The 115,343-nt window shown below is 70.9% G+C and carries 90 protein-coding genes, 1 tRNA gene and 4 pseudogenes (2 of these 95 only partly in view); 33 read left to right on the plus strand and 62 right to left on the minus strand.

Annotated elements, in window-relative coordinates; genetic code table 11:
- From QNA09_RS12055 to QNA09_RS12065, 3 genes are all read left to right on the plus strand, one after another.
- On the plus strand, window positions 1–538 hold the 3' portion of the coding sequence (locus QNA09_RS12055) for a transposase (RefSeq protein ID WP_244213161.1). Its footprint begins 32 nt before the window's first position; 538 of the gene's 570 nt are visible here — the last part of the coding sequence; the start codon falls outside the window, past its left edge; the stop codon is at window positions 536–538.
- 223 nt (window positions 539–761) lie between these two features.
- A complete protein-coding gene (locus QNA09_RS12060; protein WP_119700311.1) occupies window positions 762–995 on the plus strand; it encodes a transposase in 234 nt (77 codons plus the stop codon).
- 172 nt (window positions 996–1,167) lie between these two features.
- Window positions 1,168–3,267, plus strand: coding sequence for a DUF262 and DUF1524 domain-containing protein (locus QNA09_RS12065; RefSeq protein ID WP_102031156.1), 2,100 nt, complete (start codon window positions 1,168–1,170; stop codon window positions 3,265–3,267).
- Between the two features lie 514 nt (window positions 3,268–3,781).
- On the opposite strand, the gene QNA09_RS12070 is transcribed toward QNA09_RS12065, so the two are convergent.
- The 3 genes and pseudogenes from QNA09_RS12070 to QNA09_RS12080 form a co-directional block, all read right to left on the minus strand.
- Window positions 3,782–4,441: a hypothetical protein gene (locus tag QNA09_RS12070; RefSeq protein ID WP_102031157.1), complete on the minus strand. Its 660-nt coding sequence runs from the start codon at window positions 4,439–4,441 to the stop codon at window positions 3,782–3,784.
- A 750-nt stretch (window positions 4,442–5,191) separates the two neighbouring features.
- Window positions 5,192–5,430, minus strand: a pseudogene (locus QNA09_RS12075) (leucine zipper domain-containing protein); the annotation flags it as partial.
- 236 nt (window positions 5,431–5,666) lie between these two features.
- Window positions 5,667–5,843, minus strand: coding sequence for a hypothetical protein (locus QNA09_RS12080; protein ID WP_162919322.1), 177 nt, complete (start codon window positions 5,841–5,843; stop codon window positions 5,667–5,669).
- A gap of 282 nt (window positions 5,844–6,125) precedes the next feature.
- Here QNA09_RS12080 and QNA09_RS12085 point away from each other — a divergent pair, with 282 nt between their 5' ends.
- On the plus strand, window positions 6,126–6,773 hold the full coding sequence (locus QNA09_RS12085) for a hypothetical protein (RefSeq protein ID WP_237210817.1): 648 nt from the start codon (window positions 6,126–6,128) through the stop codon (window positions 6,771–6,773).
- 48 nt (window positions 6,774–6,821) lie between these two features.
- Here the strand turns inward: QNA09_RS12085 and QNA09_RS12090 are convergent, their stop codons facing one another.
- From QNA09_RS12090 to QNA09_RS12095, 3 genes and pseudogenes are all read right to left on the minus strand, one after another.
- Window positions 6,822–7,298, minus strand: a complete 477-nt coding sequence (locus tag QNA09_RS12090) for a DUF4352 domain-containing protein (protein WP_228287190.1) — start codon at window positions 7,296–7,298, stop codon at window positions 6,822–6,824.
- 105 nt (window positions 7,299–7,403) lie between these two features.
- Window positions 7,404–7,505, minus strand: a pseudogene (locus tag QNA09_RS29185) (DUF2510 domain-containing protein); the annotation flags it as partial.
- A 107-nt stretch (window positions 7,506–7,612) separates the two neighbouring features.
- Window positions 7,613–7,864, minus strand: coding sequence for a hypothetical protein (locus tag QNA09_RS12095; protein WP_102031159.1), 252 nt, complete (start codon window positions 7,862–7,864; stop codon window positions 7,613–7,615).
- Window positions 7,865–7,947: 83 nt separating this feature from the next.
- Between QNA09_RS12095 and QNA09_RS12100 the strand changes: the two are divergent.
- Window positions 7,948–8,061, plus strand: a pseudogene (locus QNA09_RS12100) (MBL fold metallo-hydrolase); the annotation flags it as partial.
- Window positions 8,062–8,199: 138 nt separating this feature from the next.
- Here QNA09_RS12100 and QNA09_RS12105 read toward each other — a convergent pair.
- Entirely contained in the window at window positions 8,200–18,747 is a 10,548-nt protein-coding gene (locus QNA09_RS12105) for a type I polyketide synthase (protein WP_119699817.1), read from the minus strand.
- A gap of 556 nt (window positions 18,748–19,303) precedes the next feature.
- On the opposite strand from QNA09_RS12105, the gene QNA09_RS12110 reads away from it, so the two are divergent.
- The 3 genes from QNA09_RS12110 to QNA09_RS12120 all read left to right on the plus strand — a co-directional run bounded on the left by QNA09_RS12110 (window position 19,304) and on the right by QNA09_RS12120 (window position 22,433).
- A complete protein-coding gene (locus QNA09_RS12110; RefSeq protein ID WP_119699818.1) occupies window positions 19,304–20,686 on the plus strand; it encodes an aldehyde dehydrogenase family protein in 1,383 nt (460 codons plus the stop codon).
- Between the two features lie 249 nt (window positions 20,687–20,935).
- Window positions 20,936–21,436, plus strand: a complete 501-nt coding sequence (locus tag QNA09_RS12115) for a DUF427 domain-containing protein (protein WP_040272773.1) — start codon at window positions 20,936–20,938, stop codon at window positions 21,434–21,436.
- Window positions 21,437–21,788: 352 nt separating this feature from the next.
- Entirely contained in the window at window positions 21,789–22,433 is a 645-nt protein-coding gene (locus QNA09_RS12120) for a hypothetical protein (RefSeq protein ID WP_017681585.1), read from the plus strand.
- 76 nt (window positions 22,434–22,509) lie between these two features.
- Here QNA09_RS12120 and QNA09_RS12125 read toward each other — a convergent pair whose 3' ends face one another.
- Entirely contained in the window at window positions 22,510–23,349 is an 840-nt protein-coding gene (locus tag QNA09_RS12125) for an alpha/beta fold hydrolase (protein WP_201027022.1), read from the minus strand.
- 201 nt (window positions 23,350–23,550) lie between these two features.
- Here QNA09_RS12125 and QNA09_RS12130 point away from each other — a divergent pair, with 201 nt between their 5' ends.
- Complete coding sequence (locus QNA09_RS12130; RefSeq protein WP_238596373.1) at window positions 23,551–23,751, plus strand: helix-turn-helix transcriptional regulator; 201 nt, start codon at window positions 23,551–23,553, stop codon at window positions 23,749–23,751.
- Between the two features lie 633 nt (window positions 23,752–24,384).
- On the opposite strand, the gene nuoN is transcribed toward QNA09_RS12130, so the two are convergent.
- The 18 genes from nuoN to QNA09_RS12220 all read right to left on the minus strand — a co-directional run bounded on the left by nuoN (window position 24,385) and on the right by QNA09_RS12220 (window position 44,424).
- Window positions 24,385–25,956 (minus strand): NADH-quinone oxidoreductase subunit NuoN, encoded by a 1,572-nt coding sequence (gene nuoN, locus QNA09_RS12135; RefSeq protein ID WP_230831670.1) that lies wholly within the window; start codon window positions 25,954–25,956, stop codon window positions 24,385–24,387.
- A gap of 74 nt (window positions 25,957–26,030) precedes the next feature.
- Window positions 26,031–27,662, minus strand: a complete 1,632-nt coding sequence (locus tag QNA09_RS12140) for an NADH-quinone oxidoreductase subunit M (RefSeq protein ID WP_308072449.1) — start codon at window positions 27,660–27,662, stop codon at window positions 26,031–26,033.
- Window positions 27,662–29,683, minus strand: coding sequence for an NADH-quinone oxidoreductase subunit L (nuoL, locus tag QNA09_RS12145; RefSeq protein WP_102031161.1), 2,022 nt, complete (start codon window positions 29,681–29,683; stop codon window positions 27,662–27,664). The genes QNA09_RS12140 and nuoL overlap by 1 nt, the downstream gene beginning before the upstream one ends.
- 100 nt (window positions 29,684–29,783) lie before the next feature.
- Window positions 29,784–30,083: an NADH-quinone oxidoreductase subunit NuoK gene (gene nuoK / locus QNA09_RS12150; protein WP_003937937.1), complete on the minus strand. Its 300-nt coding sequence runs from the start codon at window positions 30,081–30,083 to the stop codon at window positions 29,784–29,786.
- Window positions 30,080–30,883: an NADH-quinone oxidoreductase subunit J gene (locus QNA09_RS12155; RefSeq protein WP_040272775.1), complete on the minus strand. Its 804-nt coding sequence runs from the start codon at window positions 30,881–30,883 to the stop codon at window positions 30,080–30,082. The genes nuoK and QNA09_RS12155 overlap by 4 nt, the downstream gene beginning before the upstream one ends.
- Before the next feature lie 33 nt (window positions 30,884–30,916).
- A complete protein-coding gene (nuoI, locus tag QNA09_RS12160; protein WP_017681310.1) occupies window positions 30,917–31,522 on the minus strand; it encodes an NADH-quinone oxidoreductase subunit NuoI in 606 nt (201 codons plus the stop codon).
- Window positions 31,515–32,867, minus strand: coding sequence for an NADH-quinone oxidoreductase subunit NuoH (gene nuoH, locus QNA09_RS12165; protein ID WP_051059603.1), 1,353 nt, complete (start codon window positions 32,865–32,867; stop codon window positions 31,515–31,517). The genes nuoI and nuoH overlap by 8 nt, the downstream gene beginning before the upstream one ends.
- 43 nt (window positions 32,868–32,910) lie before the next feature.
- The gene (locus QNA09_RS12170) at window positions 32,911–35,382 is read right to left on the minus strand and encodes an NADH-quinone oxidoreductase subunit G (protein ID WP_308072450.1); all 2,472 of its coding nucleotides are present in this window, start codon (window positions 35,380–35,382) and stop codon (window positions 32,911–32,913) included.
- On the minus strand, window positions 35,379–36,704 hold the full coding sequence (gene nuoF / locus QNA09_RS12175) for an NADH-quinone oxidoreductase subunit NuoF (RefSeq protein ID WP_010595348.1): 1,326 nt from the start codon (window positions 36,702–36,704) through the stop codon (window positions 35,379–35,381). The genes QNA09_RS12170 and nuoF overlap by 4 nt, the downstream gene beginning before the upstream one ends.
- A gap of 1 nt (window position 36,705) precedes the next feature.
- Window positions 36,706–37,578: an NADH-quinone oxidoreductase subunit NuoE gene (gene nuoE / locus QNA09_RS12180; RefSeq protein WP_010595347.1), complete on the minus strand. Its 873-nt coding sequence runs from the start codon at window positions 37,576–37,578 to the stop codon at window positions 36,706–36,708.
- Window positions 37,575–38,888, minus strand: coding sequence for an NADH dehydrogenase (quinone) subunit D (gene nuoD, locus QNA09_RS12185; RefSeq protein ID WP_010595346.1), 1,314 nt, complete (start codon window positions 38,886–38,888; stop codon window positions 37,575–37,577). Before nuoD ends, nuoE begins: the two co-directional genes overlap by 4 nt.
- Window positions 38,885–39,643: an NADH-quinone oxidoreductase subunit C gene (locus QNA09_RS12190; protein ID WP_235593853.1), complete on the minus strand. Its 759-nt coding sequence runs from the start codon at window positions 39,641–39,643 to the stop codon at window positions 38,885–38,887. The genes nuoD and QNA09_RS12190 overlap by 4 nt, the downstream gene beginning before the upstream one ends.
- On the minus strand, window positions 39,640–40,200 hold the full coding sequence (locus QNA09_RS12195; RefSeq protein WP_010595344.1) for an NADH-quinone oxidoreductase subunit B family protein: 561 nt from the start codon (window positions 40,198–40,200) through the stop codon (window positions 39,640–39,642). Before QNA09_RS12195 ends, QNA09_RS12190 begins: the two co-directional genes overlap by 4 nt.
- 83 nt (window positions 40,201–40,283) lie before the next feature.
- Window positions 40,284–40,643, minus strand: a complete 360-nt coding sequence (locus QNA09_RS12200) for an NADH-quinone oxidoreductase subunit A (RefSeq protein WP_010595343.1) — start codon at window positions 40,641–40,643, stop codon at window positions 40,284–40,286.
- Between the two features lie 266 nt (window positions 40,644–40,909).
- Window positions 40,910–41,332, minus strand: coding sequence for a response regulator transcription factor (locus tag QNA09_RS12205; protein WP_010595342.1), 423 nt, complete (start codon window positions 41,330–41,332; stop codon window positions 40,910–40,912).
- Window positions 41,333–41,509: 177 nt separating this feature from the next.
- Window positions 41,510–43,312, minus strand: coding sequence for a SulP family inorganic anion transporter (locus QNA09_RS12210; protein ID WP_308072452.1), 1,803 nt, complete (start codon window positions 43,310–43,312; stop codon window positions 41,510–41,512).
- An 83-nt stretch (window positions 43,313–43,395) separates the two neighbouring features.
- Entirely contained in the window at window positions 43,396–43,758 is a 363-nt protein-coding gene (locus QNA09_RS12215; protein WP_010595340.1) for a helix-turn-helix transcriptional regulator, read from the minus strand.
- A 147-nt stretch (window positions 43,759–43,905) separates the two neighbouring features.
- Window positions 43,906–44,424 carry a hypothetical protein gene (locus QNA09_RS12220; RefSeq protein WP_017681315.1) on the minus strand — a complete coding sequence of 173 codons (519 nt, stop codon included), beginning with the start codon at window positions 44,422–44,424 and terminating at the stop codon, window positions 43,906–43,908.
- Between the two features lie 129 nt (window positions 44,425–44,553).
- Between QNA09_RS12220 and QNA09_RS12225 the strand changes: the two genes are divergently transcribed.
- The 3 genes and pseudogenes from QNA09_RS12225 to QNA09_RS12235 all read left to right on the plus strand — a co-directional run bounded on the left by QNA09_RS12225 (window position 44,554) and on the right by QNA09_RS12235 (window position 48,565).
- Complete coding sequence (locus QNA09_RS12225; protein ID WP_061064843.1) at window positions 44,554–45,600, plus strand: DoxX family protein; 1,047 nt, start codon at window positions 44,554–44,556, stop codon at window positions 45,598–45,600.
- Between the two features lie 172 nt (window positions 45,601–45,772).
- Window positions 45,773–48,012, plus strand: a pseudogene (locus tag QNA09_RS12230) (ATP-binding domain-containing protein).
- A 271-nt stretch (window positions 48,013–48,283) separates the two neighbouring features.
- On the plus strand, window positions 48,284–48,565 hold the full coding sequence (locus QNA09_RS12235; RefSeq protein ID WP_010595334.1) for a DUF732 domain-containing protein: 282 nt from the start codon (window positions 48,284–48,286) through the stop codon (window positions 48,563–48,565).
- 8 nt (window positions 48,566–48,573) lie between these two features.
- On the opposite strand, the gene QNA09_RS12240 is transcribed toward QNA09_RS12235, so the two are convergent.
- The 3 genes from QNA09_RS12240 to uvrB all read right to left on the minus strand — a co-directional run bounded on the left by QNA09_RS12240 (window position 48,574) and on the right by uvrB (window position 52,231).
- Window positions 48,574–49,026 (minus strand): universal stress protein, encoded by a 453-nt coding sequence (locus QNA09_RS12240; RefSeq protein WP_010595333.1) that lies wholly within the window; start codon window positions 49,024–49,026, stop codon window positions 48,574–48,576.
- A 168-nt stretch (window positions 49,027–49,194) separates the two neighbouring features.
- Window positions 49,195–50,067, minus strand: a complete 873-nt coding sequence (locus tag QNA09_RS12245) for a hypothetical protein (protein ID WP_029540105.1) — start codon at window positions 50,065–50,067, stop codon at window positions 49,195–49,197.
- 10 nt (window positions 50,068–50,077) lie between these two features.
- Entirely contained in the window at window positions 50,078–52,231 is a 2,154-nt protein-coding gene (gene uvrB, locus QNA09_RS12250) for an excinuclease ABC subunit UvrB (RefSeq protein ID WP_010595331.1), read from the minus strand.
- A gap of 194 nt (window positions 52,232–52,425) precedes the next feature.
- On the opposite strand from uvrB, the gene QNA09_RS12255 reads away from it, so the two are divergent.
- Both QNA09_RS12255 and QNA09_RS12260 read left to right on the plus strand, forming a co-directional pair.
- On the plus strand, window positions 52,426–53,034 hold the full coding sequence (locus QNA09_RS12255; protein ID WP_026137900.1) for a DUF3267 domain-containing protein: 609 nt from the start codon (window positions 52,426–52,428) through the stop codon (window positions 53,032–53,034).
- A gap of 49 nt (window positions 53,035–53,083) precedes the next feature.
- Complete coding sequence (locus QNA09_RS12260; RefSeq protein WP_017681321.1) at window positions 53,084–53,596, plus strand: DUF402 domain-containing protein; 513 nt, start codon at window positions 53,084–53,086, stop codon at window positions 53,594–53,596.
- A 30-nt stretch (window positions 53,597–53,626) separates the two neighbouring features.
- Here QNA09_RS12260 and coaE read toward each other — a convergent pair whose 3' ends face one another.
- Entirely contained in the window at window positions 53,627–54,844 is a 1,218-nt protein-coding gene (coaE, locus tag QNA09_RS12265; protein ID WP_026137901.1) for a dephospho-CoA kinase, read from the minus strand.
- 216 nt (window positions 54,845–55,060) lie between these two features.
- Here coaE and QNA09_RS12270 point away from each other — a divergent pair, with 216 nt between their 5' ends.
- Complete coding sequence (locus QNA09_RS12270) at window positions 55,061–55,276, plus strand: hypothetical protein (protein WP_010595326.1); 216 nt, start codon at window positions 55,061–55,063, stop codon at window positions 55,274–55,276.
- A 172-nt stretch (window positions 55,277–55,448) separates the two neighbouring features.
- On the opposite strand, the gene rpsA is transcribed toward QNA09_RS12270, so the two are convergent.
- On the minus strand, window positions 55,449–56,912 hold the full coding sequence (gene rpsA / locus QNA09_RS12275) for a 30S ribosomal protein S1 (protein WP_010595325.1): 1,464 nt from the start codon (window positions 56,910–56,912) through the stop codon (window positions 55,449–55,451).
- Between the two features lie 221 nt (window positions 56,913–57,133).
- Here rpsA and QNA09_RS12280 point away from each other — a divergent pair, with 221 nt between their 5' ends.
- From QNA09_RS12280 to QNA09_RS12290, 3 genes are all read left to right on the plus strand, one after another.
- Entirely contained in the window at window positions 57,134–57,982 is an 849-nt protein-coding gene (locus QNA09_RS12280; protein WP_010595324.1) for a class I SAM-dependent methyltransferase, read from the plus strand.
- A gap of 68 nt (window positions 57,983–58,050) precedes the next feature.
- Window positions 58,051–58,740, plus strand: a complete 690-nt coding sequence (locus QNA09_RS12285) for a TMEM175 family protein (protein ID WP_017681324.1) — start codon at window positions 58,051–58,053, stop codon at window positions 58,738–58,740.
- A gap of 99 nt (window positions 58,741–58,839) precedes the next feature.
- The gene (locus QNA09_RS12290; RefSeq protein WP_010595322.1) at window positions 58,840–61,635 is read left to right on the plus strand and encodes an AMP-binding protein; all 2,796 of its coding nucleotides are present in this window, start codon (window positions 58,840–58,842) and stop codon (window positions 61,633–61,635) included.
- 13 nt (window positions 61,636–61,648) lie between these two features.
- On the opposite strand, the gene QNA09_RS12295 is transcribed toward QNA09_RS12290, so the two are convergent.
- The 5 genes from QNA09_RS12295 to QNA09_RS12315 form a co-directional block, all read right to left on the minus strand.
- Complete coding sequence (locus QNA09_RS12295) at window positions 61,649–62,410, minus strand: amino acid ABC transporter ATP-binding protein (protein WP_010595321.1); 762 nt, start codon at window positions 62,408–62,410, stop codon at window positions 61,649–61,651.
- Entirely contained in the window at window positions 62,407–63,393 is a 987-nt protein-coding gene (locus tag QNA09_RS12300; protein WP_010595320.1) for an amino acid ABC transporter permease, read from the minus strand. The genes QNA09_RS12295 and QNA09_RS12300 overlap by 4 nt, the downstream gene beginning before the upstream one ends.
- A 14-nt stretch (window positions 63,394–63,407) precedes the next feature.
- Entirely contained in the window at window positions 63,408–64,280 is an 873-nt protein-coding gene (locus QNA09_RS12305; RefSeq protein WP_374121874.1) for an ABC transporter substrate-binding protein, read from the minus strand.
- 122 nt (window positions 64,281–64,402) lie between these two features.
- Window positions 64,403–64,732 carry an antibiotic biosynthesis monooxygenase gene (locus tag QNA09_RS12310; protein WP_040275116.1) on the minus strand — a complete coding sequence of 110 codons (330 nt, stop codon included), beginning with the start codon at window positions 64,730–64,732 and terminating at the stop codon, window positions 64,403–64,405.
- 145 nt (window positions 64,733–64,877) lie between these two features.
- Window positions 64,878–65,972 (minus strand): isocitrate/isopropylmalate dehydrogenase family protein, encoded by a 1,095-nt coding sequence (locus QNA09_RS12315; RefSeq protein WP_010595317.1) that lies wholly within the window; start codon window positions 65,970–65,972, stop codon window positions 64,878–64,880.
- 19 nt (window positions 65,973–65,991) lie between these two features.
- Between QNA09_RS12315 and QNA09_RS12320 the strand changes: the two genes are divergently transcribed.
- The 3 genes from QNA09_RS12320 to trxA all read left to right on the plus strand — a co-directional run bounded on the left by QNA09_RS12320 (window position 65,992) and on the right by trxA (window position 68,256).
- Entirely contained in the window at window positions 65,992–66,510 is a 519-nt protein-coding gene (locus QNA09_RS12320; protein WP_010595316.1) for a 2'-5' RNA ligase family protein, read from the plus strand.
- Window positions 66,511–66,748: 238 nt separating this feature from the next.
- Window positions 66,749–67,756, plus strand: coding sequence for a GlxA family transcriptional regulator (locus QNA09_RS12325; RefSeq protein WP_017681329.1), 1,008 nt, complete (start codon window positions 66,749–66,751; stop codon window positions 67,754–67,756).
- 128 nt (window positions 67,757–67,884) lie between these two features.
- On the plus strand, window positions 67,885–68,256 hold the full coding sequence (gene trxA / locus QNA09_RS12330) for a thioredoxin (RefSeq protein ID WP_003937902.1): 372 nt from the start codon (window positions 67,885–67,887) through the stop codon (window positions 68,254–68,256).
- A 57-nt stretch (window positions 68,257–68,313) separates the two neighbouring features.
- Here trxA and polA read toward each other — a convergent pair whose 3' ends face one another.
- A complete protein-coding gene (gene polA, locus QNA09_RS12335) occupies window positions 68,314–71,037 on the minus strand; it encodes a DNA polymerase I (protein ID WP_017681330.1) in 2,724 nt (907 codons plus the stop codon).
- Between the two features lie 201 nt (window positions 71,038–71,238).
- Between polA and QNA09_RS12340 the strand changes: the two genes are divergently transcribed.
- Genes QNA09_RS12340 through QNA09_RS12355 form a run of 4 tightly spaced genes read left to right on the plus strand, consistent with a single transcriptional unit; the run spans window position 71,239 to window position 75,434 of the window.
- Window positions 71,239–72,585, plus strand: coding sequence for a branched-chain amino acid ABC transporter permease (locus QNA09_RS12340; RefSeq protein WP_040275111.1), 1,347 nt, complete (start codon window positions 71,239–71,241; stop codon window positions 72,583–72,585).
- Between the two features lie 5 nt (window positions 72,586–72,590).
- On the plus strand, window positions 72,591–73,580 hold the full coding sequence (locus QNA09_RS12345) for a branched-chain amino acid ABC transporter permease (RefSeq protein WP_119700312.1): 990 nt from the start codon (window positions 72,591–72,593) through the stop codon (window positions 73,578–73,580).
- Window positions 73,573–74,613, plus strand: coding sequence for an ABC transporter ATP-binding protein (locus tag QNA09_RS12350; protein ID WP_010595311.1), 1,041 nt, complete (start codon window positions 73,573–73,575; stop codon window positions 74,611–74,613). Before QNA09_RS12345 ends, QNA09_RS12350 begins: the two co-directional genes overlap by 8 nt.
- Before the next feature lie 5 nt (window positions 74,614–74,618).
- Window positions 74,619–75,434 (plus strand): ABC transporter ATP-binding protein, encoded by an 816-nt coding sequence (locus QNA09_RS12355; protein WP_026137906.1) that lies wholly within the window; start codon window positions 74,619–74,621, stop codon window positions 75,432–75,434.
- A gap of 53 nt (window positions 75,435–75,487) precedes the next feature.
- On the opposite strand, the gene QNA09_RS12360 is transcribed toward QNA09_RS12355, so the two are convergent.
- Both QNA09_RS12360 and QNA09_RS12365 read right to left on the minus strand, forming a co-directional pair.
- Entirely contained in the window at window positions 75,488–76,813 is a 1,326-nt protein-coding gene (locus QNA09_RS12360) for an ABC transporter substrate-binding protein (protein ID WP_010595309.1), read from the minus strand.
- A 155-nt stretch (window positions 76,814–76,968) separates the two neighbouring features.
- Entirely contained in the window at window positions 76,969–77,583 is a 615-nt protein-coding gene (locus QNA09_RS12365) for an ANTAR domain-containing response regulator (RefSeq protein ID WP_003937895.1), read from the minus strand.
- Window positions 77,584–77,693: 110 nt separating this feature from the next.
- Between QNA09_RS12365 and QNA09_RS12370 the strand changes: the two genes are divergently transcribed.
- The 3 genes from QNA09_RS12370 (at window position 77,694) to QNA09_RS12380 (ending at window position 79,042) form a co-directional block, all read left to right on the plus strand.
- Window positions 77,694–77,767: transfer RNA gene (locus QNA09_RS12370), tRNA-Leu, on the plus strand.
- A 206-nt stretch (window positions 77,768–77,973) separates the two neighbouring features.
- A complete protein-coding gene (locus QNA09_RS12375; RefSeq protein WP_010595308.1) occupies window positions 77,974–78,756 on the plus strand; it encodes a hypothetical protein in 783 nt (260 codons plus the stop codon).
- Between the two features lie 151 nt (window positions 78,757–78,907).
- Window positions 78,908–79,042, plus strand: a complete 135-nt coding sequence (locus QNA09_RS12380; RefSeq protein WP_308072454.1) for a hypothetical protein — start codon at window positions 78,908–78,910, stop codon at window positions 79,040–79,042.
- Window positions 79,043–79,199: 157 nt separating this feature from the next.
- On the opposite strand, the gene QNA09_RS12385 is transcribed toward QNA09_RS12380, so the two are convergent.
- From QNA09_RS12385 to acsA, 13 genes are all read right to left on the minus strand, one after another.
- Window positions 79,200–80,405, minus strand: a complete 1,206-nt coding sequence (locus tag QNA09_RS12385) for a cytochrome P450 (protein ID WP_124258967.1) — start codon at window positions 80,403–80,405, stop codon at window positions 79,200–79,202.
- Between the two features lie 23 nt (window positions 80,406–80,428).
- Window positions 80,429–81,244, minus strand: coding sequence for a PDR/VanB family oxidoreductase (locus QNA09_RS12390; protein WP_017681337.1), 816 nt, complete (start codon window positions 81,242–81,244; stop codon window positions 80,429–80,431).
- Window positions 81,245–81,460: 216 nt separating this feature from the next.
- Window positions 81,461–82,249 carry an IclR family transcriptional regulator gene (locus QNA09_RS12395; protein WP_308072455.1) on the minus strand — a complete coding sequence of 263 codons (789 nt, stop codon included), beginning with the start codon at window positions 82,247–82,249 and terminating at the stop codon, window positions 81,461–81,463.
- A gap of 28 nt (window positions 82,250–82,277) precedes the next feature.
- Complete coding sequence (locus QNA09_RS12400) at window positions 82,278–83,627, minus strand: MFS transporter (protein WP_308072456.1); 1,350 nt, start codon at window positions 83,625–83,627, stop codon at window positions 82,278–82,280.
- 556 nt (window positions 83,628–84,183) lie between these two features.
- Window positions 84,184–88,755: a cation-translocating P-type ATPase gene (locus tag QNA09_RS12405; protein WP_308072457.1), complete on the minus strand. Its 4,572-nt coding sequence runs from the start codon at window positions 88,753–88,755 to the stop codon at window positions 84,184–84,186.
- Window positions 88,756–88,926: 171 nt separating this feature from the next.
- A complete protein-coding gene (locus QNA09_RS12410) occupies window positions 88,927–90,714 on the minus strand; it encodes an ABC transporter ATP-binding protein/permease (protein ID WP_010595302.1) in 1,788 nt (595 codons plus the stop codon).
- Between the two features lie 394 nt (window positions 90,715–91,108).
- Window positions 91,109–91,549: a DUF4383 domain-containing protein gene (locus QNA09_RS12415; RefSeq protein ID WP_017682388.1), complete on the minus strand. Its 441-nt coding sequence runs from the start codon at window positions 91,547–91,549 to the stop codon at window positions 91,109–91,111.
- 173 nt (window positions 91,550–91,722) lie between these two features.
- Window positions 91,723–92,481, minus strand: coding sequence for a GAF and ANTAR domain-containing protein (locus QNA09_RS12420; RefSeq protein WP_052455357.1), 759 nt, complete (start codon window positions 92,479–92,481; stop codon window positions 91,723–91,725).
- A gap of 74 nt (window positions 92,482–92,555) precedes the next feature.
- Window positions 92,556–92,828, minus strand: a complete 273-nt coding sequence (locus QNA09_RS12425) for an acyl carrier protein (protein WP_010595299.1) — start codon at window positions 92,826–92,828, stop codon at window positions 92,556–92,558.
- Window positions 92,829–92,837: 9 nt separating this feature from the next.
- On the minus strand, window positions 92,838–94,070 hold the full coding sequence (locus QNA09_RS12430; RefSeq protein ID WP_040275099.1) for a dihydrolipoamide acetyltransferase family protein: 1,233 nt from the start codon (window positions 94,068–94,070) through the stop codon (window positions 92,838–92,840).
- Between the two features lie 9 nt (window positions 94,071–94,079).
- The gene (locus QNA09_RS12435) at window positions 94,080–95,054 is read right to left on the minus strand and encodes an alpha-ketoacid dehydrogenase subunit beta (RefSeq protein ID WP_017682176.1); all 975 of its coding nucleotides are present in this window, start codon (window positions 95,052–95,054) and stop codon (window positions 94,080–94,082) included.
- Window positions 95,051–96,064, minus strand: coding sequence for a pyruvate dehydrogenase (acetyl-transferring) E1 component subunit alpha (gene pdhA / locus QNA09_RS12440; protein WP_017682175.1), 1,014 nt, complete (start codon window positions 96,062–96,064; stop codon window positions 95,051–95,053). Before pdhA ends, QNA09_RS12435 begins: the two co-directional genes overlap by 4 nt.
- The gene (gene acsA / locus QNA09_RS12445) at window positions 96,061–97,890 is read right to left on the minus strand and encodes an acetate--CoA ligase (protein WP_017682174.1); all 1,830 of its coding nucleotides are present in this window, start codon (window positions 97,888–97,890) and stop codon (window positions 96,061–96,063) included. Before acsA ends, pdhA begins: the two co-directional genes overlap by 4 nt.
- A gap of 266 nt (window positions 97,891–98,156) precedes the next feature.
- Here acsA and QNA09_RS12450 point away from each other — a divergent pair, with 266 nt between their 5' ends.
- Window positions 98,157–98,639, plus strand: a complete 483-nt coding sequence (locus QNA09_RS12450) for an adenosine-specific kinase (RefSeq protein ID WP_010595294.1) — start codon at window positions 98,157–98,159, stop codon at window positions 98,637–98,639.
- 170 nt (window positions 98,640–98,809) lie between these two features.
- Here QNA09_RS12450 and QNA09_RS12455 read toward each other — a convergent pair whose 3' ends face one another.
- Window positions 98,810–99,460, minus strand: coding sequence for a uridine kinase (locus tag QNA09_RS12455; protein WP_048771048.1), 651 nt, complete (start codon window positions 99,458–99,460; stop codon window positions 98,810–98,812).
- Window positions 99,461–99,525: 65 nt separating this feature from the next.
- On the minus strand, window positions 99,526–100,479 hold the full coding sequence (locus QNA09_RS12460) for an NAD(P)-dependent alcohol dehydrogenase (protein WP_102031171.1): 954 nt from the start codon (window positions 100,477–100,479) through the stop codon (window positions 99,526–99,528).
- An 80-nt stretch (window positions 100,480–100,559) separates the two neighbouring features.
- Here QNA09_RS12460 and QNA09_RS12465 point away from each other — a divergent pair, with 80 nt between their 5' ends.
- The gene (locus QNA09_RS12465) at window positions 100,560–101,210 is read left to right on the plus strand and encodes a TetR/AcrR family transcriptional regulator (RefSeq protein WP_017682171.1); all 651 of its coding nucleotides are present in this window, start codon (window positions 100,560–100,562) and stop codon (window positions 101,208–101,210) included.
- A 61-nt stretch (window positions 101,211–101,271) separates the two neighbouring features.
- Here the strand turns inward: QNA09_RS12465 and QNA09_RS12470 are convergent, their stop codons facing one another.
- Together QNA09_RS12470 and pyk are read right to left on the minus strand one after the other, a co-directional pair.
- Window positions 101,272–102,144, minus strand: a complete 873-nt coding sequence (locus QNA09_RS12470) for an acyl-CoA thioesterase II (protein WP_010595290.1) — start codon at window positions 102,142–102,144, stop codon at window positions 101,272–101,274.
- On the minus strand, window positions 102,141–103,562 hold the full coding sequence (gene pyk, locus QNA09_RS12475; RefSeq protein WP_010595289.1) for a pyruvate kinase: 1,422 nt from the start codon (window positions 103,560–103,562) through the stop codon (window positions 102,141–102,143). The genes QNA09_RS12470 and pyk overlap by 4 nt, the downstream gene beginning before the upstream one ends.
- 289 nt (window positions 103,563–103,851) lie before the next feature.
- Here pyk and QNA09_RS12480 point away from each other — a divergent pair, with 289 nt between their 5' ends.
- Window positions 103,852–104,286 (plus strand): MerR family transcriptional regulator, encoded by a 435-nt coding sequence (locus QNA09_RS12480; RefSeq protein ID WP_010595288.1) that lies wholly within the window; start codon window positions 103,852–103,854, stop codon window positions 104,284–104,286.
- A 68-nt stretch (window positions 104,287–104,354) separates the two neighbouring features.
- Here the strand turns inward: QNA09_RS12480 and dps are convergent, their stop codons facing one another.
- Window positions 104,355–104,894: a DNA starvation/stationary phase protection protein Dps gene (gene dps / locus QNA09_RS12485; protein ID WP_010595287.1), complete on the minus strand. Its 540-nt coding sequence runs from the start codon at window positions 104,892–104,894 to the stop codon at window positions 104,355–104,357.
- Between the two features lie 406 nt (window positions 104,895–105,300).
- Between dps and QNA09_RS12490 the strand changes: the two genes are divergently transcribed.
- Window positions 105,301–106,743, plus strand: coding sequence for a trehalose-6-phosphate synthase (locus tag QNA09_RS12490; protein WP_017682168.1), 1,443 nt, complete (start codon window positions 105,301–105,303; stop codon window positions 106,741–106,743).
- Between the two features lie 92 nt (window positions 106,744–106,835).
- A complete protein-coding gene (locus tag QNA09_RS12495) occupies window positions 106,836–108,209 on the plus strand; it encodes a cytochrome P450 (RefSeq protein WP_017682167.1) in 1,374 nt (457 codons plus the stop codon).
- Window positions 108,210–108,358: 149 nt separating this feature from the next.
- Here QNA09_RS12495 and QNA09_RS12500 read toward each other — a convergent pair whose 3' ends face one another.
- The 5 genes from QNA09_RS12500 to QNA09_RS12520 form a co-directional block, all read right to left on the minus strand.
- Window positions 108,359–108,523 carry a hypothetical protein gene (locus tag QNA09_RS12500; RefSeq protein ID WP_017682166.1) on the minus strand — a complete coding sequence of 55 codons (165 nt, stop codon included), beginning with the start codon at window positions 108,521–108,523 and terminating at the stop codon, window positions 108,359–108,361.
- Entirely contained in the window at window positions 108,520–108,981 is a 462-nt protein-coding gene (locus QNA09_RS12505; RefSeq protein WP_017682165.1) for an SRPBCC family protein, read from the minus strand. The genes QNA09_RS12500 and QNA09_RS12505 overlap by 4 nt, the downstream gene beginning before the upstream one ends.
- A gap of 46 nt (window positions 108,982–109,027) precedes the next feature.
- A complete protein-coding gene (locus QNA09_RS12510; protein WP_203010773.1) occupies window positions 109,028–110,521 on the minus strand; it encodes a glutamate synthase subunit beta in 1,494 nt (497 codons plus the stop codon).
- Window positions 110,514–114,995: a glutamate synthase large subunit gene (gltB, locus tag QNA09_RS12515; RefSeq protein WP_203011876.1), complete on the minus strand. Its 4,482-nt coding sequence runs from the start codon at window positions 114,993–114,995 to the stop codon at window positions 110,514–110,516. The genes QNA09_RS12510 and gltB overlap by 8 nt, the downstream gene beginning before the upstream one ends.
- A gap of 229 nt (window positions 114,996–115,224) precedes the next feature.
- Window positions 115,225–115,343 carry the end of a TM2 domain-containing protein gene (locus QNA09_RS12520; RefSeq protein ID WP_203010774.1) on the minus strand. 751 nt of this gene lie beyond the right edge of the window, so the window shows 119 of its 870 coding nt (coding positions 752–870); the start codon falls outside the window, past its right edge — the gene reads right to left on this strand; it ends in the stop codon at window positions 115,225–115,227.

Raw genomic sequence — 115,343 nt, forward strand, 5'->3', positions numbered from 1 at the left:
GGGCTTTCGTGCCCGCAGCGAAGTCGACCGAACTCGCGTCGGCCTGTGCCGAGATCTGATCGCCGACATCCGCCGCCTCAACGACCAGCTCGCGGCGAACGAGAAGCACATGTCCCAGGCGCTCGACGAACACGGCACCCGCCTACGAGAAATCGACGGGATCGGAACGGTGACCGCCCCCCGGCTGATCGGCCGCACGGGACGCGCCAGCCGATTCCCGACCGCCGCCGCCTACGCCAACTACAACGGCACGGCACCGGTGCAGATCGCCAGCGCCGACACCGACCGCCACCGCCTCTCCCGCTACGGCGACCGACAACTCAACAGCGCGCTCTACACCGTCGCCATGGTCCAGACCCGGATGCCCGCCAGCGCCGGCCGCGCGTACTACGACAAGAAAATCGACGAAGGCAAAAGTCCCCGAGCCGCAACCCGCAGCCTGAAACGGCACCTCTCCGATCACGTCTGGCGCACCATACTCGCCGACGAAAAACGCAGCCACCGGCAACGCGAGAAGGAACCCGCAAGTGCGGCTTGACAAATAGAGAGGCACCCCAGGTTGAGGGATTCGTCCGTCACGTAATTGAATTCCTCCAAGCCCTGTGTGAGGACGAGATCGCCCGCCGGGAAACGGCGGCGCTGGCAGTCGCGGCCGAGGCAGGCCGGTTCGCCGAAGGAGATCTGCCGGCGATCGTCGCGCACCACACCGGCACCGGCACCCGGCAGTGCGGGCGTGGGCGGCGGACAACGACGTCGAGTTTGTGTTTCTGCCGACGTACGGGTCGTGGCTGAACTGGATCGAGTCCGAGTTCGGGGCATTGCGGTATTTCGCATTGGGCGGCACCGATCATCGCAGTCACACCGAACAGAACGCTGCGATCGCCGCCTACATGCGCTGGCGAAACACCCACGCCGAACCGAAGACCAGCTTCGCTCCCGACTCCCCGATCCGAACCTGGACCGAGTACCCGCACTACCCGGTCAAGGTTGGCTGACGAGCCACTAGTCCGTTCATAACCGAGACACGCCGTCACCCCAGGCAGGTGACAAAGAGGGTGATGACGCTCGGGAAGCAGTGATGGGGGCACGAACGCGACCGCATGTCGAGCCCTCTTGCCTATGGCGTAGGCGATAGATTGACGTCACGCGACGTATCGGAGGGGACCAGTGAAGGCTGTCGACTCGCACCTGCTCACCTTGCTGAAGGCCAGCAACCAGTTCATCGTGCCGATCTACCAGCGGCTCTACTCCTGGCAGGAGGCGGAGTGTGCCCAGCTGTGGAACGACATCATCCGGGCCGGGTCGATGCCCAAGCTCGGCTCACACTTCACGGGGTCGATCGTGTACGTCGCGAAGGACCAGGCCACCAACACCTCTGCCGAGCCCGACCTGATCATCGATGGACAGCAGCGGGTGACGACGGTGACTCTAATTCTTGCCGCGCTGGCTGAACGGTTGGAGAAGTTGCCGAAGGATCAGCAGGAGCCTTGGGATGGCTTTTCGCCGCGGAAGATCCGGAATCGCTACCTGCTCAACGACGACGAGGACGGCGAACGCCAGTTCAAGCTGATCCTGTCCCAGAGCGACAAACAGGCCTTGATCGCGATCCTCCAGGGAGCAGAGCCCGCCAGCGACTCGGTCACTCGTGTGATCGACAACTACGCCTACCTCAGGCAGAAGCTGGACGATCCCAACCTGGACCTGTCCGTGGTGTGCCGTGGTCTCGACAAACTCGTCGTCGTCGACGTGAAGCTTGAGCGCGGTGTGGACAACCCGCAACTGGTCTTCGAGGCCATGAATTCCACCGGCAAGAAGCTCTCGCAGGCCGATCTGATCCGGAACTACGTTCTGATGGACCTGCCACCCAAGCAGCAGGAGAAGCTCTACGCGGCGTACTGGCGTCCGATGGAGCTCGAGTTCGCTGGCGCGGAGGAGAGCCAGTTCGACCAGTTCGTCCGTCACTACCTGACCGTTAAGACGGGCGATATTCCGCGCTTGGACGACATCTACGACGCGTTCAAGGATCACGCCGCGGCGTTCACCGACGCGGACGAGACCATCGAATCGCTCGTCATCGAGCTGCGTCAGTACGCCCGGCGGTACTGCGCGATGGCATTGGGTAAGGAGAAGGACCCGAAGCTGCGACGGGCGTTCAAGGACTTGGACCAGATCAAGGCCGACGTCGTCTACCCGTTCCTGCTGGAGGTTTACACCGACTACGAGCTCGCTACCCTGTCGCGAGACGACGTGCTGCAGGTCGTCGACCTCGTGATCTCCTACATCTTCCGGCGAGCGGTCTGCCGGATCCCGACCAACTCGCTGAACAAGACCTTCGCCGGCTTCAGCTCGGCGGTGCGCAAGGACCGCTACCTCGACAGCGTCAAGGCACATTTCCTTGGTCTCAAGAGCTATCGCAGGTTCCCGACCGACAGCGAGTTCCGCTCCAGCTTGACGTCCAACGACCTGTACAACTTCCGCCGGCGTTCGTACTTCCTTCGGAAGTTGGAGAACCACGGTCGCAAGGAGTATGTGACGGTCGAGGACTACACGATCGAGCACATCATGCCGCAGAACGAGAACCTCTCACCCGAGTGGCAAGCGGCTCTCGGCGACGACTGGCAGGACGTGCAGGTGAAGTACCTGCACACCCTCGGAAACCTGACGCTCACCGGCTACAACTCCGAGTACTCCGACCACCCGTTCACGAATAAGCGCGACATCGAAGGAGGATTCAAGGACAGTCCTCTCCGACTGAACAAGGGCCTGGGGCAACTCGACACGTGGAATGCCGACCAGATCCAGAAGCGAGCCGCGCGGTTGGCCGACGATGCCCTGCAGATCTGGACGATGCCGCACTTGCCGCCCGAACTTCTCAGGGAGCTCGGAGAGAAACGAGTGGAATCGGACTTCTCCATAGAGGACCACCCCCACCTGCTGCCACAGCCACGCCGAGCGCTGTTCGAGAAGTTCAGTGCAGAAGTCTTGGCTCTGGACCCAGGAATCACCCGGCAGTTCCTGAAGCTCTACATCGCCTTCAAGGCCGAGACCAACTTTGTTGACGTCGTTCCCCAGAAGGCGCGAATGAGACTGACTCTCAACATCCCACTGGAGGCACTCCACGACGAGCGGGGTCTCGCGTGGGACGTCAGCGACAAGGGGCACTGGGGCAACGGCCCAACCGAGGTCGCCCTCGACGAGAACTCCGACCTGGGCTACATCATCGGGTTGGTCCGCCAAGCCTTCGAGTTCCAAATGGGTGGCGAGTAGAGGAACATCGCTCGCTCGCAGTTCAATTAGGCCCAGTGAGCATTCGGTCATTCGCCGACGGCTTTGGTCCGTGGTTGTCGCTTCGGCGAGGCATTCCATCACACACTCGGTGGGAAAGTCATCCAGACGTTGGCGAGGCGCGTCCAGAACTCCTTCCAGCAGTCGTCCTCGGTCGGTCGGTGCTTCACATGCGGCCGTACGTGGTCGAATGTCTCTTCGGGACGCCCGGGGAGCGCCCGGTGGAGCGACGGTTCGGTGAGGTTTTCCCAGGAATGCTACGACCGAGGGGCCGAGTCGAGGTACCTCGAAGGCAACTGCAGCGACCGGGAATGGCGTTAACGCATGGGTGCGGAAGGTGACGCGCTCTGCGGAGGCACGCGACCGCAGTAGCTGGTGAAAGTCGGGTGCGGTTCGGGCGTGCATCTGCGGCATTGCGAGTCACTGCTGCGCCGGCAGTGGCCGCCAAATTCCCGTTTCGTCGCTCGAAATTCGAGCGGCTACCGCGTCTTTGCCTTCAGCGTGCCCAGTACTGCAGCATCGGCTCCTCGGCCAGTTGGGCACCTGCTTGAGTGATGATGAGCGCGTCCCGGTCGATCCAGTACTGCACGCCTTCGTTCGTCACGACGTACCCGAGTTCGGTGCGGACCGGATCATCGATCTCGATAGGGGCACCGTCGCTGAGCCGTACACCCTTGTAGTACAGCCGACCGACCCCGGTCTCGCAGATGACCACCAGCGACTGCGGGGTACGACCGATGAGTACCGCCGGGTTGGTGGAGTTGCAGCGTCCCCCCGGAACACCGATGAATCCCTGCGCGTCGGTACCGGGAACAGTTGGTAGTTGTGCCGCCGTGCGGGGTGCGCTGACCGTCGAGGGGGGAACGGGGGTGGTCGTGCGCGGTGTGGAGGCTGGGCCGGTCGGTGAGAGCTCAATTATGTTTACGGTGAACTTCGGCACGGTGGTGCGGCCCCCGATCTGGGTGTCGTAGGAGTACGACCCGTCCACCTCGACGTACATCTTGACGATGTCGTCCTCGACCACGTTGGCCACCAGGGCGGGGTCGTCGGCCTCAATGGCGGTGTTCTGGTCGTAGTCGTACGGGCTGTCCTGCAGGACGGCTGCGGTGTCGGCTCGGAAGCGGTCGGTGCCGGTGGCTGAGTCGAACTGGGTCACTCGGCCGTAGACGACGATCCTCCGTCCCGCAAATGCATCCGGGTCTTTTACCAGGAGAGCGAAGTCCCGCTCCGAGATTTCCTGATAGGAGGCCGGATCGAGCTTGGCGGGGTCCTCCGGCTGTGTGGTCGTCGCGCCGCTATCCATGCCTGAGGATCGACTGGAGCTCGGGGTGGAGTCACCTCCACTGCACGCCTGGACGCTGAGGATGAAAACCACAAGGAATGCCAGCACAGCCCAAGGCCATTTCGGCTTCTTCCGCATCCCCGGTTGCGGGGGCGGGGCCTGGAAGGCTCCGTAACCTGGCACAGTTCCAGGCTGACCGGGATAGCCGTAAGGCTGTTGAGGGTATCCATAGCCTTGCGGTGCCGTCCCGTACGGCTGTTGCGCCCCTGTAGGTGGCTGGTCGGGATGGGGGTATGGGGGCGGCTGGGTCATGCCTTCGTCCGTTCAGTGGAGGCCTGCCCTCGAGTTTGAGCAGACCAAGTGGTTCGCTAGGACTATCACCAAGTGACTCCCGCCGTTACAGGACCATTCCTAGGAGTGGTCCCTGGGCCGTCGCGCCAACGCCGTAAACGTCCAGGCTGCAAACGGATGGGCTATCGGGAGGAGGGTTGCGAAGGGCGGTACTCGAGCGTCCAGCGGTCGGAATGAGGCGTCCCACTTTCCGATGCTGACCTGGTATTCCTCGGCCTCGGGCTCCTCAGTGAAGGACATGACCTCCCCGATATGCTCACGGAGCACCTCAAGCACCTCGGCTGGGGTGGCGGTGGGTTGGTGGTGCGGCACGCTGGGACGGTCGAGCAGACCGGCTCGCCGAACTGACGGTGGCGGTGCACCCATCTGCTGGCGCAGGCGTGGGAGATGCCCATCTCGACGGCGACATGGGAGCTCGGGCGTGCCTGGCAGCGCTGCACATGACGGCGGCGTCCCTCGACGGACAGCGCGGCGTTACGGTGCGCCGCGGTCGCTTCGTCCTGTCGGCGGATGCGCTGGTGGTACTTCTCATCCTGGAGCGGAAGACGCGTCCGCTTCGCTCAACCCCTCCGTGTGCCGGTGTCTACAACGTCATGACCCGCCACAGTCAGTCCCTCTCATCCACGTTCTTGATCTCCTGTCCGCCGAGCATGAACAGGGCCTTGTCCACATCGCGCGGGCACCACCCCGTCCCCTTGGTGCTGTTCACCCGCTCCGCCAATTCGCACACGACCGTCATGAACCGGCTTTACCGGGCGTCCACGTCGACGTACCCGAGCGCGCCGAGTGCCGCCACCGCCCGCCGGTCGTACACGGCCATACGATCGGAAGCTCCAGCGGTCAGGATCGCGGAGGCGACAGCTGGCCCGTGCTGACACCCCGGCAGCTTCAGCAGTACCCGCCGAGCCTGGTCGAACACAGCCACCCAGAGTTTCCTCGTCGCGTCAGTTGGTGCGCCGCCCTCGCATCTGGTCATCTCCCTCGGCATGACCGAGCAGTGGGATTCCGCGGTGATCGCGGTATCACACCGCCCGTACGGTCCTGTAGTGATGTGACGGACTTGTTCGACTCTTATGCCCCGCTCGTCTGGTACGTGTCGCTCCACGGTCCGATCACCGGCGGCTGCGACAATCCCGGCGAGATCCGCAGATCGGTCTTCGCTCCGGTCCGCGCCAGACAGGAGGTCACACACGTGAAGATTCGGATCGTGGGCGTGCTCGCATCTGCCGTCCTCCTAACCGCCTGCACAGCGGGCGGCGACGCGGACACCACCACCGCGGCCGGTAGTGCAGACACCGCATCGCCGCGCTCGACGACTGCAGGGCCGCCGCGCAACGCCCAGGGCCGCATCGAGAAGAACTTCGGCGAACCAGCCGGGCTCAACGACAACGTGAGCGGCGAACCCGCCTTCACCTTCATCCTGAGCAACCCTCGAGTGAACCCGGAGTGCACGGGCTTCTGGCAGATCACCCCGAACGGGCAGTACCTCTTCGTCGATGTCGAAGCGGTGACGTCGGTGAACTACTCGCAGGCGGTCACCGGTGCGGGTAATCGCAGCGTGAAGCAGATGGCCGATCGCAGCCTGAGGGCCGGGAACTGGCGCGGCGTCGGACCCGACGGAGTCGTCCTTCCCAGCCTGATCAGCACCGCGGCGCTCAACTGCGACGAGCTGAACGATGACGCCTTCGCGGAGCCGTTCGCTCCCGCCTCGACCTATCGAGGCACCTACGCGTTCGACGTCCCGGTGGGTACCAAGAGCATCTATCTGGACATGCTCGGCAAGGACATCAGTTGGGAATGGCGGATTCCCGAGACTGTGATACCCGGGGCTCCTGGCGCACCGAGCGGATTCTGATCCGATCGTCCAGCGCGTCGCGGCGTGTACTCCGAATCCCCGCATCGCTCATCGAAGCGGGACGGAGACCCCGTCGGAGAACATCGACTCGTGCAGTTCGAGACGCTCCGCGGTCGCGCCACTGAGCTCGAACTTCAGATCTCCCGAGACCGACTCCCCTGGATTCAGCGCAGCCAATACCAGATCGGAAGTCACCTTCACCGACGCCGCGAAACGGCGTCCTTCGGTGTCGAAAACGTCTTGATCGGCGTAGGAGAAACTTTGGGGACTTGTGCCGACGTTCGTAACCGTCAATGAAGCAATTGCGCCGTCCCAGGAGGACACGACGAACTCCAGGTCCCCACCACGATGAGGTATGCCGATACCGTTCGCAGCCTCCTGAGCCAAGGGAGGAACCGGTGCCGCGGCGTCCGTAATGGCGGAGGGCGTGGCTGTGACCGCCGGGTTCGAGGAGCCGGAGTCACCGTCGGTGTTCGCCCCGACGATCGTCACCACCGCCAGGACGGCGGTGATGCCGGCGGCCACCAGGAGTGACTGGCGCGGGCTCCAGGGTTCCCGCCTGACGCGGGAGGAGGAGGTGGTCGGAAGCGCTCCGCTGGAGGTCTCTCCATGCTCGGATCGACTGGTGGCCGTCCATTGTCGGCCGTCCCAATACCGCATCAGCGTCGCGTCGCGGGAGTCGGGATACCAGCCCGGTGGTGGAGAGTGCGACATTCGTGCTCCTCCTTCCATCGTCGTATCGTCCGACTGATCAGACAGTTACACCCGGGTAGACGTGCCTGAATGGCAAGGGCGGCGTGACTCCCTGCGTCAAGCCGGTCCGGAGGCAGGATTGCCGCCTATCCCTCGGTGTCGACCAACTCGTCCAGCTTCCGCAGAATCTGCCCCCACATCTCCCGCGGCACGATCGCCTTCACCGCAGCGGTGATCGGCTGGAGCTGAATCATCATGTCGGCGACATCGGGGCCGGTGGAGGTTTCTCGCGAGACGGTGTAAAGTTTCTCCGCGGCCCGCAGCCCCGTCTCCACGCTCACGGTGGTGCCTTCGTCCACGAGGTGCTCGAACGCTTTCTGCATGACGACCTCGAACATCGCGATCGGGGTCAGTGCGACGGCCAGACCCTCGGCGAAGTCGATGCGGTTCTCGCGAGCGCGGCGCTCGACGATCTCCCGATAGGTTGTTCGGCCGCTTCGGTGACGACACGGTGATCTACCCCGGCCACGGCAAGGACACCACGCTCGGCGCGGAACGTCCCCATCTCGGGGAGTGGCGCGAACGGGGCTGGTGACCCGGTGAGCTGCGGCAGGTCGCCGTCCTGCGGCAGCGCACTCGCGCAGCTGCGACGGTGGCCCCTCCGTGACCGGAGGGGCCGGCGTTCGTTGCGCAGACCACCTCCTCCGCGGTCACTCGGAGACCGCTCGCCGGCTCACAGACCCCGGTCGATGATGTCGAGGATCTCGTCACCGGTCGCGGCGTGAATCCTGCCGACCGTGTCGGCGCGGCTCCCCTCGGCTCCCTCGAGGTCGGCCAGCAGGGCTTCGAGCCGCCGCGCGACCGCCGCGCGTGCCTCGTCGTCGGCGCCGAGTTCGGCGACGGCCGCCCGCAGGCGGTCGATCCCGGCGACGGCCACCGACACCGGATCCGGGACCAGCTCGGCGCGCAGGAACTCGGCGACGGCCCGGGGACTGGGATGATCGAACACCACCGTCGGCGGCAACCGCAGACCGGTCGCGGCACCGAGATGGTTGCGCAGGGCGACCGCGGCGAGCGAGTCGAAGCCGAGTTCCTTGAACGCCTGGTCGGGATCGACCGAGTCCGACGCATCGTGGCCCAGGACTGCGGCAGCGCCGGCTCGCACCAGCTCCAGCACGAGGTGCCGCTGTTCCGGCACCGGCCGCTCGGTGAGCCGCTGCGCCCACTCGGACGGCCCGGATCCGTTCGGTCCGGACACGGCCGACCCCGATCCCGCCGCGCGGGGCCGCGACTGCCGCACGAGTCCGCGCAGCGGGGCGGGAACGGACGGCCCGGCCGGATCGGGGTGCTCGAGCCGGGCCCCCACCACCGCGGGGGCGTCGCCGGCGACGGCACTGTCGAACAGGTCCAGGGCGTCGGCCTCGCTCATCGCAACCAGACCGCTGCGGCGGGCCCGGGCGAGATCCCCCGCGTCGAGCCTGCCGGTCATGGCGCTCGGCGGTGCCCACATTCCCCACGCGATCGACACCGCGGGCAGGCCCTGGGCTCGCCGGTGCTGGGCGAGGGCGTCGAGGAACCGGTTCGCCGCCGCGTAGTTCGCCTGCCCGGGCGCGCCGAGGACCCCGGAGAGCGACGAGAACAGCACGAAGGCGTGGACCCGGGCGGTCAGCCGGTGCAGGTGCCAGGCCGCGTCCACTTTCGGCCGCAGCACCGCGTCGAGCCGGTCGGGAGTGAGCGAGGTGAGCGTGGCGTCGTCGAGGACACCGGCCGCGTGGATCACCGCGGTCAGGGGGTGCTCGGCGGGGATCCGGGCCAACAGCCCCGCCAGTGCCGCCTCGTCGGCGGTGTCGCAGGCAACGACGGTCACCTCGGCGCCCGCACCGCGCAGTTCGCGGCACAGCCGGTCACTTCCCTCGGCGTCGGGTCCGCGCCGGCTCGTCAGCACCAGGTGCCGCGCCCCGTGTGCGCTGACGAGGTGGCGCGCCACCGACGTTCCCAGCGTGCCGGTGCCGCCGGTGACGAGCACGGTGCCGCGGGGATCGAACAGCGGTCCGGACCGCTCGACGGCCGGCATGCGCCGCAGTCGGGGCACGAGCACCGTTCGGTCCCGGACCGCGACCTGCGGTTCCCCGCTGGCCACGGCCGACGTGATCGCCACGTCCACGTCCGTCTCCCGGTCGAGGTCGAGCAGCACGAACCGCCCCGGGTTCTCGTTCTGCGCGGAGCCCACCAGACCCCACACGGCCGCAGCCGCGAGGTCGACGTCGTGCCCGTCGGCCTCCTCCCCGGTGGCCGCCGCGTTGCGGGTGACGACCACCAGCACGCTGTCGGCGAACTCGGCGTCGTCGAGCCAGTCCTGCAGCAGTCGCAGCGTCCGGGCGCACAGGCGGTGGGTCGCCTCCGGCCCCGGGTCGCCGTCGGTGCCGCATCCCACCAGCACCGTCCAGGGCCGCCCGTCGTCGGGAGCGGCTGCCCTCGCGGTGCGCAGCGCCGCCGCGTCGGGACAGCGCGGGAAGCTCGAGCCCAGATCCGCGTCGCCGAGCACGACCAGCGGCCCGGGCGGCGGCGCGGACGGGACGTCGTCGATTCGGGTCCAGGCCAGCCGGTGCAGTCGCCGCGCGCCGGACGGGCCCGCGCCGTGCCCGTCGTCCGCCCGGGGTGTCACGTGCAGCGCCTCGACGGTCAGCACCGGCGCGCCGTCGGCATCGGCGGCGACGACGCGATGCCGCCCGTCCTCGCCCGTCCCGAACCGCACCGACACCGCCCGCGCACCGGTGCGGTGGAGCCGGGTTCCCGACCAGGTCAGCGGCCAGTCGTCCGGGCCGAGGACGGGGTCGAGCGCCGCCTGCAGCAGGTGCGGATGGATGCCGAAGCCGCTCGGGTCGAGGTCGTCGTCGAGGCGCACCTCGGTCGCGGTGTCGCCCGGGAGCCGGTCCGGTGGCGCTGCGGGCACGTCGTCGACGGTCGCCGACGCGTTCCGCACCCAGGGGCCGTCGGCCGGTCCGATGTTCGACGAGACGGTGACGGTGCGCGCGCCGTCGTCGCCGGCGGGCGACACGAGCACCCGGATCGGCAGCAGCCCCGCGGCCGGGAGGACCAGGGGGTGGTGCAGCGTGAGAGTGGCGATGCGCTCGCACCCGACGTGGTGGGCGGCGTGCAGGGTCAGCTCGACCAGGACGGCTGGTATCAGCGTCTGCGGAGCGTCGGTCGGTGGAGCGCCGTCGTCGGGCTGCGGCGCCGCGAGCGACGAATCCCGGTGCCGGGACAGCGCTCCGGTGAACACGGTGGTGTCGTCGTCGAGGGTCACGGCCGCGCCGAGCAGCGGATGCTCCGCGGGGCTCAACCCCAGCTCCGTCGGATCACCGCTGGTGCGTGCGGGCGCCGACGGCCAGAAGGAGCGGCGCCGGAAGGCGTACGTGGGCAGGTCCACCGGGCGGCCGGGCAGCACCCGATCCCAGTCGATCGTCAGGCCCTGCACGGACGCGGCGGCGACCGCCTCGACGAACCCCCGGGCGTCGTCCCCGCGCCCGGGCAGCGCGGCGATCGGGTGCGCGACGACCTCGGCGGCGTGGGCGGCCAGGCCCGCGCCGGGTCCGATCTCGACGCAGCGGGTGACGCCGAGTTCGGCGAGGGTGCGCATGCCGTCGTGGAAGCGCACGGCGTCGCGGAGGTGCCGGCGCCAGTACTGCGGTGACGTCAGTTCCTCGGCCGTGGCGACGCGCCCGGTGAGGGTGGAGACGACGGGGATCGTCGGCGGCTGCGCCGCCGTGCTCGACACGACGGTGGTGAACTCGTCGAGGACGGGGTCCATCAGCGCCGAGTGGAATGCGCGTTCGACCCGCAGCGGGGTGACCGGGATCCCTGCGGTGGACAGTTCGGCGGCGACGGTGTGCACGTCGGCCGCGGCCCCCGCGAGCACCACGGATTCGGCGCCGTTGACCGCGGCGAGGTCGACTCGGCCGTCGATCCGCGACCGGATGTCCTCCGGGCGTGCCCGGACGGCGATCATCGCCCCGGGGGCGGTGGCCTGCATCAGTCGTCCGCGCGCGGCCACCAGGGCGGCGGCGTCGGGCAGGCTGAACACGCCCGCGACGTGGGCCGCGGCGAGTTCTCCGATCGAATGCCCGATCAGGTAGTCGGGTGTGAGGCCCCATTCCCGCAGTAGTCGGTAGAGGGCGACCTCGACGGCGAACAGGGCCGGCTGGGTGTACTCGGTGCGGTCGAGTTTCGCGGCGGCGTCGTCCGCGTCGCCCCGGAGCACCTGCCGGATCGGGGTGTCGACGTGTTCGTCGAGCGCGGCGCAGGTCTCGTCCAGGGCGCGGGCGAACACCGGGTAGGTGTCGTAGAGGCCGCGGCCCATTCCGATCCGCTGCGCGCCCTGGCCGGTGAACATGAACGCCGTCTTCCCACGGGTGCTCGTCCCGGTGACGGCGTTGCCGCCTGCGCGTCCCTCGGCGAGGCGGGTCAGGCCGTCGCGCAGGTCGGCGAGCGTCTCGCCGGTGACGGCGGCGCGGTGCGTGAAGCCGGACCGGGTGGTGGCCAGCGAGTAGGCGAGGTCGGCGGGGTCGGGCGGGGACTGCGTGTCGAGGAGGTCGGTCAGCCGGGCGGCCTGCGCGCGCAGCGCCTCGTCGGTCTTGGCGGCGAGCACCCACACCAGGGGCGACGCCGGCCGGGGCGGGGCCGGTGGGGCGGCGACGTCGGGGGGCTGCTCGAGGATCAGGTGGGCGTTGGTGCCGCTGATGCCGAACGAGGAGACGCCGGCGCGGCGGGGTCGTCCGGTCTGCGGCCACGCGATCGGGTCGGCGAGCAGGGCGACCTCGCCGGCGGTCCAGTCGACGTGCCGGGTCGGGGCGTCGCTGTGCAGGCTCGGCGGCAGCACGCCGTGCCGCATCGCCATCACCATCTTGATCACGCCGGCCACCCCGGCCGCCGCCTGGGAGTGGCCGATGTTCGACTTCACCGACCCCAGCCGCAGCGGCCGGCCGTCGCGTTGCTGCCCGTAGGTGGCGAGCACCGCTTGGGCTTCGATCGGGTCGCCGAGTGTCGTGCCGGTGCCGTGGGCCTCCACCGCGTCGATGTCGGCGGGGTCGAGGGCGGCGTCGGCCAGCGCCTGCCGGATCACCCGTTCCTGCGACGGACCGTTCGGGGCGGTGAGGCCGTTGGAGGCGCCGTCCTGGTTGACCGCGGAGCCGCGGATCAGGGCCAGCACCCGGTGGCCGTGGCGCTGGGCGTCGCTCAGCCGCTCGAGCACGACCATGCCCGCGCCCTCGCTGAGCCCGGTGCCGTCCGCTCGATCGGAGAACGGTTTGCACCGCCCGTCCGGGGCGAGTCCGCGTTGGCGGCTGAACTCGATCAGCACGCCGGGGGTCGCCATCACCGTCGCCCCGCCGGCCAGCGCGAGGGTGCATTCGCCGTCGCGCAGTGCCCGTGCCGCGAGGTGCAGCGCCACCAACGACGACGAACACGCGGTGTCGACGGTGACCGCGGGACCGGTGAAGCCGAGCGAGTAGGCGATCCGGCCGGAGGCGACGCTGTTGCTGGTGCCCGTCATGAGGTAGCCCTCGGCGTCGGTGTGTCGCCGGGTCATGAGGTGGAATCCGTAGTCGCCGCCCATCATTCCGACGTACACGCCGGTGTCGGTGAGACCGGGTGAGTTCGGCGGGATTCGCGCGTGTTCCAGTGCTTCCCAGGCGCTTTCGAGTAGCAGTCGGTGTTGCGGGTCCATCGCGACGGCCTCGCGGGGGCTGATCCCGAAGAACGCGGCGTCGAACCGGTCGGCGTCGTGGAGGAAGCCGCCGGCCCGCATGTAGGTCGTGCCGCTGCGCTCGGGATCCGGGTCGTACACCTCGTCGAGGTTCCAGCCGCGGTTGTCGGGGTACGCGCCCACGGCGTCGCGGCCGTCGCGGACGAGGCGCCACAGCTCGTCCGGGCAGGAGACCCCACCGGGGTATCGGCAGGCCATTCCCACGATCGCGATCGGGTCGTCGTCGCGGTGCCGGCGCGCCGCGGGGGCCGGGTGCGGGTCGTCCTCGGGGCCGAGCAGCCGGGCCGCGATCTCGCGGGCGAGCGCGTCCGCGGTGGGGTGGTCGAACACCACCGTCGCGGCCAGCCGCACCCCGGTGGCCGTCGTCAGCTGGTTGCGTAGCTGCACCGCGGTGAGCGAGTCGAAGCCGAGGTGCTTGAAGGCACGCTCCGGATCGATGGCCTCCTTCCCGTCGTGGCCGAGCACCGCCGCAACGTGCGTGGTGACGATGTCGAGGACCCGGGCGTGCCGCTCGGCGGGGTCGAGCGCGCGCAGCTCGTCGGCGAGGCCGGGGGCCGACGGGGCGGCCGCGGCGCGCCGGCGGGACGGGCCGAGCACTCGGCGCAGGATCGGGGGAAGGGCCTCGCCGTCGGGCCTGCGGGAGGGCGTGGAGAGCCGTATCGGCACCGTCAACGCACGGTTCGCGGCGAGTGCCGCATCGAACAGGGCCAGCCCGGCCTCCGGGGTGAGGGTGTCTATGCCGGTGCGCTGCAACCGATCCAGATCGGCCGCATTCAGATGGGCGGTCATCCCGCTGGGTCGGTCCCACAGCCCCCAGGCCAGGGACAGTCCCGGTAGCCCCTCGGCGCGGCGGTGCTGCGCGAGCGCGTCGAGGAAGACGTTGGCCGCCGCGTAGTTCGCCTGGCCGGCGCCGCCGAGCACACCCGCCGCGGAGGAGAACAGCACGAACGCCGCGAGACCGCGATCGCGCGTGAGCTCGTGCAGATGCCAGGCACCGTCCACCTTGGGGCGCAGGACGGCGTGCAGCTGGTCCGGAGTCAAGGTGGCGGCGGTGGCGTCGTCGAGCACCCCGGCGGCGTGGACGACACCCGACAGGTCGGGGACCGCATCGAGCAAGGCCGCCACCGCGGCTCGATCGGCCACGTCGCAGGCCACGGCGCGGATCTCGGCGCCCGCGTCGGCGAACTCGGCGCGGAGTTCCGCTGCCCGCTCGGCGCGGACCGTGTGTCGGCCGGTCAGCACGAGCCGGCGCACCCCGTACCGCCGCACGAGGTGACGGGCGACGAGCCGGCCGATGGTGCCGGTGCCGCCGGTGACGACGACGGTGCCGTCGGGGCCGAACGGCACCGGATCCCCGTGCGGCGCATCGGTGGTGGGCGCCGCCGGCGCGAGCATGGGCGCGAGGAGTGTCCCGGCGCGGACCGCCAGTTGTGGTTCGTTGCAGGCCAGGGCCGCGGACAGCACACCGGGATCGGGAAGGTCACCGGGCGGCCGGTCCAGGTCCACCAGGGTGATCCGGTCCGGGTGTTCGTTCTGCACCGCACCGATCAGCCCCCACACGGGCGCGGCGCAGACGTCGATCGGTTCGTCGTCGGCGACCGTCACGGCGCGCCGCGTCGTCACCAGCAGTCGGGTCTCGGCGAGACGGTCGTCGGCGAGCCACGCCTGTACCGCCCGCAACGCCGCCTCCGCGGCGGCGTGCGCGCGCGTCGGCACGTCGGGTTCGTCGCCCGGTTCCCCGGCCAGCAGCAGGGCGCGGCCGGCGGGATCGCCGCCGGTGAGCGCCTCCCCGAGCGGGGTGAGATCCGCCGTCGGCGCGGCGCCGGCGTCGACCGGGATCCACTCCACGCGGTAGAGGCCGGTGCCGGTCGCGGCGGCCGGCGTGCGCGGACCGGCGAACGGCCGCAGCGCGAGCGACTGCGCGGTCAGCACGCGATTGCCGGCGGTGTCGTACGCGGCCACCCGGTACCGTTCGGGTCCGGCCGGGGCGATGTGCACGCGCAGGGCGACGGCGCCGACGGCGTGCAGCTGCACGTCGTCCCAGGCGAACGGCAGCCGCAGGTCGCGGGCGCCGGCCGCGGCGGCGGCGAACGCGATCAGGTGCAGTGCCGCGTCGAACACCGCCGGATGGATCCCGTACCCGGCGACCGTCGCGGCGGGGTCCTCTCCCCCGAGGCGCACCTCCCCGTACAGGTCGTCACCGCGGCGCCACGCCGCGCGCAGGCCCCGGAACGTCGGCCCGTACCCGTATCCGGTCTCGTCGAGCGCGTCGTACAGGCCGCTCACGTCGATCGGCGTCGCATCGGCCGGGGGCCACGGCCGGATCGGAACGGGCGCGGTGTGTACCGCCGCCGTGAGGGTGCCGACGGCGTGCCGGGTCCACGGGGTCTGCGCCGCGGCGTCCGCCGGACGGGAGTGCACCGACACCGTGCGGTGCCCGGCGTCGTCGGCGGTGAGGACGGCGACCTGCACCGCGAGCTCCCCACCGGTGGGAATCGCCGCGGGTGTCTCGAGGGTGAGTTCCGCGAGACGGCTGCAGCCGGCGCGGTGCCCGGCGTGCAGGGCGAGTTCGACGAACGCCGTGCCGGGCAGCACGACGGTGCCGTCCACGGCGTGCTCGTTCAGCCACGGCAGTCGGTGCGGCGACAGCACGCCGGTGAACACGGCGCCGCGACCGTCGCCGAGCTCGACCGAGGCGGCGAGCATCGGGTGGTCCCCGGCGTCCATGCCGGCTGCGGCATCACGTCGGGGCGCGCCCCCGTCCAGCCAGTAGCGGCGATGCTGGAAGGCATACGTGGGCAGGTCCACCCATTGCCGGTGACCGGCGCGGCGAGCCCACCCGACCCGGCCCCACTCGATGTGCGCCCCGGACACGTGTGCCTCGGCGAGGGCGGCGGTGAACTGACGCAGGCCCGCCCGGTCGCGGCGGAGGGTGCCGAGGGCGCGACCCGCGACGCCGGCCGCGTCCAGGGTCTCCTGCAGCGGCACGGTCAGGACCGGATGGCTGCCCGACTCGACGAACAGCCGGTACCCGTCGCGGGCCAGGGACCTCGTCGCGTCTTCGAAGCGCACCGGTCGGCGCAGGTTCCGGTACCAGTAGTCGGCGTCGAGTGCGGTGCCGTCCATCACGTCCCCGGTCACCGTCGAGTAGAACGGGATCCGCGAACGCTGCGGGGTGATCGGGGCGAGAGCGTCGAGAATGGGCCGGCGCAGCACCGAGACGTCCGCGCAGTGGGAGGCGTAGTCCACGGTGATGCGCCGGGCCTGGACACCGTCGGCCTGCCACCGCGCGACCAGCACCTCGAGGGCGTCGCCGGGGCCGGACACGACCGTCGCGGCCGGACCGTTGATCGCCGCCACCCTGACGGTCCCGGCCCAGGGTTCGATCTGCTGCCGCACGGCGTCCGCCGGCAGACCCACCGACGCCATGCCACCGCCGCGGCGGGCCGATTCCGTGATCACGCGGCTGCGGGCCGCGACGGCGAGCGCCGCGTCGGGCAGGGTCAGCGCGCCGGCGACGTGGGCGGCGGCGATCTCGCCCTGCGAGTGTCCGACCACGGCCGCCGGTTCGACGCCGTGTGCCTGCCACAGCCGCGCAAGCCCGACCATCACCGCGAACAGCGCCGGTTGCACGACGTCGGCCCGGTCCAGGGCGGACGGATCGCGGTCGCGGAGCACGTCGAGCAGCGCGAACTCGGTGTGCGGGGCGAGGGCGTCGGCGCACTCGCGCAGGCTGTCGGCGAACAGCGGGGAGGATTCCAGCAGTGCGGTGGCCATGCCGACCCACTGCGCGCCCTGCCCGGGAAAGACGAACACCGGCCGGTCGCCCGCCTCGACCGCGACGCCGGTGATCACCCCGGGGTCGGGGGCGCCTCGGCCGAGCGCGTCGAGACCGGACAGCAGGGCGCGCGGGTCGGCGCCGAGCACGGCGGCGCGGTGGTGGAAGGTCGCGCGGGAGGTCAGCAGCGGGCCGGCCACCTGCGCGGGGGTCAGCTCGGGGTGGCCGGCGACGTGGTCCCGCAGCCGGTGCGCCTGCGCGCGCAGCGCCGGTTCGGTGTGGCCCGACACGAACCAGGCCACGACGTCGTCCGAGCCGTCGGTCCCCTCGGGGGGCGCAGCGTCCGGCGGTGGGGCCGGTTGTTCCAGCACGACGTGGGCGTTCGTGCCGCTGATGCCGAACGAGGAGACCGCCGCGCGGCGGGGCCGGTCGGTCGCCGGCCATTCCCGGTTCTCGGTGAGCAGGGACACCGATCCGGCGGTCCAGTCGACGTGGGGGGTGGGACGGTCGACGTGCAGCGTCTTCGGCAGCACACCGTGACGCATCGCCATGATCATCTTGATCACGCCGGCCACTCCGGCGGCGGCCTGGGTGTGCCCGAGGTTCGACTTCACCGAACCGAGCCACAACGGCCGGTCGGGGGGCCGATCGCGGCCGTAGCCGGCCAGCAGGGCGGACGCCTCGATGGGATCGCCCAGCGTGGTGCCGGTGCCGTGGGCTTCGACCGCGTCGACGTCGGCCGGGCCGAGTCCGGCGTCGGCCAGGGCCTGCCGGATCACCCGTTCCTGGGCCTGCTTGTTCGGGGCGGTCAGGCCGTTGCTGGCGCCGTCCTGGTTCACCGCGCTGCCGCGGACGACGGCGAGGATCCGGTGGTCGTTGCGCTGGGCGTCGGACAGGCGTTCCAGCGCGAGGATCGCGACGCCTTCGCCCCACGCCGTGCCGTCGGCCGCGGCGGCGAATGCCTTGCAGCGCCCGTCTCGGGCCAGTCCACGCTGCCGGCTGAACTCGACGAACACCGCGGGCGTCGACATGACGGTCGCCCCGCCGGCGAGGGCGAGTTCGCACTCGCCGTGGCGCAGCGCCTGCATGGCGAGGTGGACGGACACCAGGGACGACGAGCACGCCGTGTCGACGGTGATCGCGGGTCCGTTCAGTCCGAAGCTGTAGGCGACACGACCGGAGGCGACGCTCATCGCGGTGCCGGTGATGAAGTAGCCCGCGAGTTCCTCGGGCGGGGCGCCGCCCGCCCGTGCCGAGTAGTCGATCCCGGACAGACCGGTGAAGACGCCGATCTGCCTGCCGTGCACGGATCGCGGATCGATGCCGGCGTGCTCGAAGGTCTCCCAGCTCGTCTCGAGCAGGAGTCGCTGCTGCGGGTCCATCGCCAGTGCTTCGCGAGGCGAGATGCCGAAGACCTCCGGGTCGAAACCCGCCGCATCGTCGAGAAAGCTGCCGTGCACCGTGTACGTCCGGCCGGCCTGCCGGCCCGTCGGATCGTAGAGGTCCGCCGCTTCCCAACCGCGGTCCGCGGGGAATGCGGCGACGGTCTCCGTACCGGATTCCACCAGGTGCCACAGGTCCTGTGGGGAGCGGACCCCGCCGGGGAACCGGCACCCCATCCCGACGACGGCGATCGGTTCGCGGCTCACCCCTTCGACCTCGCGAAGCTTCTCCCGGGCCTGATAGAGCTCTGCGGTCACCCGTTTCAGATAGTCGAGGAGCTTCGCATCATCGGCCATAATCGAGCTCCAATCCGAGAGCCGTCGTGCCTGCGCCGAGAACTCGATGGTATCCGCCGCCCCCCACCCGGACACAGCGATCTGCTCGTGCGAGTGTGACCGGTGCGGCGTGCGAGACGACTGTGGGCGCGCCTCGGACGAATACCGTCCGGAGCGCTCGGGGACCTCCGCGGCCTTCCGATCGAGTTGTTCGTCGGGCTCTTGCCGCGCACCGACGTGGGCCGACCGACACGTATCCGCAGGGCACCAGCGGTCCTAGACTGTGGCGATGGGCATCGCTCCGGATGTCAGGGCACCGAGCCGGATGTCAGGGCACCGAGCCGGATGTCAGGGCACAGAGCGTCGGCGCGGCACCGCCCGACTCGGTGCCACCCGCCGCCGCGGGCTCGGGCCGCCGCCCGGGTGCTGCTTGCGCCGGCGCATCGCGACGGCCCGCACCCGAGGTTCTGTCGTCGTCGACCTCGCCCCGGCCGCCCGTGTCGCCGTCCGCCGTTCCGCCGTTCCGCCGCGACAAGCCCACCGCACATCAACCCTCGACTTTCGCCTGGAGGACCCCGTGACCGTCACAGATACCGACACATCGGCAGAACTGCTGGCCCGGCTGCGGAAGGCCTACGCGACCGGACGCACGCGCGATGCCGAATGGCGCATCCGCCAGCTCCGCGGCATCGAGAAACTCGCCGACGAGCGCGAGGCCGAGATTGCGGCCGCCCTACAGGAGGACCTGGGCCGAAACGCGGTCGAAGCCTGGCTCGCCGACCTCGCTTCCACCCGGGCCGAAGCCGCCTACGCCCGCAAGCGGGTCCGGCGCTGGATGCTTCCTCGACCGAAGCCCTTGTCGCTCAACCAGTTTCCCGCACTCGGCTGGGTGCAGTACGAGCCGATGGGAGTGGTCCTGATCATCGCACCGTGGAACTACCCGGTGTATCTGACGCTCGGTCCGCTCGTCGCGGCAGTGGCCGCCGGGAATTGTGCCGTGATCAAACCGTCGGAACTGGCCCCCGCCACGTCCGCGCTGCTCGCCCGGCTGATTCCGCACCACCTCGACCCGGAGGCCGTCGTGGTCGCCGAAGGCGATGCCGAGCTCACCCAGAGTCTGCTCGCGCAGGGTTTCGATCTCGCCCTGTACACCGGCGGCACCGAGGTGGGCCGCAAGATCATGGCCGCCGCCGCCCCGCAGCTCACGCCGGTGATCCTCGAGCTCGGTGGCAAGTCTCCCGTCGTCGTCGCCGAGGACGCCGATCTCGAGGTCACCGCGCGGCGTATCGCCTGGGTCATACTCCTCAATTCCGGACAGAGCTGCATCGCGCCCGACTACGTACTGGTCGAGCGGTCCGTCCGCGACGCGCTCGTCGACACGATCGTCGACACGATCGCCCTGTTCCGCAGCGAGGAACCGCAGCCGGGGATGCGGGTAGTCAACCAGCGTCACTTCGATCGGCTCGAGGCGTATCTGGAGTCCACGACCGGGCGCATCGTCACCGGCGGCAGGTGCGATCGTGACTCTCTCACGGTCGAACCGACCGTGATCGTCGATCCGGCACCCGACGACGCGGTCATGACGGACGAGGTCTTCGGGCCCATCCTGCCGATTCTCACCGTCGACTCGGTCGACGCAGCCCTCGACTTCGTCGGTGCCCGCCCCAAACCCCTTGCAGCGTACGTGTTCTCCAAGTCGCTGAGCACCCAGAGGAAGATCACGCAGCAAATCAGCGCGGGTGCCGTGGTGATCAACCACGTCGGCATGCACGTCCTCGCGCCACAACTGCCGTTCGGTGGCGTGGGTGCCAGCGGAATGGGGGCATACCACGGACGCTACGGTTTCGAGGCGCTCAGCCACCGCAAGGCGGTGCTCGCCAAACCGTTCCGCCCGGATCCGGCGATGAACTACCCGCCCTACACCCAGGCTGCGCTGAAGATCATGCGGCGACTGTTCTGAGCGGTCCCCCGACACCCTCCGGAACGGAGGACACCGACACCCTCCGGAACGGAGGACACCGACACGGCCGAGGACGGATCGACCGGTCGCGTCGGCCCCGACGGCTCGGAACCGGCGAGCCGCGCAGTGCTGCGGTCCTGGCTCGCCGCCCAGGAACGCAGGGGCATCTCGGTTGCCCGGCACCCGCCCGGCAGCCCCGGCGCCTCGGTCGTCCTCGTACCCTGGGGAGGTGACCACGAGGAGGTCGCCGTGACAACCCGGCCGGAACCCGTCGAACCTGCTGCGGGGCAGGAGTCGGTCTGGGACTACCCCCGACCGCCCCGCCTCGAGACCTTCACCGGCTCGATCACCGTGGAACTGGGCGGCCGGACCATCGCGTCGACCACGCGCGCCTGGCGGGTACTGGAGACCAGCCATCCGCCGACCTACTACCTTCCCGCCGAAGCCTTCGCCGACGGGGTGCTGCGGGAGACGCCGGGCTCGTCGTGGTGCGAGTGGAAGGGCAGGGCGAGCTACTACGACCTGGTGACCGCCTCGCGGGTCGCGCCGAAAGCGGCGTGGACCTACCGCGATCCCTCCCCCGCCTTCCGGGCGCTCGCCGGGGCGGTCGCGGTGATGGCCGCCCAGGTCGACCGGTGCACCGTCGACGGCGAGGAGGTGGTCCCGCAACCGGGCGGTTTCTACGGCGGCTGGATCACCAGCTCGGTCGTCGGCCCGTTCAAAGGAATCCCCGGGTCGGCGGGCTGGTGACCGCTCCGAAGTACGCCGAAGCCGATGCGCGCCTGCGGCAGGCGCGGAAACCGGACTGGGTCGATGAGCGGTTCCACGTCCGGCCGGCAAGGTTCGAGGTCGACGCCCCGGCGGCATGGACGATTCCCCGAAACCGCCGCGGAACGCCGGCCGGCCGACCGGGACCGGGAGCGGTCGTTCCCCCGTCCCGGGTCGACTCCCGCCGCGCTCTCCGTCCCGAAAAACGCTGCGAACAGCACCCGGTGCGGCGGATGATCGAGAAACAGCGCCCGAGGGCGGTGGATCGTACGCGCGACCCTCCCGTTCCTGCGCGTGTCCGGCTCGTTCGCTCGACCTTCGGGAGACACCCGCCATGAGACTCGGCATCCTCGTTCTCGCCGTCGGCGCGTCGCTGCTCGCCGGCACCGGTGTTGCAGCGGCCGCCGATCCGGCCGTCCTCGGCGGCGGCTCCGGCATCGTCATGGACGGCCGGAACTACTGCACCCTCACCACGATCGGTCCCGATTCCGGGGGCCGGCTGGTCGGATTCACGGCGGGACACTGCGGAAACGCCGGTTCCACGGTCGCCTCGGAGGCGGATCCGGACGCCGGTGTGGTCGGCACGATCGCCTACACCGATGCGGACTTGGACTACGCGGTGATCGTGTTCGAGCCGGCGAAGGTGGTTCCCGTGAATCGGGTGGGAAACACGACGATCACGGGGATCGGGGGTCCGGCGCAGTTCCCGGACATCGTCTGCAAGCAGGGCCGCACCACGGGGCAGACCTGCGGGGTGGCCTACGGCGATGTGTTCGGTTCGGGGCAGACCTGGACGCAGACGTGCGTCGACCTCGGCGACTCGGGAGGCCCGGTGGTGGTCGGAACCACGCTCGTCGGCATGGTGAACGGCTATCTCACCGTTGCCTGCCTCGGTCCGGAGGTCGGCACGAGCATGACGGCCGTCGTCGGCGACGCCGATGCGCGGGGCGGGGCCGGGGCGGGGTTCCGTCCGATTTAGGGGGCGCAGGTCGTGACGGCGCCGTCGCCCGGGTGCGGGACGGACCGGCGGCCACGACCACATCCGGGGCCCTCGGTCAGCCGATCTCGGCGAGGAAGCTCTCCAGGATCCCGGTGACCCGGGCCGGGTCCTCCAGCGTCGAACTGTGGCCCACCCCGTCGAGTTCCACCAGTCGCGAGCCCGGGATCAGCGCGTGCATCTCGCGGGCGAGACGCGGCGGCATCTCGACATCCAGTTGTCCCGCGACGATCAGCGTCGGCACGCTCACCGCGGGCAGCTCGTCCCGGATGTCGGGGCGGACCATCATGCCGAGCATCGTGTTCGCCAGTGACGACCGGTCGGCCGTCGCCCACCGCCTGCGCCACACCTCACGCTCGGCCTCCCGGCCGGGGTCGGTGCGGAACGGTTCGCCGTAGAGTTCCTTCTCGATGCCGCGCAGCACGAGGGCCGGCGACGGCCCGAGAAGCCGGGCCACGGCCGTGAGGGCAAGGTGCAGCGGGTACCTCACGGGCGGATGCGGCGTCGCGCCGGTGTTGAGCAGGGTCAGCGAGCGCAACAGGTCCGGTTCCCGCGCGCCGATGCGCATGCCGACGAAGCCCCCCATCGACAGCCCCACCAGATGCGCGGGTGCGAGGTCGAGCCGCCGGATCACGGTGAGCACGTCGGCGGTGAGCTGCTCGAGCTGGAATCCGGTCCGGGCGTGCCCGGATCGGCCCTGTCCCCGGAAGTCGAGGGTGAGGCAGCGGTACCGATCCCGCAGCGCCGCGATCTGCGCCTCGTACATTCGCCCGTCGAAGAAGAACCCGTGCAGGAACAGGATGGGCTCGCCCTCACCGCCGGTGTCCTCGCAGTACAGATCGACGTCCCGCACCCGCAGGTACGACCGTCGCGTATCCGGAATTCGAGGCATTGTCATGGCGCGCTCCGTATCGACCCGGGACGCGGGACCGTCTCGGAATGGGTCGAGGATCGTTCCGGGCGCCGCCCGTGTCAAGGGGCGTGGCGACGGCGCTGTCCGGTAGCGCATTGCCGAGATAGCATTGCCGATATGTCGACGTCGCCTCGTCGAACGTCGTTCCCGGGTGTGGACCGTCTCTCCGATAGGCGGCGAGCGCTGGTGGACGAGCTGGCGGCGGCCCGGCGACGGCAGGGACTGAGCCAGACCCTGGTCGCGGCCCGGATGGGCACCTCCCAGTCGGCGGTGGCCCGACTCGAGCGCGGCGATCTCGATCCGCGCCTGTCCACCCTCGAACGGTACGCGCAGGCGGTGGGACAGACGGTCGACTGGCAGGTCCGCCCGCCCCTGGAGACGACATGAACATCTGGCCGCCCGTTCCTCCTCGCCGATCCGGCAGACAGTGAAGGCTGAGACGGCGCATCCTGAGTAGGTGGCGCGAGCCGTCGGGTCGGCGGCGGAGAATCTCGGCAAGGGCTATCGACACAGGAGGACGCGATGACCTCACCTGCGAACAGCACCCCGATTCCGCCCGGCATCGAGATGCAGGGAGCGACGCTCTAGACAACCATGTCAGGGCAAACAGCGACGGGACCGACTCCCGCACCGGGAGCCCGGGGTAACCGAAGCTACGACCCCGGCGCCGGCAACTGCCCGACATACACCGCGGGCGTGGCACCGGCTGGGGCGGTCTCACCGAGCACCCACCCGGCCACATCCCCTGCCCGGCCCCGCGCGAAGACGGCCCCCACCCGAGTCGACCGCTCGCCGGGTGCCGGCACGGGGACAGGAGTGCACCCCTCCGGGGTCATCGCGACTCGCTCGGACCCGAGGTTGTGGAACGGAGTCCGCGTAGTTCGGTGCGCAGTTCGTCGGCGTGTTCGCGGGCAGCGTCGACTTGGGCGCGGGCGGCGGCGGTTTCGGCGCGGGCGGCCGCGTTCGTGTTCGGCGGCTGCGTCCTCGTCCGCCCGGATCCCCGCGCTCGTCACGGAACCGTCAACCGAGGAACACCGCGACCCGGTCCACCAGCTCGAGCAACGGCTGCGGGAAGACGCCGAGCGCCACGGTCACCACCGCCCCGGCGGCGATCGTGACGGTCGTCAGGGCGCTGGGCGCCACGACCGCGGGAGCGTCGCGGTCCGGCTCGTCGAAGAACATCAGCACGATGACGCGCACGTAGAAGTACGCCGCGACGGCGCTGCTGACCACGCCGACGATCACGAGCGGAACGGCGCCGCCGCCCGCCGCCGCCCCGAAGACGGCGAACTTGCTGACGAACCCGCTGGTGAGCGGGATGCCGGCGAACGCGAGCAGGAACAGGGCGAACACCGCGCCGACGAGCGGCGAGCGCCGCCCGAGGCCCGCCCAGCGGGACAGGTGGGTCGCCTCCCCGAGGTCGTCGCGGACCAGGGTCACGACGGCGAACGCACCGAGAGTGCTGAAGCCGTACGCGAACAGGTAGAACATCGTCGACGCCAGCCCGGCCCGGTCGGCGGCGATCAGACCGGTGAGGATGAAACCGGCGTGGGCGACCGACGAGTAGGCCAGCATCCGTTTGACGTCGTTCTGCGTCACGGCCAGCACCGAGCCCGCCACCATCGTCAGGATCGCCACGCCCCACAGCAGGGGACGCCAGTCGTCTCGCAGTCCGGGCAGCGCCACGTAGAACACGCGTAGCATCGCGCCGAACGCCGCGATCTTGGTGGCCGCCGCCATGAAGGCGGTGATCGGCGTGGGGGCCCCCTGATAGACGTCGGGGACCCAGGAATGGAACGGCACCGCGCCGATCTTGAAAAGCAGACCCACCGCGAGCATCGCCGCACCGATCACCACCAGCGCGTCGCCGTCCGCGCGGACGGCGACGGCGTCGGCGATACCTGCCAGGCGCACGGTGCCCGCGTAGCCGTACAGCAGCGCCACCCCGAACAGGAAGAAGGCCGAGGAGAAGGCGCCGAGCAGGAAGTACTTCAGGGCCGCTTCCTGGGAGAGCAGGCGCTGCCGACGGGCCAGGCCGCACAGCAGGTACAGCGGCAGCGACAGGACCTCGAGCGCGATGAACATGGTGAGCAGGTCGTTCGACGCCGGGAACAGCAGCATCCCCCCGACGGCGAACAGCACCAGCGGGAACACCTCGGTCTGGGACATCCCCTGCGCGGCGGCCTCGCGCTCGGCGACGCTGCCCGGCACCACGGACGCCTGCGGGGCGAACGCGTCGGCCCCGCCGCGCCCGGTCGCCACCGCCGCGCCCGGCCCCTCCGGCGTGGCACCGCGGGCATTCGGCTCGATGCCGCGTTCGGCGACGAGCAGCACTGCGAGGATCGAGACGAGCAGGATGGTGCCCTGCAGGAACAGGGTGGGTCCGTCGACCGCGACGGCGTCGACCGCGGCGCTGTACCCGGGTGCGGCGCCGGCGGCGAAGTCCAGGCCCGCGGCGAGGACGACGACGGCCACGAACGCGGCGCCGAGACCACCGAGCGCGAGCAGCAGGTGGCTCGCGTACCGGCCGCGGCGGGGAACGAACGCCTCGACGAGCACCGCGGCAACGGCCACCCCGAACACGATCAGCATGGGAGAGAGCGGGCCGTAGCGGAGGTCGGGAGCCGGAATCGCCTGAGCGAGAACGAGGGTTCCGTTCAAGGGAGTCACCTGTGCGTCCCTCCGTGGGTGTCGGTGCCGGTCCCGCCCGCGACGGGCTCGGGCGGGGCGGCGGGCTCCGGATCGGGCCGGTCGACGGTGACCAGGACCTGGTCGACCGCGGGGGTGATCACGTCGAGGGCCGGCTTGGGGTAGACGCCCAGGACGAGGAGCAACGCGATGAGCGGCACCACGACGGCGAGTTCGCGGGGCACCAGGTCGCGCACGTGCTCGTTGCCGCCGGTGACCGGTCCGGTCATCATGCGCTGGTAGAGCCACAACACGTAGATCGCCGACAGGACGAGCGCGAGCACCGCGACCACGGCGGCGACCTGGTAGCGCGGATAGGTGCCAACCAGCACCAGGAATTCGCTGACGAACGGTGCCAGGCCCGGCAGGGACAGGGTCGCCAGTCCCGCGACGAGGAACGTCCCGGCCAGGACGGGGGCGACCTTGCGGACGCCGCCGTACGCGGCGATCGCGCGGGATCCGCGCCGGGAGACGAGGAACCCGGCGATCAGGAACAGCGCGGCGGTGGAGATGCCGTGGTTGACCATGTACAGCGTCGAGCCGGCCTGGCCCTGGCTGGTCATCGCGAAGATGCCGAGGATGATGAACCCGAAGTGCGAGATCGAGGTGTAGGCGATCAGACGCATCACATCCGTCTGACCGATGGCGACCGCCGCGCCGTAGACGATGCCGATCACCGCGAGCGTGACGATCACGGGCGCGAAGTACACCGACGACTCGGGGAACAACTGCAGGCAGTAGCGCAGCATGCCGAACGTGCCGACCTTGTCGACCACGGCCATCATCAGCACCGCCCCGGCGGGGGTGGCCTGCACCGCGGCGCCGGGCAGCCAGGTGTGGAACGGCCACAGCGGCGCCTTCACGGCGAACGCGAACATGAAACCGAGGAATAGGGCGTGGAGCACCACGGTGTCGGCACCGAGACCGCCGTCGGTGACGGCGGCGACGATCTCCCGGAAGTCGAACGTGCCGGCGCCCTGCCGGGCGGTCACCACGTACAGTCCGATCACCGCGGCCAGCATGATCAGCCCACCGAACAGGTTGTAGAGCAGGAACTTCACCGCCGCGCGGGAGCGCCGGCCCCGATCTCCGAGCCGATCCCCGAAGCCCCCGATGAGGAAGTACATCGGGATGAGCATCGCCTCGAAGAAGATGTAGAACAGCAACACGTCGAGCGCGGTGAACGAGACCATCACCATCGCCTCGACCGAGAGCATCAGCGCCATGTACAGGTGTGTGGTTCGCCGCGACGTGGAGGGGCGGGCGGTGCCGGTGGGCTCGGCCGGTGTCGTGTCGTTCCAACCGGCCAGCATCAGCAGCGGAAGCAGCACCGCGGTGAGCAGCACCAGCACGAGCGCGATGCCGTCCACGCCCAGCGTGTAGCGGGTGCCCAGGGCCGGGATCCACGAGTGCGATTCGACGAACTGGTACTGCTCGCCCGCCGGGTCGAATCCGATCGCCAGCACGCACGCCACCACGAGCACCACGGCCGCGACCGCCAGCGCGGCGCCCTTGGCGAGGCTCCGCATCCGGGCGGGAATCGCCAGGACGACGACGGCGCCGACGAGCGGCACCACCCACAGGGTCGTCAACCAGGGAAAGTTGCCCACTACAGCCTCCCCAGCATCATCGCCGCGACCACGACGGCCGCGCCTACCAACATGGACAAGCCGTAGGACCGCACGAACCCGGTCTGCAGGTGCCGCATCCGGGCGGAGAGGGCGCCGACCGTGGCGGAGATCCCGTCGACCGCCCCGTCGACGGCCTTGTCGTCGACGGTCACCAGGGTCGTGGTCAGGGACCGTCCGGGCCGCATGAACACCGCCTCGTTGACGGCGTCGCCGTAGAGATCCCTGCGGGCGGCGACGGTGAACGCCGACACGTCGGCGGGGGCGGCGTCGGGGATCTCGCGCCGGGCGTACTGCCGGTAGGCCACCGCGACACCGGCGAGCACGACGGCGAGGGTGAGGGCGGTGATCACCCACACCGGGAGCAGGTGTTCGATCTCCGTGGCCCCCACCACCGGTTCGAGCCAGTTCTGCAGCGCCCCGCCAAGAGTGAGGGCGGCACCGGCGCCGACCGAGCCGAGGGCGAGCAGGACCATGGGCGCCGTCATCACGGCGGGCGCCTCGTGGGGGTGGACGTCGGCGGCCCAGCGACGTCTGCCGAAGAAGGTCATCAACATCACCCGCGTCATGTAGAACGCGGTGAGGCCGGCCCCGAGCAGGGCTGCCGTGCCGAGGACGATCCCTTCCGCACCGCCGGCGCCGAACGCCACCTCGATGATCTTGTCCTTGGAGAAGAACCCGGCGAACGGCGGAATGCCGATGATCGCGAGGTAGCCGAGACCGAAGGTGACGAACGTGATCGGCATGACGGTGCGCAGGCCGCCGTAGTGCCGCATGTTCACCTCGTCGTTCATCCCGTGCATCACCGATCCGGCCCCGAGGAACAGGCCGGCCTTGAAGAAGCCGTGGGTGAGCAGGTGCATGATCGCGAAGGCATATCCGGCGGGACCGAGGCCCGCGGCGAGGACCATGTAGCCGATCTGGCTCATGGTCGAGGCGGCGAGTGCCTTCTTGATGTCGTCCTTGGCGCACCCGATGACAGCTCCGAACAGCAGGGTCACCGTGCCCACGATCACCACGGCGAGTTGCGCGGTAGGGGCGAGGTCGAAGAGCACGTCGGACCGGACGATGAGGTAGACGCCCGCGGTGACCATGGTGGCGGCGTGGATCAGTGCCGACACCGGTGTCGGGCCCTCCATCGCGTCACCGAGCCAGGACTGCAGGGGCACCTGGGCGGACTTGCCGCATGCGGCGAGCAGCAGCACGAGGCCGAGTGCGGTGAGCACGCCGTCGCTCGCTCCGTCGGCGCCGGCGAAGACGTCGTCGAACGTCACGGACCCGAACGTCGCGAACATGATCATCATGGCGACGGCCAGACCCATGTCGCCGACACGGTTGACGACGAACGCCTTCTTCGCGGCCGTCGCGGCGGACGGTTTGTACTGCCAGAACCCGATCAGCAGGTACGAGGCGAGACCGACGCCTTCCCAGCCCACGTACAGACCGAAGTAGTTGTCGGCGAGGACGAGCAGCAACATCGCCGCGAGGAAGAGGTTGAGGTAGGCGAAGAACAACCGGCGTCCGGGAGCGGAGCCTGCGGAGCGACCCGACGCCCCCGCAGCGGAGCCTGCGGAGCGACCCGACGCCCCCGCAGCGGAACCAGCGGAGCGACCCGACGCCCCCGCAGCGGAACCAGCGGAGCGACCGGAGGGGTCGGGGCCGTGCGCCATGTACCCGACGGAGTAGACGTGGATGAGCGAGCCGACGCCGGTGATCAGCAGCACGAAGCACATCGACAGCTGGTCGAGCTGGAGACCGAAGTCGATCTGCAGTCCCGCGACCGGCACCCACTCGAAAAGGTCCTGGTTCACGGCGCGGTCGGCGGTGTCGCGGCCGAGCATGTCGACGAAGAGGGCGATGCCGAGCGCGAACGAGGCCAGTGCCGTCGCGCAGCCGAGCAGGTGTCCCCACGTGTCGCTGCGCCGGCCGGTCAGCAGCAGTACGACCGCGCCGAACAGCGGCAGCGCGGGCAGCAGCCAGACCGTCGACGAGATCCCGTTCATGCCGGTCCACCCGTCGGGGCGCCGGTTGTCTTCTCGGGCACGGTCGTCTCGGGCACAGTCTCCTCCTCGTGCGTGGGCGGACGGGTGTCGTCCGGGGGCGTCAGTACTTCAGGAGGTTGGCGTCGTCGACGGAAACCGAACGGCGGGAACGGAAGATGGTCATGATGATCGCGAGGCCGACGACGACCTCGGCGGCGGCGACGACCATCGTGAAGAACGCGATGACCTGGCCGTCGAGATTGCCGTGCATACGCGCGAACGTGACGAACGCCAGGTTCGCGGCGTTGAGCATCAACTCGATGCACATGAACACGACGATCGCGTTGCGGCGCAGCAGGACGCCGGCCGCGCCGATGGTGAACAACAGGGCGGACAGGTACAGGTAGTTCTCGGGGTTCACCGCGATTCCTCCTCACCCGACGACCCGCCGCGCGGTGCGTCGCTCTCGCGCGGTCCGGCGTCGTCGACGGTCACGGCGCGCTGCCGGAGCACTTCGCTGACCGACAGGTCCGAGTACGACCCGTCGGGCAGCCGGGCCGGCACGTCGACGGCGTTGTGCCGGGCATAGACACCGGGACTCGGCAACGGGGTGGCGCGACCACCGGCGCGGAAGCGTTCCTGCGACAATTCCCGCTGGGTCTTGCGCAGCCCGAATCGTTCCCGGTGAGCGAGGACCATGGCGCCGATCGTGGCCGTGATCAGCAGGGCGCCGGTGAGTTCGAACGCCCAGACGTACCGCACGAAGATCAGCTCGGCCAGGCCGGTGATGTTGCCGGCGGCGTTCGCTGCGTCGAGGCCGGCGAACTCGGAGACGGCGGCGTTGCCGAGACCGCCGACGAGCAGCAGGCCGAATCCGAGGCCGGCCGCGATCGCGGCGACCCGCTGGCCGCGCAGCGTCTCGACGAGCGAGTCGGAGGAGTCGACGCCGACGAGCATGACCACGAACAGGAACAGCATCATCACCGCCCCCGTGTAGACCACGATCTGCACGACTCCGAGGAACAGCGCATCCTGGGCGATGTAGAACACCGCGAGGATGATCATGGTGACCGCGAGGAACATCGCCGAATAGACGGCCTTGGACGCGGCGACGACGCCGAGTGCGCCGAGCACCGCGAGCGTTCCGAGGATCCAGAACAGCACGGCCTCGCCGGTGGAGGTGCGGGTGACGGCTTCGGCCGTCAGCAGGGCCGGCGTCATCGGGTCCATCGAGACCACTCCCCTCTCCGCCGGTCACGCCACATCGCGACCGCCTCGCGGCTGCGTCGGTTCCCGGTCGGGTGCGACGGCGTCCTCCCCCTGCCCGGCAGCGGCCGTGGTGGTGCCGGGCGCGGCCTCGGTCACCGCGCCGAGGTAGTAGTCCTCGTCGGTCGTGCCCGGGTACATGTCGTGGGGTGGTGCCACCATGCCGGGCCCGAGCGGGGCGAGCAGCCTGGTCTTGTCGTAGATCAGGTCGGTCCGGTTGTCGTCGGCCATCTCGTACTCGTTGGTCATGGTCAACGCCCGCGTCGGGCAGGCCTCGATGCACAGACCGCATCCGATGCAGCGCAGGTAGTTGATCTGGTAGACGCGTCCGTAGCGCTCCCCCGGCGAGTATCGCCCGTCGTCGGTGTTGTCCGCGCCCTCGACGTAGATGGCGTCGGCGGGGCACGCCCAGGCACACAGCTCGCACCCGATGCACTTCTCGAGCCCGTCGGGGTGGCGGTTGAGCTGGTGGCGGCCGTGGTAGCGCGGTGCGGTCGGTTCCTTCTGCTCGGGGTATCGCTCGGTCTGGGCCTTGTCGAACATCGCCCGGAAGGTGACGCCGAATCCGGCGATGGGATCGAGGAAGTCAGGCATCGCGATTCTCCTCGGTGGTCGGATCGCCACGGCGCCCGCTCTCGGCGGCTGCGGTGACGGGGGTGCGCCGACGCCGCGGTGGCAGCGTCTGGCCGGGTAACGGCGGGACGGGGAAGCCGCCGGCCATCGGGTCGAACGGTTGCTCGGTTTCGGCAGTGACCGCCGGGCCGCCGGGGGTGCCGGTGGGCCGGACGCGACCGGAGCTCATGCGGTTCCACAGCAGCGACGGCACTGCCAGGGCGACGACCACGCCGGTCGCGGCGAGGACGATCTGCCACCGGTCCAGGCCCTCCGTGCGCAGGACGCGGATCACGGCGACGACCATGATCCAGCCGAGCGCCACCGGGATGAGCACCTTCCAGCCGAGATTCATGAACTGGTCGTAGCGCAGCCGCGGCAGCGTGCCGCGCAGCCATACGAACAGGAACAAAAATCCCCACACCTTGAGGACGAACCACAGCAGCGGCACCCAGCCGGAGTTCGCGCCCTCCCACATGTTCAGCGGCCACGGTGCGCGCCAGCCGCCGAGGAACAGGGTGGTGGCCAGCGCCGAGACCGTCACCATGTTGACGTACTCGGCGAGCATGAACATCGCGAACTTCAGCGACGAGTACTCCGTGTGGAAGCCGCCGACGAGTTCGCCCTCGGCCTCGGGCAGGTCGAACGGTGCCCGGTTCGTCTCGCCGACCATGGACGTGACGTAGATGAGGAACGAGGGCAGGAGCAGGAAGACGTACCAGGTGCCGTCCTGGGCGGCGACGATGCCGGAGGTGGACAGCGTGCCCGACAGCAGGAAGACGGCCGCGAACGAGAGCGCCATGGCGATCTCGTACGAGATCACCTGCGCCGTCGAGCGCAGACCGCCCAGCAGCGGATAGGTGGACCCGGATGCCCAGCCGGCGAGCACGATGCCGTAGACGCCGATGGACGTCGCAGCGAGGATGTACAGCACGGCCACCGGAAGGTCGGTCAGTTGCAGCGGGGTGCGCTGGCCGAAGACGGAGACCACCGGTCCGAGCGGGATGACGGCGAACGCCATGAACGCCGGCACCGTCGCGATGATCGGCGCGAGGACGTAGATGGGTTTGTCCACGCCCGCGGGAACGATGCCCTCCTTCAGGGCGAGTTTGACGCCGTCGGCGAGGCTCTGCAGCAACCCCCGCGGGCCCACCCGATTCGGTCCGACGCGCATCTGCATGCGCGCCAATATCTTTCGTTCCACGAGGATGGCGACGAGCACCGTCAACACCAGGAAGACGAAGACGGCCACCGCCTTGCCGACGACCAGCCACCACGGATCCTGACCGAACGCGGCCGGATCGGGGTACCCGGACTGCGCCGACAGGACCCCCGGCCCCGGTACCGTCGCAGCGCCGAACAGCGTGACGTCACTCATCGGCCACCCCCTGCGACGAGCGCTCCGCCCGGCCGATCCGGACGATGTCGCCCACGGACGCGGCCAGCTGCCGATGCACCGCGGACCCCGGCGAGTTGAGGGGCAGCCACACGACCCGGTCCGGCATGTCGGTGACCGCCAGCGGCAGCGTGACCGAGCCGCGGTCCGTCGCGACGGTCACCGGGTCCCCGTCGTCCGCCGAGATCTCGGCGGCGGTGGCGACGGACAGGCGCGCGACCGGCCGCCGGGCGGTCCCGGCGAGATGCGGTTCACCGTCCTGCATCCGTCCGCGGTCGAGAAGCATCCGCCATCCGGCGAGCACCGCCTCACCGGTGCCGGGCGCCGGCGTGCCGCGCGGCGCGACGTCCGGTGACCCGGCGGCTTCGCCGTCCCAGGACCCCAGCGCGACGAGCTCGTCGACGGCGGCCGCGGCGTCGGCGAGCCCGAGGCGGACCCCCATCTCGTCGGCGATCGCGCCGAGCACCCGCTGATCGGGCAGGGCGCCGGTATTGCGCAGTGCGGCGGCGAAGGGGCGCTCCCGGCCCTCCCAATCGAGGAACGTTCCGGGTTTCTCCACGGCGGGGGCGACGGGGAAGACGACGTCGGCTCGGTCGGTGAGCGCGCTGCGCCGCAGTTCGAGGCTGACGACGAAGCCGGCGGCGTCGACCGCGGCGACGGCGGCGTGCGGATCCGGCAGATCGTCGACGTCGACCCCGCCGATCACCAGGGCCCCGAGGGTGCCGGTTGCAGCGCCGGCGAGGATCTGTCCGGTGTCCCGGCCGACGGAGGACGGCAGGTCCGGCACGCCCCATGCGGCGGCAACCTGGCGCCGGGCCTCGGCGTCGGTGACCGGGCGGGCACCGGGCAGAAGTCCCGGCAGGGCCCCGGCCTCGAGCGCACCGCGTTCCCCGGCCCGTCGCGGGATCCACGCGAGCCGCGCGCCGGTGTGGTCGGCGAGCCGGCCGGCGGCCGTCAAGGCGCCCGGGATTGCCGCCGTCCGCTCCCCCACCAGGACGACCGCCCCGGGTCGGGTCAGGAGTTCGGCCGTCTCGGTGACATCGCGGTCGCCGGGTCGGGCGCCGAGGCGGAGCGTGTCGAGCAGGTCCGGCTCGGTGCCGGGGACGGCCCGCAGGAGCCGTCCGCGCAGTTTCGTCAGGCCGCGGCTCGCGAACGGTGCGATCGCGGACACCGCCAGTCCTCCCTTGCGGACCGCTCTGCGCAGTCTCAGGAACACGATCGGCGACTCGTCTTCGGGTTCGAATCCGACGAGCAGGACGGCGGGGGCGTTGTCGAGGTCGTCGTACGTCACGGCTCCGGCGCCGGGCCAGCGCCCGGCGACGCGGGCGGCGAGGAACTGTGCCTCCTCCGCGGAATGCGGCCGCGACCGGAAATCGATGTCGTTGGTGTCGAGGCCGAGCCGGGCGAACTTGCTGTAGGCGTACGCGTCCTCGACGGTGACGCGGCCGCCGACGAGCACCCCGGTACGGCCGCGCGCGGCGGTCAGGCCACGGGCGGCGACGCGCAGGGCGTCACGCCACGAGGCGGGCGTGAGCGTGCCGTCGTCGCCCCGCACCAGCGGGGTGGTGAGACGGTCGGGCTGGGTGGCGTAGGTGAAGGCCCATCGGCCCTTGTCGCAGTTCCACTCCTCGTTGACCTGCGGGTCGTCGCCGGCCAGCCGGCGCAGCACCGTGCCGCGCCGGTGGTCGGTGCGTTGGGCGCAGCCGCTGGCGCAGTGTTCGCACACGCTCGGGCTCGACACGAGGTCGAAGGGCCGGGCGCGGAACCGGTAGGCCGCTCCGGTGAGTGCGCCGACCGGGCAGATCTGCACGGTGTTGCCGGAGAAGTACGACTCGAACGGTTCCTTCTCGTAGATGCCGACCTGCTGCAGGGCACCCCGTTCCATCAGTTCGATGAAGGGGTCGCCGGCGATCTGCTGGGAGAACCGCGTGCACCGGGCGCAGAGTACGCATCGCTCGCGGTCCAGGAGGATCTGCGCGGAGAGCGAGATCGGTTTGGGGAACGTGCGTTTGGTCTCGGTGAACCGGGACTCGGCACGCCCGTTCGACATGGCCTGGTTCTGCAGGGGGCATTCGCCGCCCTTGTCGCAGACCGGGCAGTCCAGCGGATGGTTGATCAGCAGCAGCTCCATCACGCCCTTCTGCGCCTTGTCCGCCACCGGGGAGGTCAGCTGCGTGTGCACGACCATGCCGTCCGTGACCGGGGTCGTGCAGGAGGCGACGGGTTTGCGTTGGCCTTCCACGTCGACGAGGCACTGGCGGCAGGCACCGACGGGTTCGAGCAGCGGGTGGTCGCAGAAGCGGGGAATCTGGACGCCGAGCAGTTCCGCGGCGCGGATGACGAGGGTGCCTTTCGGGACGCCGATCTCGACGCCGTCGACGACGACGGTGACCAGGTCCGGTGCGGGCGGCAGGCCGGTGGTGTCGCGGTTGGTGTGGACGCTCATCGGGCACCTCCGTCGTGCGGTCGGTTCGCGCCGGCCCCGGCCATGACGGTGGACAGGTGCGGGTCGAACGGGCAGCCGCCCTGCTCGAAGTGCGCCAGGTACTCGTCGCGGAAGTACCGGATCGAGGAGGTGACGGGGCTGGTCGCCCCGTCGCCGAGTGCGCAGAACGACCTGCCGAGGATGTTGTCGGAGAGGTCGAGCAGGGTGTCCAGGTCCGTTGCGGTTCCGTCGCCGCGCTCGAGCCGTCGCAGGATCTGCACGAGCCAGTAGGTGCCTTCGCGGCAGGGGGTGCACTTGCCGCAGGACTCGTGCGCGTAGAACTCGCTCCAGCGCAGCACCGCGCGCACTACGCAGGTGGTGTCGTCGAAGATCTGCAGTGCCTTGGTGCCCAGCATGGATCCGGCGGCGGCGACACCCTCGTAGTCGAGGGGGACGTCGAGGTGCTCGTCGGTGAACAGCGGCGTCGACGAGCCGCCGGGGGTCCAGAACTTCAGCCGGTGCCCGGCCCGGACACCGCCCGCGTAGTCGAGCAGCTCCCGCAGGGTGATGCCCAGGGGCGCCTCGTACTGGCCGGGGGTCGCCACGTGACCGGACAGGGAGTAGAGCGTGAAGCCCGGGGACTTCTCGGTTCCCATGGAGCGGAACCATTCGATCCCGTGGTGCAGGATCGACGGCACGCTCGCGATCGACTCGACGTTGTTGACGACGGTCGGGCGTGCGTACAGCCCCGCGACGGCGGGGAACGGGGGTCGGAGGCGGGGTTGGCCGCGCCGGCCCTCGAGGGAGTCCAGGAGCGCGGTCTCCTCCCCGCAGATGTAGGCCCCGGCGCCGGCGTGGACGACGAGGTCGAGGTCGTAGCCGCTGCCGAGGATGTCGCGGCCGAGGAAGCCGGCGGCGTAGGCCTCGGCGACGGCGGCCTGCAGCCGGCGCAGCACCGGCACCACCTCGCCGCGGACGTAGACGAAGGCGTGCGCGGCGCGGATGGCGTATGCGGCGATGACCGCACCCTCCACGAGGGCGTGCGGGGTGGCCAGCAGCAGGGGCATGTCCTTGCAGGTGCCCGGTTCGGATTCGTCGGCGTTGACCACCAGGTAGTGGGGTTTGCCGTCGCCCTGGGGGATGAAACTCCACTTGACCCCGGTGGCGAACCCGGCGCCGCCGCGGCCGCGCAGCCCCGCCTCCTTGACGGTGCCGATCACCTCGTCGGGGTGCATGCGCAGCGCCGTGCGCAGGCCCTCGTAGCCGTCGTGGCGGAGGTAGGTGTCGAGGGTCCAGGATTCGGGTTCGTCCCAGTAGCGGCTCAGGACAGGGGTCAGCGTCACGTCAGCCTCCCTCGGATCGGGGACCGGCGGCCGGGTCCGGGCCGGAGGGGTGGTCCGGTTCCGGCGCCCGCATGCCCCGTTCCCGGGCGATGCGCAGACCGGCGAGCGATGCCGCTCCTGCGCTGCCGCCCGCCGCCACGGCGCCGGGCCGCTCGTCCGGAAACCCGGCGAGGATGCGGGCGGTCTGCCGGAAGGTGCACAGCGGCGCGCCCCGGGTGGGGGTGACGGGCCGGCCGGCGCGCAGGTCGTCGACGAGCGCACGCGCCGAGTCCGGGGTCTGGTGGTCGAAGAACTCCCAGTTGACCATCACGACGGGCGCGAAGTCGCAGGCCGCGTTGCACTCGAGGCGTTCGAGGGTGACGGAGCCGGCGCTCTCGCCGCGCGAGTCCGGCGTGGTGTCCGAGCCCGGGTCCGAGGCGGTGCCGGCCGCGGGACGCTGCCCGAGGTGGTGTTCCAGCGCTTCGAGGATCTCGTCGCCGCCCATGATCGCGCACAGGGTGTTGGTGCAGACACCGACGAGGTAGTCGCCGGTGGGTTCGCGCCGGTACATGGAGTAGAACGTGGCGACCGCCCCGACCTCGGCTCCGGTCAGTCCGAGCCGGCCGGCGCAGAACTCGACACCCGCGGGGGTGAGGTAGCCGTCCTCGGACTGCACCAGGTGCAGCAGCGGCAGCAGGGCCGAGCGCGGCTGGGGATAGCGACCGACGATCTCGTCGGCGTCGGCCTCGAGGCGGGCACGGACGTCCGGGGGGTAGTGTTCGCGGGCGCCGGGCCGCGCCAGCCGGGACGGTTCGTCGGGGCGGACGCCGAACGGGATGAGCACCGGCCCCGTGGCCGGGTCCGGGTCGATCGCTACTCGCGGTTGCTGCGTCACCGGTCCACTCCCCCCATCACGGGATCGATGCTGGCGACCGCGGCGATGACGTCGGCGACCATGCCGCCCTCGCACATCGCGGACACCGCTTGCAGGTTCGTGAAGGACGGATCCCGGAAGTGCACCCGGTAGGGCCGGGTGCCGCCGTCGCTGACCATGTGCACCCCCAGTTCCCCGCGGGGGGATTCGACGGCGGTGTACACCTGGCCGGGTGGGACGCGGAAGCCCTCGGTGACGAGCTTGAAATGGTGGATCAGGCCCTCCATCGAGTTGCCCATGATCTTGCGGATGTGCTCCGGGGAGTTGCCGAGACCGTCCGCGGCGAGCGACAGGTCGGCCGGCCACGCGATCTTCTTGTCCTCCACCATCACCGGACCGGGACGCAGCCGGTCGAGGCACTGTTCGACGATCTTGATCGACTCCTTCATCTCGTCGATCCGGATCAGGTAGCGGCCGTAGGCGTCGCAGCCGGTGTCGGTGCACACCTCGAACTCGTAGGTGTCGTAGCCGCAGTACGGTTGTGCCTTGCGCAGGTCGTGCGGCAGGCCGGTCGAGCGCAGCACGGGTCCGGTGATGCCGAGGGCCATGCACCCGGTCAGGTCGAGGTAGCCGATCCCCTGGGTGCGGGCCTTCCAGATGTGGTTCTCGTTGAGCAGGTTCTCCATGTCCCGCAGTCGCCGCGGCAGCAGCGCGAGCAGGTCGCGGATCTTCTCGACCGCGCCGTCCGGCAGGTCCTGCGCGAGTCCGCCGGGCCGGATGTAGGCGTGGTTCATGCGCAGACCGGTGATGGTCTCGAACACGTCGAGGATCAGTTCGCGCTCGCGGAAACCGAGGAACATGGCGGTCATCGCACCGAGTTCCATGCCGCCGGTGGCGAGGGCGACCAGGTGCGAGGAGATCCGGTTGAGTTCCATGAGCAGCACCCGCACGACGGTGGCTCGTTCGGGGATCGCCTCGGTGATGTCGAGCAGCTGCTCGACGCCGAGACAGTAGGCGGTCTCGTTGAAGAACGGGGACAGGTAGTCCATCCGGGTGACGAACGTGACGCCCTGGGTCCAGGTGCGGTATTCGAGGTTCTTCTCGATGCCGGTGTGCAGGTAGCCGATTCCGCAGCGCGCCTCGGTGACGGTCTCGCCTTCGATCTCGAGCACGAGCCGCAACACTCCGTGGGTCGACGGATGCTGCGGTCCCATGTTGACCACGATGCGTTCGTCGCCGCGGTCGGCGGCCGCGGCGCGGGCGGCCTCGACGATGCTGTCCCAGTCCTCGCCGACGACGGTGTGGACCGGTCCTTCGGTCAGGTCGGTCATGTGTACGCCCTCCGCTCGTCGGGCGGCGGGATCTCCGCTCCGTGGTACTCGACGGGGATGCCGCCGAGCGGATAGTCCTTGCGCTGAGGATGCCCCGACCAGTCGTCGGGCATCTCGATGCGGGTCAGCGACGGGTGCCCGTCGAACACGATCCCGAAGAAGTCGTAGGTCTCGCGCTCGTGCCAGTCGTTGGTCGGATACACCTCGTACAGCGACGGGATGTGGGGATCGGCATCCGGGGCCGACACCTCGAGCCGGATGCGGCGGTTGTGGGTGATCGACATCAGCGGGTACACGGCGTGCAGTTCGCGGCCGGTGTCCTGCGGGTAGTGCACCCCGTCGACGCCGAGGCACAGTTCGAAGCGCAGGTCCGGGTCGTCGCGCAGGCGCCGGGCCACCTCGGGGAGGTGCTCCCGCCGGACGTGGAAGGTCAGCTCACCGCGGTGGACGACGACCTTCTCGATCGCGTCCTCGAACTCCGTCCCCGATGCGGCGACGGCGTCGCGCAGGGCGTCGGCGACGTCGTCGAAGTAGCCGCCGTACGGGCGCGGGGTGCCGGCGGGCAGGGTCACCGGGCGTACGAGCCGCCCGTAGCCGGAGGTGTCACCGCTGCCGCGCACGCCGAACATGCCCTGACGGACGCCGATCACCTCGGCGTCACCGGCGGGCTGCGCCGGCAGCGTTCCCTCGGGTCCGGTGGTGGCGGCCCGGTCCACCGGCAGCGAGGACCGTTCGTTGTCCGAGGGAGGGGTCATCGGGCCGCCCCCCGGGGAGTGGGCAGCACGGGCCGGCCGGCAGCCAGGGCCGCCTCCTCGGCGGCCTGCACGGCCTTCTCCCGGTCCACGCCGAGCGGCATCTGCTGGATCTTCTCGTGCAGCATCAGGACGGCGTGCAGCAGCATCTCCGGTCGGGGCGGGCAGCCGGGGAGGTAGATGTCGACCGGGACGATGTGGTCGACGCCCTGCACGATGGCGTAGTTGTTGAACATGCCGCCCGAGGAGGCGCACACCCCCATGGCCAGCACCCATTTCGGTTCGACCATCTGGTCGTAGACCTGCCGCAGCACCGGGGCCATCTTCTGGCTGACCCGGCCGGCGACGATCATGAGGTCGGCTTGTCGCGGCGAGGCCCGGAACGCCTCCATCCCGAACCGTGCGATGTCGAACCGCGGCGACACGGTGGTCATCATCTCGATCGCGCAGCACGCGAGCCCGAAGGTCGCGGGCCACAGCGAACCCTTGCGTGCGAAACCGGCGAAGCTCTCCACCGTGCTCAGCAGAAAGCCGCTCGGCAACTTCTCCTCGAGACCCATGTCCGACTCTTATCACTTTCGGTCGGTGTTCGAATCCATTACGGCACAATCCCATTCCCTGTCGCACCCAATACCTGCCGCGGTCAGTCCCAGCCGAGACCACCCCGCCGCCACTCGTAGACGTAGGCCACTGCGACGTTGAACACGAACAGCGCCATCGCGGCCAGCCCGAAGACCCCCAGGGCGTCGAGGTGGACGGCCCACGGGTAGAGGAACACGATCTCGATGTCGAAGATGATGAACAGCATGGCCGTCAGGTAGTACTTCACCGGGAACCTGCCGCCGCCCGGCGGCTGCGGGGTCGGGTCGATCCCGCATTCGTAGGCTTCGAGCTTGGCCCGGTTGTAGCGGCTCGGGCCGATCACCGAGGACACGACGACGGAGAACACGGCGAACGCGACCGCGATCCCGCCGAGCACGAGGATGGGGATGTAGACGTTCACGGCGCCTGGCTCCTCTCCGTGCGAGCCGGCCACCCGCGCCGACTCCGTTGCCCTTGCCGACCTCTCGGCCGCTGGGGCCGAACGATCACGAGGCGGTGTCGGTGCCGTGGGTCACTTCAACCGCATCATTGTGATGTACGGCTCAGCCTACCGGCGGGGTGTCTCCCCGAGGCGGATACCACGCGGCGCGATTTCTCCGTTTCGCCCGACCGTTCGCGGACCGGCCCACTCGCGCGGCCCGCCGGGGCGGGCGTCCCGCGGCGCCGTCAGGTGGTGCTGCGGCCGCGCAGCAGCGCGACGACCGTCTCGGCGAGGCGGAACGGGTCGAGTGGCCGCGGCACCGCGGCCTCGGCCCGGGACCAGTCGGCGAGCCACGCGTCGTCCGGGCGGCCGGTCAGCACGACGACGGGCGGGCACTGTTCGAGTTCGTCCTTGAGCTGCTTGGCGATCCCCATCCCGCCGGCGGGGGCTGCCTCACCGTCCAGGATCGCGAGGTCGATACCGCCGGCGTCCATGCGCCGGATCACCATCGGCGCGGTCGCCACCTCGACGAAGTCGAGTTCGGGGAGCTCGGGATCGGGTCGCCGGCCCAGCGCGCGGGTGACCTGCTCGCGCGTGTCGGCGTCGTCGCTGTAGACGAGGACGCGCAGGGCGGCAGGGCGGCTGGCACTCGCGGTCGCGTCGGTCACGGGGGAAGATGCTACTGGCCGGAGCCGGTCGGTCCCGGGAGGCGAGCCGGGGCGCACCCGACCCGGGCCGGGCGTACGCCGGGCACCACCGTCGGCAGGCGACCGGTCCCCGCGCTCACCTGGTGTTACCGGGTGAGGAGAACCAGGTTGCGGCGAGGGCCGGTCACGAGGCCGATTCTACCCGCGCGGAGTGGCCTCGAACGGTCCCGGCCTCGGCCCTTCGGCACCGGCGACGGTCGGGGCGTACCGGTGTTCCGGCAGCACCAGCATGCGGGCGTACGCGATGGCCCGGGGTGTGGTCGCGAAGACGTGCCGCTCCTCGCTGTCCTTGGTGGTGAACACCCCCAGGGCGGACAACGGCCGCAGATGTTCGGGCCTGGCCCCGGAGATCAGCACCGTGATGTGCCGGTGCTCGAGCTTGGTGATGGCGTCCTTGAGGACGATCGCACCGGTGGCGTCGATGGCCGTCACGCGGGACATGCGCAGGATCACGACCTTGACGTCCGTGACATCGGCGAGCTCGAGCAGGAACCGGTGGGCCGCGGCGAAGAACAGGGCGCCGTCGATCCGGTACGCGACGATGTGCTCGCGCAGCAACTCGTGTTCCTCGTCGGCGTGATCCCCGTCCTCGTCGAGGGGAACCTGCTCGATCCGGGCGGACCTCGCGACCGCCCGCAGCGCGAGAACCGCAGCGAACCCGACACCGATCGCCACCGCCGTCACGAGGTCGAGGGCGACGGTGACCAGGAACGTCACCGTCATGACGATCGCATCCGCGCGGCTGGCCCGCGTGATCGCGACGATCGAGGCGGTTTCGACCATGCGCACGGTGGTGGCGAGCAGAACCCCGGCGAGGGCGGCGAGCGGGATCTGCGCGACGAGCGGCGAGGCGAGGTAGACGATGCCGGCGAGGATGACGGCGTGGGTGAGGGCGGACAGCCGGGACCGCGCCCCCGACCGGACGTTGACGGCCGTGCGTGCGATCGCGCCCGTGGCCGGAACGCCGCCGAACAGGGGGGCGGCGATGTTGGCCAGGCCCTGCCCGAACAGCTCTCGGTCCGGGTCGTGCCGGGTGCCGACGCTCATCGAATCCGCGGCGGTCGCGGACAGCAGGGATTCGAGGGCCGCGAGCGCGGCCACCGCGAGCGCCGGCGCGAGGAGCGACGTCAGCTCGCCGAGGTCGAGGAATCCGAGGCTGGGGGCACCGAAGCCGGACGGGATGGCCCCGATCCGCGTGACGTCCAGATGGAACAGCTGTGCGACGACGGTGGCCAGCACCACCGCGACGAGCGAGAACGGCAGCTTCGGCAGGTACCGGCCCCCGATCAGGATGGCCGTCGCGACGAGCACCGCCACGGCTGCGGGCAGGAGGGACGGCCGGTCGGCGAACTGTCGGACGGCGTCGAACGCGCTCTGCCACACCTTCTCCCCCTCGGCGTGGGCGATGCCGAGCGCGGCCGGGACCTGCTGCAGGGCGATGACGACGGCGATCCCGGCGGTGAAGCCCTCGATCACCGGGGCGGGCATGAAGCGCACCGCCCGGCCGATGCCGGCGAAGGCGAGAACCACGAGAACGACGCCGGCGACGAGTCCCACCGCGAGGACGCCGGAGGCGCCGTGCTCGTGGAAGATCGGCACCAGGACGACGGTCATCGCGCCGGTCGGGCCCGACACCTGGAAGCGGGAGCCGCCGAACACGGCGGCGACCGCACCCGCGACGACGGCGGTCGCGAGCCCCGCCGCGGCCCCCAGTCCGGAGCTGATGCCGAAGCCGAGCGCGAGGGGCAGGGCGACGAGGGCGACGACGAGCCCCGCGGTCAGATCGGCGCGGGGCGAACGCAGGGCCGGTTTCCACTCACCCCAGCGTGGCATCAGCGCGGCGACCGACCGTGCGGCGCGAGCCACGACGGGGCCGGCTCCCGTCGTGGCTTCTCCGGTGCGCCCGGTCTCCGCATCGTGCTGCTCCGTCGACATCGACATCGTGCCTCCACCACAAACAACAACTAAGAACTTAATAAAGTCTGCAATCAATGCGCGCGTGGCGCCCCGGGTGAGCGGCCGGCTCAGCCGCGGGCCCGGACCCCCGCCGGTTCGGCAACATCGTCCTCGAGCAGTTCTGCCTGTCCGGCGACCACACCGGTGAGGATGGCGCGGGCGACGCCCAGCAGTTCCGCGACCCGCGGCGACGTCAGGGCGTAGGTCACCGACAGCCCTTCCCGGCGCGCAGTGACCAGCCCCGCACGCCGGAGGATCGCCAGCTGCTGGGACAGGTTCGCGGGTTCGATCCCCACCTCGGGCAGCATCTCGGAGACCGCGTGGTCGCGCTCGCTGAGCAACTCGAGGACCCGGATGCGGGCCGGATGCCCGAGCGTCTTGAAGAAGTCCGCCTTCATCCGGTAGAGGGGCTGACGTGCCTGCGCGACCATCACCGTTCCCGTCGTCCGAGCCACCGCAAGACGAGCGGTGCGTGTACTTGCGCAGTTTAGCAATCAGCAATACCGGGGCGCGCGTGACATGCGACACGTCGGGGCACCGCCGCACCGGGGGCGCGAGCACCGGGCATGCGGAGCAGGTCAGGAACGCGCGGCGCGCTCGAGTCGGGCGAGGCTCGCGGACATCTGCTCGGCCGAGACCCGCGGGAGCCGCACCCGGCGCAGGTACGCGGTGTCGGTCACCGCGGACCAGTCGCAGGTCTGTCGCACGGCGGTCCCCCCGGCCGCCTCGGCGAAGGTCCATTCCCATCGGATGCCGAGCGGCGGGGTGTCCGGGTTGGCGGGCAGCCAGGCGAGCAACCTGCCGGGTTCGAACGCCACCACGTGATTGACCACCGGATACGCCGTGCCCCCGGGAAAGTGCACCTGCGCGACGAAGTGCTGCCCGACGGCGGTGATCCGGGGCTGCCCCGCGGGGACGATCAACGTCCCCGAACCATCGATCTCACTGTGCCGCAACGGATTCCGGATCACCTCGAACAGCGCCGCGACCGGAACCGGTAGCGTGGCCGCGACCCCGAGCGAGGTCGGGGTCCGCTTTACCCGCACCCCGGCCACACCGACGTCGCCGCTCCTCGTCTCCTCGCCCCCACCGTGCACACCGACATCGTGCCACCTGCGGCGCACACCCGAGCCGGCGGGCGTGATCCCGGCCGGACGCGCATATCCCGCCGGGCGGCGGGGTATGCGTGCGAAGGTGGAACCGCCACCGATCACGGGAGGAAGCACATGATTGTCCGCAGAATCGCCCGCCCCATGCTTGCGTCGGTCTTCGTCGCCGGAGGCATCGACGCGCTGAGAGACTCGTCCACCAAGGCGGCGGCCGCGCAGCCGGGACTCGACCGGGCGGTGGGCATGCTGCCCGACACGGTGACGGGGAAGCTCCCGGACACGGTGAGCGAGAAGATCACGAACGATCCCGAGACGCTCGTGCGGATCAACGCCGCCGTGCAGATCGGGGCGGGTGCGCTGCTCGCGGTGGGCAAGGCCCCGCGGCTGGCGGCGCTCGCACTGGCCACCACGCTCGTCCCGACGACGGTGGCGGGCCACGACTTCTGGAACGTCGAGGACGCGGAGGCCCGCGCCATCCAGCGCACCCAGTTCCTCAAGAACGTGAGCCTGCTCGGCGGACTGATCATCACCGCGGTGGACACCGAGGGCAAGCCGTCGCTGGGGTGGCGCGGACGGCGGGCCGCACGACGCGCCCAGGAGGCCGTCGCCGGCGTCCTGCCCCATCAGGACGACGCCGCGGGCGAGGCGGTGACCGAGAGCCTGCACAAGGTGGCCGAACGGGTGCGGACCCTGTCGGAGGAGGCGTCGGAGAGGGCCGGCACCGCCCGCGAACGCGGAAGCCACCTGCTCGACGTCGCCCGCGAGCGCGGCCCGGAACTCGCCGAGGTGGCCCGCGAACGCGGCACGCACCTGCTCGACGTCGCCCGCGAGCGCGGCCCGGAACTCGCCGAGGTCGCCCGCGAACGCGGCACCGGCCTGCTCGACGTCGCCAAGGAACGCGGCCCCGAACTCGCCGAGGTCGCCCGCGAACGCGGCACCGGCCTGCTCGACGTCGCCAAGGAACGCGGCCCCGAACTCGCCGAGGTCGCTCGCGAACGCAGCGCGCTGCTGTGGGGCACGGCCCGTGAACGCGGCCCCGAGCTGGCCAAGGTCGCCCGGGAGCGGGCGCTGACGGCGGAGGAACGGTCCCTGCTGCGGGCCCAGCAGGCCCGGCACCGCGCCGAAGAGGCCCTCACCCGCGCCCGCCTGCAGCTGCAGCGCTGACCGCACGGTTCGGTCCCGCACCCGGTGATTCTGCGCGGGTGCGGGACCGGCACTAGACTTCTTGGGCACTTCGTCGCGGCGCACCCGTCGCCCCGTCCGACCCCGAGGAGACCCCTTGCCGGCCGATGGCCTGTCCCACCCCGACCATGAGCGTGAGCAGGTCTACCTGTCGATGCTGTACGGCCACCTCGACTCCATGCGGGCCTACGCGCAGACCCGCCTGAGCCGTGTCCTGCTCGACACTGGCGGCACCCCCCAGGCCCGCAGTGAGCGGGAGTCCTTCACGCAGCTGTACACCGAGGACATCGCGAAGTACGACGCGGCCGAGCACGGACTGTGCTTCGGCCGCATCGACGTCCGCGACGACGAGGACGGCGACGCGACGGAGGTGCGGTACGTCGGCCGCCTCGGCATCCTCGACGAGACGAACGACTACGAGCCGCTGCTGCTGGACTGGCGGGCGCCGTTGGCGCGGCCGTTCTACCTGGCGACGCCGGCGGCGCCGGAGGGAGTGACACGGCGCCGGCACATCCGGTCACGCCGCCGGGCGATCACCGCCCTCAACGACGAGTACCTCGATCTCGACGCGGCCCAGGCGCACGACGCGACCGTCTCGGCGGGCGGTGTCGCCGGCGAGTCGGCACTGCTGGCCGCGCTGAACGCCGCGCGCACCGGGCAGATGCAGGACATCGTCGCGACGATCCAGGCCGAGCAGGATGCGATCATCCGGTCCGAGCACAAGAGCGTGCTCGTCGTGCAGGGGGTCCCGGCACCGGGAAGACCGCCGTCGCCCTGCACCGGGCGGCGTTTCTGCTGTACACCTACCGTCGGCAGCTCGCGAAGAGCGGTGTGCTCATCGTCGGCCCGAACTCGACATTTCTGGACTACATCGGGCAGGTGCTGCCCTCCCTCGGTGAGACCGGCGTGCTGCTGTCCACGATCGGTGACCTGTACCCCGGGGTGCGTGCGACCGTGGAGGACTCGCTCGAGGCGGGCACCGTCAAGGGCTCCCTCGACATGGTCGAGGTGCTGAAGAAGGCGGTGCGGGATCGTCAGGAGGTTCCGGCGACGCCGATCCCCCTCGTCTTCGACACCTACCGGCTGACGCTCGACCGGAAGACGGTCACCCGGGCCCGCGGACGGGCCCGGTCGTCGCGGCGGCCGCACAACCTGGCCCGTCCGATCTTCGTCGCCGCGGTGGTGGACGCCCTCGCCGACCAGCTCGCGTCGATCATCGGTGCCGATCCGGTCGGCGGGGCGAATCTGTTGAGCCGCGAGGACATCGACGACATCCGTACCGAGATGCGGTCGGACCGGGACATCGTGGCGGCGATCGACTCGCTGTGGCCGCAGCTGAGCCCGCAACAGGTGCTCGCCGAGCTGTTCGCCTCGCGGGAACGGCTCGCGTCGGCGGCACCGGAACTCGACGAGAACCAGCGCGAGCTGCTGCTGCGCCCGACCGCGACGCGCGTGTTCAGCGCCGCGGACGCACCCCTGCTCGACGAACTCGCCGAACTGCTCGGAGTCGACGATGCCGCCGAACGCGAGCGGGCCGCGCGGCAGTGGCGCAGGCAGATCGCCGACGCGCAGGGCGCCCTGGACATCCTGACCGGGTCGGCGCCGCAGGATCTCGAGGACGACCTGGACCCGGAGATCCTGATGGCGTACGACCTGATCGACGCCGACCAGCTCGCGCAGCGGCAGGGCCGGTCGAGCCACGAGACCACGGCCGAGCGCGCCGCCGGGGACCGCACCTGGACGTACGGGCACGTGATCGTCGACGAGGCGCAGGAGTTGTCCGCGATGGCCTGGCGGATGCTGATGCGGCGCATTCCGAACCGCTGGATGACCCTGGTCGGGGACACCGCCCAGACGGGGGATCCGGCCGGGTGCTCGTCCTGGCAGCGGATCCTCGAGCCGTACGTGGCCAATCGGTGGAAGAAGGCCGAGCTGACCGTCAACTACCGCACGCCCGCGGAGATCATGGAGATCGCCCACGCGGTGCTCGCCGAGATCGACCCGCATCAGGTGCCGCCCCGCTCGGTGCGCGAGTCGGGATTCGCGCCGTGGGCCCGGCACGTCGTCGAGGACGACCTGCTCGAGGCCGTGTGCAGCGCCCTCGCGGACGACGACGGGCCGGGTCTGACCGCGGTGATCGCGCCGCACGAGCTGGCGGCGCAATGGGATCACCTGCGGTCGGATTCGGTGCGGGTGTCCACGGTGAGGGAGGTCAAGGGCCTGGAGTTCGACTCGGTGCTGCTGGTGGAGCCGGCCGCCATCGTGGCGGAGTCGCCTCGCGGGCTCAACGACCTGTACGTGGCGCTCACCCGCGCCACCCAGCGGCTCGGAGTGCTGCACACCGGGGAGCTGCCCGAGTCGCTGACGGCACTGGCGACGCCGGCCCGGTCGTGAGGGGTCGTCGATGTGCCGTGTCGACGTCCGCCCCGTCCCGGCAGGCGGTATGTTGCGGGCGAACGTGCGGCCGGTCGGAACGGGAGGCGGGGCGGTGAGGAAGGCGTGGCCTCGAAGGGATCGGACACGGAGGGATCGGACACGGAGGCACTGGACACGGAGGCACTGGACACGGCTCCTGGCAGGGTCCGGGCTCCTCGCCGCGGCGGTGGGATGCGCGGGGACCTCGGCGTCCGACGACTCCGGGCCCTCCGTCCCGGTGACGGTCCCGATGGCGGCCGCTCCGGTCGAGGCAGCGGCGCTGGACGGGCCGGCCCTGCGGTTCAAACAGGCCCTGGCCGAGGTGGGGCTGGCCGCCGGCGTGCCCGACGAGACGCTCGTGGCGCTCGTCCGCGGGACGTGTGCACAGCTGGCTGCCGGACTGCCGGAAGACCAGGTCCTCGGTTCGGTCCGGCCGGTCGCGGCCTTCGCGGCGTCCGTCTCGCGGGCGTCGTTGCAGGGCGACGATGCCGCCCGGTTCTACGTGGGTGCCGCCCGCGAGACGTACTGCTGACCCGGGGGTCAGCGCACGGTGTGCACGATGAGCACGTCCGAGGTGGACTTGCGGGCGAGGTCGGACGGGACGGACCCGAGCAACCGGCCGGTGAGGGTGTTCAGGCCCCGGTTGCCCACCACGAGCAGGTCCGCTTCCACTTCCGCGACCAGTTCGAGGAGCGAGTCGACGGGCGCCCCGACGACGGCCCGTTCCAGAACGTTCTGGGCGCCGGCCGCGTGTGCCTTCTCCCGGGCGGTGCGCAGGATGTCGTACGTGGGCGCCGATCCGGTCACCTGGTAGGCGTCGTCCCCGAGCACGTCGGCGGCGCGGGCGCTGTCCTTCGGATCCACCGGGTAGTAGGCGCACGCGATGACGAGGCGGGCCTCGGCGTCACCGGCGAGAGCTGCCGCCTTCTCGACGGCCCGGTACGACGACTCGGAACCGTCGGTGCCGACGACTACGGTCCGGTAGGCGCTCATGCAATCCTCCATGAAGTTGGTCGGGTCTGGCCGGCGGGCGACCGTCGATGCGTCCCCCCTCCGACTGCTGCGTAGACAGTAACGGCCGATCGGACGGGTCCGGCAGCCTTTGGGGTGGATCCCACAGACCTGCCGGCGTGCGCTCGACGCCACTGACCGCCGTTGACGTTACCGTGCGTCACCGTAACGCGGGCCGAACATCTGCGCGGGGAACACGCCGGACTCCACGAGGGCGTCCCGCCAGGGCAGCGCGAGCTCGATCAGCCGATCGGCCTTGCTCTCGCCCAGCGCCGCCCACGGCGCCGCCGCGAGGTCGTCGGTCAGGTCCTCGACGAGTTCGCGGACCTCGAAACCCTCGTCGGTGAGCTCACCGGCGCGGTCGAGCAGTCCGCGGGCACGCAGCGCCGTCGCCGCGGCAGTCCACTCCTCCGCGCTCCAACCGCGGCGCGCGCGGGCGAAGTCCTCGCTGAACCCGATGCCTGCGGCGGTGTGGGTGACGAGGGCTTCGATGCCGGTGAGTCCGGCGGTCTGCAAGGCGGCGACGTGCCCGTCACCGCGGTACTCGCGCAGCAGGGTCAGCGCGTGCCACAGAACCAGGTGCGGGGCGTCCGGCCACGGCAGGTCGGCATGCCCGGCGTACAGCGGCCGGCCCTCCGGCCCGGGGACCGCCCGGGCGGCGCTCGCCGCGAGTTCCGCCGCCTCGTGCATCTCCGGGGAGTCGAGCACCTCGGCACCGAGGATCCGGGCCAGTGCCTCGTCGATGCCGCGCAACCGGGCGGCGACGACGGCGTCGGGAGTGGCCAGCTGCCAGGCGCGCGGGATCGCGGACGCGACCAGGCGGGGACTGAAGTTGTAGAAGGTGGCGGTCACGACGCCGGCGCCGACGGCGCCGAGCGCGGCGGAACGCGCCGCGAAGTACCGCATCCGGCCGCCTTCGAGGCCGGTGTCGCCGAGGGCGGCGTCGACCTCGGGGGCGAAGTACCCGACGGAGTGGATCAGTTCGAGGGCACGGGCGGTGCGGCCGGCAGACTGTGGGTCCATGCCGCAGACGCTACGCGAGACCCGCGGCATCCATCCCGCGCAGTTCCTTCTTCAGGTCGGCGATCTCGTCGCGCAACCTTCCGGCCAGCTCGAACTGCAGCTCGCGGGCGGCGTTCATCATCTGGTCGGTCAGTTCCTGCACCAGGTCGGCCAGTTCGGCGCGGGGCATGGACTTCACGTCGCGGCCCTCGTAGACGCCGGCGCTCACGGCCCGACCGGATTCCCCCGGCGCGCGGCGGCCGCGGGAGGCGTTGCGGCCCGAGCCGCCGACCTCCACGGTGTCGTCGGCCTCCTCGTAGACCTGGTCGAGGATGTCGGCGATCTTCTTGCGCAGCGGCTGCGGGTCGATGCCGTGCTCGAGGTTGTAGGCGATCTGCTTCTCGCGGCGACGCTCGGTCTCCTCGATGGCGCGCGCCATCGAGTCGGTGACCTTGTCGGCGTACATGTGGACCTCGCCGGAGACGTTGCGCGCCGCGCGGCCGATGGTCTGGATGAGGCTGGTCGTCGACCGCAGGAACCCTTCCTTGTCGGCGTCGAGTATCGCCACGAGCGAGACCTCCGGCAGGTCGAGGCCCTCGCGGAGGAGGTTGATACCGACGAGGACGTCGTACTCGCCGAGCCGCAGCTGCCGGAGCAGCTCGACCCGCCGGAGGGTGTCGATGTCCGAGTGCAGGTAGCGCACCCTGATGCCGAGCTCGAGCAGGTAGTCGGTGAGATCCTCGGACATCTTCTTGGTCAGGGTGGTCACGAGCACCCGCTCGTCTCGCTCGGCGCGTTCGCGGATCTCGTGCACCAGGTCGTCGATCTGGCCCTTGGTGGGCTTGACCACGACCTTCGGGTCCACCAGCCCGGTCGGGCGGATGACCTGTTCGACGAATTCACCGCCGGCCTGCCCGAGTTCGTAGGGACCGGGGGTGGCCGAGAGGTACACGGTCTGGCCGATGCGTGCGGCGAACTCCTCCCAGGTCAACGGGCGGTTGTCGACGGCCGAAGGTAGCCGGAACCCGAACTCGACCAGGTTGCGCTTGCGCGACATGTCCCCTTCGTACATGGCGCCGATCTGCGGGACGGTGACGTGGGACTCGTCGATGACCAGCAGGAAGTCCTCCGGGAAGTAGTCGATCAAGGTCGCCGGCGCGGAACCGGCCGGCCGGCCGTCGATATGCCTCGAGTAGTTCTCGATGCCGGAGCAGAACCCGACCTGCCGGATCATCTCCAGGTCGTACTGGGTGCGCATGCGCAAGCGCTGCGCCTCGAGCAGTTTGCCGCGGTTCTCGAGGTCGGCGAGCCGGTCCTCGAGTTCGGCCTCGATGCCCGTCACGGCCCGTTCCATCCGTTCCGGTCCCGCGACGTAGTGGGTGGCCGGGAAGATCCGCAGCGAGTCCACCTTGCGCACCACGTCCCCCGTCAGGGGATGCAGGTAGTAGAGGGCATCGATCTCGTCGCCGAAGAACTCGATGCGCACGGCGAGCTCCTCGTAGGCGGGGATGATGTCGACGGTGTCGCCCTTGACTCGGAACGAGCCGCGGGTGAACGCCATGTCGTTGCGGGTGTACTGCACGTCCACCAGCAGGCGCAGCAGGGCGTCCCGGGGCACCTCCACCCCGACCTCGAGTGCGATCGAGCGGTCCAGGTACGACTGCGGCGTGCCCAGGCCGTAGATGCACGACACCGACGCGACCACCACGACGTCACGGCGGGAGAGCAGCGCCGAGGTCGCCGAGTGCCGCAGCCGTTCCACGTCGTCGTTGATCGAGGAGTCCTTCTCGATGTAGGTGTCGGTCTGCGCGATGTACGCCTCGGGCTGGTAGTAGTCGTAGTACGAGACGAAGTACTCGACGGCGTTGTGCGGCAACATCTCCCGTAGCTCATTGGCGAGCTGGGCGGCGAGGGTCTTGTTCGGGGCCATCACCAGGGTGGGGCGCTGCACCCGCTCGATCAGCCACGCGGTGGTGGCCGACTTGCCGGTGCCGGTGGCGCCGAGCAGCACCACGTCCTTCTCCCCCGCCTGCAGGCGGCGCGTGAGTTCGTCGATCGCGGCCGGCTGGTCCCCGGCGGGTTGGTGGTCGCTGACCACCTCGAACCGGCCCTCGGTTCGTTCGATCTCCCCCACCGGGCGGAACTCGGAGTGGGCGACAACGGGATGCTCGCTTGCGAACGCCATGGGAACCAGGGTAGGCGGCGGCACCGACAATGCCGATCGGCGGCGGGGACCCGGTGCGTGGCCGCCGGGACACGGAGTCGTCCGCCGGGACACGGAGTCGTCCGCCGGGCATGATCGGTCGGACCGGCCCGCCGTCCACCGCCGGCTCTCGTCGGACAGTCCGTCCGGGAGACCGCGACCTCCAGGGGGTACCCGTGAACGCTCGCAACGATCCGAAGCCCGCGGTGGCGCCGCCACCGGACTACCGGGTCCACACCCGGCTGGACCTGAAGAACGACACGCGGGCGGTCGCGGCCGTGCGGACCGTCCTCGTTCTCACCGTCGCCGTCCTCTTCGGCGCGGCGGTACTCCTGGACCTGCCGCTGCGGAGCGGCTGGGGCACGGCGCCGACGGTCGTCGTCACCGTCGTGGCGTGTCTCGGCTACCTGGCGGTGCACGAACTGACCCACGGCCTGGTCTCCCGGATCCTCTCCGGTGTGCGTCCGACGTACGCGGTGCGGTTCCCCTTCCTGACGACGGGCAGCGACGCCTGGCTCACGCGGAACGCGGCCGTGACCGTCACGCTCGCTCCCGTGGCGCTGTGGGGCGCGGTCCTGGTGGCCCTGCTGTTCACCGTGCCCGTCGACGTCGTTCTCACCGTCTTCGTCGTCACGGTGGTGAACTTCGCGGGGTCCGCCGGCGACTACGTCCAGGCCGGCGCGCTGTGGCGGCTGCCGGCCTCCGCGCTCGTGCAGGACAACGGGCACGAGACGACGACGGCGGTGCCGGCCGGGCCGACGCCGGCCGGGCCGACGGGCCGGTAGGTCCGGCACCGTCGGGTTCGCCGGGTCGGACCACAGTAACGTTCAGGTCATGTCCGAGGCGAAGCTCCACCACGTCAAGGTCGAGACCTTCGACGTGGCCGCGCATACCAACGTCGACCCGAAGGGCTTCGTGCGGAAGGTGGAGGTGTATCGCGTCGAGCAGTGGGGTCTGTACATGGCACGGCCCGCCGACCACCCGCAGTTCGGGTATCTCGAGTCGTGGCTGCTGCCGGAGCTGGGCCTACGTGCCTCGATCTTCCACTTCCGGCCCGGCTTCGAGCGCGACCAGGACCGGTACGTCGACATCGGCGAGTTCTGGCGCGAAGGGGACGTGTGGCATTCGCGTGATCACTACCTCGACCTCGTGGTGCGCACCGGACGCGACACCGCCGTCGAGGACGTCGACGAGTTGCTCGCCGCCGCGGCGGCGGGTCTGCTCGATCCCGGGACCGCCGAGCGCGCGGTGCAACGAGCGTTGCGGGCGGTCGACGGCATCGCCACGCACGGCCACGACCTCGACGCGTGGCTGGCCGCGCTGGCCATGCCGATCAGCTGGCGCTGAGCCGCCGCTCAGCCGTCCCCGGCCCGCGCGTCAGGCCGACCATCCGGTCTGCTCGGCCCATTCCCGGGCACGCGTGGAGGCGCCGTCGAACCAGGGCGCCTTCTCCTCGGCGTAGACCGCAGCAGCCTCGGCGGGGTCGTGGCGGGCCGCCGCGTCGCGGGCCGCGGCCCGCTTGATCTCGGCGTACTCGGTGGCCGCGTCGGAGTCCGCGCGCAGCCAGTCCCGCAGCAGCAGCGCGAACTGCTGGCCCGGCCAGCCCTGCACCCGCAGGTGCACGTACGCGGGCCGGCCCGGGTCGGCACTGCCGTGCAGTCGCATGCCCCACACCGCCGGATCGGTTTCGCCGCCGGCACCGTACGACGGCTGTGGCTCGTCGTGGTCGACGTGGGCGATGCGGGGAAAGCCGGCCCCGGCCAGGGCGTCGTCGAGCGCCTCCGCCGCGGCGAGGTCCGGCACGGTGATCTGCAGGTCGAGGACGTCGACGGCGGCCAGACCGGGCACGGCAGTCGAACCGATGTGGTCGATCCGCAGCGCGCGGCCCCCGGCGGCGAGCGCGAGCCGGGCGATCAGCCGTTGCGCCTGCCGGTGCCAGTCCGGGTTCGGATCGACGAGCACCGGCGCCGGCCGCACGGGGACGCGGCCGCGCAGGTTCGCCTCGAACGGCACGAGCCGCTCGGTCCACAGCCTGCGCACGGCCGCGGCGAGGACGTCGCGCTCGCCGTTGTTGTCCAACCAGACATCCGCTGCGGCACGGCGCTGTTCGTCGGTGGCCTGGGCGGCGATGCGGGCACGCGCATCGTCCTCGGGCATCGCGCGTAGTTCGACCAGACGGCGCAGCCGCTCGTCGGCGTCGGTGTGCACCACGGCGACGAGGTGGAACGCGGGCGCCATGCCTCCCTCGACGAGCAACGGGATGTCCTGCACGACGACGGCGTCGGCCGGGGCGGCGGCGACCAGCTCGGCGGTGCGTGCCCCTACCCGGGGGTGGGTGATCGCGTTGAGCACCGCCCGTGCCTCGTCGCTGGCAAAGGCCTTGGCGGCCAAGGCGGGCCGGTTCAGGGATCCGTCCGGCAGCAGGATGTCCTCGCCGAACGCCGCAGCGAGTTCGGCCAGGCCCTCGGTGCCCGGCGCGACGACTTCGCGGGCGATGGTGTCCGCGTCGACGAGCACCGCCCCCAGCGCGACGAGTTCGTGGGAGACGGTGGATTTGCCCGCCCCGATACCTCCGGTCAGTCCGAGTCTCAGCACGCCGACCAGTGTCGCATCACCGGCCCGGCGGCGGGACACCGGCCGGTCGTCACACTGCAGTCACAGCAGGGTCACAGAGAGGTCGCGACCTGCGGTTTCGGCGGCAACACGCCGATCGCACCGGTCTCACCTGCCCCAGTATCATCGGCGCGTCGGATATCGTCGGACCGAGCGTCCGACCACCGTCGTTACCCGCCCCACTCGAGAAGGCACCGCATGCGATCCTCCCCTCAGCTGCCCGGTCGGCATCGTCTCGGCATGGAGAACGGTGTTCACTGCATCCTCATCCCCGAGGTGGCCGCCGCGCTCGCCGAACACCGGCGAAACTGGTTCACCATGCTGCTCAGCAACGCCCGCCACAGCCAGGCGGCGATACGCAAACGCGCCGCCGAGCTGCCGGCCCAGTGGGCCACCACCCCGGCGGTGAGCTGACCAGTTCCGGCCCCGGTCGGCGCGACGCACACCACTGTGGCCCCGCTCCTCGTGGAGCGGGGCCACAGTGGTGTCCGGCACCGGTGCCCGCCGCCCTTCCGTCCGCCCATTCCGGGCGGCACACGCGAGGGGCCCCGCACCGGATCGGTGCGGGGCCCCTCGATCGAACGTGTCAGGCGTTGCCGGACAGCTTCTCGCGCAGCGCGGCGAGCTGCGCGTCGCTGGCCAGCGAACCGCCGGTCGACTCGGCGACGCCGGTCTCCGCACCCGTCTCGGACGAGTAGTTGCTGCCGGAGACACCCGCGGCGGCCTCGGCGGCCTCGTCCGCAGCCATCTTCTCGATCTGAGCGGTGTGCATCTTGTGGCGACGCTCGGCCTCCGCGTAGCGGGACTCCCACTCCTCGCGCTGCTTCTCGAAGCCCTCGAGCCACTCGTTGGTCTCGGGGTCGAAGCCCTCGGGGAAGATGTAGTTGCCCTGCTCGTCGTAGCTGTCGGCCATGCCGTACTTCGACGGGTCGAACTCGGCGTTGTAGTCCTCGTTCGCCTGCTTCAGCGACAGCGAGATGCGGCGACGCTCGAGGTCGATGTCGATGACCTTGACCATCGCGTCGTCGCCGACGGCCACGACCTGGTCCGGAACCTCCACGTGGCGCTCGGCCAGCTCGGAGATGTGCACCAGGCCCTCGATGCCCTCCTCGACACGCACGAACGCGCCGAACGGAACCAGCTTGGTGACCTTGCCGGGGACGATCTGGCCGATCGCGTGGGTCCGGGCGAACTGACGCCACGGGTCTTCCTGGGTGGCCTTGAGCGAGAGCGACACCCGCTCCCGGTCCAGATCGACGTCGAGAACCTCGACGGTGACCTCGTTGCCGACCTCGACAACCTCGGACGGGTGGTCGATGTGCTTCCAGGACAGCTCGGAGACGTGCACCAGGCCGTCCACCCCGCCCAGATCGACGAACGCGCCGAAGTTGACGATGGAGGACACGACGCCCTTGCGGACCTGGCCCTTCTGGAGCTGGTGCAGGAACTCGCTGCGGACCTCGGACTGGGTCTGCTCGAGCCAGGCGCGACGCGACAGGACCACATTGTTGCGGTTCTTGTCGAGCTCGATGATCTTGGCCTCGATCTCCTTGCCGACGTACGGCTGCAGATCGCGGACGCGACGCATCTCGACGAGCGAGGCGGGCAGGAAGCCACGCAGGCCGATGTCGAGGATCAGGCCGCCCTTGACGACCTCGATGACGGTGCCCTTGACGGCCTCGTCCTTCTCCTTGAGCTCCTCGATCGTGCCCCACGCGCGCTCGTACTGCGCACGCTTCTTCGACAGGATCAGGCGGCCTTCCTTGTCCTCCTTGGTGAGAACCAGGGCCTCGACCTCGTCGCCGACGGAGACGACCTCGTTGGGGTCGACGTCGTGCTTGATGGAGAGCTCACGGGACGGAATGACGCCTTCGGTCTTGTAACCGATGTCGAGCAGCACCTCGTCGCGATCAACCTTGACGATGGTGCCTTCCACGATGTCGCCATCGTTGAAGTACTTGATCGTGGCGTCGATGGCGGCGAGGAAATCCTCGGCGGAGCCGATGTCGTTGACGGCTACCTGCGGCGAGGTGACGGTGGTGGAGGGCATGTGTTGAGTTGCTCCGGACGGGTTGGTAGTCGGTTGATGAAGTTCGGTCGGACGAGCGGACCGCGCGCCGCGCGAACGCCGCGCACACCCCGCCGCGGGCGACCGCGCCGGATCCTGTCGGGCCACGGGCGGACACTCGCGACCCTCAGGCTACGCGTCCCGGTGCTAGCTGGGCAAACCCGGGCCGGTGTCGCCCGTCCGGCGGCTCTACCCTGAACGACATGTCCGACGACCGTCACGCCCACGCCCAGTCCGTCCTGGGAACGACCCGCGCAGGTCGGGCCCGCCTCGGCACGAGGGACAGCGAACGTGCGAGCCGCACCTGGTGGGACGCCGACGCCGCGGACTACCACCGCACCCACGGCGAGTTCCTCGGTGTGGACTCGGCGGACGGCGAGTTCGTGTGGTGCCCGGAGGGACTGCACGAGGACGATGTGCACCTGCTCGGCGACGTGTCCGGCAGGGACGTCCTCGAGGTGGGTTGCGGTTCGGCGCCGTGCGCCCGCTGGCTCGCCGGCCGGGGCGCCCGGGCGGTGGGGCTGGACATCTCGATGGGGATGCTCGCGCGCGGGCAGGCCGCGATGGACCGCGGCGGACCGCGGGTGCCGCTCGTGCAGGCCGGTGCGGAGGATCTGCCCTTCGCGGACGAGAGCTTCGACATCGTGTGCTCGGCGTTCGGGGCGGTGCCGTTCGTCGCCGACTCGGCACGGGTCATGCGGGAGGTCGCGCGGGTGCTGCGCCCGGGCGGGGTCTGGGTGTTCGCGGTCAACCATCCGATCCGCTGGATCTTCCCGGACGATCCGGGTGAGCGGGGGCTGACCGCGATGCTGCCGTACTTCGATCGCACCCCGTACGTGGAGGTCGACGCGACCGGGGTTCCCACCTACGTCGAGCATCACCGCACCATCGGGGACCGGGTGCGCGAACTCGTCGCGGCCGGCCTCGAGATCCGCGACATCGTCGAACCCGAATGGCCGGAGGGGCTCGACCGCGAGTGGGGCCAGTGGAGCCCGCTGCGGGGGGAACTGTTTCCCGGCACCGCCATCTTCTGCAGCCGCAAGCCGGGCTGATCCGACCGCGAACACCGGCGCCCCCCGATCGTCCACTGCGCCGAACCCGCCTGTGTCATGGTCGTGGGGTGACGCCCGCCGAGGACGATTCCGGCGCGCCGCGCCCGCGCCACGACACCCCGCGACGCGGCGGCCGGTTGCTGCCCACCACGCGGCTCGACGCGTTCTCCGACGGAGTGTTCGCGATCGTCATCACCTTGCTCGTCCTCGAACTCGACGTACCCGAATCGGCAACCCGGCTGCTCGAGGACCTGCGTGCCGAATGGCCTTCGTTTCTGGGATACCTGGTCAGCTTCGCCTTCATCGGTGGGGTGTGGGTCGAGCACATCAACCTCACCCGCGTGCTGCGGGCGGCCGACGCGGTCTTCCTGCGCCTGAACCTGTTGCTGCTGCTGTTCGTCTCCTTCCTGCCGTTCACCACCAGCCTGATGGCGACCCACCTGGCCGACGCGGCGCGACGACCGGCGACGGTGGCGTTCGGCGTGAACCTGACCCTGGCGATCCTGATGAGCAACGTGCTGGTCGTCTACGCCGTGCGCGCCGCCGACCTGACCGACGAGGCGGGCCGCGCCGAACTGCCGACGCTGGCCCGCGAGCGGTGGTCGGCGGCGGTACTCATGGCCGCCTCGACCGTGCTGGCGGCGTTCCTGCCGCAGCTCGCGGTGGCGTTCTATCTCGCGGCCGCCGTGCTCCTGCTCGCCGAGCCGTTCCGGCTTCTCCGGGTCCGCCGGCACCGAACGGGCACCGGACCGGGGTGAACCGGCCGGCCGGGGGCCTTCGGCCCTTCTCGTCGCCCGCACTCGCGCCTATGTTGGGCAGCAGGACGACCGGTCCCTCCCACAGGCGGCGAGACGACAGTGAGCGAGCCTACGATCTCGGGGCAGGACGATGCCCTGCTGCTGTCGGTGGTCCGCGATCTGGTGGCCGAGCGGTACACGATCGACCGCGCCGCCGGCACGCGCCTCGACAGCGTCTTCGATCGTGATCTCGGCCTCGACAGTCTCGCGGTCACCGAACTGTTCTCCCGTGTCGAAGAGGCCTTCGCGGTGCGCCTGCCCCGCGAGGCGCTCGGCACCGTGAGCACCCCGCGTCAGCTCCTGCAGGCGGTACACCGCGCACCCGCGCGGGAGCGCCGCGGTCCGGTGCCCGCGCGGCGGGCCGCGCCGGCACCCGCCGAACGGACCCCGGAGGCGACCGCCACCCTCACCGAGGCGCTCTCCTGGCACGCCCGCACCCATCCGGATCGTGTCCACCTGCGCATCCTCACCGAGGGACACCGGAGCGAGATCGGCTACGGCGAGCTGTACTCGGCGGCCGGCACCGTGTCCGCCGCACTGCTCGCCCGCGATCTGCGCCCCGGGGACGCGGTCGGTCTGATGCTGCCCACGGGCCGGGACTACTTCACGACGTTCACCGGCGTGCTCCTGGCCGGCGGTGTCCCCGTCCCGGTCTACCCGCCGGCACGTCCGTCCCAGCTCGCCGACCACCTCCGTCGCCAGGTGCGCATCCTCGACAATGCCCGGGTCCGTGTGCTGGTCACCGACCCGGAGGCCGCGGGCCTGGCCCGGTTGACGGCCGGCCAGGTGCAGACGGTGCGCCACGTCGTGACCCCGGGTGAACTGGCCGGGTACGGGGAGGCCGCCGGCGCCGCCCGCGCCGCCGGCGACATCGCACTGCTGCAGTACACCTCCGGCAGCACGGGTGATCCCAAGGGCGTGACCCTCACCCATGCGAATCTGCTCGCCGACATCCGGGCGATGGGCACGGCCGCCGAGGTCTCCCCCTCCGACGTGTTCGTCAGCTGGCTGCCCCTCTACCACGACATGGGGTTGATCGGCGCGTGGTTGTCGGGCCTGTACTTCGCGGTGCCGGTGGCGGTGATGTCGCCGCTGGAATTCCTCGGCCGGCCGGAGCGGTGGTTGTGGGCGATCCACACCCAGCACGGGACCCTGTCGGCGGCGCCGAACTTCGCCTACGAGTTGTGCCTGCGCAGAATCGCCGACGCCGATGTCGCCGGGCTCGATCTCGGCTCGCTGCGCATGCTGTTCGACGGTGCCGAAGCCGTGAATGCGGAGACGGTGCTCCGGTTCTGCGAGCGCTTCGCCGCCTACGGGCTCCGCCGTGAGGCCGTGGCCCCGGTCTACGGGCTGGCGGAGGCATGCGTCGGACTGACCTTCCCGCCCGTCGGGCGGGGCCCGGTGATCGACCGAGTCGACCGCGAGCGTTTCCTGCGGACGGGCCGCGCGGTGCCCGCCGGCGACGAGGATCCGAACCCGTTGCGGTTCGTCGCCTGCGGCCACCCGCTCCCGGGGCACCGGATCCGGGTGGTCGACTCGGCTTCGAACGTGCTGGGCGACCGGCGCGAGGGCCGGATCGAGTTCCGCGGCCCCTCGGCCACCGCCGGGTACTACCGCAATCCGCAGGCGACCCGGGCACTGTCGCGGCACGGGTGGCTCGACACCGGCGATCTCGGCTATCTCGACGGCGGCGAACTCTACGTCACCGGTCGCGTCAAGGACCTCGTCATCCGGGCGGGCCGCAACCTGCACCCGGAGGAACTCGAGCGGGCGGTGGGCGAGATCCCCGGCATCCGGAAGGGCTGCGTGGCGGTGTTCGCGACCACCGCGCAGACGGGCGGCACCGAGCGCCTGGTCGTTCTGGCCGAGACACGCGAGACCGAAGCGGCCGTCCTCGACCGGCTCCGGGAACGCATCGTCGGGGCCGCGGTGGACCTGCTCGGGACCCCGCCGGACGACATCGTGCTCGCCCCGCCCGGAACGGTGCGCAAGACCTCGAGCGGAAAGATCCGCCGGTCGGCCACCCGGGAACGCTACGAACAGGGCGACATGCGGGCCCGTCCCCGGCCGGTGTGGTGGCAACTGACCCGGTTCGCCGTCCGCGGCGCGGTCCCGAGCCTGCGGCGCGCGGCACACCTGGTCCGGACCGGGGCGTTCGCCCTGTGGTGCTGGTCGACGGTCGTCGTGGTCGGCCTGCCGACCCTGGTCGCCGTGGCGGTGCTGCCTCGCCTTTCGGCGCGCCGCGCGGCCGCGGGCCGGGCCGCACGGGCCCTCGCGCGCCTGACTCGCACCCCGGTGACCGCGGACGGCACCGAGCATCTCGAGCGGTTGCCGGACTGTGTGGTGGTCGCCAACCACGCCAGCTTCCTGGACGCCATCGCGATGTCGGCGGTCCTGCCGGGCAGCTACACGTTCGTCGCCGGTGAGGTCTTCGAGCGCAAACCGTTCATCGGGTTCCTTCTGCGGCGGCTCGGGACGCGGTTCGTCGAGCGCACCGAACGCGAACAGAGCGTGGCCGACGCGGACCGGCTGGTCGAGGTGGCCCGCACCGGGGGGCGCCTGGTGGTCTTCCCCGAGGGCGCACTCTCGGAGGTCCCCGGGCTGCGGTCCTTCCGCCTGGGCGCGTTCGTGATCGCGGCGCGGGCGGGTCTTCCGGTGGTCCCGGTCGCGATCACCGGCACCCGCGCGATGATGTGGCCCGAGCACGGCCGGATCATCCACCGCGGGGCGGTCCACCTGGTCGTCGGCGAGCCGATCCTGCCGTCCGGGGACAGCTGGGACGCCGCTGTGGCGCTCGGGCGTGCGGCGCGCGCCGTGATCGCCGCGCACTGCGGAGAACCCGACGGCGGCCGCTGAGCGGGCCCGGACGCTAGAGCAGCTTCGACAGGAACGACTTCGTCCGTTCGTGCTGCGGATTGCGCAGCAACTCCTGCGGCGGGCCGGCTTCGACGACCACGCCGCCGTCCATGAACACCAGTTGGTCGGCGACCTCGCGGGCGAAGCCCATCTCGTGGGTGACCACCATCATCGTCATCCCGCCGGCGGCGAGGTCCCGCATGACCGCCAGCACCTCGCCGACGAGCTCGGGGTCCAGGGCGGAGGTGGGCTCGTCGAAGAGCATGAGCTTCGGTTCCATGGCCAGGGCGCGGGCGATGGCCACGCGTTGCTGCTGGCCGCCGGAGAGCTGAGCCGGGTAGGCGTCGGCTTTGGCCGCGAGCCCGACCTTGTCGAGCAGGTCCCGGGCCAGTGCGACGGCGTCGGGGCGACGCATCTTCTTCACCAGCACGGGCGCCTCGACGACGTTCTCGAGGGCCGTGCGGTGCGGGAACAGGTTGAAGTGCTGGAAGACCATGCCGATCTCGCGGCGCTGCTTGGCCGCCGCGCGCGGGCTCAGCTCGTAGAGCTTGCCCCCGCGTTCGGCGTAGCCGACGAAGTGGCCGTCGACGTGCAGGCGGCCGGCGTCGATGTTCTCGAGGTGGTTGATGCAGCGCAGGAAGGTGGACTTGCCGGATCCGGAGGGTCCGATCAGGCAGGCGACGGTGCCGTCGGGCACCTCGAGGGACATGCCGTTGAGCACCCGCAGGGCGCCGTAGCTCTTGTAGACCCGGTCGGCCTGGACCATGGGCGTCATCGACGTTCTCCTCCGGGGATGTCGGGTGCCTGCGCGGCGCCGGGCTCGACGGGCACGGGCTTGCCCTGCGCGTCGGCGAGGGCCTGCAACTGCCGCGTCGTGAGCTGGCGGCTCAGGCCCTTCGAGTAGTGCCGTTCGAGGAAGTACTGGCCCACCATGAGCAGGCTGGTGATGGCCAGGTACCAGGTGGCGGCGACGAGCAGCAGCGGAATGGGCTGGAAGTTGGCGCCGGAGATGTCGCGGGCACGGCCGTAGAGCTCGAGGCTGTACGGCACCGCCGCGACCAGGGAGGTGGTCTTGAGCATGCTGATGAGTTCGTTGCCCGTCGGCGGGATGATCACCCGCATCGCCTGCGGCAGGATCGTCCGGCGGATGGTCTGCGACCACGACATGCCGAGCGCCACCGAGGCTTCCGTCTGGCCCTCGGGGACCGAGCCGATCCCGGCGCGCACGATCTCGGCCATGTAGGCGGCCTCGTTGAGGCCGAGTCCGATCACGGCGAACAGGAAGGCGGCGTTGATGCCCTGCAGGTCGATGTGCACGAACTGGTGCACGAACGGGATGCCGAGGTCGAGTTGTTTGTAGATCGAGGGGAACAGGCCCCAGAACACCAACTGCACGTAGACGGGGGTGCCGCGAAAGATCCACAGGTACACCCACGAGACGGTCTTGAGCACCGGGTTCGGGGACAGGCGCATGACCGCGAGGAGCACGCCGAGCAGGACGGCGAGCAGCATCGCCAGCACGGTCAGCTGCACGGTCTTCCAGGCCGCCTCGGTGATGCGCCGGTCGAACAGATACTGCGCGTACACGTCCCAGCGGTAGGCCTCGTTGGTGGCGGCGCCGTAGAGGAACAGCGCCAGCAGCACGGCGACGACGATGCCGGCGATCCAACGGCCCGGCCGTCGCAGCGGCACGGCCTCGATGGTTTCCGGTTCGGTCTGCGGTTCCGGTCCGGTGAGGGAGGTCGGACGGTCGCTCATCGCACCCCTTTCGGTCAGCTCGTCGCCGCGTTGATCTGCGCGGTGTCGATGGTTCCTTCTTCCATGCCCCACCGCTGCGCGATCTGCGCGTAGACGCCGGAGTCGATGAGGTGCTGCATCGCCTGTTGCAGAACCGGTCCGAGAGGCGAGCCCTTCGCGACGACGAAACCGTAGGGAGCGGCGTCGAACACGGGTCCGGCGGTTTCGAGCCGGCCGTCGCTGCGGGCGATCGCGTACGCAGTGATCGGCGAGTCGGCCGAGAGCGCGTCGACGCGGCCGAGGATGAGGGCGTTGGTGGCCTCGTCCTGGCTGTCGTACTTGACCTTGTCGATCGGGGGTCTGCCCGCAGCGACGCAGGCTTCGCTCTTGGCGGGCACCTCGTCGATGTCCTCGTAGGTGGTGGTCTGCACCGCGACGCGCAGCCCGCACGCGTTGTCGGGGTCGACGTCGTCACCGACGCGCTGCGCCCACTGCACCCCGGCGCTGTAGTAGGTGACGAAGTCGACGGACTGCTCGCGTTCCTTCGTGTCGGTGAACGACGACGAGCCCATGTCGAACGTGCCCGCCTGGACGGCGGGGATGATGCGGTCGAAGTCGGATTCGTTGAACACCGGGCGCACGCCGAGAACGTCGCCGAGGGCCTCGACGAGTTCGACCGCGAAACCGACGATACGGCCGTCGTCGTCCTTGAACTCGTTCGGGGCGTAGGGCACGTTGACGCCCACCTTCAGTTCGCCGGTCGCCGCGACGGTCGCCGGGAGCTGGTCGGCGACCGCATCGACCCGATCGGCGCCGACCCGGTCACCGGGCGGCACGGTCGACTCGGTGTTGACGACGCAGCCGGACAGGACCGCGGCCGTCAGCAGCGCACCGAGCAGGCCCGCCACGAGGCGTCGACGGCCGGTCGGTCCGGGAGATGCTGGTTCGTCCACAACCGCACAGTATCCATCGGCGGGCCCGTATTGCGGAATCCGCTCCGAACAGACCCGGCGGCGCCGGTCGTACCTGCCTACCGGGTACCGGGGTCGACCGGTACGTAGTTGCCGACGTCCGCGACGACACCGAGCTCGAGGCGGAACGCGGCCGGGTCGAACCCCCGGCGGGCGTGGCGTTCCTGCAGGACCGTCCGGGCCTCGTGCAGCGCCGTGGGATCCGCCCAGCGCACCACGGTGACGATGTTGTATTCGCTCGGCCCGGAGCACAGTTCGACGACGTCGTCGCCGCGGAAGCCGGGCTGGGTGCGCAGGTCGCGGTGGGTCTCGTGGACCGCGGCGAGGAAGGTCTCCCGTGCGGCCGCGGGAACGGCGAACTTGTCGATGCGCAGGATCTCGGTGGTCATGGCGGCCACGCTAGAACCTCGAGCCGACTCGAGGTCAACAGCTGCGAACTCGGCCACGACTCGAGCCGCGAGCTCAGCGACGACTCGAGCTGCGAGCTCAGCGACGACTCGAGCTGCGAGCTCGGCGACGACTCGAGCTGCGAGCTCAGCGACGCAGCGTGCGGGCGACGACGGTCTCGGTGAATTCCGCGGTGGAGGCGAGTCCCCCGAGATCGGCGGTGGCCACGCCGGCCTCGACGGTCGCCTCGACGGCGTGCTCGATCCGGCGGGCGGCGGCGACGAACTCGGGCAGGTCGTGGACGGTGCCGAGCCGGTCGAGGAGCATCGCGGCGGACAGGATGAGGGCCGTGGGATTGGCGCGGTTGCGGCCGGCGATGTCGGGGGCCGCCCCGTGGGCGGCCTGCGCCATGGCCTGGGTGTCGGAAGCGTTGATCGACGCCGCGGTGCCGAGCGAGCCGGACAGCTCGCCCGCGAGGTCGGAGAGGATGTCGCCGAACATGTTCTCGGTCACGACGACGTCGTAGTCGCCGCCGTGGCGGACGAGGTGGGCGGCCATGGCGTCGACGTGCTCGTCGTCCACCGTGACCGACGGATACCGGGCGCCGACCTCTCGGCACACGTCCCGGAACAGGCCGGTGGTCAGGGACAGCACGTTGGCCTTGTGCACGATGGTGAGGCGGTGGCGACGACGGGCGGCGAGCCGGAAGGCGGTGTGGGCGATGCGTTCGGAGGCGGCCCGGGTGACGACGCCGACGGCGAGCGCGACGTCGGGGGTGGGCATGAATTCGCCGCTGCCGACGGCCATGTTGCGGTCGGCGTAGAGCCCTTCGGTGTTCTCCCGCACGATGACGAGGTCCATGTGCGGTGACACGGCGCGGACGCCGGGCAGGGCGCGGGCGGGACGGATGTTGGCGTAGAGGCCGAACCGCTTGCGAATCTGTCCGCCCGGCGTGAGCTGGGCCCGGAACGGGTCGGGATAGGCCGCGCTGTCGTGCGGTCCGAGGATCCACGAGCCCAGGCCGGCGAGGGCGTCGAGGGTGGACTCGGGGGTGGGGGTGCCGTGGGTGGCGATCGCATCGGCGCCGAGCGGCAGCGGCACCCAGTCGATCTGCGGGCCGTGCGAGGCGGCGACGGCGGCGTCGACCACCCGCCGGGCGGCCGGGACGATCTCGTGACCGATCCCGTCTCCCTCGAGCAGTCCGATGCGGTGCGGGGCGGGGATTGCGACGGCGTCGGTCATGGGGCAATCATTACCTACCATGGTGCAGTCGGTGGAACTGCTCCTCGACGACCGCCTGGATCAGGCCGTCCGCGAGGAATGGGCGCGCTTGCTGGACGTGGGGCTGGTCAGTCAGGCCCGCAACCGGTCCGAGTCGAACCGCCCGCACATCACGCTCGCGGTCGCCGCATCGATCCCGCCGGGGGTGGAAGGGGCGATGCGGGAGCGGATCACGGGCGAGCCGTTGCCGGTGCGGCTCGGGGGGATGGTGCTGTTCGGCTCGCGTACCGCGACGGTGGCGCGGCTGGTGGTGCCCACGGCCGAACTGCTCGAGCTGCAGCGGGTGGTGTTCGAGCTGATCGACGGCTGTCCGGGTGTTCCCCCGCACATCCGGCCCGGCGAGTGGACCCCGCACGTGACCCTGGCCCGTCGAGTGCCGCCGGGCCGGCTCGGCTCGGCGCTCACGGCGACCCGTGCGGGCACCCGGGAGCTGACGGGCGTGTCGGCGGGCATCCGGCGGTGGGACGGCGAGGCGCGGCGCGAGTGGCGGGTGGTGTGACGCCGCGCCGCCGCGGGCCGGTCCCGGATCAGACGCGGTAGTCGCCGAACTGGGTCTCCTCACGGTGGGTGTCGGGCGTCCGGCCGGTCAGCGCCAGGGCGTCGAGCACCACGAACACGACGAGGACGAGCAGGAGGACGGTCATGGTCTCAGCCTCGTCCGCGGGCGCACCTGCCGACAGCGGCAGGAACGACATGTAGCGTCGTTTTCCGGCCAATCCGATGGCAGACTGGGTGACATGCTGACGACGGTGGTCGTGCCGCTACTCCCCCGCACCGAGGTCTTCGAACTCGGTGTCGCCTGTGAGGTGTTCGGGTTCGACCGCTCCGACGACGGGTTGCCCGTGTACGACTTCAGCCTCGTCGCGGGCAGTCCCCACCCGGTCACCACCCGATTCGGGTACACGATCGACGTCCCCTACGACCTCGATCGCCTCGACGACGCGGATCTGATCGTGATTCCCGCCGGCGGCACCGGGATCGCCGACCGCGACGAGTCGTTCGTGTGCGGCGCCGGCGGCGAGATCGCCGATCTGGAGCCACTGTTCGCGAAGCTGCGCGCCGCGGTCGATCGCGGCGCGCGGGTCGCGAGCCTGTGCACGGGTGCCTTCGTCCTGGGTGCGGCCGGGCTGCTCGACGATCGCCGCTGCACCACCCACTGGCGCCACGCGGCGCAGCTGGCCGCACGCTTCCCGTCCGCGAAGGTCGATCCGGACGTGCTCTACGTCGACGACGACCCGGTGTTCACCAGCGCCGGCACCGCCGCCGGCATCGACCTGTGCCTGCACATCGTGCGCAGGGAGCAGGGTTCCGACGTGGCCAACGGCATCGCGCGCCGGATGGTGGTCCCGCCGCACCGCGACGGCGGGCAGGCCCAGTACGTCGCCATGCCGCTGCCGACGGCACCCGCCGAAACCCTCGCGCCGCTGCTCGACTGGATGACCGAGCACCTCGACGAGGATCTGCCCGTGGCGGCGCTCGCCGCGAAGGCACACATGTCCCCGCGGACCTTCGCGCGGCGGTTCCTGGCCGAGACCGGGACGACGCCCGCCCGCTGGTTGCGCGATCAGCGGGTCTTCGCCGCCCAGCGGTTGCTCGAGAGCACGGACCTGCCCGTCGACGCGGTCGCCGACCGCGTCGGGTTCGGGACCGCCGCGGTCCTGCGGCAGCACTTCCTGCGTCTGCGCCGCACCACGCCGCACACCTACCGTCGCACGTTCCGCGCCGGGTCCGGCCTCGGGCGATGATCCGCCCCGAGGTCGGGGCCCGCCGCGGTGTCGGCGAGGTGGGTATCCCCGGCCGGAGCGGGTACCCGCGGGAAGAAACGGTCGCGACGGGACGTTGACGCGATCAGTACCCGACCGAAAGGATCCCTGTGGCCACCCAGACTCTCACCCAGCAGAACTTCGACGACATCATCACCGGTAACGACGTGGTCCTCGTCGACTTCTGGGCGTCGTGGTGCGGGCCGTGCCGCTCCTTCGCCCCCACGTTCGAGTCGTCCTCGGAGAAGCACCCGGACGTCGTGCACGCCAAGGTCGACACCGAAGCCGAACAGGGCATCGCGGCGGCGGCGAACATCCGGTCCATCCCCACGATCATGGCGTTCCGGGAAGGCATCCTCGTGTTCAACCAGGCCGGGGCCCTGCCGCCGGCCGCGCTCGAGGATCTCGTGACCCAGGTCAAGGCCCTCGACATGGACGAGGTACGCCGGCAGATCGCCGAACAGAACCAGAAGCAGGGCTAGCACCGGCTCCGGCGCACTCCCGGCGCGACCGGGAGTGCGCCTGCCCGCGCCGGGCGGTCAGTGCGCGGCGGCGTCCCAGCTGCGTCCGGACCCGACCGAGACGTCCAGCGGGACGGACAGTTCGATGACCGAGGCCATCTTGTCCCGCACCAGCTGCTGCACCCGTTCGCGCTCGTCGGCGGTCACCTCGAGCACCAGCTCGTCGTGCACCTGCAGGAGCATGCGCGAACGCAGTCCGGCCTCGCGCAGCGCCGTCTGCACGTCGATCATCGCGACCTTGATGATGTCGGCGGCGGTGCCCTGGATCGGGGCGTTGAGCGCGGCGCGTTCGGCGACCTCGCGGCGCTGCCGGTTGTCGCTGTTCAGGTCCGGCAGGTAGCGGCGGCGGCCGTAGAGGGTGGAGGTGTAGCCGTCCTTGCGGGCCTGTTCGACGACGGCGTGCAGGTAGTCGCGCACGCCGCCGAAGCGGTTGAAGTACGCCTCCATCTGTTCGCGGGCCTCGTCGGTGGAGATCTTCAGCTGCTGCGCCAACCCGTACGCGCTGAGCCCGTACGCCAAGCCGTACGACATCGCCTTGACCCGCCGCCGCAGTTCGGGGGTGACCTCCTCGATCGGCACCCCGAAGGCCCGGGAGCCGACGAAACTGTGCAGGTCCTCGCCGGTGTTGAAGGCCTCGATCAGCCCCTCGTCCCCGGAGAGGTGGGCCATGATCCGCATCTCGATCTGGCTGTAGTCCGCGGTGAGCAGCAGGTCGTAGCCGGGGCCGACGACGAACGCGTCGCGGATGTGCCGGCCCGCCTCCGTGCGCACCGGGATGTTCTGCAGATTCGGCTCGGTCGAGGAGAGCCGGCCGGTGGCCGCCACGGTCTGGTTGAAGGTGGTGTGGATGCGGCCGTCGTCGGCGATGGACTTGATCAGACCGTCGACCGTGGTCTTCATCTTCATCGCTTCCCGGTGGGCGAGCAGATGCTCGAGGAACGGGTGCCCGGTCTGCTCGAACAGGTTCTGCAGTGCCTCGGCGTCAGTGGTGTAGCCGGTCTTGGTCTTCTTCGTCTTCGGCATGTCCAGCTCGTCGAACAGCACCACCTGCAGCTGCTTCGGTGAGCCGAGGTTGATCTGTTTGCCGATCACGTCGTAGGCGGCCGACGCGGCGGCGGCGACGTCCGCGACGAAGCCGGACTGCAGGTCCTCCAGCCGTTCGGCCTCGACTGCGATGCCGGTCGTCTCGAGGTCGGCGAGGACCCCCAGCAGGGGCAGTTCCATGTCGGTCAGCAGGGCGGTGGACTCGATCTCTTCGAGTTCGGTGGCCAGGGCCGCGGCGAGGTCCACCACCGCCCGGGCCTGCAGAATCGCCGACTCGGCGGCCTTCGCGTCCGCGGCATCGGCGTCGTCGAGCAGCGAGAGCTGCTGCTCTCCCGACTCCTCGACCCGCAGTTCCCGCTTGAGGTAGCGCAGGGACAGGTCGTCGAGATTGAAGCTGCGCTGACCGGGACGCACCAGGTAGGCCGCGAGGGCGGTGTCGCTGGTGACCCCGGCCAACGTCCAGCCGCGGCCGCGCAGTGCGTGCAGGGCGCCCTTCGCCTCGTGCAGCGCCTTGGGCACCGTCGCGTCGGCCAGCCAGCCGGTCAGCGCCGTCTCGTCCTCGGGCGTGAGGGTCGTGGTGTCCACGTACGCCCCCTCCCCGTCGGCCGCGGCGATCGCCACGGCTGTGGCGTCACCGCCGTACGGAACACAGGACCCGAGCACGGTGATCCCGTGCCGCGCACCCGGCCCGGCATGCTCGGCCAGCCACCCGGTGAGCGCGCCCGGCTCGAGCACGCCGCCGCGCACCTCGAAGCCCTCCTCGGCCTCGGGTTCGACCGAGCTGAGCGTCGCGAACAGCCGGTCGCGCAGCACCTTGAACTCGAGGTCGTCGAACAACCGGTGGATGCGGTCGCGGTCCCAGGGAGCCAGCGCCAGCTGGTCGGGGGTGTAGGGCAGGGTCATGTCCCGCACCATCTCGGTGAGCTGACGGTTGAGCAGCACGCTCGACAGGTGCGCCCGCAGAGCGTCGCCGGTCTTCCCGCGGACCTCGTCGACGCGGTCGACGAGGTCGGTGAGGCTCCCGAACTCGCGGATCCACTTGGCGGCGGTCTTCTCCCCCACGCCCGGGATCGACGGCAGGTTGTCGCTCGGATCCCCGCGCAGCGCCGCGAAGTCCGGGTACTGCTGCGGGGTCAGCCCGTACTTCTCCTCCACCGCCGCCGGCGTGAACCGCGTCAGGTCCGACACTCCGCGCCGGGGGTACAGGACGGTGACGTCGTCGGTGACCAGCTGCAGGGAGTCCCGGTCGCCGGTGACGACGAGCACCCGATATCCCTGGGCCGCGGCCTGCGTGGCCAGGGTGGCGATGATGTCGTCGGCCTCGAAACCGGCCTCGGCCATCACCGGGATACCCAGGGCCCCGAGCACGTCCTTGGTGATGTCGATCTGACCGCGGAACTCGTCCGGCGCGGAGCTGCGGTTGGCCTTGTACTCGGGGTACGCCGTCGCCCGGAACGTGTCGCGGTTGACGTCGAACGCGGCGGCGACGTGGGTGGGTTGCTCGTCGCGCAGCAGGTTGATGAGCATGGAGGTGAACCCGTACACCGCGTTGGTGGTCTGGCCGCTGTGGGTCTTGAAGTTCTCCGCCGGCAGGGCGTAGTACGCGCGGAACGCCAGGGAATGCCCGTCGAGCAGCAACAGGGTCGGTCGGTCGCCGCCGGAGGCGGCGGGTGCGGAGGAGGTCGATGCGCGAGTCACGGTTCCTCAGTCTAGGGACCGGCTCGGACAACCCGGACCCACCGCGACCGTGTGCGCGGCGCGGCGCGGCGAAACAGAACAGATACGCGGCGGAAATCGCAGAGCGCCGTGGAACGCTGTTGCAGCCGCTAAAGTCCGGTTCCACGACGCCGGTGCCCCGGCGGCGCGCACGACGACCCCGACGTGATCCGGAGGACCTGCGTGGCCCCATTCGTGCCGCTCCGGGAGCGATGGCCGGTCCCTCGGCTCGCCCCGACACTCCTGCTGCTGCTGCTCGCGCTCGCCGGTCTCGGAGCCGGGATCGGGACCGCGGTCGCGCAGGAGCCCACGCCCCCGCCGGCACCGGTCACCACCGCTCCGCAGCCGAGCGAGGGGGTGCGGGTCAGCGGCAGCCTCAACAACGCCGGGCAGCGCCTCGGCGGGGTCACGGTCCGGGCCCGCGACACCACGGGCGCCGAGGTCGCCGAAGCGACCTCGGCCGCCGACGGCCGGTGGGAGCTGACCGTGCCCCCCGGCACCTACACGTTCGAGGTGGACGAGCAGTCCCTCCCCGACGAGGTCAGCGTGCAGGCCACCGTCCAGCGCGACGTCGTCGCCGGGCGGGCGAACACGGTCATCTTCTCGTTCGGCGAGTCGCGTTCCGGGTTCGGCACCTCCGGGTGGGAGACGGTGATCCGCACCGTCGTCGACGGACTCCGGTTCGGCCTGGTGATCGCGATCGCCGGGGTCGGGTTGAGTCTGATCTTCGGAACCACCGGCCTGACGAACTTCGCGCACGGGGAACTCGTGACCCTCGGCGCGGTGGCCGCGTGGATCTTCAACGTGAGCCTGGGCATCCAGTTGATCCCCGCGACGCTGCTCGCCATCGCGGTGGGCATCGCCATCGGCCTGCTCAACAACGGGCTGATCTGGGCGCCCCTGCGGCGGCGGCGCACCGGCCTGATCGCCCAGCTCGTCGTGTCGATCGGCCTCGCGATCTCGCTGCGCTACCTGATCCTCGCGCTGTTCTCCGACCGGGCCGAGCCGTTCGCCGACTACCAGGGCCAGCGCCAGCTGGAATGGGGCCCGATCGCGATCACCCCGGTGAACCTGGCGTGCATCGTCGTCAGCCTCGCCGTGCTCGTCGGGGTCGCCCTGCTCGTCCAGCGCACCCGCATCGGCAAGGCCATGCGCGCGGTGGCCGACAACCGGGATCTGGCGGCGGCCTCGGGCATCGACGTCGAACGCGTCGTCCGGTTCGTGTGGGGACTCGGCGGCGGACTCGCGGCCCTCGGTGGGGTGTTGTTCGGTTTGTCCGAGCTCGGCGGCCGCGTCCAGTGGGAGATGGGCTTCAAGCTGCTGCTGCTGATGTTCGCCGGGATCACCCTCGGCGGGCTGGGCACCGCGTACGGGGCGCTGCTGGGCTGCGTGATCGTCGGCCTGCTCGTGCAGTTGTCGACGCTGATCATCAACCCCGACCTGAAGTACATCGGTGGCCTGCTCGTGTTGATCGTCGTCCTCGTCGTCCGTCCGCAGGGCATTCTCGGCAGCCGGGCCAGGGTGGGGTGAGCGCCGTGGATCTCGTTGCCGTTCTCCAGGTTTCCTTCGCCCAGTTGATCGGGCCGTCGGCGATCTTCTACGCGCTGCTCGCCATCGGGCTGAATCTGCACTTCGGGTACGCCGGACTGCTCAACTTCGGCCAGATCGGATTCGCCCTGCTCGGCGGGTACGGCGTCGGGATCATGACCGTGACCTACGACCAGCCCCTGTGGCTCGGCATCCTCGTCGGCCTGGCCGCCTCGGCCCTGCTGGCTCTGGTGCTGGGCATCCCCACCCTGCGGCTGCGGGCCGACTACCTCGCCATCGTCACCATCGCCGCCTCCGAGATCCTGCGGCTGGTGTTCCGCTCCACCGCATCGGATCCGGTGACCGGCTCGACCAACGGACTGTTCGGATTCGCCGGACCGTTCACCGAGCTCAGCCCGTTCGACCCCGGGCGGCAGTACTCGCTGCTCGGGATGCGGTTCTACGGCGACGACCTGTGGGCGATGGTCGTGGGCTGGACCCTGGTGCTGGCGCTGTGCGGGCTGGTGTACCTGCTCAGCCACAGCCCGTGGGGGCGAGTGCTCAAGGCCGTCCGCGAGGACGAGGACGCCGCCCGATCGCTCGGCAAGAACGTCTTCGTGTACAAGATGCAGGCGCTGGTGCTCGGCGGCATGATCGGCGGGCTCGGCGGCATCTTCAACGCGCTGCAGACCAAGTCGATCAACCCCGACTTCTACTCCACCGCGCAGACGTTCTTCGCCTTCGGCGCCCTGATCCTCGGGGGCGCCGCCACCGTGTTCGGTCCCGTCCTCGGCGCGATGCTGTTCTGGTTCCTGCTCACCATTCCCGATGCCCTGCTGCGCCAGGCCATCTCGGGTCCGGACCCGCTGCTGGCCCTGTCCGAGCAGCAGGTCGGCGCGATGCGCTACATCCTCCTCGGCGTGCTCATCGCCGTCATGATGGTGTTCCGGCCCCAAGGCATCCTCGGCAACAAGCGGGAGGTGCAGCTCGATGCCTGACGCGCCCCTGCCCGCGGCACAGCGTTCCGCCCTGTTCGACACCGTGGCCCGCGAGCCCGGCGCGGCCAAACCGGATCCGGTCCTCGTGGTGGACGCGCTCTCCCGAACCTTCGGCGGTCTCCGGGCCGTCGACGTGGCGCACCTCGAGATCCAGCGCGGCTGCATCACCGGCCTGATCGGGCCGAACGGCGCCGGCAAGACCACGCTGTTCAACCTGCTCACCGGCTTCGACCGACCCGACACGGGGACCTGGAGCATGGACGGGACGTCGCTCGGACGTCTGCACCCGCACCAGCTCGCGCGCCGCGGGATCGTGCGGACGTTCCAGCTCACCAAGGCGCTGTCGAAGATGACCGTGCTCGACAACGTGCGGCTCGGTGCGACGGGCCAGCGGGGGGAACGGATGCTCGCAGCGTTGCTGCCGTGGACGTGGCACCGGCAGGAACGTGCCGTCACCGAACGTGCCCGCGAGATGCTGGCGCGGTTCGCCCTCGACGCGAAGGCCGACGACCTGGCCGGTTCCCTGTCCGGTGGGCAGCGCAAGCTCCTCGAGATGGCCCGGGCCCTGATGACCGAACCGGCGGTGGTCATGCTCGACGAGCCGATGGCCGGGGTCAATCCCGCGCTGACGCAGACACTCCTCGGGCACATCAAAACCCTGCGCGACGACGGCACGACCGTCGTGTTCGTCGAGCACGACATGGACGTCATCCGTGACATCTCCGACTGGGTGGTGGTGATGGCGCAGGGATCGGTGATCGCCGAGGCTCCGCCGGACCAGCTGTCCTCGAATCCGGCCGTCGTCGACGCCTACCTGGGCAGCCACCACGACCAGGTGCTCGAGTTCGACGACGAGGGCAACCCCGTCGGCGCCACGGCCGCGCTCGCCGTGGCGATGGAGGAGGCCGAGGCCCAGACCCTCGAGACCGGTGGCGACCTGTCCGAGCCGGACGCCACCGTCCTCGCCGACCTGCCCGACGGGACCGGACGGCCCGAGCCCGGTACCGAGCCTCCGACGCAGGAGAAGCCGTGAGCGAGATGCCGCCCCCCGAACCGGCGCAGACGACCGCGGCCGAGCGCGCGGCCACCGCCGAGGAACACGCCCGCCTCGCCGAGGGGGCACTGGTGCGCGCCGACGACATCGTCGCCGGGTACTTCCCCGGCGTCGACATCCTGCGCGGCTGCAACTTCTTCCTCCGCGACGGCGAGATCGTCGGCATCATCGGACCCAACGGTGCCGGCAAGTCGACCCTGCTCAAGGCGCTGTTCGGGCTGATCCCCGTGCGACGCGGCACGGTGACGCTGCGTGGCGACGACATCACCGCCGCTCCCGCGCACGTCCTGGTGCGCAAGGGGCTCGGCTATGTGCCGCAGACCCGCAACGTGTTCCCGTCACTGACCATCGAGGAGAACCTCGAGATGGGAATCTACCTGCGGCCCAAGCAATTCGACCAAAGGTTCGCGTTCGTCGCGGAGTTGTTCCCGCTCCTCGGTGAGCGCCGCAAGGTCAAGGCCGCGACCCTGTCCGGCGGTGAGCGGCAGATGGTGGCGATGGGCCGGGCGCTGATGATGGATCCGTCCGTGCTGCTGCTCGACGAACCGTCGGCGGGCTTGTCGCCGATGTTCCAGGACGAGGTGTTCATCCGCTGCAAGAAGATCAACGCCGCGGGGGTGTCGATCATCATGGTGGAACAGAACGCCCGCCGGTGCCTGCAGATCTGCGACCGCGGCTACGTGCTCGACCAGGGCCGCAACGCCTACACCGACACCGGACCGAACCTCATGCACGACCCGAAGGTCGTCGAGTTGTACCTCGGGACGCTCGCCGGCAGCAGGGAGCAGAAGCACAACTGACGCTGGGCGGGCCGGGAACCGATCCGGTTCCCGGCCCGCCCACCGAGTCGTCGTCACTCACCGACCACGATGTAGTCCTCCGTGGTGAGCGTGTTGTCCGGCCCGAACACCAGGTGCCCGTACGATCCGATCCCCGGCTCGCCGGCGTCGGTGAACTCGAGTCGGCCGGTGACACCGTCGTAGTCGATGTCCTGGCCCCCGCGCAGCAGATCGACGCACTGCTGGTAGCTGGTACACGTCGTGCCGCCCTGGGTGACGTCGTTGATGTTCGCGGCGATGTCCACACCGGCGGTGGAACCGGCCTGTTCCGCCGCGAGCGCCGAGATCACCACGGCGTCGTAGGACTCGCCGGAATAGTTGAAGTCGATCAGCGCGGGATCGACGGCCCGGAGCCGATTCTGGAAGTCCGGTCCGACGTCCGTGAGCGGCGTGGTGCCACGCATCGTGTCCAGCAGTCCCGGCGCGACGGCCTCACCGAGGGCATTGCCCATGTTTCCGTCCACGCCGTAGACGAGCATCCCGTCGGCCGGCCCGATGCCCACCTCGTGCATGCGGGTGAGAATCTTCGCGGACTCCTCGAACCCGATGAGCGCCACGGCGTCGGGCCCGAAGTTCTTGATCTGGTCGACCTCGGCGTTGAAGGACTGCGCGTTGGGGTCGTAGATGATCTTCTGGATCTGATCCTCCGGCACGCCGGCCTCGACGAGGTTGTTCTGGGTGTTGGTGGCCAGGCCGGTGCCGTACGGGTCGTTGAGCGCGATGATCGACACCCGCTGGGCACCGTCGTCCGAGATCAGCTGCGCCAGCGCCTGGGCCTGCAGCACATCGGTGGGGGCGGTGCGGAAGTACAGCCCCTTGTCGGGGTAACACACGAACTGGTCGGAGGTGTTCGCCGGCGAGAACATCACCACCCCGGCGCCGGTGATCTTGTCGATCACCTTCAACGACACCGACGACGAGGCCGCGCCCACGATCACCTGGGTTCCCGCCGCGAGCTCCCGGTCCACCGTGGAATTCGCCGTGTCGGTCGTGGTGTCGCCCGAGTCGCCGGTGATCAGTTCCACCGGCTGGTTCAGCACACCGCCGGCGGCGTTCACGTCGTCCACCGCGAGTCGCACCGCCGCCACCTCGGGCGGCCCGAGGAAGGCGAGGCTGCCGGTCTCGGGTAGCAGGGTGCCGATCTTGAGCGGTGTCGTCACCGGGGTGGCCCCGGCGGTCGCCTGCGCGGGTTCGCAGTCGGTGGTCACGGTCGTCGCCGACGCTGCGCTGTCACCGGAACCGCCCGTGGCGGAATCGTCGCTGTCCGAGCTACACCCCGCAAGGGCGAGAGACGCTGCTCCGAACACCGCAGCGGCGCGGACGAAGGTCCGTCTGGCCATCCAACTCTCCTTCGGTCGGCATGCACACCGTCTCCGGATACGTCACCGGGACGTGGCCAGAAACCTATCCGCCCCACGCGTTCCGCGAACCCGGGCGAAATCCTTGTGACGCGACCGTTATCGAAGAATTGACACCGGCGTAACGGGAAGCTCCGTCATCCCGCCGCGGCGCCGCCCAGCGTCTCGATGACCACCTCCGCGACGTGCTTCATCGTGGTGCGCCGGTCCATCGCCGCCCGCTGGATCCAGCGGAACGCCTCGGGCTCGGTCATCGCGTGCTTGTCCATGAGCAGACCCTTGGCACGGTCGACGAGTTTGCGGGTCTCGAACCGCTCGGTCAGCCCCGCCACCTCGCGCTCGAGTTCACGGATCTCCGCGAACCGGCTCGCTGCCACCTCGATCGCCGGAACGAGATCGGTCTTCGAGAACGGCTTGACGAGATACGCCATGGCGCCGGCGTCGCGGGCGCGTTCGACGAGCTCACGCTGACTGAACGCCGTGAGAATGACCACAGGTGCGATGCGCCGGGCGGCGATCTCCGAGGCGGCGTCGATGCCGTCGCGCCGGGGCATCTTCACGTCCATGATGACCAGGTCCGGCTTCAGCTGCTCCGCCAGTTCGACCGCCCGCTGCCCGTCGCCGGCCTCGCCGACCACCTCGTAGCCTTCCTCGCGGAGCATCTCCACCAGATCGAGCCTGATCAGCGCCTCGTCCTCGGCTACTACGACGCGCCGCGGCTGAGCGGGATTCTCGTGCGGGGCGGCTGTCATCGTCGGCCATCTCCTGTCGCTCGGGCGGCCCCCGTGGAGGGGGTGGAACGTTAGAAGGGTACCGGTGGCCGACGGCCGTCACCGATCTTCTACAGTGGTCTGCGCACGACGCCCCCGTATCCCAATTGGCAGAGGAAACGGATTCAAAACCCGTCCAGTGTGAGTTCGAGTCTCACCGGGGGCACCGCCACACTGCCGGCCTCCGGCCGGAATGGGGACACCGCCGGCCTCCGACTCGCGGTGCGCCCGCAGCGCCGGCGACGCGAACACGAAACCCGGGGCGCCTCCCCGCGGAAACGCTGGTAACGTGCCGACTTCGGTGAAGCGTCCGTGGCCGCAATCCCCACCGCCCCCCGATCTCGCGGTCCACGAATGGAGATGGGAGAAGGCATGAGACGCGCCCTGCTCCTCGTGACGGCGTGTGCGGCCGTGCTGCTCGCCCCGGCGCCGGGTGCGGCCGCGCACGTACCGGACGAGCGGATCGTGCTGCGCCCCGGCGACGGAATCACCTTCACCAGCGCCGATCCCGCGCCGGGTTGGTGCTCGGTCGGCGCGGTCGGTCACGACCGGGAGGGCCGCCTCGTCGCCGTCACCGCCGGACACTGCTGGCAGAACGGCGCCGGCGAGGTGTGGAAGGTCGGCGAGCAGGGCCACGGACCGATCGGCACCGAGACGTCCGTCTACAGCCCCGGCTCGGTGGACCCCCTCGGGGTGCCGACCGACGCGGTGCCGGACTACGCGGTGATCCTGCTCGACGAGACCAGGGTGCGCGGGTCGAACACGTCGGCCCCGGACGCCGACGGCGAGGTCGTGGCGCTCGAGTCGATCGGCTCGCTGCCGGACGGCGACCAGGACATCGGCCGGCACTGCGCGGCCGGGCACACGACCGGGATCGCATGCGGGCCGTTGCCCCTCGTCGACGCCCTGGACGTCGCCGGCACCCGGGACGTGCTGGTGAACCCGAACTCGCTCAATTCGTGGCTCGTGATGCAACAGGGCGACTCCGGTGGTCCACTGGTCCGCACCGACACCGGCGAGTGGCTCGGCCTCGCCGTCGGCTACCGCCCCGACGATGTGCGCTTCGCGGTCTACCAGCGGGCCGACCGGATCGTCGAGGACCTCGACGCCCGGGGCGGCATCGGCGCCGGATTCACCCTCGTGTGCACCCCGTGACGAGGCGAGTCGTCGCCGCGGACGTCGTCGCCGCGGACGTCGTCTCCGTGTCCGCGCCGTCGTCCGGCGAGGTCCCCCGCGCGGACGATTCGTCGACCGTTCTTTCCTCGTTCGTCAACTTCGGTTCATCCGGCGTCCCTACGGTCGAGGCATGTCGAACCCGATGGTCGCAGTGGGCCCGGATGCGGTGGTCGGCGCCGTGGTCCGGCTGCTCACTCCCCCGCTGTGCGAACTGTACGCCGTGCTGATGCGCGCCGGTGTGGTGGTCGTCGTCGTCGACGACTGACGCCGGCGGCGTCGGTGACAACTGACGCCGCCGGCGTCGGTGACAACCGCCCGGCTCGGCGTGTCAGGCCGAACCCGAAGGGTCACTCGGTGAGCCGCCGGGTGTCGGTGGTCGGCCGATCGAACTCGCGGGGCACGGTGTCTCTGTGCCTCGTCGCTCACGCGAGTCGGACGCGGATCGGCACCGACCGCCACGAGCGGAGGGTGTTGTTCAGGTGCCGGTGCACCGGACCGTCGACCTCGATCGACTCGACCCGTGTGGCCAGCGCCGTGAGTAGCGCCTCCGATTCGAGACGCGCGACGTGCTGGCCGACACACTGGTGGATGCCCATCCCGAACCCGACGTGACCGGACGGGTCGCGCGCGAGGTCGAACGCGTCGGGCCGCTCCCAGCGTCGGGGGTCACGGTTGGCCGCGCCGAGGAACAGCAGAACCTTGTGGCCGTCGGGGATGACGGTGCCGCCGATCTCGATGTCGCGGGTGGCGGTGCGGAAGAAGGTCTGCACGGGCGACTCCCAGCGCACCGCCTCGTCGAACGCGGTCCGCGCCAGCGACGGGTTCGCCCGCACCGCTCGCCATTGCTCGGGGTGGGTAGCGAACGCGTACAGTACGGCAGCCAGCCCGTTGACGGTCGTGTCGACCCCTGCGGTGAGGAGCGACCGAACAATCAGGGGTGCCTGGTCGTGGGTGATGTCACCGCGATCCGCCGCGGCCCAGATCTGCGCTCCGAAGCCGCCCTCGGTCAGGACGTCGCGCGCGCACTGGGCGTTGACCCAGGCCGACAGATCTCGGATCCGCGAGATACCCCGGTCGACCAGGCTGTTGGCGGGGCCGAAGGCATTGAAGGTGTGGTCCCCGTACGGCAGCAGATTCTCCCGCCCGGCGTCGGGTATACCGACGGCGTCCGGGAACACCCGCAGCGGGAACGCCGCGGCCAGGTCGGTGACGGCATCGAGTTCGGTTCCTCGGGTCAGGACCTCGTCGACCAGATCCTCGGCGTCGTCGATCCAGGCGTTCCGGAGCGTGCGCAGCGCGCGGGGACCGAGGATGCGGGTGAGGAGCGCACGGGGGGCGTCGTGGTGCGGCGGGTCCGCCTCGAGCAGCAGGCTCGGTGGCCGCCAGGGCTTCTCGTAACGGAAGTTGCTCAGTCCGACACCCGCGGCGGACTGGAACGACTGCCAGTCGGTGAGGGCGGCGTGCACCTGCTCGTAACGACCCATGCCGAACACGCCGAGACGGTCGAGGCGGACGACGGGCCCGGCCTCGCGGAGTTCCTCCTGGAACGGTAGGGGGTTGTCGAGAACATCGAGGTCGAACGGGTCGGCGTCGCTGATCGGTGTTCCGGTCGGTGCGAGAGTTGTCATGGCGAGATCCCTTGGTGAGGTGGTCAGAGGTCGAGTACCAGGCGGTCGGAGCACGATCGCGAAACGCAGACGAGCATGCAGTCCACGGCCGCTCGTTCGCCGTCGTCGAGTACGGAGTCGCGGTGGTCGGGCTCTCCGGCCAGGACCGTGGTCTCACAAGTTCCGCAGGTGCCTTCGCGACACGACGAGAGCACGCCCACACCGGCTGCCCGCAGCGCGTCGAGCACGCTCTGCTGCGGCGTGACGGAGATCGTGCGGCCCGACCTGGCCAGTTCGATGTCGAAGGGGCTGTTGCGGACCGGGGCCGGCTGCTCCCGAGGGACGAAGCGTTCGAGCCGCAACGCGCCCTTCGGCCAGGACGTGGCGCGGCTCGTGAGCGCATCGAGCAGCGGTACCGGACCGCACGCGTACACCTTCGCGCCGGCCGCCGCGGCTTCGGTGGCGACGTCGAGGTCGAGTCGACCCTTCTGGTCCTGGGGGACGAGGGAGACCCGCTCGCCGTACCGCGCGAGTTCGTCGCCGAATGCCATCGTGTCACGGGTACGGCCGCCGTAGAGGAGGTGCCAGTCGGCGGCGATCGAGTCTGCTTGCCGGATCATCGGCAGCAGTGGGGTGATGCCGATGCCGCCGGCGAGGAACAGGTACCGCGACGAGGGCACCATCCGGAAATTGTTGCGGGGACCGCCGATACCGACGAGATCGCCGACGGCCAGGTGATCGTGGATGTACGCCGACCCCCCGCGGCCGTGCGGCTCGCGTAGCACGGCGACGCGGTAGGTGTGGGCGTCCCAGCGGTCGCCGCACAGCGAGTACTGGCGGGTGAGTCCGTTGGGCAGCATCAGGTCGATGTGCGCACCCGGCGCCCAGTCCGGCAGGCGCCTACCGTCGGGATGGGCGAGCGTCAGGGCAGTAACACCCTGTGCTGCAGACTCTTTCGCAATGACTCGCACAGCCGACTCCGTGGCGGCAATGTGATCGGACACGACAAACTCCTCTGTCTCGTCGTCGGATCGAGGATCGTCCGGACCGTGAAGTTCACACCAGACGTTTCTCGATCATTGAGAGAAAATGTGTGCGGTGGGTGACCGGCTCGGCGGCGTCGGGTGGGAGATCACTCGGGATATGCCTCGAGCGGCGGCCTGCAGTGCCGGGATCTGCGCGTAAGCGGAGGGGTCGTTCGGCACGATCAACCCCAGTGCGGCGACGACCTCCTCGTACGCCCCGCGGACGGGGACCGCCACGCCGGTGGTGTCGGGGTGGAGGTGGCCCGCGCAGAGCGCGTATCCCTGTCTGCGGATCTGCGCCAGCGCAGCACGCAGATCCCGGGGGGTGTGGATGGTGTGCTCGGTGAAGGCGCGCATCGGCGCGTTCATCACCTCGTCCTGCACCTCGATCGGACTGTGCGCGAGCAGCACGAGCCCGGACGAGGAGGCGTGCAGTGGTAGCCGACCGGCGACGCGCGTGAAGTTGACGGCCGCCCCGCGCGCGGTGAGTCGTTCCAGGAACAGCACCTCGGTGCCCTCCCGGACCGCCAGCTGGGTGTGCTGGTCGACCACCGCGTGCAGGTCCTCCATGAACGGACGCGCCGCCTCCCGCAGGCTCACCGTGGGTGACGACCGTGAGGCCACCTCCCACAGGCGCACCCCGACCCGCACTCGACGGCCGTCACGTTCGAGCCATCCGCACCGGACGAGTTCCTCGATCAGCCGGGAGGCGGTGGCGACGTGCAGGCCTGCGCGCCGGGCGATCTCGGAGACCGTCAGCGTGGAATCGTCGATGCCGAACGCCTCGATGACGCGTGCCGCGCGGGCAAGGACAGACTCTCCCGTGGGAACTCGCGCCACGCCCACTCCTCTCCACGGCCGCCCGGACTCACACGATGGTGAGTTCACCCTCGACGGTAGTCACGCCGCTTCGCGCCGTGACACGAACAACGGAGACCACCACCCCTGCACCCAGGAAAGCGACGGCGACAAGCAGGTACAGCTGGGTCGCGGTCCATCCGGCGTCGAGGAACCCACCCGCGACGATCGGTGACATGATCGCGCCGATGCGTCCGACGCCGATGCCCCAGCCCATGCCGGTAGCGCGCAGGGAAGGCGAGTACACGGCCGGGGTCAGCGCGTAGAGCCCGCCGATGCAGCCGTTCACGACGACGCCGATCGCTGCACCGAGGACGAAGCCCACCGCGACGGTCCCCATGGCAGGCACGAATACGGCGAGCAGGATCGCCGACGCGACCAGGTATCCGACCAGGACGCGTCCGAGGCGGAACCGGACTGTCAGCACGCCGAGGAGGGCGGTGCCGAAGATGCCGCCCAGATTGAGCAGCACACCGCCGGTGATCCCCTGCGTCGCGGACATCCCGGCCTCCACCAGCAGCTTCGGCGTCCAACTCGTCACGAAGTAGAAACCGAACATCGTCAGGAAGAAGGCACCCCAGATCAACAGGGTGTTCCGACGCTGTCCCGGGACGAGCAGGGCGGTCGGTCCGACACCGCGCTTCCGGGCATCGGCAGTGGCAGGGGCCGGGGGCAGCGCGCTCACCGGCGAGTGGCCCGCGCGGACTGCGAACGAATTGATGCGCTCGAGTGCGTTCGCCGGGCGGCGGGCGAACAGGAAGTCGAGGGACTCCGGCAGCCGGAACCAGACGAGCGGGATCAGGGCCGCGGTGCACACACCGCCGAAGAGGAATACCGAACGCCAACCGGACGAACTCTGCAGGACCACGGCCACCACGCCCCCGAGTGTCGCCCCGACCGCGTAGCCGGTGGAGTTGAGGGTCACGGCCAGGCCGCGAAAGCGATTCGACGCGAACTCACTGGAGATGACATTGCTGCTGGCCAGGATTCCACCGATGCCGATACCGGTGAGCACGCGCAGCGCGCCGAGTTGGCCGGCGTTCTGGCTCACCGCCGAGATCAGCATGCCGGTGGACGACAGAGTCAGGCAGACGAGGATCATGGTCCGGCGACCCACACGATCCGCCCACGGCGCGAGGGCGATCGAACCGATCGCCATTCCGAACAAGCCCGCACTGAGCAGCAGACCCAGGACCGATCCTGAGATGCCCCACTCCTGCGAGACGGATTGGGAGGTGAAGGCCATGACGAGGACGTCGAAACCGTCGAGCACGTTCAGCGCTACACACAGTGCGACCGCTGTCCACTGGAACCGACTCATGGGGCCGGTGACGATACGGTGGCGCAGATCGAGTTCCACGCGAATCTCCTTGCGTTGGAGGGATGCCGGGCACCGGGGAACAGTGCCCGCGGAGCGACAAGAAGCATCACCGGCTCGGATGCGGCGTCGCTACGGAACTCTCAATGGTTGATAGGAAATCATGTGCGGCACGTCTCAGTGCCGGCCCTTTGTGTTCGAGGCCATTGCCCACGGGCCGGATCGAGCGGCGTCGACCTCATCGGCATGTCGCCGGGTGCCCAGGGCGCTGTGTGGACGGGGTGCCCAGGGCACGGTGTGGGCCGGGTGCCCAGGGCACGGTGTGGGCCGGGTGCCCAGGGCACGGTGTGGACGGGGTGCCCAGGGCACGGTGTGGACGGGGTGCCCAGGGCACGGTGTGGCCACCGAGCATCGATCAGCGCGCCTCGAGATCCATGCACGGACTCCCCTCGGCGTGGGGTCCGGCCGGGTCGGGTGTCGACGGTGTACCAGGCCGGCGGGCGAACATGTAGGTCGACGGATGGACGGCCCGGGGGTCCGGCGGTGAACTCGGCGCCCCGCGTGGTACGCACGGCGAGCGCGTCGGCCGGCCTCGCGACTACTTCTCTCCCCCTGCCGGCGCGACCCGAGGGTCCGTGGCTGCCGGGGTCTCGGAAGCGTCTCCGGGTTCTCGCGGCGCAAGCACCGACGTCACCACCGCGCCGATCGCCGGTAGCCGTTGCGCGGCGGTCGAGGCGACGGCGGCGAGCACGGTGGCTGCTCCCGCGCACCCGAGTGCCTGGGTCCACCCCACCGGGCCGATCGGCACGCAGCCCAGCAGTCCGCTCACCCCCGGCGTGCTGATCAGTGCGGCCATCACGGCGAGCGAGCCGAGGACGGTGCCGACGACGAGGGGGCTGCGCGAGTCGAGCAGGGTCTGCCCGAGCTGAGCGCCCACGAGCGCGACGAGCGCCACCGTCGATGCACGCGCGTTCGAGCCCGTCATCCGTGCCATGGCCCAGGCCGCGGTGGCCGCGGCCGCGGTAGTGGCGCCGCGGACGGCCACGGTGTGCAGGAGCGCGGACTCGTCGGGCCGCGGCGCGGGACCGGAGCCGTCGATGCGGGGGGTACTGACGGCCAGGGCCGCTGCCGGGAGCGCGTCGGTGAGCATGTTCACCAGCAGCAGCTGCCGGGCATTGAGCGGGGAGCGGCCGGTGACCAGGCTGCCGAGTAGCGCGAACGCGACCTCACCCGCGTTGCCGCCGAGCAGGACCGCCACGGCGGCCTGGACCCGCTGCCACAGCACGCAGCCCTCGTCGAGCGCGTCGAGCAGACCCGCGACGCGCCCCTCGAGCAGCACGACGTCGGCCGCGCCGCGCGCGGGGTCGCTGCCGTGGGAAGCCACGCCGATTCCGACGCTCGCGGCGCGGATCGCGGCGGCGTCGTTGGCGCCGTCGCCGACCATGGCGCACACGTGTCCGGCGTGTTCGAGGGTTTGCACGATCTGCACCTTGTGCTCGGGGGACATCCGCGCGAAGACGAGGCACTGCTCCACGGCGTGCTTTCGTTCGGTGTGCGAGAGCCCGTCCCATTCCGCACCACTGAGTACCTGATCCGTGCCGACGGGCAGGCCCAGTTCGGCGGCGATCGCGACGGCGGTCACCGGGTGGTCGCCGGTGACGAGCCGGACGGCGACGCCCTGCTCGAGCAGCGCGGGCAGCAATCCGGCCGCGTCGGCCCGCGGTGTGTCGGACAATCCGATCAGCCCGACGTGCCGCAGCCCGTTCCCGCACAGTTCCGCGAGGGCATCGGGATCGTCCGTCGCCCAATCGGTTTCGGAGTGGTTCAGGTCACGCTGCCCCACCGCGATCACCCGTAGGCCCTCGGCGGCCAGGGCGTGCACCCGCTCCCGGAGTTCGGGGCTGTCGTCACCGTAGGCACCGAGCATCGTCTCCGGGGCGCCCTTGACCGCCAGGTGGTTTCCGGCGATCGCGGCAGCGTAGGCCCGGCCGGACCGGAACGGCAGGTGGGCGGTCCGTTCGGCGGCCCGGTCCGCGACGGCGGCGGCATGCGCGGACTCGACGATCGCGACGTCGGTGGCGTGCTCGGGCGCTCCCCCGTTCGCCGGGATGCCGGTGCGGGCGGCGTAGGCCAGCACGTCCTGCCGGGTGAAGCCGGGGGCGGCTTCGACCGTGACGACTCGCAGACGGTTCTCGCTGAGTGTGCCCGTCTTGTCGAAGCAGACGACGTCGACACGGCTGAGGGCCTCGATCGAGCGGGGTGCGCGCACGAGGGTCGAGCGCTTGGTGAGCCGGCGGGCGGATGCGACCTGAGCGAGGGTGGCTACGAGGGTCAGCCCTTCCGGCACGGCCGCGACGGTGACCGCCACACCGCTGGTCACTGCCGCGCGGATTCCGGTGCCGCGCAGCAACCCCAGTGCGGCAACGAGTACGCCGCCGCCGAGGCTGACGGGCAGCGCGCGGCGGGTGAGGGTGCTCAGGCGTGCCTGCAGCCCCACTTCCCGGACCTGTGCGGGCGCCATCGCGGTGGCGCGACGGGCCTCGGTGGCCCCTCCCACCGCCGTCACGATCGTCACCGCGGTGCCGGTGAGCACGGTGGTGCCCGCGTAGAGCATGCAGGCGCGTTCGGCCAGCGGCGCCCCCGGCGTCGATTCACTCTGCTTGGCGACCGGAAGCGACTCCCCGGTCAGGGCCGACTCGTCGACCTCGACCCCGTCGGCGTGGACGATGCGCCCGTCCGCGGGCACGACCTCGCCCGGACGGACCTCGACGACGTGTCCGGGGCGCAGCCCGGCCGCGGGGACCCCGACGTACCGCCGGTCCCCGCGCGGGCCGGCGACGCGGCGGGCAGGTGGGTCTTGCACCGCCAGAAGCCTTTTCAGAAGACGTTCGGCGCGCAGACGCTGGGCGGCCGAAAGCGCGGCGTTGAGCAGCAGTACGGATCCGACGAGTACGGCATCGAGCGGCGATCCGAGCACCGCGCTCGCCGCGGAGCCCGTGGCGAGGACCGGCGTCAGCGGGTCCGCCAGTTCGGTGCGCACGGCCCGGGTGAAGTCGGCCGCGGATCCGAGCGGACGGACACCGACCCGCCGGACGCCCCGCACCACGCGCATCCGGGTCCGCGCTCGCCACCCGGAGTCCGCTGCGGGCGTGAGCAGGTCGCCCGGTGCGGGGAGGAGCGCGCAGACCTCGTCCACCGGAAGGGCATGCCAGTCGTGGGCCGAACGTGGTTGCGGCAGCGGCGCGGCCAGCGCGGCGCGGGCCGCCGACGTTCCGGCCCACAACCCGGCCGCGGCGCCGGCGGTGACCGACTCCGGACCGCTGCCGGGCACGCCGGGCACCATGAGCAACGTCCCGAGGGCGGACGCGTCGCGGGCGATCTCCACGCCGCGCCGGCTTGCGGTCCGCGCGGCCGGGAGCGCGTGCAGGATCCGCCACGCGCCGGTCAGATCGCGAATCATCACGTCCGCCGACCAGGGTGGGCGGTGCCCGTCGCGGAGGACACCGAGGCCCACGTCGGCCAGGCCGAGAGCCTGCGCTGCCTCGACGGTGAGGACCGCGACGGTGCAGCCGCCGCGTTGCAGCTTGTCGACGACGTCGAACAGGGTCGTGTCCATCGACTCGGCGACGGGTTCGAGACGGTCGAAGCCGTTCCGCAGTGATCCCATCGCCTCGTCCTCCGCGGAGACCACGGCGATCCCCGCGCGTCGGGCGGCGGCGAGCACGGCGGAGGCGTAGCGGTCGTGGACCGGTCCGATCAGTACCTGTGCGTCGGCGGGAAGGTGCCCGGGCGCGTCCGGCACGGCGGAGACGGGGTGCCGGCCGGCGGTCAGGATGCCACGGTCGACCGCCGCCCGAGCCCGGTCCCACACCGCGCTGCGGTCGCGGTCGGGGACGCCGTTCAGTCGCGTCACCGTGAGGGCGGAGGTGTACAGGGCGCGGGGGTCGACGACGAGCGCGTCGACCCGGTCGAGACGGCGCAGCACGTCCGGGCGCAGAGTCAGCACTCCGCGGGCGGCGAGCCCGCGGGCGAGGGTGGCGGCGAAGGATTCCCGCGCGGTGCGGGTGGCCTTGGGGACGGCGACGAGCGCCGCGGTGCCGGCGGTGGCGGGTTTGCCGGTCAGCATCCCGGCCGCTGCCGCGCCGGCGAGTCCGGCCCAGCCGGCGCGGTCGGTGTAGCGCTCGACCACTCCGGCCGCCGGTTCGGTGGGACGGGCCGGACGATGTGGGCAGTGGGCCACGGCCGCGTGGGCGGCGAGTTCCGGTTCGAAGTCGCGCCAGGCGCGCCGCATCGCCAGTGTCTCGCCCACGAGGACGGTCCGGGTGACGGCTTCGACGGCGGCCGACGCCGGTGCGAGGGTCAGGGTGTGCAGCACGGTGGTCCCGGCGGCCAGCAGCAGGTCCGCCCTGCCGGTCCCCAGTGCGGATTCGACGAGGGCGCGGATGCGGGGGTGATAGTCCGACACGAGCACCGGGGCGGCTGCGGCGCCGGGCAGGCGCGGCAGGCGCAGACGGCGTCCCGTCGCGGTCAGTACCAGCCCGGTGACGGCGGTGGCCGCGGACACGCCCCGCCGGACGAGCAGGACGTCGTCGCCGGGCAGCCCGGGCGGGGCGGCGGGGTGTTCGGTGGCGGCGGAGTCGTCGGTTGGGACACAGTGTTCGGTTGCAACACAGTCGGTTTCGACGCGCTCGACGATGCGCCGTAGGGCGCGGTCCGTAGGTCCGTCCGGGTCCGTGGACACCACGAGGCGGCACCAGGGGCGGTGCAGTTCGGCCGTGGCCACGCCCGGGGTGGCCCGGATCGCGGCGAGGACCCGGTCGCCGAGCGCCGCGCCGTCCGGGCCGTCGAGGCCCCGGACTTCGATCCAGGTTCGGGCACCGTTCGCCGCGCAGCGCCGGGCGGGGCGTCCGCTGCCCGCTTCCCGGGCGACGTCGGCGACGAGATGGAGGATCGCCGCGGGGGCCGGCGCGGCGACCGCGGCGACGGGGGCACGGAGCAACGCCGTCCCGACGCCTGCCGCCGTGGCGGCGCCGACGACGGCGGCGTCGAGGGCGACGCCGGCACCGGCGGCCGCGACCCGGACGCCGCCCCGCAGCGCGGATCCGGGAAGGGACATCAGGGTGGTGACCGACCGATGCGGGCGCCGCCGGCGGGAAGTTCCGTGGTGCATGGTGTCCTCCTCGGCTGGCGCACGCGCATTCCGGCCCGGGACCGGGCACCGGTGCCACTGCCGGCCGTTCCCGTCGGCCGTCGCCGGCATCGAGGTCACCGATCCTTCAGCGTAGTTCGGTCGCCGCGCGGTGTGGACCCGAGTCGGGCAGATTCGCCGGGCGGCCGGGTCTCAGCGGACGCTCTCGGTGACCGTCCAGCGTCCCTCCCCCTGCAGTTCGAGGACCCGGTCGTGGAACGTGTCGAGGGTGCTGCGGTGCCCGACGCTGACGATGACGCTGTCCGGCAGGGCCTCGCGGAGGGTGCGATAGAGCGCGTGTTCGAGCCCTTCGTCCACGGCGCCGGTGGCCTCGTCGAGGAACACCGTGCGCGGCCGGGCCAGCAGGACTCGTGCGAAGCCGAGGCGCTGCTGCTCCCCGGGCGAGAGCACGCGCGCCCAGTCGGTGTCGTCGTCGAGACGTTCGGTCAGGTGCCCGAGGTGCACGCGGTCGAGCACCTCGCCGAGTTGCGCGTCGTCGGGCATCGGCGGACGAGGGTAGGACAGGGCTTCGCGCAGCGTCCCGAGCGGCACGTAGGGATCCTGGGACAGGAACAGCGCGTCGCCGATCGGACGCGCGATCCGGCCGTGTGCGTACGGCCAGAGCCCGGCGAGGGAGCGCAGCAACGTCGTCTTGCCGCTGCCGGAAGCGCCGCGCACGAGCAGGGCCTCGCCGGGCGGGATGTCGATGTCGAGGCCGGTCACGAGGGGACGGCCGGACGGGGTCCGGACGTCGAGACCGTGCATGTCGAGTGTGTCGCCCTGCTCGGTCGCGACGAGGACGGGCAGCTTCGCCGCCTGCTCGGTGGCGTCGAGCAATCCGTTGAGCCGGATGGTGGTGGCCCGGAACGCGGCGAAGTCGTCGTAGGACTCGCGGAAGAAGGACAGCGATTCGTGGACCTGGCCGAAGGCGTTGCCGGTCTGCATCACGTCGCCGAGGGTGATCTGTCCGGCGAACAGTCGCGGCCCCTGGATGAGGAACGGGAAGATCACCGCGATCTGGTTGACGGTCAGGTTGAAGCCGTCGAACTTCAGGATCCGGAACACGATCCGCCACCAGTTGCGGATCACCGCGGCGAATCGGCTCAGCAGGCCACCCCGCTCGACACCCTCCCCACGGTAGAAGGCGATGTTCTCGCCGTACTCGCGGACGCGGACCAGGGCGTAGCGGTAGGTGGCGCCGAGCTTCTCGTTGAGGAAGTTCAGGCGGATCAGCGGCCGGCCGATCCAGAACGCCACCGCGGTGGTGACCAGCACGTAGAGATAGACCAGGAACACCATGGCACGGGGGATCTCGGTGCCGAAGACGGTGATCGGGCCCGACAGGTCCCACAGGATGCCGGTGAAGCTGACGATGGACAGCACCGCGGTGACCGCTCCCATCGACAGGATGCGGGTGGTGGTGACGAAATCGGTGACGTCGACCTGGATGCGCTGATCGGGGTTGTCCACGGGCGGATCGACGAACCGGTCCCGGTAGAACGCGCCGGTGTCGAGCCAGGTGTCGACGAGCCGGTTGTTCAGGTGGGTGCGCCAGTGGATGTCGAGGGTCTGGCCGAGCAGGTACGCGACGAGGCTGCGCGCCACGTGGATGGTGGCGAGCACGGCGAACACCCGCATGAACCGCCAGAACGCCGCCTCGTCGAGATTCTGGATCGCGGTGTAGAAGTCGTTGTACCAGTACGAGAACAGCACGTTGACCCGCACCGCGAAGACGGTGAACAGCAGAACCAGGGCCACGAGTCCGAGCGGGCCGAGGCCACGGCGGGGATCGAAGTAGGGCTGCGCGATGCGCCACCACTGCCGCCCCCAGTGGGTTGCCCGTGCGAGCAGCGCCACCACGACGACGAACACCACCGCTGTGATCACATACGCCTTCAGCGTCCACCAGGCGCTGTCGACGAGTACATTTCCCCACTCCATCGGTCGCCACTCCCGTCTGCCGCGCCATCGCGCGATCCATGCGGACGATTGTGGCCCCCGTTCCGGGTGCGCGACGCCGATTCGGCGGTCGACCACTGCGACGCGACCGACCGCGCGGTCCTCGCCACGAGTTTCGCTGCGGCTCCGGACCGTGCTGCTTCACCTCGGGCACGGCGGGTATCCGACGGTCATGGAAATTCTGGGAATTCTCATTCTGGTCGGAGTGGTCGTCTACGTGGTGGTCCAGCGTCGCCGGAGCGGGCCGCGGAGGTGAACGCCGCTCGGCAGGCGCGCCGCGGTCGAGGCCGATCGCCGCGTGTCCGTCGGCGGGGTGGTGCGAAACGCGGCCGGTCCTCGCCGCGAGCGGCGAGGACCGGCGGTCGAGGGGTGACGGTCAGCGGGTACCGGGCACGGCGCGGTGCGTCGTGGTCCGGCGGGTGAGGAGGTAGCCGAGGGCGATCATGCCCACCCCGAGAACGAAGTGCAGCCAGTCGTCGGCGGAGTTGACCGGCACGAAGTTGGCCGAGCTGTCCTTGTCGATGATCAGGCCGTAGAGCCACAGCACCAGGTAGATGATGCCGCCGCCGATGAGGTAGGACCGGGCGGCACCCACCGTGCGGGCCATCGCGACGCCCGCCACGCCGAAGAGCAGATGCACGATGTTGTGGAGGATCGAGACTTCGAAGATCCCGAGCAGGAGGGCCTCGGACTCGTGTCCGGCGAACGTCATGGTGTCGTAGTTGGTCGTGATTCCGGGAATGAACCCGAGAATGCCGACGAGGAGGAACACCACGCCGACAGCGAGGGCGGCTGTCTGCACCGGTGTCCGGGTCATAGTTCGTCCTGCGTGCTCGGCCATGGCCGGCTCCTTTCGTTCGAACACGTGACCGGAGCCGGATCGGCTGCGGCTGTCGGAGTGATACCTCCGGGCACACCGGCGAAACCTCGCTTTCGGGGTTTTTCCCGAATCGGCGGCGGGCCGCACCTCACCGGGTGGGCCCCGCCCGGTCACGGCCCCGGGCGTGGGGGCCGACCGGTGGGGACGGGCCGGGCGACGAGGCGGGCCGCGATGTCGCGCAGCTTGACGTTCTCGTGCTGCGACTGCCGCACCAGCACGGCGAAGGCCTCCTCGGCGGTCAGTCCGCGAGCGGCCATGACGATCCCGACCGCGCGGTCGATCGTCGGACGCGACCGCAGGGCGCGACCGAGTTGCGCGATCTCCGCCCGGGCGCGGGCACCGCGTCGGGCCTGCCGCAGCGCGGTTTCCACAGCCGTCGTGAACACCTCCACCAGCGTCTCGTCCAGCGAGTCGAATCCGTGGTCGTGCTCGCTGTAGAGGTTGAACGAGCCGGCTGTCTCCTCGTCGATCCGCAGGGGGGCGGCCAGTGAGCTCGCCGTCCCGAACTGTTCCGCGCGCTCCGCGAATTCCGGCCAGCGTCGCCGCGTCTCCGCGCGGTCCGCGCGGACCACCCGGCCGCTCCGCGCCGCGTCGAGGCACAGCCCTGCACCGGCGAGGAACTGCGCGTGGTCGAGTTCGTAGACCAGCGGATTGCTGCAGACCTCGGTCTCGAGCCGACCGTCCCGTACCACCGTCACCCCTGCGCTCCCGGCGTCGGGCACGATCTTCACGACGTTGTCGACGAGCCGCCGCAGGAGTTCGGGCAGCTCGTCGCCCTCGTCGAGCGAGTCGGACAGCCTCCGCAGCGCCACGGCGATCTCTCCGACTCGCCCACACAGAGGGTTGTTCCCGGCCATGTCCCCGTCCACGACTGCATCCTCGTCGGTCGTTGCACTCCCCAGCATGCACCCGGCCGGGCGGTCGGGGACCCGATCCGGGGGGTTCACTGGCCGAGGCGCTGCGCCAGATAGTCGACGAGACCGTCGAGCGTGCTCAGGTGCGCGTAGTCCGCCTCGGGGATGTCCACTCCGAGCGACGATCGCAGGCCGATCAGCACGTTCAGCCAGTCCATCGAGTCGAGGTCGACCTGTTGGCGCAGCGGCCGGTCCCCCGCCAGTTCGAGATCCTCGATCTCGGGGGCGACGTCGGCGATCGCGGCGACGACGGCGGCGCGGAGGTCGGCGGGTTCGCCGGTAGCGGTCTCGTCGGTGGTCACGATCTCACCTCACAGTCGTTCGGGGTGCTGGAGCAGTTCGGCGATCTCGGTCAGGAACAGGGCGCCGCGCCGGCCGTCGCTGACCCGATGGTCGGCGGCCAGGGTCGCGGTGACCGCCGATACGGGCCGCACGGTGTCGCCGTCGACCCACGGGCGCCGTGTCGGCTTGCCGAAACCGACCAGCGCGACCTGCGGCGGGTAGATCACCCCGTACACCGACTCCACGCTCTCCTCCCCGAGGTTGGTCACGGTGACGGTGGGGTCGGACATCTCCGAGCTGCGCAACGATCCGGCCCGGGCGCGCTTGACGAGGTCGGCGAGAGCCGCCATGAGTTCGGGCAGGGCGAGGTCGGCGACGTCGTGGATCGCCGGGGCGATCAGCCCACCCTGGCGCAGGGAGACCGCCACCCCCACGTGTGTGGCCGGGGCCGGGTGGAACTCGTCGTCGGTCCAGAATCCGCTCATCTCCGGACAGCGCCGGGTGGCCAGCGCGACCGCCTTGATCAGCAGCGCCGCAAGCAGGACGCGCTCGGTGACCGGCCGTTGCGCGTTGTAGTCGGTGAGCCAGTCGAGGGCGCGTGTGAGCGGAATCTGCTCCGAGAGGTAGTAGTGCGGGATCTCCCGCTTGGACCGTCCCATCGCGGATGCGATGGCGCGGCGCATCTCGGCGGCCTTGTCGACGGGGGTCTTCGCCGGAGCCGCGGCGGGCGGGGGCGCCGGGGCGGCGGATGCGACCGCGGTACGGGCGGCCGCCGCCCGATCGACGTCCTCGATCGTCACCGACTGCCAGGGCCCGGTGCCGGTCACGGTGTCGAGGTCGACGCCCAGCGCCCGGGCCTGCCGGCGGGCGGCCGGCGAGATCCGCCGCCGCGCGGCCGGCGCGGGCCGGGTGGCGGGGGCCGCACCGGCGGGCGCGGGAACGGGGGCCGCCACAGCCGGTGCGGGGACGGGTGTCGCAGCCGGGGCCTCGGACGCCGGGATCCCGTCGACGGGCGGAGCGTCCTCCCCGGGTTCGAGCATCGTGGCCATCGCCGCGCCGACCGGCAGGGTCACGCCCGGCTGCGCGAGCAGCCGGTGGACGACCCCGTCCCGCCAGATCTCGACCTCGACCTCCGCCTTCGCGGTGTCCACCGAGGCGATCACCTGGCCCCGCTCGACCGTGTCACCGGGTGCGACGCGCCATTCGGTCAGGGTGCCCTCGTCCATGTCGGCGCCGAGGGACGGCAGGGTGAACTCGAACACGTCGCCTCCTCAGTTCTCGCCCGTCAACGCCAGCACGGCGGCGACGATCTTCTCCGGTTGCGGGATCGCCGCCTGTTCCAGGTGCCGGGCGTAGGGCACCGGCACCTCTTCGCTGCACACCCGGGCCACGGGCGCGTCCAGGTCGTAGAACGCCTCCTCGACGATCCGGGTGGTCACTTCGGCGGCGAGGCCGACGCTGCGCCAGCCTTCGTCGACGACCACCACCCGATGGGTGCGGCGGACGGAGTCCACGACGGTGGCGGTGTCGAGCGGACGCAGCACCCGCAGGTCGACGACCTCGGCCTCGATGCCGCTGCCCGCGAGCGTTTCCGCGGCGGCGAGGGCCTTGCCGACGGTGCCGCCGTAGGCGACGAGGGTCACGTCGCCGCCGGGCCGGAGCACCCGCGCGCGGTCGATGTCGACCGGTTCGTCGGGGTCGACGTCGGCGGTGGTGTTGTAGAGCAGGGCGTGCTCGAACACGACGACCGGGTCCGGATCCGCCAGGGCGGGGGCGAGCATTCCGCGGGCGTCCTGCACGGTTGCCGGGGCCAGGACCCGGATGCCGGGGATGTGTGCGTACCACGCCTCGAGGCTGTGCGAGTGCTGCGCGGCCAGTTGCCGTCCGGCCCCGGTGGCCATGCGGATCACGATCGGCACGGAGAACTGGCCGCCCGACATGTGGCGCAGCGCGGCGGCGGTGTTCACGATCTGATCGAGGGCGAGCAGGCTGAAGTTGACGGTCATGATCTCGACGACGGGGCGCATCCCGCCGAGGGCCGCCCCGATGCCCGCGCCGACGAACCCCAGTTCCGACAGTGGGGTGTCCCGGATGCGTTCGGGTCCGAACTCGTCGAGCAGGCCCTTGGTCACGGCGTACGTGCCGCCGTACCGCCCGATGTCCTCCCCCATCAGGAACACTCGCGGATCGGTGCTGAGCGCGTCGTGCAGGGCGGCGCGCAGGGCTTCGCGATAGCTGAGTTTCACGGCGCCTCCCCGGCCGGTGTGGTCACATCGCGCAGGAGGTCGGACTCCGGCTCCCAGGTGCCGGCCTCGGCGAAGGCGACGGCGGCGTCGACCTCGGCCGTGGCCTGCGCGTCGAGGTGCAGGAACTGTTCCTCGGTCAGCAGATTCAGCGCCTTCAGCCGCGCCGAGAACGTGTGGATGGGGCCGCGTTCCTTCCAGCGTTCGACCTCGGCCTTGTCCCGGTAGAGTTCGGGATCGAACATCGAATGGGCGCGGAATCGGTAGGTCTGGAACTCGACGAACATCGGTCCGCCGGTACTGCGGACGTGGGAGACCCCGGCCCGGGTCGTCTCGTGGACGGCGAGCACGTCCATCCCGTCCGTCCGGAGGGTGGGGACACCGAACGCGGCGGCCTTGGCGCACAGGTCGGTCTGCGATTCGGACCGGGCCAGGGCGGTGCCCATGGCGTACAGGTTGTTCTCGCAGCAGAACAGGACCGGCAGCTGCCACAGGGCCGCGAGGTTGAGCGCTTCGTGGAACGCGCCCTCGGCCATCGCTCCCTCGCCGAAGAAGCAGGCGGTGACCCTCGGGGCCGACTGCATCTTGTCGGCCAGCGCCAGGCCCACCGCCAGCGGCAGGCCGCCACCGACGATCGCGTTGCCGCCGTAGAAGCGGGTGGCGGCGTCGAACAGGTGCATCGAACCGCCGCGACCGCGGGAGCAGCCTTCCTGCTTGCCGAACATCTCGGCCATGATCGCGTTCATGGACAACCCGTGGATGAGGGCGTGCCCGTGTTCACGGTAGGTACCGACGACGGTGTCGCCGCGATCGAGTGCGTGCAGGGCCCCGACTGCCACGGCCTCCTCCCCCACGTACAGGTGCAGGAATCCGCGGATCTTGCCGGCGCCGTAGAGTTCGGCGGCCTTCTCCTCCATCCGCCGGATGCGCAGCATGTCGGCCAGCAGCCCGAGCGCGAACTCGCGGTCGTAGGGGAATCCGGCGGCGTGAGCGCCGATCCGGTCGCTGGTCATCCGGCCACCTCCGGGGTCTCGAGCGTCGAGGTGTCGCCTTCGGCGAGGCCGAGTTCGCGGGCTTTGAGCAACCGGCGCAGCGTCTTGCCGCTGCGGGTGTGCGGCAGCGAGTCGACGAAGGTGAGTTCCTTCGGGGCGACGGCCGCACCGAGCTTGACGCGGGCATGCCCGATCAGCTTGCGGCGCAACGCGTCGTCCGGTGCCACGCCGCGTTCGAGGACGACGAACGCCTTGACCTTCTCGCCGAGGATGTCGTCGGGCACACCGATCACGGCGGCTTCGAGGACGGCCGGGTGCGCGGCGAGCGCGCTCTCGACCTCGAACGGTCCGATGAGATGCCCGGCGGATTTGATGACGTCGTCGGCGCGGCCGACGAACCAGAAGTATCCGTCGGCGTCGCGGCGCGCGAGGTCCCCGGTGAGGTACAGATCGTCGGCGAAGCACTTGCGGTACCGCTGGTCCTGGTTCAGATAGCCGCGGAACATCGAGGGCCAGCCGGCCCGCAGCGCCAGTTCCCCTTCGGTGTCGGGCTCGGTGACCTCGTGCACGGTGCCGTCCTCGTCGCGGCGGACGATCCGGGCGTCGACCCCGGGCAGCGGACGGCCCATAGAGCCGGGCTTGATGTCGAACGCCGGTGTATTGGCGATCATGATGCCGCCGGTCTCGGTCTGCCACCAGTTGTCGTGGATGGGGAGTCCCAGCACCTCGGTACCCCACCACACGGCGTCCGGGGCCAGCGGCTCGCCGACACTGGCGACGAACCGCAGGTTCGGGAACCGGTAGCGCCTCGCCACCTCGGGTCCGGCGCGCATGAGCATCCGGACGGCGGTGGGGGCGGTGTACCAGACGCTGATCTGCTGGTCCTGCAGGATCCGGTACCACCGTTCGGCGTCGAACTCCGCCTCGTCGACGATCGAGGTGACGCCGTGCAGCAGCGGCGCGACGATGCCGTACGACGTGCCCGTCACCCACCCCGGATCGGCGGTACACCAGTAGATGTCGTCGGGGTGCAGGTCGAGGGCGTACCGGCCGGTGGCGTAGTGCGTCACGACGGCCCCGTGCACGTGCAGCGCCCCCTTCGGGGTGCCGGTGGTGCCGCTCGTGAAGTGCAGCAACGACGGGTCGTCGGCGGTCGTGGGGGTGAGGTCGGCGGCCGGTTCGGCGGCCTCGAGCAGTGCCCTCAGGTCGAGCGTGCCCGGCACGTCGGTGGGGGCGCCGCCGTCGCCGACGAGCAGCACGTGTTCGAGGGTCGGCACCCGGTCGCGCACCGCGGCGACGCGCCGGTGGTACAGCGCCTCCGTGGTCACCAAGACCTGCGCGGAGCCGAGTTCGAGGCGGGTGACCAGCGGTTCGGGACCGAAGGCCGAGAACAGCGGGGTGACGACCGTGCCGTTGCGCAGGGCGCCGAGGACAGCGATGTACAGCTCGGGGATCCGGTCGGCGAACACGAACAGCCGGTCGCCCTTGCCGATCCCGAGGTCGCGCAGGACGCGGGTGAAGCGGCGGACCCGGTCGGCGAGGTCGTGGTACGACAACTCCGTGACCTCGATGCGGCCGGTTGCGTCCCCCGGTGCGAGGAACCGGAGCGCCGGCCGGTCCCGCAGCGGGCCGTCGGCGTGCCGGTCGACCGCCGACCAGGCGATGTTGCATCCGCCGCCCGGCGGGCCCGGCATCTGCGCCGCCACCTGCTCCCACGTGAATCGAGCGCAGGTGGTCTCGTAGTCCGACAGGTTCGGCGGGACCCGCAGTTCGCCGGCCGTCTTGCGGATCACCGCGTCGCTGCTCGTCGTCACGGCCGCTCCCTCCGTTCGCGTCGAGCCGATCATGCGCCGCCCCGGACGACCGGCATAGGGGCATTGGTCCTCACGCCCCGCATCGTGGGCGTGCGGTGCCGGCGGTCGACCCGCCCGGGTCCGAGGGAAAAAGTCCTCCGGACGGTCGGATCGGGATGCTCCGTGCCGGGACGCCCGCCGAAGGTTCGGCGGTAGAGCTTCCGTTCGGCGCCGACTGCGGGATCGTTGCCCCGAGGGGCGCGGCCGGGCAGACTGACTGGCGACGTCTGTCGGTCCGCAGGGCATCCGAGGAGGCGATCGTGGAGTTGCACATCGTGGCGATCGACAAGCCCGACGACATGAACGTCGTCGTCGGGCAGGCCCACTTCGTCAAGACCGTCGAGGATCTGCACGAAGCACTGGCCGGGGTGAGTCCTCACCTGCGGTTCGGCGTGGCGTTCTGCGAGGCGTCCGGGCCTCGCCTCGTGCGCTTCTCCGGCAACGACGACCGGCTCGTCGAGTTGGCCCGGCGCAACGCCCTGGCGGTGGGCGCGGGTCACTCGTTCTTCGTGTTCGTCGAGGACGGGTACCCGGTGAACTTCCTGAACACGTTGAAGCAGGTACCGGAGGTCTGCGGCATCTTCTGCGCCACGGCCAACCCGGTCGAGATCATCGTCGCCGAGACCGATCTCGGTCGGGGCATCGCCGGGGTGATCGACGGAAACCCGCCCGTGGGCGTGGAGACGAGCGCCGATGTCGCCGACCGCAAGGCCCTGCTGCGGACGATCGGCTACAAGCTCTGACGGCGGGGACAAGGGACGCGGCGCGCGGAGGGTCCGTTCGTCGCCGGCCCGGGCTCGACCAGGCGGCACGTGTGTGCGGTCTTCCGGCTGTCCGGCCTCCGGGCCCGCCCGGTCACGGGTTCATCGCCCCCGCCCGGTCACGGGTTCATCGCCCCCGCCCGGTCACGGGTTCATCGCCCCCGCCCGGCTCGCCGGTCCCCGCCGACCGCACCGGCAGCGTGCATCGCCGGCCGGTCCGGGTGGTCGTACCGCACGACGATGTCGGCGTCGGCGGCCGTCGCGGCGTCGTGCCCGAGCAGTGGCGGGATCGTCCAGCGGTCCTCGGCGGGCGTCAGCCGATCCAACGCGGCCTGCGACATCGCGAGGTGCACCGTGACGTCGAAGCCCAGTCCCCGACCGAGCAGCATGGGCCCGGCGATCGTCAGCACCTGACCGTCGGGAGCGTCGATCCGCCGCGCGCGTGCCGACCGGTCCTCCACCTCGTCCCACAGTTTCGGCAGCCACCGTCCGTTCTCCCGCAGGCCCCGGACCACTTCGCGGTCGAGCGCCCCGAAGTCGAACCAGTTCGCGCGGTAGCTCTCCTGGTCGGTGCGCCCGTGCTCGAACCGGAGCGAGGCCGGGCGCACGAAGTCGTGCAGCGACAGCACGGCCGCCGGCCGCCCCTCGACGCGCAGGCGGGCGGCCACCTGCTCGGCCAGATCCAGCGGTGCGGCCGCGTCGGCGGCGGAGATCGCGACACACACCCGTCCGTGGTGCCCGGCGGCGCGCTCGGCGATGGCGTCGGCAAGGACGGCCGGGCTGATGGGGGTGAACATCGTCATCAGCCCAGTTTCCGGCATCGCAGCGCCGCCGGCTCGGCAGAATCCTCGGCTTCGAAGCGGTGCGGTCACCCCGCCGGTCGGACGACGAGGTTGCCGACCTTGTGGCCGGAGTCCACTCGCGCGTGGGCCGAGACGATCTGCTCGAGTCCCCCGATGTCGTCGGTGACGGTGACGAGCCGGCCGGCGGCCGACAACTCCAGGAGGAACTCGAAGTCCTCGGTTCGCTCGGGCGCAGCGCCCGCCTTGACATCGGCACCGGGGCGCAGCGTCTCCCACAGGTTCGCCACCGCAAGCAGCAGAACGCCCCCGTCGGTCAGGAGCGTCCGGCCGGACGAGGGGGTGAGGTTGCCGACGGTGTCGAGTACGACGTCGAACCGGTCTGTCAGGTCGGACACCGGGGTGACCGTGTAGTCGACGACCGTGTCGGCGCCGAGTCCGGCGACGAGGCCGACGTTGGGCGTGCTGGTGACGGCCGTGACGGTGGCGCCGAAATGCTTGGCCAGCTGGACGGCGCTGGTTCCGACCGCACCCGACGCCCCGTTCACGAGCACCGAACCGCCGCGTCCCGCCGCGGCCTTGTCCCGCAGGAAGTGCAGCGCGGTGCTCCCGCCGAACAGCAGCGCCGCTGCATCGGTGTGACTGACCGCTGCCGGTTTGCGGACCACCCGCTCCGCCGCGACCGTGACGTACTCCGCGTGCGTCCCCATCGCGAGTCCGGTCATGCCGCACACCTCGTCGCCGCGGGAGTACCCGCCGACCTTCACCCCGACCGACTCGACGACACCGGAGAAGGTGCTGCCCAGGATTTTTCGCCGGGGCCGGAACACACCGAACATCAGTCGGGCGAACGGTCCGTACCCGCTCGGGAAGCGAGCCGCGCGGATCCGCGAGTCCGCGGCCGTCACGGCCGCGGCGGCGACGCGGACAAGGATTTCCGCGTCCCTGGGGGTCGGGGTGGGCACCTCTGCGACGCGGACGACGTGCGGTGGCCCGTACCTGTCGACAACTGCAGCCTTCACAAGCCCTCCCTTACACATGTAAGTCTTGTCTGGCGACATTAGGCTTACGGCTGTAAGTCCGCAAGGGTCGCGAGGGAGACATGAACGAACGGCCGGCGCTGAGCCGCATCGGGATCATCGAAGCCGCGGTTCGCGTAGCCGACCGCGGCGGCCTCACCGCGGTGAGCATGCGTAACGTCGGGAAGGAGCTGGGTGTGGAGGCGATGTCGCTCTACCACCACATCGCCAACAAGGCCGAGCTGCTCGATGGGCTCGCGGATTGGATCTTCGCGGGAATCGTGCTGCCCGGACCGGGCGAACCGTGGCGGCAGGCGATGTTCCACCGGGCGACCTCGGCCCGGAACGTGCTCGCCCGGCATCCCTGGGCGCTCACCTTGATCGAGTCCCGCCGTTCGCCGGGTCCGTCGCTCCTGAGGCACCACGATGCCGTGCTCGGTTGCCTGCGCACGAACGGCTTCCCGGTGGCCCTGGCGTCCCACGCCTTCTCGGTCGTCGACGCATATGTGTACGGCTTCGTGCTCACCGAACTGAAACTGCCCTTTGCGGCGGCGGACGGCGCCGAGGAGTTCGCCTCGGAGCTCGACGTGCCGGCCGACACCTACCCTTACCTGGCCGAGCTGATCGGCGAACTGGTGATCGGGAAGGACTACTCGTTCGCGGACGAGTTCGGCTACGGACTGGGGCTGATCCTCGACGAGCTCGAGAACCGCCGCAGCCGCGTGGAGCACTGAGGGGCGCCCGGAGTGGGACGAGGAACTGCGCAGGCGGCGGCGCGGAACGCGGTCGCCCGCGTCAGCCGCGGCGCGGGAAGTGGCGGATCAGCCCCTCCTGCACGACCGTCGCCACGAGTTCCCCCTCGAGGGTGAAGTAGCGGCCCGTCGCGAGCCCGCGCGAGCCCGCCGCGACCGGGGACTCGGTGGCGTACAACGTCCATTCGTCGAACCGGACCGGCCGGTGGAACCACATGGAGTGGTTGACGGTCGCGGCGACGATGCGGTCCAGTCCCCAGGACAACCCGTGGGTGGTGAGGATCGAATCGAGCACGGTGGTGTCGGAGCTGTAGGCCAGGGTGGCGGCGTGCAGGAGCGCGTCCTCGGGCAACGCGCCGTCGGCGCGCATCCACACCCGGTTGTGCGAGAGCCGTTCCCCGGTGCCCTTGAGGATCCACGCGGGGTCGTTGGCATAGCGCATGTCGATCGGTTTGAGGGCATTGACGAAGTGCGGCAGATGATCCTCGAACCCGGACAGGTGGTCCCCGAGCGGCGGCAGCACGTCCGGGTAGGGCACCTCCGGAACGCTCACCGCATGCTCGAGTCCCTTACCCCACCGCTGGAAGGCGACGAGCATGACGAACAGCTCCTGGCCGTTCTGGGACGCGGTGACCATGCGGTTCGCGAAGTCCCGGCCGTCGCGGTGCCGGGCCACCCGATACTCGATCGGCGCCTTGACGTCGCCACCGCGGATGAAGTGAGCGTTGAGCGCGTGCACCGGCCGGTCGCCGACGGTGCGGCCGGCCGCGATCAGTGCCTGGGCGACGAGCTGGCCCCCGAAGGTGCGGCTGCCCACCTGGGCCGGATGCTCGCCGCGGTAGCGGTCCTCGTCGATCTGCGCGAGATCGAGCAGATCGACGAGGACCTCGAGATCGGTCGCGGTGCGACGGCTCAATGGGTGTCCTTCTCGCCGAGCCGGTGCACGTGGATCAGGTTGGTCGAGCCGGAGCGGCCGGGCGGGGACCCGGCCACGATGACGACGAGGTCGCCGCGCTGGTATCGGCCGAGGGAGAGCAGCGCCGCATCGACCTGCTGCACCATCACGTCGGTGGTGTCGACCGGTTCGACGGAGAACGTCTCGGTGCCCCAGGTCAGCGCCAGCTGGCTGCGGATGTGCGGCACCGGGGTGAACGCCAGCAGCGGCAGCCGGGTGTGCAGTCGCGCCAGGCGCCGTACCGTGTCGCCGGACTGGGTGAACGCCACCAGCGCCTTGGCTTCGAGCCGTTCGCCGATGTCCCGTGCCGCGTAGGAGATCACCCCGCGCTTGGTGCGTGGCACGTGGGTCAGCGCCGGCACCCGGGTGGGATCGGATTCCACGGCCGCGATGATGCGGGCCATCGTCCGCACCGTCTCGACCGGGTACTTGCCGACGGACGTCTCGCCGGAGAGCATCACCGCGTCCGCGCCGTCGAGCACCGCGTTGGCGACGTCGGAGGCCTCGGCGCGGGTCGGCCGGGAGTTCTCGATCATCGACTCGAGCATCTGGGTGGCCACGATGACGGGCTTGGCGTTCTCGCGGGCGATCTGGATCGCCCGCTTCTGCACCAGGGGCACCTCCTCGAGCGGCATCTCGACGCCGAGGTCACCACGGGCGACCATCACCGCATCGAACGCCAGCACGACCGCCTCGAGATTCTCGATGGCCTCGGGCTTCTCGAGCTTGGCGATCACCGGCACCCGGTGCCCGACCCGGTCCATCACCTCGTGCACGAGCTCGATGTCGGCCGGGGAACGCACGAACGACAGCGCGACGAAGTCCACGCCGAGCCGCATGGCGAACTCGAGGTCCTCGATGTCCTTCTCCGACAGCGCCGGCACCGAGATGTTCATCCCCGGCAGGGACACGCCCTTGTTGTTGCTGACCGGTCCCCCCTCGGTCACGCGGCAGACCACGTCCGGACCCTCGACGTGCTCGACGACCAGGCCGACCTTGCCGTCGTCGACGAGCAGGCGATCCCCCGGGCGCGCATCGTCGGCGAGTTGTTCGTAGGTGGTCGAGACCCGGTCGTGCGTGCCCTCGACGTCGTCGACGGTGATCCGGACGATCTCACCGGTCTTCCACACCGTCGGGCCCTCGGCGAACCGGCCGAGGCGGATCTTCGGGCCCTGCAGGTCGGCGAGGATGCCGACGGCATGCCCGCTGGTATCGGAGGCCTCCCGCACGCGGCGGTAGTGAGCCTCGTGGTCGGCGTGGGTGCCGTGGCTGAAGTTGAGGCGGGCCACGTCCATCCCGGCGTCGACGAGTTCCCTCAGGACCTCGGGGTCTGCCGTGGCCGGGCCCATGGTGCAAACGATCTTGGTGCGTCGGGTCACGCGGTCGAGCCTAGTACCCCCGCGGCGACGGCGGAGCACGGCGGGCGATCCGCAGCCGGCGGGCCGGAGCAACGCCACGGAGACGGCGGTGGGCGACGAGCGGGCCGGGCGATAAAATCTGTGTCACGTGAAAGAGATAATCGCACCGAGACGGCTCGCGACGGACGATCGACGTCCCCGCCGCCCCACCTGCAACTGTCTCCGGTACTGCAGGTTTCCTGTGGTGATCGGGTAGATTCCGGTCCACCGGAGACCGTGGCAGCGAGGACACCGAACGAGGGAACCTGGAATGGAGAAGACGAGGAAGGAGCCGGTGCCGCACCCCCGCCGCGGTGTCTACGGCATCTCGGTGGCTTCCGAGCTGTCCGGGGTCGACCCGCAGTCCATGCGGCTGTACGAGCGTCGCGGACTGCTCAGCCCGGCGCGCACCCGGGGCGGCACCCGCCGCTACAGCGACGACGACGTGGCGCGCCTGCGACGGATCAGCGAGCTCCTGTCCGAGGGCATCAATCTGGCCGGCATCGCCCAGATCTTCCGGCTCGAGTCGCACCACGCCGAACTGGCATCCCACACTGCCCGTCTCGAATCCCACAACGCGCGCCTCGAATCGCACAACGCGCGCCTCGAATCGGACAACGCGCGCCTCGAGGACGCCAACGCGCGCCTCGAGTCGGACAACGCGCGCCTGCGGGCGGCCACCGACGACAGCGCAGCGACCTCGTAACAGACGCACCGGTCGCCCGCCGGCGACCGGTGCGTAGTCGAGCAACCGGCAACCCGGCCGCCGCCCGCTCAGCGGGCTTCGTTCGCGGCCTGCTGCTCGGTGCGTGCGCCCTCGTGCGTCAGGGTCCCGGAGGCGTTCTCGAGATGGGCCCGGACGAACCACTGGAACTTCTCGAGATCCCGCGTCTGCCCGATGAGCAGATCCTCGGTGATCGGATCGATCTCCCCGACCTCCGAGATCGCCTTGCGGCAGTCCCCGATCACGCCGTCGTACACCAGATCGAGCGCGGCGAGATGCGCCTGGGCGGTGTCCCGCCCGACCGAGTAGTCGTCCCACGAACGGTCCTTCTCGATCGCGCCCGCGGTTCCCTTCGGCGACGAACCGAGGGCCGCGATGCGCTCGGCGACGTCGTCGGCGAATCCCCGGACCGCTTCGACCTGCGGGTCGATCATCTCGTGCACGCCGATGAAGTTCGGTCCCACGACGTTCCAGTGCACGTGCTTGAGGGTGAGGTGCAGGTCGTTGTAGGCGCTGAGGCGATTCTGCAGCACTTCGGCCACCCGGACCCCCTCGCTGTCGCTCAGGCCGGGGACGGTGAACTTCGCCATCTTCGATTCCTCCTACAGGCTCGTGTGTAGTACCTCCGCAGGCCGGCTCGCCGGCCCGCCGGTCGGCACGTGGGTGCCGGGTAACCCACAGTCGGGCTACCCCGTTCCCCGGGTGCCGAAACCGCCGGGCGACCGGCGCATGCACGTCGCCGCGCGCGGGACCGCGTCTGCTCGCGGGCACGCCGACCCGATCGGAGTGCACGCAGCGTTTGACAAAACTTCTGTTCTGCGAGACAGATTATCTATCGAGTGCGAGCGGAGGCGGGACGACGCGGGATCTCGGGCGCCTCGAAGCGCCTCCCCGCTCCGCCGCGAGTGATAGACAAAAACTACTTGTCATAAGTACGAGTTCGACGGCACTCGCCGGAGCGACCGGCCCCGGTGTCGAGCAAGGAGGCGCGACGCGATGACCGCAGCGGACCTGGTGGTGGTGGCCAATCGGCTCCCGGTCGACTACGACCCTTCGGCCGACGACGGACGAGGCGGGTGGCGCCGCAGCCCGGGGGGACTCGTCACCGCCCTGGAACCGGTGCTGCGCGCCGCCGACGGCGCATGGGTGGGCTGGCCCGGCGCCGCCGACGTCGCGTTCGAGCCTTTCACCGAGGACGGCATCACGATGCACCCCGTCTCGCTCACCGAAGGCGAGGTGGCCGACTACTACGAAGGCTTCTCCAACGCGACACTGTGGCCGCTGTACCACGACGCGATCGTCGCACCCGTCTACGACCGGACGTGGTGGCGGACCTACGTCGCGGTCAACCGCCGCTTCGCGGCGGCGGCGGCCGAGGCGGCCGCCCCGGGCGCCACCGTGTGGGTGCACGACTACCAGCTGCAGCTGGTGCCGAAGATGCTGCGCGAGTTGCGGCCCGACCTGAGGATCGGATTCTTCCTGCACATTCCCTTCCCGCCTACGGAGCTGTTCCTCCAACTGCCGTGGCGCACCGCCGTCGTGGAGGGCCTGCTCGGCGCCGACCTGGTGGGCTTCCACCTGCCCGGCGGCGCCCGCAACTTCCTGTTCCTGGCGCAGCGCCTGCTCGGGCTGCACACCAACGCGCACTCCGACCTGGACTCGTGTGTGGGCAGCGTCGACGTCGGTGACCGGCGCGTGCAGGTCGGCGCCTTCCCCATCTCGATCGACTCGGCCCATTTCGCCGAACGCGTGCAGTCCCCGCACATCCGTGAGCGGGCCGCGCAGGTCCGCGAGGAACTCGGCAACCCCGAGACCCTTCTGCTCGGCGTGGACCGCCTCGACTACACCAAGGGCATCGACATCCGGCTCGAGGCGCTGCACGAGCTGCTCGACGAGGGCACCCTCGACCCCGAGAAGGTCGCCATGGTGCAGCTGGCCACGCCGAGCCGCGAGCGCGTGTCCGCCTACGCGCAGCTGCGCGAGGACATCGAACGCAAGGTGGGTCACCTCAACGGCGAGTACGGACAGCTGGGCCGGCCGGTGGTGCACTATCTGCACCGGCCCGTGGACCGGGACGAGCTCATGGCCCTGTACAGCGCCGCGGACGTCATGCTCGTCACGCCTCTGCGCGACGGCATGAACCTGGTCGCCAAGGAGTACATCGCGTGCCGGGCCGACGGCACGGGAGCCCTCGTCCTGAGTGAATTCACCGGGGCGGCAAGCGAGTTGCGCCGCGCCCACCTGGTCAATCCACACGACCTCGACGCCGTCAAACGCGCCATCGTCGTCGCCGCCACCGAGGATCCGGCCACCGCGGCCCGCCGGATGCAGTCGCTGCGCACCCAGGTGCTCCATCACGACGTCGACCGGTGGGCCAACGCCTTTCTCACGGACCTGCGCGCCAGCGGGACCGGTCCCACCGCGGCGGCGAGCGCCTGAATCGGGCTCGGTGCGGCCGGATCACGTTTAGCGATCCGTCCGGGCGGCGATTCCTCCCGTGACCGTGACCCTGCGTCGGGAGGAGACCGCCGATGACCGGCCCCGTAGTTCAGAGCCCCTCCCCGCCTCGTGCCCGGCGGGCCTCCGCGGCCGACACCGCCCGGTTCGCCGCCGAGGTCGGCCTGCCGTTCGTCGCCGCGGGCGCCATCGCACGCCGTCGCAGGGTGATGGGTCTGCTCGAGCGGACACAGGCCGACGCGCGCATCGTCGGCACCGTCGCGCGCCTGCGCGACCGCTACGGGGACGCTCCCCTCACCCTCGCCCTGCCCGGGCGGACCCTCGCGGTGGTGCTCTCCCCCCAGGACGTCGATGCCGTGCTGCGCACCGACGCCGGGTCCTACACCGCCGCGACGGTCGAGAAGCGCGCTGCCCTCGGTCCGTTCCAGCCGCACGGCGTGCTCGTCTCGCGCACCCCGCTGCGGGAGAGGCGCCGTGCCGTCAACGAGGCGGCGCTCGACACCGATCGGGACCTGCACCGGCTCGCCACACCGATGCTGCACACCATCGAGGAGGAGGCGAACGGGCTGCTGCGCCGCGCCCGCGCGGAGGGCGGCCTCAGCGCCGCCGAGTTCACCCGGTGCTGGTGGCGACTGGTGCGCAGGCTCGTCCTCGGCGATGCGGCGCGCGACGACGACACCCTCACCGATCAGCTGTGGCGGTTGCGGTCCGACGGCAACTGGGCCTACGCCCATCCGGTGCGCCATCGGCTGCGCGACCGGTTCACCGAGCGGCTGCACGGTTACGTCGAGCGGGCTCCCGCCGGAACCCTCGCCGGCGCGCTCGGAGAGATCGCCGAACCGGCCGCGGTCGATCCGCAGGGGCAGATTCCGCACTGGCTGTTCGCCTTCGACGCCGCAGGCATGGTCACCGCTCGCACCCTCGCAGTACTCGCCACCCATCCCGAACAACGGGCGCGGGCCCGCAGCGACATCGCCGCCGCCGGCCTCGGGAGCCCCGCACCGCTCGAATACCTGCGTGGGTGCGTCCTCGACACGACGCGGCTGTGGCCGACCACCCCTGCGATCCTGCGGGATTCGACGGCCGACACGACGTGGAGCGACGAGCGCGGCAGCTACCCGATCCCGTCCGGGACCGGGTTCGTCGTGCTGGCGCCGGCCTTCCACCGCGATCGCGAGACGCTGCCGTTCGCGGACCGGTTCGCGCCGGAGATCTGGCTCGACGGCCGGGCGGACCGGTATCCCGCGCTCGTGCCGTTCAGTGTCGGCCCGGCCGGGTGCCCGGGTCGCAATCTCGTCCTGTTCGTCACGAGTACCCTGCTCGCGCACCTGCTCGCCGGCGCCGAATTCACGCTGACCTCCCGGCTGACGCCGGATCCGGCACGACCGCTGCCGGCCACCCTGAACAACTTCGGACTGCAGTTCGCCGTCCGCTCACCGGCGGGGTGACGCCGCGGATCGACGTCCAGGACCCATCGACGTCCAGGCCCTCCGGCTTCGGGGTTGCCTCGACCCGGGAAGCCGGAACCCGCGACGGGTGTGCGCACCGGCAACGGGGCGGTGCAGCTCGGCCGCACCGCCCCGTTCCGGTTCCCCGATCAGTCGTCGGTGGCGTTCTCGGCGATCTCCGGGGCCTTCTCCCGGGTCGCCATGCCGCCGTCCTTGCCCTCGTCCACCGGGCCGGGCCGGCCGCCCTTGGGCCCGTCGTCCTCGTCCCTCGACTTCTTCGCCGTCACGACCTTCTCCTTCCGGGTTGCGCTCACGAACCGGGACGATCGACGTCGCCGCGCCAGCCGCCGTCGGCGACGCCCCGCTTCTCGATGAACTCCTTGAAGCGCTGCATGTCGCCCTTGATGCGCAGGTCGAGCAGCCCGAGTTTGTCGGCGACGTTCTCCATCACGCCGTCGGGGTCGACATCCATCTGAGCGGTGACCCGCGTGGTGGACTCGTCGAGCCGGTGGAAGGTGATCACGCCGGCATGATCCGGACCGGCGTCGGATTTCCATGCGACCCGCTCGTCGGGATGCTGCTCGGTGATCGTCGCGTCGAACTCCCTGGTGCCACCGGCCACCGTGACGACCCAGTGGGTGTGGGTGTCGTCGATCTGGCGGACCTGCTCGACGCCCTCCATGAAGCGGGGAAACTCCTCGAACTGCGTCCACTGGTCATAGGCCGTACGGATCGGGACGTGGACGTCGACCGATTCGATGATCGTGCTCATGACGTTCCTTCCTGCCGCGACCGGCACGGTCGCTCACCCGTGCGGCTTACCCCGGCCGGCGGGGCGGAAAACGCGGGAAGCCCAGGTGCAGCGAGCCGGGACGGACCGGCGCCGGCAGCTCCGACTCCCCCGTCAGGAAGGTGTCCACCCCGTGCGCCGCCGCACGCCCCTCGGCGATCGCCCACACCACGAGTGACGCCCCCCGGTGCGCGTCGCCGCACACGAACACCCCCGGGGTGGCGGTCTGCCAGTGGTCGTCGCAGCCGAGCGTGCCCCGCCCGCCGGGGACCAGGCCGAAGGCCTCGAGGAGCGGTCCGCGCTGCACTCCTTCGAAGCCGACCGCGAGGAGCGCGAGGTCGCAGGGGATGGCGAAGGTGTTCCCGCGGGGGGCGCGGCGCGCGTCCACTTCCGCCAGTTCGAGCGTCCGCACCCGCCCACGGGACCCGGCGAAGTGCTGCACCGTCACCTCGAACCGCCGGGTCCCGCCCTCCTCGTGCGCGGGTGCCGTCCGCAGCACCCACGGCACGAGTGGCCACGGGGTGACGTCCTCGTCGCGCCGGACGGGCGGGCGGGGCCGGTAGTCGAGCTGGGTGACGGACCGCGCGCCCTGCCGCAGCGCGGTGCCGAAGCAGTCGGTACCGGTGTCCCCGCCACCGACGATCACCACGTGCCGCCCGGCGGCGCTGATCGGGGTGGGTCCGTCGCCCGCGCACTCGCGGTTGGCGGCGACGAGGAACTCCATCGCGGGATGCACCCCGGCGAGTCCGCGCCCCGGGACGGGCAGGTCGCGGGCGCGTCCGGCCCCGACCGCGAGAACGACGGCGTCGAATTCGGCCCGCAGAGCGGCGACATCCGGATCGACCCCCGCCTCGGTGCCGGTGCGGAACACCGTGCCCTCGGCGCGCATCTGCGCGAGACGCCGGTCGACGAGCGCCTTGTCCATCTTGAACGCCGGGATGCCGTACCGCAGCAGGCCGCCGAGCCGGTCGGCACGTTCGAGGACGGTCACGGCGTGTCCGGCGCGGGTGAGTTGCTGGGCCGCGGCGAGACCCGCCGGGCCGGAGCCGACGACGGCGACGGATCTGCCGGTGCGGCGGACCGGGGGGCGGGGCGGCACGCGGCCGTCGGCCCACGCCCGGTCGGCGATCGCCCGTTCGATCCGTTCGACCGTCACACCGGCGGCGTGGTCGTCCCGGGCCAGCACGCAGGCGGATTCACACGGGGCCGGGCACAACCGGCCGGTGAACTCGGGGAAGTTGTCGGTGGCGTGCAGTCGGTCGGCGGCCTCGGCCCACCGGTCGCGGCGCACCAGGTCGTTCCATTCGGGGATCAGGTTGCCGAGCGGGCAGCCCGTTCCGGTGCTGTGGCAGAACGGGAGTCCGCAGTCCATGCAGCGGGCGGCCTGTTCCCGGATCGTGCGGAGCTCCTCGTCGGGGGACTGCGCGCGGTGCACCTCTGCCCAGTCGCGGACGCGTTCGGCGGCGGGCCGGCGCGGCGGCTCGCAGCGGTCGTAACGCAGGAATCCGCGGGGGTCAGGCACCGTCGGCTCCGACCGGGGTGGGCCGTTCGCGGGCGGTCGCGCGGATCCGGATCAGATCCTCGGGCACCACCGCGGTGAAGCGCCCCGCGTTGCCGGCCCAGTCGGCGAGCAGTTCCCCGGCGACTGCCGATCCGGTGCGTGCGCGGTAGCGGGCGATCAGATCCCGCACCTGCGCGAGCTCGGCGGGGTCGACCGGTTGCAGTTGCACCGAGTCGGTGTTGACGAGGCCGGGCTCGAGGTCGAGGACGTAGGCCAGACCCCCGGTCATACCGGCGGCCAGATTGCGGCCGGTGGGTCCGAGGATCACCACGCGGCCGCCCGTCATGTACTCGCAGGCATGGTCGCCGGTGCCCTCGCACACGGCGTCGGCGCCGGAATTGCGCACGGCGAAGCGCTCCCCCACCCGACCGTGCAGGAACAACTCGCCGGAGGTCGCCCCGTACAGGACGGTGTTGCCGGCGACGATCTGCTCGTGCGGGTCGAACGGCGCGGCCGCGTCGGGGCGCACCACCACGCGCCCGCCGGACAGACCCTTGGCTACATAGTCGTTGGCGTCGCCGGTGACGGTGACGGTGATCCCGGTGGGCAGGAAGGCGCCGAGGGACTGTCCGGCGCTGCCGTGCAGGTCGATCCGCACGGTGTCCTCGGGCAGACCCGCGGGGCACCGTCGGCCGGCGGTCCAGCCGAGCAGGGTGCCGACGGCGCGGTCCCGGTTGGTGACGGTCCCGGTCAGCTGCACGGGCCGGCCGTGGTCGAGGGCGGGGCCGGCGCGGGCGATCAGGTCCCGGTCCAACGGCGCGTCGGGGGGTCCGGCGGCCGGGCGGGTGCGGCGGCGCTGTGGGGGCGCGCCGAGGGCGTCGGCGGGCGGGGTGAACAGCGGCGCGAGATCGAGCCCGCGGCGACGCCAGTGCGCGAGCGCCGCGTCGGGTTCGAGCAGGTCGACCCGGCCGACGGCGTCGTCGAGGCGGGCCAGGCCCAGCGCCGCGAGCCGCCGGCGCACGTCCGCGGCGACGAACCGGAAGAACTGTTCCACGAATTCTGCTCTGCCCGTGAACTTCTCCCGGAGTCGGGGATTCTGGGTGGCGATCCCGACGGGGCATGTGTCGAGATGACACACCCGCATGAGGATGCAGCCGAGGACCACCAGGGGCGCCGTGGCGAACCCGAACTCCTCGGCACCGAGCAGCGCCGCGATCAGCACGTCCCGACCGGTGCGCAGACCGCCGTCGCACTGCACGGTGATGCGGTCGCGAAGGCCGCTCAGCACGAGGGTCTGCTGGGTTTCGGCGAGCCCGATCTCCCACGGGGTGCCGGCGTGCTGCACGGCGGTGAGCAGTGCGGCGCCGGTGCCACCGTCGTGGCCGGAGATCAGGACCACGTCGGCATGGGCCTTGGCGACACCGGCGGCGACGATTCCGACGCCGACACCGCTGACCAGTTTGACGTGGATGCGGGCCTGCGGGTTGGCGCACCGCAGGTCGTGGACGAGTTCGGCGAGGTCCTCGATGGAATAGATGTCGTGGTGCGGCGGTGGGGAGATCAGGCCGACGCCCGCCGTGGCGTGCCGGGTGCGGGCGATCCACGGATACACCTTGTGACCGGGAAGCTGGCCACCTTCACCGGGTTTCGCTCCCTGAGCCATCTTGATCTGCAGGTCGGTCGCGTCGGCGAGGTAGTCGGCGGTGACGCCGAAGCGGCCGCTGGCGACCTGTTTGACGGCACTGCGCCGCAGCAGGTCGCCGAGCCGGTCGCGCTCCTCCCCGCCCTCCCCCGAGTTCGAGCGGCCGCCGAGCCGGTTCATCGCGACGGCGAGGGCCTCGTGTGCCTCCCCGGAGATCGACCCGTAGCTCATGGCCCCGGTGGCGAAGCGGCGCACGATCTCCGTCTCCGGCTCGACCTCGTCGAGCGGGATCGGTTCCGCGGCGACGGTGCGCAGCAGCCCGCGCAGCGTGGCGCCTGCGGCGGCGAGACGGTCGACCTCGGCGCAGTAGCGTGCGTAGACGTCCGCGCGTCCCGTGCGGGTCGCGTGCTGCAGCAGGAACACCGTCTCGGGGGTGAACAGATGGGGTTCGCCGTCGCGCCGGTACCGGTACACGCCGCCGCTGTCGAGAAGGGTGTCGGCACAACGGTTCCCGAAGGCATGCCGATGCCGGCGACGGGCGTCGCGGGCCAGGTCGGCGAGCCCGGCGCCGCCCAGTCGGGAGACGGTACCGGGCAGGTACTCGTCGACGACCTCCCGGGCGAGGCCGACGGCCTCGAACGTCTGCGCCGCCGTGTACGAGGCGAGGGTCGAGATGCCGAGTTTGGCCATCACTTCGCGGACACCGGTGACGAGGGCGCGACGGTAGTTCGCCGCGGCCGCCGCCGGGTCCGTGCCGGGAATGCGCCCGGCGGCCGCGAGGGAGCGCACGGTGCCGAGGGCGACGTACGGGCAGACCGCCGCGGCGCCGAACCCGACCAGCGCGGCCACATGGTGGACCTCGCGGGCGTCGCCGGATTCGGCGAGGAGCGCGACGCGGGTGCGCCGCCGGGTGCGGACGAGGTGGTGGTGCACGGCGGCGACGGCGAGCAGCGACGGGATCGGGACGCGGTCCGGACCGCACCCGCGGTCGGTGACGATCAGGATGCCGCGACCGTCGTCGAGGGCGGCGTCGGCGGCGCGGCGCAGGGCCGTGAGTCCCGCCGCGAGGGCCTCGCCGGGGTCGCCGCCGACCGCGAAGTGCGCGGGCAGCGCCCGTGCGGCAAGGGCCGGACGCGGGCCGCCCGGGCCGAGTGCCGCGACGGCGGCGAGGTCGTCGGAGTCGAGCACCGGACCGGGAAGCACCAGCTGCCGGCACGACTTCGCGGACGCGTCGAACAGGTTGTCCTCCGGGCCGGCGACGCGCCGCATCGAGGTGACGACCCGTTCGCGGATGGCATCCAACGGCGGGTTGGTGACCTGGGCGAACAGCTCGACGACGTAGTCGTAGAGCAGCCGGGGGCGCGGCGACAGCACCGCGGGGGCGATGTCGGCGCCCATCGAACCGAGCGGTTCCGCACCGGTCGCGGCCATCGGTTCGAGCAGCACCTCGAGGTCCTCTCGGGTGTAGCCGAACAGCCGGTGGTCCCGATCCGGCTCGTGGTCCGCGGCGGGGTGCCCGGCCGGACGGGGCAGATCCGCCAGGTCGACCTGACCCTCGCGCAGCCACCGGTCGTAGGGGTGGGCGGCGGCGAGGGTGTCGAGCAGTTCGTCGGGCGGGACGATGCGCCCGGTGGCGGTGTCGACGAGGAGCATCCGGCCCGGCTCGAGCCGGCCCTTGTGCACGATGTGTTCCGGTGGCACGTCGAGCATTCCGGTCTCGCTGCCGAACAGGACCCGGTCGTCGGCGGTGCGGCACCAGCGGCCCGGCCGCAACCCGTTGCGGTCGAGTACGGCCCCGAACCACCGTCCGTCGGTGAAGGGCAGGCACACCGGTCCGTCCCACGGTTCGAGCAGCGCGGCATGGAAGCGGTGGAAGGCGCGGCGCCGGGGATCGAGTCCGGGCGCGTTCTCCCAGGCGGGCGGGACGAGCATGGTCACCGCGTGCGGCAGCGAACGCCCGGCGAGATGGAGCAGTTCGAGGACCTCGTCGAGGGTCGCGGAGTCGGACATGTCGGGGGTGCAGAGCGGAAACAGGCGGGTCAGGTCGCCGGGCAGCAGCCCGGTGCGCAGGAGCCCTTCCCGCGCGTGCATCCGGTTCCGGTTGCCGCGGATGGTGTTGATCTCGCCGTTGTGGGCGCTGTACCGGAACGGCTGCGCGAGCCGCCAGGACGGAAAGGTGTTGGTGGAGAAGCGGCTGTGCACGAGTGCGATCGCGCTGGCGCAACGCCGGTCACGCAGGTCGGGGTAGAACCCCGGCAGTTGCTGTGCGGTGAGCATGCCCTTGTAGACGACGGTGCGGGCGGACAGCGACGGAAAGTAGACGTCGCCGGTGTGCTCGGCGCGGCGCCGCAGCGGATACACCCGCCGGTCGAGGTCCACGCCTGCGGGGCGGGCATCGTCCGCGCCTGCGGCGGCGACGAAGAGCTGGCTGATGTGGGGGCGGCAGGCCTCGGCGGTGCGCCCGAGGCCGGCCGGGTCGACGGGAACCTCGCGCCAGCCGAGGACCTCGAGGTCCTCCTCGGCGGCGAGCGTGTGGATCCGTTCGCGGGCCGCTGCCCGGGCGCGTGGGTCGCGGGGCAGAAAGCACAGGCCGGTGGCGTAGCACCCGGGCGGCGGCAGCTCGACGCCGGCGACGGCGTCGAAGAGCCCGGTGGGGAGGGCCAGGGTGATACCGGCGCCGTCCCCGCTGGCGGGTTCCCGGCCGCTGGCGCCGCGGTGGCCGAGGTTGCGCAGCGCGGTGAGCGCGTCGGTGACGGTCCGGTGTGTGCTGCGGCCGCGCAGGTCGACGACCGCGCCCACGCCACAGGAATCCGATTCGCGGGCGGGGTCGTAGAGTCCGCGGGCCTCGGGCATCCCGGAATGCCGCACCGGTCCACCTCCACGTCGCCGGTGTGGGGCGACGTCACGCGTCGTCGGATGAGCGGCCCCGACGGGGTCGCCACGACGGGCGTGCGCTGTGCGGTGTGGGTGGCCGGACCAGGTCCGCCCGACGGTCGAACCGGGGATCGGTCCCGGTGGCGGTCAGTCTACGCGCGCGACGGCCGGCCGCGCGAGGTGCGCGACCGGCCGCCGGGCGGGTGGGTCAGGGCCGCAGCGGGCGGCCGTCGGAGTCGCGGACGCTGCCGGTGAGCATCATGATCCCGTCGATGACGGACCACACCCAGATCACCGGCATGATCACGAAACCGATCAGGACGATCG

This window comes from Rhodococcus sp. AH-ZY2, from assembly GCF_030916465.1.
Lineage (GTDB): Bacteria > Actinomycetota > Actinomycetes > Mycobacteriales > Mycobacteriaceae > Rhodococcus > Rhodococcus ruber.

Coding starts and splice junctions, on each gene's coding strand:
- QNA09_RS12095 (WP_102031159.1), bottom strand. CDS start 7,864: ATGTTCGAGGTCGTCATGCAGAAAGCGTTCGAGCACCTCGTGGACGAA.
- QNA09_RS12105 (WP_119699817.1), bottom strand. CDS start 18,747: ATGGCCGATGATGCGAAGCTCCTCGACTATCTGAAACGGGTGACCGCA.
- QNA09_RS12120 (WP_017681585.1), top strand. CDS start 21,789: ATGAGACTCGGCATCCTCGTTCTCGCCGTCGGCGCGTCGCTGCTCGCC.
- QNA09_RS12125 (WP_201027022.1), bottom strand. CDS start 23,349: ATGACAATGCCTCGAATTCCGGATACGCGACGGTCGTACCTGCGGGTG.
- nuoN (WP_230831670.1), bottom strand. CDS start 25,956: ATGCTGATCGTGTTCGGGGTGGCCGTTGCCGCGGTGCTCGTCGAGGCG.
- nuoL (WP_102031161.1), bottom strand. CDS start 29,683: ATGAACGGGATCTCGTCGACGGTCTGGCTGCTGCCCGCGCTGCCGCTG.
- QNA09_RS12155 (WP_040272775.1), bottom strand. CDS start 30,883: ATGACGCCGGCCCTGCTGACGGCCGAAGCCGTCACCCGCACCTCCACC.
- nuoI (WP_017681310.1), bottom strand. CDS start 31,522: ATGCCTGACTTCCTCGATCCCATCGCCGGATTCGGCGTCACCTTCCGG.
- QNA09_RS12170 (WP_308072450.1), bottom strand. CDS start 35,382: ATGAGCGTCCACACCAACCGCGACACCACCGGCCTGCCGCCCGCACCG.
- nuoD (WP_010595346.1), bottom strand. CDS start 38,888: ATGACCGACCTGACCGAAGGACCGGTCCACACCGTCGTCGGCGAGGAC.
- QNA09_RS12190 (WP_235593853.1), bottom strand. CDS start 39,643: ATGACCCCTCCCTCGGACAACGAACGGTCCTCGCTGCCGGTGGACCGG.
- QNA09_RS12195 (WP_010595344.1), bottom strand. CDS start 40,200: ATGGGTCTCGAGGAGAAGTTGCCGAGCGGCTTTCTGCTGAGCACGGTG.
- QNA09_RS12210 (WP_308072452.1), bottom strand. CDS start 43,312: ATGTCGATGTCGACGGAGCAGCACGATGCGGAGACCGGGCGCACCGGA.
- QNA09_RS12215 (WP_010595340.1), bottom strand. CDS start 43,758: ATGGTCGCGCAGGCACGTCAGCCCCTCTACCGGATGAAGGCGGACTTC.
- QNA09_RS12225 (WP_061064843.1), top strand. CDS start 44,554: ATGATTGTCCGCAGAATCGCCCGCCCCATGCTTGCGTCGGTCTTCGTC.
- QNA09_RS12235 (WP_010595334.1), top strand. CDS start 48,284: ATGGCGGCCGCTCCGGTCGAGGCAGCGGCGCTGGACGGGCCGGCCCTG.
- QNA09_RS12240 (WP_010595333.1), bottom strand. CDS start 49,026: ATGAGCGCCTACCGGACCGTAGTCGTCGGCACCGACGGTTCCGAGTCG.
- QNA09_RS12245 (WP_029540105.1), bottom strand. CDS start 50,067: ATGGACCCACAGTCTGCCGGCCGCACCGCCCGTGCCCTCGAACTGATC.
- uvrB (WP_010595331.1), bottom strand. CDS start 52,231: ATGGCGTTCGCAAGCGAGCATCCCGTTGTCGCCCACTCCGAGTTCCGC.
- QNA09_RS12260 (WP_017681321.1), top strand. CDS start 53,084: ATGTCCGAGGCGAAGCTCCACCACGTCAAGGTCGAGACCTTCGACGTG.
- QNA09_RS12270 (WP_010595326.1), top strand. CDS start 55,061: ATGCGATCCTCCCCTCAGCTGCCCGGTCGGCATCGTCTCGGCATGGAG.
- rpsA (WP_010595325.1), bottom strand. CDS start 56,912: ATGCCCTCCACCACCGTCACCTCGCCGCAGGTAGCCGTCAACGACATC.
- QNA09_RS12280 (WP_010595324.1), top strand. CDS start 57,134: ATGTCCGACGACCGTCACGCCCACGCCCAGTCCGTCCTGGGAACGACC.
- QNA09_RS12295 (WP_010595321.1), bottom strand. CDS start 62,410: ATGACGCCCATGGTCCAGGCCGACCGGGTCTACAAGAGCTACGGCGCC.
- QNA09_RS12300 (WP_010595320.1), bottom strand. CDS start 63,393: ATGAGCGACCGTCCGACCTCCCTCACCGGACCGGAACCGCAGACCGAA.
- QNA09_RS12310 (WP_040275116.1), bottom strand. CDS start 64,732: ATGACCACCGAGATCCTGCGCATCGACAAGTTCGCCGTTCCCGCGGCC.
- QNA09_RS12315 (WP_010595317.1), bottom strand. CDS start 65,972: ATGACCGACGCCGTCGCAATCCCCGCCCCGCACCGCATCGGACTGCTC.
- QNA09_RS12320 (WP_010595316.1), top strand. CDS start 65,992: ATGGTGCAGTCGGTGGAACTGCTCCTCGACGACCGCCTGGATCAGGCC.
- QNA09_RS12325 (WP_017681329.1), top strand. CDS start 66,749: ATGCTGACGACGGTGGTCGTGCCGCTACTCCCCCGCACCGAGGTCTTC.
- QNA09_RS12350 (WP_010595311.1), top strand. CDS start 73,573: ATGCCTGACGCGCCCCTGCCCGCGGCACAGCGTTCCGCCCTGTTCGAC.
- QNA09_RS12355 (WP_026137906.1), top strand. CDS start 74,619: ATGCCGCCCCCCGAACCGGCGCAGACGACCGCGGCCGAGCGCGCGGCC.
- QNA09_RS12360 (WP_010595309.1), bottom strand. CDS start 76,813: ATGGCCAGACGGACCTTCGTCCGCGCCGCTGCGGTGTTCGGAGCAGCG.
- QNA09_RS12365 (WP_003937895.1), bottom strand. CDS start 77,583: ATGACAGCCGCCCCGCACGAGAATCCCGCTCAGCCGCGGCGCGTCGTA.
- QNA09_RS12375 (WP_010595308.1), top strand. CDS start 77,974: ATGAGACGCGCCCTGCTCCTCGTGACGGCGTGTGCGGCCGTGCTGCTC.
- QNA09_RS12380 (WP_308072454.1), top strand. CDS start 78,908: ATGTCGAACCCGATGGTCGCAGTGGGCCCGGATGCGGTGGTCGGCGCC.
- QNA09_RS12385 (WP_124258967.1), bottom strand. CDS start 80,405: ATGACAACTCTCGCACCGACCGGAACACCGATCAGCGACGCCGACCCG.
- QNA09_RS12390 (WP_017681337.1), bottom strand. CDS start 81,244: ATGCTGCCCAACGGACTCACCCGCCAGTACTCGCTGTGCGGCGACCGC.
- QNA09_RS12405 (WP_308072457.1), bottom strand. CDS start 88,755: ATGCACCACGGAACTTCCCGCCGGCGGCGCCCGCATCGGTCGGTCACC.
- QNA09_RS12410 (WP_010595302.1), bottom strand. CDS start 90,714: ATGGAGTGGGGAAATGTACTCGTCGACAGCGCCTGGTGGACGCTGAAG.
- QNA09_RS12415 (WP_017682388.1), bottom strand. CDS start 91,549: ATGACCCGGACACCGGTGCAGACAGCCGCCCTCGCTGTCGGCGTGGTG.
- pdhA (WP_017682175.1), bottom strand. CDS start 96,064: ATGACCAGCGACCGGATCGGCGCTCACGCCGCCGGATTCCCCTACGAC.
- acsA (WP_017682174.1), bottom strand. CDS start 97,890: ATGATCGGCTCGACGCGAACGGAGGGAGCGGCCGTGACGACGAGCAGC.
- QNA09_RS12455 (WP_048771048.1), bottom strand. CDS start 99,460: ATGACGATGTTCACCCCCATCAGCCCGGCCGTCCTTGCCGACGCCATC.
- QNA09_RS12465 (WP_017682171.1), top strand. CDS start 100,560: ATGAACGAACGGCCGGCGCTGAGCCGCATCGGGATCATCGAAGCCGCG.
- QNA09_RS12480 (WP_010595288.1), top strand. CDS start 103,852: ATGGAGAAGACGAGGAAGGAGCCGGTGCCGCACCCCCGCCGCGGTGTC.
- dps (WP_010595287.1), bottom strand. CDS start 104,894: ATGGCGAAGTTCACCGTCCCCGGCCTGAGCGACAGCGAGGGGGTCCGG.
- QNA09_RS12490 (WP_017682168.1), top strand. CDS start 105,301: ATGACCGCAGCGGACCTGGTGGTGGTGGCCAATCGGCTCCCGGTCGAC.
- QNA09_RS12495 (WP_017682167.1), top strand. CDS start 106,836: ATGACCGGCCCCGTAGTTCAGAGCCCCTCCCCGCCTCGTGCCCGGCGG.
- QNA09_RS12505 (WP_017682165.1), bottom strand. CDS start 108,981: ATGAGCACGATCATCGAATCGGTCGACGTCCACGTCCCGATCCGTACG.
- gltB (WP_203011876.1), bottom strand. CDS start 114,995: ATGCCCGAGGCCCGCGGACTCTACGACCCCGCCCGCGAATCGGATTCC.